We start from the raw sequence: 115,343 nt of genomic DNA on the forward strand, positions 1-115,343 counted from the left end.
TCACCTTCACGGCCACGACGCTATCGCCACACGGTCCCGCCGCACGTCGGCGTGGCCCCGGCCTTGCCGGGGGCGTACCCCACGGCCGTACACTGGGCCGGGGAAGTCTGGCACTCGCGCGCCGTGAGTGCCAGGACGGACCGGCAGGGCAGCGGACGACGACTTCTGGAGGTGTGCGCGGATGCTCAGTGAACGCAGGCTCCAGGTACTGCGCGCCATCGTCCAGGACTACGTCGGCACCGAGGAGCCGGTCGGGTCCAAGGCCCTCACCGAGCGGCACAACCTCGGCGTCTCCCCGGCCACCGTGCGCAACGACATGGCGGCCCTGGAGGACGAGGGCTTCATCGCCCAGCCCCACACCAGCGCCGGGCGCATCCCGACCGACAAGGGCTACCGGCTGTTCGTCGACAAGCTGGCCGGCGTCAAGCCCATGACCGCGCCCGAGCGGCGCGCCATCCAGAACTTCCTGGAGGGCGCCGTCGACCTCGACGACGTGGTGGCCCGCACGGTGCGGCTGCTCGCGCAGCTGACCCGGCAGGTCGCCGTCGTGCAGTACCCCTCGCTGACCCGCTCGACCGTGCGGCACGTGGAGTTGCTGGCCCTCGCGCCCGCGCGCCTGATGCTCGTGCTGATCACGGACACCGGCCGGGTCGAGCAGCGGATGGTCGACTGCCCGGCGCCGTTCGGCGAGGCGTCCCTCGCGGATCTGCGCGCGCGGCTCAACAGCCGCGTCGCGGGCCGTCGTTTCACCGACGTGCCGGGTCTGGTCGAGGAACTGCCGGATGCCTTCGAGGCCGAGGATCGCGGTACGGTCTCCACCGTGCTCTCCACTCTCCTGGAGACGCTGGTCGAGGAGAACGAGGAGCGGCTGATGATCGGCGGCACCGCCAATCTGACCCGCTTCGGGCACGACTTCCCCCTGGTGATCCGGCCGGTGCTGGAGGCGCTCGAGGAGCAGGTCGTGCTCCTCAAGCTGCTCGGCGAGGCGAAGGATCCGGGCGTGACCGTGCGAATCGGTCATGAGAACGCCCATGAGGGACTCAACTCCACGTCCGTCGTGTCGGTGGGCTACGGTTCGGGCGGCGAGGCGGTTGCCAAGCTCGGCGTGGTCGGACCGACCCGCATGGACTACCCGGGAACGATGGGAGCGGTACGCGCAGTGGCACGGTACGTCGGACAGATCCTGGCGGAGTCGTAGGTGGCCACGGACTACTACGCCGTACTCGGCGTGCGCCGCGACGCGTCCCAGGACGAGATCAAGAAGGCGTTCCGGAGGCTCGCCCGCGAGCTGCACCCGGACGTCAACCCCGATCCGAAGACCCAGGAGCGGTTCAAGGAGATCAACGCCGCCTACGAGGTGCTGTCGGACCCGCAGAAGAAGCAGGTCTACGACCTCGGCGGCGACCCGCTCTCGCAGGCCGCCGGCGGCGGCGCGGGCGGCTTCGGCGCGGGTGGCTTCGGGAACTTCTCGGACATCATGGACGCGTTCTTCGGTACGGCGTCGCAGCGCGGGCCGCGCTCGCGCACCCGCCGCGGCCAGGACGCGATGATCCGCATCGAGGTCGAGCTGGACGAGGCGGCCTTCGGCACGACCAAGGACATCCAGGTCGACACCGCCGTCGTCTGCAACACCTGCAACGGCGAGGGCGCGGCGCCCGGCACCTCGGCGCAGACCTGCGACATGTGCCGCGGCCGCGGTGAGGTCTCGCAGGTCACCCGGTCCTTCCTGGGCCAGGTCATGACCTCGCGGCCCTGCCCGCAGTGCCAGGGCTTCGGCACCGTGGTCCCGACCCCGTGCCCCGAGTGCGCGGGCGACGGGCGCATCCGCTCCCGGCGCACCCTCACCGTGAAGATCCCGGCCGGTGTGGACAACGGCACCCGGATCCAGCTCGCGGGCGAGGGCGAGGTCGGCCCCGGCGGCGGCCCGGCCGGCGACCTGTACGTCGAGATCCACGAGCTGCCGCACTCCACCTTCCAGCGCCGCGGCGACGACCTGCACTGCACGGTCACCATCCCGATGACGGCGGCGGCCCTCGGCACGAAGGTGCCGCTGGAGACGCTCGACGGCATGGAGGAGATCGACATCCGCCCGGGCACCCAGTCCGGCCAGTCGGTCCCGCTGCACGGCCGGGGCGTCACCCACCTGCGCGGCGGCGGCCGCGGCGACCTCATCGTCCACGTCGAGGTCACCACCCCGACCAAGCTCGACCCCGAGCAGGAGCGCGTCCTGCGCGAACTGGCCGCCCTGCGCGGCGAGGAACGGCCGCAGGGCCAGTTCCAGCCGGGGCAGCAGGGGCTGTTCTCCCGGTTGAAGGACGCGTTCAACGGGCGCTGAGGCGGGTGGCCGTCGGCCGGTCGGGATGCGGATGCTCCTGGCGTATGCCGACGGAAGCCCGGATTCGGACTTGTTCGGAGGACGTGACAACATGCGGTCATGTCCTCCGCACTGACCGATCTCTTCCCCTACCCGATCGTGCAGGCGCCGATGGCGGGCGGCGTCTCCGTGCCGCGGCTCGCCGCCGCGGTCTGCGAGGCGGGCGGGCTGGGATTCCTGGCCGCCGGGTACAAGACCGCGGACGGGATGTACCAGGAGATCAAGGAGCTGCGGGGGCTGACCGCACGCCCCTTCGGCGTCAACCTCTTCATGCCGCACCCGGAGACCCCCGACCCGGCGGCCGTCGGCGTGTACGCCCACCAGCTGGCCGGCGAGGCCGCCTGGTACGAGACGGATCTCGGCGACCCCGACAGCGGCCGGGACGACGGCTACGACACCAAGCTCGCGGTGCTGCTGGACAACCCCGTGCCGGTGGTCTCCTTCCACTTCGGCGTCCCGAGCACCGAGGTCGTCGACTCCCTGCACCGCGTCGGCACCTTCGCCCTGGTCGCGGCGACCACCGCGGACGAGGCCCGCGCCGTGGAGCGGTCCGGCGCCGACGCGGTGATCGCGCAGGGTGCCGAGGCGGGCGGCCACCAGGGCACCCACCGGGACAACCCGGAGACCGGCGGCGCCGGCACCGGCCTGCTGTCGCTGGTCGCCCAGGTCCGGGAGGCGGTGAGCCTGCCCATCGTCGCCGCCGGCGGCATCATGCGCGGCGGTCAGATCGCCTCGGTCCTCGCGGCCGGCGCGAGCGCGGCCCAGCTGGGCACCGCCTTCCTCGCCACCCCCGAGTCCGGCGCGCACGACCTGCACAAGCAGGCGCTGACCAACCCCCTGTTCGTGCGCACCGAACTGACCCGCGCCTTCTCCGGCCGCCCCGCCCGCGGCCTGGTCAACCGCTTCCTGCGCGAGCACGGCCCCTACGCCCCCGCCGCCTACCCGGACGTGCACCACCTCACCGCCCCGCTGCGCAAGGCCGCGGCCAAGGCGGGCGACGCGCAGGGCATGGCCCTGTGGGCGGGACAGGGCCACCGGATGGCGCGCGAGCTGCCCGCCGGACAGCTGGTGGAGGTCCTGGTGGCCGAACTCGCCGCCGCCGGGACAGCGTTGTCGCACTACGCGACGGGAGGCGCGGGCCGATGACGGCACCGGTGTTCGTGGTCGACGCCCTCGGCCCGGCGGACCTGACGGCGGGGGAGTACGTCCTCGACGGCCCCGAGGGACGGCACGCCGTCTCCGTGAAGCGGCTGCGGCCCGGTGAGGACGTCGTCCTCACCGACGGACGCGGACACTGGGCCGAGGGCGTGGTGAAGGCCGCCGAGGGCAAGGACCGCCTGGTCGTCACGGACCTGGAGACGGTCCACGAGGAACCGCCGGAGCAGCCCCGGATCACCGTCGTCCAGGCCCTGCCCAAGGGCGACCGGGGCGAGCTGGCCGTGGAGACGATGACCGAGGTCGGCGTCGACGCGATCGTGCCCTGGGCGGCGTCCCGCTGCATCACGCAGTGGAAGGGCGAGCGCGGCCAGAAGGCGCTCGGCAAGTGGCGCGCGACGGCCCGCGAGGCCGGCAAGCAGTCCCGCCGGGTCCGCTTCCCCGACGTCGCGGACGCGGCGACCAGCAAGCAGGTTGCCTCACTTCTGGCCACCGCCGACTTCGCCGCCGTACTCCACGAGAGCGGCGACGAACCCCTGGCCGCCGCCGAACTCCCCGCCTCCGGCGACATCGTGCTGGTGGTCGGCCCCGAAGGCGGCGTCTCGCCCGAGGAGTTGGCCCTCTTCGCCGAGGCCGGCGCCCGGCCCTACCGCCTGGGACGCAGCGTCCTGCGCACCTCCACCGCGGGCACCGCGGCGACCGCCGCCCTGCTGACCCGCACCGGCCGCTGGTCCTGACGGCGCCCGTCGCCACCGTGGCCGTATGCCCCCTACCGCCCGCCCCGGACCGGTGGGAGGCTGCCCTCCATGGGGGCATTGAGGCGGATTTGGCGTGTGGCTCCGGTGGCCGTCGGCGCGGTCGTCGCCGTCGGAGGTGTCGTCGCGTGCGAACCGGGCGGGCTCAGCTCCGCGACCGTGGCGTACACGACCGACCGGACCATGACGCGTGAACTGGAGCGGCAGAAGGCCGACGTGCGGTGGCTCACCTGCACCGCGAACACCGAGGGTGACGGCTCCACCGCGTCGCCGAGCGAGGAGACCGTCGCCTCCGTCGACTGCGACGGGGAGACCGACGACGGCAAGAAGATCACCATCGACGGCAAGGTGACCCGCGTCGTCAACGGCGCCTGTGTGCGCGGCGACCTCAAGGCCGCGGTGGACGGCAAGGAGTGGTTCCGGGTCAAGGGGCTGGGCAACTGCGACGCCACCAGCGCCCCGCCCGCGAACCGCCCCTCCCAGCAGCAGCCCGGGCCCACCGTGACCGTCACCCGGACCATCTGGTGCCCGGACGACCCGCACTGCCGCCCGGTCGAGGGCAAGTAGTCCGCCGGGCCGGCGACCGGCAAGTGATCCAAACCTCTGTCGGCGGACCGCGCCGCTGCATAGGGTGAGGGGGTGACACAGCCCGCAGCGCCTGCCTACCTCCGCTTTCCGCACCCGCACGGCGAGTTGGTCGCCTTCACCGCCGAGGACGACGTGTGGCTCGCCCCGCTCGACGGCGGCCGGGCCTGGCGGGTCAGCGCCGACAACGTGCCGGTGAACCACCCGCGCATCTCGCCCGACGGCACCACCGTCGCCTGGACCTCCACCCGGGACGGCGCCCCCGAGGTGCACGTCGCGCCCGTCGACGGCGGCCGCGCCCGGCGCCTCACCCACTGGGGCAGCATCAGGACCCAGGTGCGCGGCTGGACCCCGGGCGGCGAGGTCCTCGCCCTCAGCACCTACGGACAGGCCAGCCTGCGCCGCAGCTGGGCCCGCGCCGTCCCGCTCGACGGCGGACCGGCCGCCACCCTGCCGTACGGCCCAGTGGGCGACGTCGCGGACGGGCCGCACACCGTGCTGCTGTCCGCGCCGATGGGCCGCGAGGCCGCCTGGTGGAAGCGCTACCGGGGCGGTACGGCGGGCAAGTTGTGGATCGACCGCGAGGACGACGGCGAGTTCGTCCGCCTGCACGACGGCCTCGACGGCAACATCGAGTACCCCTTCTGGGTCGGCGACCGGATCGCCTTCCTCTCCGACCACGAAGGCACCGGAGCCGTCTACTCCTCCCTCGCCGACGGCTCCGACCTGCGCCGCCACACCCCCCTCGACGGCTTCTACGCCCGGCACGCGGCGACCGACGGCACCCGTGTCGTCTACTCCAGCGCCGGTGAGCTGTGGACGCTGGACGACCTCGACGGCGCCGAGCCCCGCCGGCTGGACATCCGGCTCGGCGGCGCCCGCGTCGACCTCCAGTCCTACCCGCTGAACGCCGCCCGCTGGTTCGGCTCGGCCTCCCCCGACCACACGGCACGCGGCAGCGCCGTCGCCGTACGCGGCAACGTCCACTGGGTCACCCACCGCGCCGGACCGGCCCGCGCGCTCGCGGCCACGCCCGGTGTCCGCACCCGGCTGCCCCGCACCTTCCGCGCGGACGGCGAGGAGTGGGTGGTGTGGGTGACGGACGCCGAGGGCGACGACGCCCTGGAGTTCGCGCCCGCCACCGGACTCGCGCCCGGCACCACCGCGCGGCGCCTGGCCGCCGGACAGCTCGGCCGGGTGCTGCACCTCGCCATGGCCCCCGACGGCAGCCGGGCCGCCGTCGCCTCGCACGACGGGCGGGTCCTGCTCGTCGAGCGGGAGAGCGGCGAGGTCCGCGAGGTCGACCGCAGCGAGGACGGCGACGCGTCCGGGCTGGTCTTCTCGCCCGACTCCGCCTGGCTCGCCTGGTCCCACCCCGGTCCCGACCCGCTGCGCCAGCTCAAGCTCGCCAACACCACCGACCTGTCGGTGAGCGAGGCGACGCCGCTGCGCTTCAAGGACTACGCGCCGGCCTTCACCCTGGACGGCAAGCACCTCGCCTTCCTCTCCACCCGCTCCTTCGACCCGGTCTACGACGAGCACGTCTTCGACCTCGCGTTCGTCGAGGGCGCCCGCCCGTACCTGATCACGCTCGCCGCGGCCACCCCCTCGCCCTTCGGCCCGCAGCGCCACGGCCGCCCCTTCGAGACCCCGGACCGGGAGGAGACCCCCGACAGCGAGGGCACCCCGACCACCCGGATCGACATCGAGGGCCTCGCCGACCGCATCGTGCCCTTCCCGGTCGAGGCCGCCCGCTACTCCGGGCTGCGCGCCGCCAAGGACGGCGTCCTGTGGCTGCGCCACCCGCTCACCGGCGTCCTCGGCGCCTCCCGCGCCACCCCGGAAGCCCCCGACCCGAACACCGAGCTGGAGCGGTACGACCTCGCCCAGCAGCGCGTCGAGCATCTCGCGGGCGACGCCGACCACTTCGAGGTCAGCGGCGACGGCAAGCGGGTGCTGCTGTGGACCGACGGGCGGCTCAAGGTCGTGCCCAGCGACCGGCGGGCCTCCGGCGACGAGGACAGCGACACCAACATCAGTGTCGACCTGGGCCGGGTGCGGCAGACCGTCGACCCGGCCGCCGAGTGGCGCCAGATGTTCGACGAGACCGGCCGCATCATGCGGGACCACTTCTGGCGGGCCGACATGAACGGCGTCGACTGGGACGGCGTCCTCGACCGCTACCGGCCCGTCCTGGACCGCCTCGCCACCCACGACGACCTGGTCGACCTCCTCTGGGAGGTGCAGGGCGAACTCGGCACCTCGCACGCCTACGTCACCCCGCGTGGCGGCCACGGCTCCGGTGCCCGGCAGGGCCTGCTCGGCGCCGACCTCTCCCGGCACGAGGACGGCACCTGGCGCATCGACCGCGTCCTGCCCTCGGAGACCTCCGACCCCGACGCCCGCTCCCCCCTTGCCGCGCCCGGCGTCGCCGTGCGCGCGGGGGACGCGGTCGTCGCGGTCGCCGGACAGCCCGTGGACCGGGTCACCGGACCCGGCCCGCTGCTGGTCGGCACGGCGGGCAAGGCCGTCGAGCTGACCATCTCCCCGTCCGGGGGCGGCGAACTGCGGCACGCCGTCGTCGTCCCCCTCGCCGACGAGGAGCCGCTGCGCTACCACGCGTGGGTCGCCGACCGCCGCGCCTACGTCCACGAGAAGTCCGGCGGCCGGCTCGGCTACCTGCACGTCCCCGACATGCAGGCGCCCGGCTGGGCCCAGATCCACCGCGACCTGCGGGTCGAGGTGGCCCGCGAGGGCCTGGTCGTCGACGTCCGCGAGAACCGCGGCGGGCACACCTCCCAGCTGGTCGTGGAGAAGCTGGCCCGGCGCATCGTCGGCTGGGACCTGCCCCGCGGGATGCGCCCCTCAAGCTACCCGCTGGACGCGCCCCGCGGCCCGGTCGTCGCCGTCGCCAACGAGTTCTCCGGCTCCGACGGCGACATCGTCAACGCCGCCATCAAGGCACTCGGCATCGGCCCCGTCGTCGGCACCCGCACCTGGGGCGGCGTCATCGGCATCGACAGCCGCTACCGCCTGGTCGACGGCACCCTGATCACCCAGCCCAAGTACGCCTTCTGGCTGGAGGGTTACGGCTGGGGCGTGGAGAACCACGGCGTCGACCCGGACGTGGAGGTCTGGCAGACCCCCCAGGACCACGCGGCGGGCCGCGACCCGCAGCTGGACGAGGCGATCGGGCTGGCTCTTGAAACACTGGAGTCGGCCCCGGCCAAAACGCCGCCAGGTATTCCCACCTAGGGGCGCGGGGAACTGCGCGATCAACCCCCACCGGCCCGCACCCGACCGACTACCATGCCCCCATACCAGCCCACCTGCGAAAAGGAGCGCACGCGCATGGCAGGGGAACCCCAGGACGACTGCCTGTTCTGCAAGATCGTCGCAGGCCAGATCCCCGCGACGATCGTCCGCGAGACGGACACCACCGTCGCCTTCCGCGACATAAACCCCCAGGCCCCCACGCACGTCCTGGTCATCCCCAAGGCGCACTACCGGGACGCGGCCGCGCTCGCCGCCGGTGCCCCGGGCCTCGCCGCGGACGTGCTGCGCGAGACGCAGGCCGTCGCCGACCAGGAGAAACTGGACAGCTACCGGACGATCTTCAACACCGGCACCGGCGCCGGCCAGACCGTCTGGCACGCGCACGCCCACGTCCTCGGCGGCCGCGGCCTCGAATGGCCCCCCGGATAGCCCGCGATGTCCGTACGTGAACTGGTCGTCCTCGGCACCGCCAGCCAGGTCCCGACCCGGCACCGCAACCACAACGGGTACCTGCTGCGCTGGGACGGCGAGGGCATCCTGTTCGACCCCGGCGAGGGGACGCAGCGCCAGATGCTCCGTGCCGGGGTCGCCGCCCACGACCTGAACCGGATCTGCGTCACCCACTTCCACGGCGACCACAGCCTGGGCCTGGCCGGTGTCATCCAGCGCGTCAACCTCGACCGGGTCCCGCACGAGATCACCGCCCACTACCCGCGCTCCGGACGCCGCTTCTTCGAACGCCTGCGGTACGCCACCGCCTACCGCGAGACGGTCGCGCTCACCGAGTCGCCGGTGGACACGGACGGGCCGCTGGCGGTCACCCCCGCCTACACCCTGGACGCCCACAAGCTGTCCCACCCCGTCGAGTCCTACGGCTACCGCCTCACCGAGCCCGACGGCCGCCGCATGCTGCCCGACCGCCTGGCCGCGCACGGCATCAAGGGCCCCGACGTCGGCCGGATCCAGCGGGAGGGCTCGCTGGGCGGCGTCCCGCTCGACGAGGTCAGCGAGGTCCGCCGCGGCCAGCGGTTCGCGTTCGTCATGGACACCCGGCTCTGCCCGGGGGTGCACACCCTCGCCGAGGGCTGCGACCTGCTGGTCATCGAGTCCACCTTCCTCGACGAGGACGAGGCGCTCGCCACCGACCACGGTCACCTCACCGCCGGCCAGGCCGCGCGGGTCGCCCGGGACGCGGGCGTACGGCACCTGGTCCTCACCCACTTCAGCCAGCGCTACTCCGACCCGGAGGAGTTCGAACGGCAGGCGCGGGCCGCCGGGTTCGACGGCGAGCTGACCGTGGCCCGCGATCTCACCCGGATCCCGGTTCCGAAACGTCGGTGAAACCGCCGTACGATGCTCTGATGCCCCTGCCCAAAGCTGAACTGCACCTCCACATCGAAGGCACCCTGGAGCCGGAGCTGGCCTTCGAGCTGGCCGCCCGCAACAGCGTGCCCCTGCCGTACGCCGACGAGGACGCGCTGCGCGAGGCGTACCGGTTCGAGGACCTCCAGTCCTTCCTCAACCTGTACTACGAACTGATGACCGTCCTGCGCACCGAGCGGGACTTCGAAGACCTCGCCAACGCCTACCTCGCCCGCGCCGCCGCGCAGGGCGTCCGGCACGCGGAGATCTTCTTCGACCCGCAGGCCCACCTCGCCCGGGGCGTGGAGATGGGCACGGTCGTGGAGGGGCTGTGGCGGGCGCTGGGCCGCAGCCGGGAGCGGCACGGGGTCTCCACCCGGCTGATCATGTGCTTCCTGCGGGACGAGTCCGCCGAGTCGGCCCTCGCGACGCTGGACGCCGCGAAGCCGTACCTCGACCGGATCACCGGCGTCGGCCTGGACTCCGCCGAGGTCGGCCACCCGCCCGCCAAGTTCCGCGAGGTGTACGAGGCCGCCGCCGCGCTCGGGCTGCGCCGGGTGGCGCACGCGGGGGAGGAAGGGCCGCCGGAGTACGTCACCGAGGCCCTGGACGTGCTGGGCGTCGAGCGCGTCGACCACGGCCTGCGCTCGATGGAGGACCCGGAGCTGGTGGCGCGGCTGGTGCGCGACCGCGTCCCGCTGACCCTGTGCCCGCTCTCCAACGTCCGGCTGCGCACGGTCGACACCCTCGCCGACCACCCCCTGCCGGCGATGCTCGACGCGGGCCTCATGTGCACCGTCAACTCCGACGACCCGGCCTACTTCGGCGGTTACGCGGGCGACAACTTCGACGCCGTACGCCTGGCCCTCGGCCTCACCGAGGAGCGGCTGCGGGAACTGGCCCGCAACTCCTTCCTCGCCTCCTTCCTGGAGGACGACGAGGAACTGCGGGCGCGCTGCCTGGCCGAGGTGGCGGAGTACACCTTCCCGGCCGCCTGACTCAGCCCGGGCCGGGCCCCGGTGCGGCCGCGGCCTGCCGGGGCCCGGCCGTGTCGTAGGCGCCGCGGACGGCCAGGGCCGGCGCGTCGACGTCGATCTCCACGACCGGCTGCTCCGCGGCGCCCACCTCGGGCACCGCACCGCTCGGCGTGCCGGTGGCGGCGGCGACCAGCGCGGCCGGGGTGCCGCCGCGGCGGCGGATCGTGCCGGGCAGCAGCGGACGCCCGCCGGTGTGCAGGGCGACGGCCGTCATCGGCACCGCGACCAGCAGCAGACCGCCGGCCAGGACGAGGCCCATGCCCGCGTAGCCGGCCTGCGCGGACAGCACGCTGCCCGCCAGCGGCCCGGCCGCCGTGCCCAGCGACGACGCCGAGCCGACGAGCACCGCCCAGCGCCCGCGCGCGTCGAGCGAGGCGGCGAGACCGATCAGGTACGACAGCACCACCGGGTACAGCGTGTTCCAGGCGATCTCCCCGGTCGCGAACGCCGTGGGCGTGGTCGCGGACGCGCTCACCACGATGCAGCCCGCGATGAGCGCGGTGCCCGCCCCGACCGGCATGGCCCGGCCGAGCCGCGGCCCGAGCGCGCCGGCCACCAGCACGCCCATCAGCCCCGCGCCCAGTGCGACGGCGAAGACCAGCCCGAGGGCGGCGTCGCCGAGGCCCGCCTGGGTCAGCCCGATCCTGCCGCTGACGCCCCACAGGGAGTTCTGGGCGAGAGACCAGCACAGCACGGTGACGGCCAGGACGAGGCCGGAACGGCGGTGGGGGAGCGGTCCCGAGGCGGTCCGCGCGGCCGGCGACGTGCCGGTCCCGGCCGGGAGGCGGCCGGTCAGCGGCCACACCGCGAGGGCGGTCAGCGCGATCGCGGCCAGCGGCAGGCCGTGCGACCGGCCGAGGTGGGGCACCGTCAGATACACGGCACCGGCCAGCGCGGACACGCTCAGCAGGCCCGCCGTGGAAGCGCGGTGGGGATCCCGTTCGGCGGCGATCCGGGTGGCGGCGACCGTGGTGGCCGTACCGGATCCGAACCCGCCGAGGACCGCGCCGGCGACGACGGCGGGGACGGAGGTGGTGAGCGAGGCGGCGCCGTAGCCCAGGAAGGCCAGGGCCAGTCCGAACCGGGCCAGGGCGCGGGCGCCGGCCCGCTCCACGCGGGAGGCGAGCAGGAAGCCCGCGCTCGCCGAACTCAGCAGCAGCGCGCTGCCGACGGCGCCTGCCTGCGTGGCGCTCAGCGGAAGACCGGTGTCGAGTCTGCCGACGGTGGTGGGCAGCAGATACGGAGGAAGGTACCCGGCCGTGAAAACGGCGACGAGGGGCCAGGGGGTGGTGCGGAGGGCGAGCACGGGCGTTCCCAGGGCATGCGAAAGGGACTCGGGAAGAGGAGGGGGGCGACGGCCGTCGATCGACGGGAGCGCGCGGGCAATTTGTATCAAGAGCGGGAACGCCGCAAACAATCGAGGGGGTATGACCTGGGTCACACTTGAGTTTGGGGGTTTCGGTGCTGGGTATCAGCAGTCGCCACCCCGGCTGACCAGGCGTCAGACCGGTGCCGTCCGCCGCCTTCCAGCCCGGTCGCGCCATTGACGCCCTGGGGTCGCGCTCCCTAGTCTCGATCTCCATACGTGGATGCCGTTTACATACAGAGACGAGGAGTCGCCCCGTGACCGCCGACCTCACCATCACGGCCGTCCACCTCACGCCGATCCTCGTGGCGGACCCGCCGCTGCTCAACACGCAGGGCGTGCACCAGCCGTACACGCCCCGCCTGATCATCGAGGTCGAGACCGCCAACGGGGTCACCGGCGTCGGCGAGACCTACGGCGACACCAAGTACCTGGAACTGGCCCGGCCCTTCGCCGAAGAGCTGGTCGGCCGTCAGGTCAGCGATCTGAACGGCCTGTTCACCATCGCCGACGAGGTGGCCGTCGACGACTCCCGGATCTCCGCCCAGGTCGACGTCGGCGGGCTGCGCGGCGTCCAGACCGCCGACAAGCTGCGCCTGTCCGTCGTCTCCGGCTTCGAGGTCGCCTGCCTGGACGCCCTCGGCAAGGCGCTCGGCCTGCCCGTGCACGCGCTGCTGGGCGGCAAGGTCCGCGACCGTGTCGAGTACAGCGCCTACCTCTTCTACAAGTGGGCCGCCCACCCCGAGGGCGTCACCGCCGAGCCGGACGACTGGGGCGCCGCCGTCGACCCGGCCGGCGTGGTCGCGCAGGCCCGCGCCTTCACCGAGCGGTACGGCTTCACCTCCTTCAAGCTCAAGGGCGGTGTCTTCCCGCCCGACGAGGAGATCGCCGCGATCAGGGCGCTCGCCGACGCCTTCCCCGGACACCCGCTGCGCCTGGACCCCAACGGCGCCTGGTCCGTGGAGACCTCGCTCAGGGTCGCCGAGGAACTCGGGGACGTCCTGGAGTACCTGGAGGACCCCGCGCTCGGCACGCCGGCCATGGCCGAGGTCGCCGCGAAGACCGGGGTGCCGCTCGCCACCAACATGTGCGTGACGACGTTCGCCGAGATCCAGGAGGCGTTCACCAAGGGCGCCGTCCAGGTCGTGCTCTCCGACCACCACTACTGGGGCGGGCTGCGCAACACCCAGCAGCTCGCCGCCGTCTGCCGCACCTTCGGCGTCGGCGTGTCCATGCACTCCAACACCCACCTCGGGATCAGCCTGGCCGCCATGACCCACGTCGCGGCCACCGTGCCCGACCTGCACCACGCCTGCGACTCCCACTACCCCTGGCAGTCCGAGGACGTGCTCACCGAACGGCTCGTCTTCGACGGCGGCCACGTCACCGTCTCCGACGCACCCGGCCTCGGTGTCGAACTCGACCGCGACCGCCTCGCGTTCCTGCACCGGCGCTGGCTCGACGACGACGGCACCCTGCGCGACCGCGACGACGCCGCCGCGATGCGGGTGGCGGACCCGGACTGGGTCACCCCCTCCGTGCCGCGCTGGTAGGGCGCGGGGATTGTCGGCGGCGTGGTGCACACTGGCGGGATCCGCACCATGCCAGGGAGCGCACCGTGACAGCGTCCACCGTGTCCACCGTGTCCACCGCGTCCGACGTGCCCGCCATGCCCGCCATGCCCGCCATGCCGGCCGACGCGAGAACCCATCGCCACGCCCAGGACGAGGAATCGCACCGCCGGTCCAGGGTTGATCCTCTCGCCGCGCTGCGCGGCCCGCAGGACCCGCCCTGGGACGTGTATCTGACCGGCACCGTCTTCCTCGACGTCGTCTTCACCGGGCTCGACTCCGCACCGGTGCGCGGGACCGAGTCCTGGGCCCGCGGAATGGGGTCGAGCCCCGGCGGCATCGCCAATATGGCGACCGCGCTGGCCCGCCTCGGCCTGCGCACCTCGCTCGCCGCGGCCTTCGGCGACGACCACTACGGCGACTACTGCTGGGACGCCCTGGCCCGGGGCGAGGGCATCGACCTCGGCTCCTCGCGCACCGTTCCCGGCTGGCACTCGCCGGTGACGGTCTCGATGGCGTACGAGGGGGAGCGCACGATGGTCTCCCACGGCCACGAGCCGCCGCCGGAGGAGCCGTCCCCCGACTGCCCGCCGCGTGCGCGTGCCGCCGTCGCCTCCCTCACGCCCGGCGTGAGCGCCCCCTGGATCGCGCAGGCCGCCGCCCGCGGCACCCGCGTTTTCGCCGACGTCGGCTGGGACGACACCGGTGCGTGGGACCTGGCCGGGCTCTCCGACCTCGCGCACTGCGAGGCCTTCCTGCCCAACGCGGAGGAGGCCATGCGCTACACCGGCGCCACCTGCCCGCGCGCCGCGGCGCACGCCCTGACCGAGCACGTGCCGCTCGCCGTGGTCACCCTCGGCGCGGAGGGCGCGTACGCGGTGGACCGGCGGACGGGGGAGAGCGCCGAGGTCCCGGCGATCGAGGTGGAGGCCCTGGACCCGACCGGTGCGGGGGACGTCTTCGTGGCCGGGTTCGTCACCGGCACCCTGGCCGGCTGGCCCCTGGCCGACCGGCTCGCCTTCGCCGGTCTGACCGCCGCCCTCTCGGTCCAGGAGTTCGGCGGCTCCCTGTCGGCGCCCGGCTGGGGCGAGATCGCCACCTGGTGGCGCAAGGTCCAGTCGGTCCGGGGCCAGGACCCCACGGCCCTGCGCCGCTACGCGTTCCTCGCCGCCCTGCTCCCCGACGACCCACCGGCCGCCTGGCCCCTGCGCCGGGCCGTCCCGACGATCGGCTTCCGCCCGCCGTCCTGACCACCCGGATCCGCCGGCTCAGAACCCCAGCCGTCGCAGCTGCTTGGGGTCGCGCTGCCAGTCCTTGGCGACCTTCACGTGCAGGTCCAGGCTGTGTCGATGTGCGGCTGACGCCGCGTGGCGGGCGTGCGGGGCAGGGGCGGGTCAGAACCCCAGCCGTCGCAGCTGCTTGGGGTCGCGCTGCCAGTCCTTGGCGACCTTCACGTGCAGGTCCAGGAAGACAGGGGTGCCGAGGAGGGCCTCGATCTGCTTGCGGGACTTGATGCCGACGTCCTTCAGGCGCTTGCCCTTGGGGCCGATGATGATGCCCTTCTGGCTGGGGCGCTCGATGAAGACGTTGGCGTGGATGTCGAGGAGCGGCTTGTCGGCGGGGCGGTCCTCGCGCGGGAGCATCTCCTCGACGACCACCGCGATGGAGTGCGGCAGCTCGTCCCGTACGCCCTCCAGCGCGGCCTCCCGGATCAGCTCGGCGACCATGACCTGCTCGGGCTCGTCGGTCAGGTCGCCCTCGGGGTAGAGCGCGGGGCCCTCGGGCAGCAGCGGGGTCAGCAGGTCCGCGAGCAGGTCGACCTGCTTGTTCGCGGTGGCCGACACCGGGACGATCTCCGCCCAGGTGATGCCCAGTTCCTCGCCGAGCCGGTCGATCGCGATCAGCTGCTCGGCCAGGGTCTTGCCGTCGACCAGGTCGGTCTTCGTGACGATCGCGACCTTCGGCGTCTTCCGGATCCCCGCCAGCTCCTTGGCGATGAAGCGGTCACCGGGGCCCAGCTTCTCGTTGGCCGGCAGACAGAAACCGATGACGTCCACCTCGGCCCACGTCGTGCGCACCACGTCGTTCAGCCGCTCGCCCAGCAGCGTGCGCGGCTTGTGCAGCCCAGGGGTGTCCACCAGGATCAGCTGGGCCTCCTCGCGGTGCACGATGCCCCGCACGGTGTGCCGCGTGGTCTGCGGACGGTTCGAGGTGATCGCCACCTTCTGCCCGACCAGAGCGTTCGTGAGGGTGGACTTGCCCGCGTTGGGGCGGCCCACGAAGCAGGCGAAGCCGGCCCGGTGAACAGTCTCGGCCGGTTCTTCGGATGACTGGGTACGAACGCTCATGGCGCCCATTGTCCCTGATCCCCGGAGCCCCGCCGTACCAAGGCCGACGGCGGGGCCGCCTCAGCCCGCGCTCACCGTGGAGCGGACCGTCCCGTCCGGCGAGGCGACCAGCACCGGCGTCCCGGGACCGCCCAGGTCCCGCACCGCCGCCAGGTCCTCCGCCGACGCCGACTCCGCCTCGGTCACCACGGCCGCCGCCTCCAGGGACTTCGCGCCGGACGCCACCGCCATCGCCACCGCGGTACGCAGCGCGCTCAGCTTCAGCGAGTCCAGGGCCACGGTCCCGGCGACGTAGGTGCGTCCGGTCTCGTCGCGCACGGCCGCCCCCTCGGGCACACCGTTGCGGGCCCGCGCGGAACGGGCCAGGGTGACGATCTTGCGGTCCTCGGGGTCGAGGGCGGGAGTCTCGGTCATGGACCGAGCATACGTAGCCCGGTCATCCGGCCATGAGCGGCCCCGCCGCCCCGTCCGCTCCCCCCGCCACCGGGTACATCGCCCCGCGCCTGCCCTCCGGCGAGGCCAGCCACTCCAGCTTGGCCGCGCTGTTCGCCTCGTCCAGCGGCGTGTGCAGCACGATCGTCAGATCGGGCCGCGCGGGCACCTTCAGGGCGGTCGACTCCAGGCTGAGCAGCCCGACCAGGGGGTGCTCCAGCTCCTTGCGGATCTGTCCGGCGTCCTCGATGTCCCGCTCCGCCCACAGCGCCGCGAACTCGTCACTGGCCGCCGTCAGCTCCGCCAGCACCTGCTGGAACCCCTCGTCGTCCGGGGAGGCCGCGCAGGCGGCGCGGAACTGGGCGACGACCGTGCGCGCGTTCTCCCGCCAGCTGCGGGAGCGGGCCCGGTAGAGCGGGTCGGTGAAGAAGTCGACGACGCAGTTCCACGTGGTCCCCGGCCGCATGCCCAGCACCGCGCCCGCCGCGTCGTTGAACATGACGCAGTTGTAGTACCGGTCCATGATGTGCGCCGGGTACGGCATCCACGTGTCGATCAGCCGCCGCAGCCCCTCGCACATGTCCCGCTTCGTCGGCTCCACCTCGGCGGCGGGCGGGTTCAGCCCGGCCAGCACGTACAGATGGCGTCGCTCGGCGTTGCTGAGCCGCAGCACCCGGCCGACCGCGTCCAGGACCTGCGGCGAGACGGAGATGTCCCGGCCCTGTTCCAGCCACTGGTACCAGGAGGCGCCCACCCCGGCGAGCACTGCCACCTCCTCGCGGCGCAGCCCCGGCGTCCGGCGCCGCGCCCCGCCGTCCGGCAGGCCCGCCTCGGCCGGGGAGACCCGGGCCCGCCGGCTCATCAGGAACTCCCGCAGCTCACCTCGGCGCCTGCCCCGGCCCGACCCCGCCTCGGGCCGCACGATCACGTCCGGCATTCCCCACTCTCCCCCCGTGGCCAAGCTGGTGGTGCCACCACCAGGACAACTGGCCGCTCCCCACGCCTATTCCGGTGCCCGCAGGCTGCTTGCCATGGCGATCGACACCACCCCGACGACTCCCGCGGCCCAGCGAGCCGCGTCCGCCCGGCTCTCGTCCCGCGACCGGCTCGTCCTCTTCGTGCTCTGCGCGGCCCAGTTCATGGTCGCGCTCGACTTCTCCGTCCTGAACGTGGCCCTGCCCGTCCTCGGCGCGGACCTCGGCATGAGCCCCTCCGCCCTTCAGTGGGCCGTCACCGCGTTCGCGCTGCCGTCCGGCGGGTTCCTGCTGCTCTTCGGCCGCATCGGCGACCTGTACGGCCGCCGCCGGCTCTTCCTCGCCGGCCTCGCGCTCTTCGCCGCCGCCTCGCTGCTGGCGACCTTCGCCCGGGACCCGGCCTCCTTCCTCGCCGGACGCGCCCTCCAGGGGCTCGGCGCCGCGGCCATCGTCCCCACCGGCATGTCCCTGCTGACGACCACCTTCCCGGAAGGGCCCGCACGCGCCCGCGCCCTGGGCATCTCCGGCACCCTGCTCTCGCTCGGCTTCACCGTCGGCATGGTGGCCGGGGGCGTGCTGACCGACCTGCTGAGCTGGCGCTCCACGATGGGCCTGCTCTCCGTCTTCGCCCTGATCGTGCTGCCGCTCGCCCCCGGCCTGCTCCCCGAGTCCCGCACCCCGGACCGCCCCCGCCTGGACGTCCCCGGCGCGGTCACCGTCACCGGTGGCCTGCTGTCCCTGATCTACTCCCTGTCCACGGCCGCCGAGCACGGCTTCGGCCGCCCCGACGTCCTCGGCACCCTCGTCGCGGGGCTGCTGCTCCTGGCCGCCTTCGTGGCCGTCGAGTCCCGCAGCGCGGCGCCCCTCGTCTCCCTGCCGATGCTGCGCCGCCGCACGGTGGCGTGGGGCAACCTGGGCGGACTGGTCACCTTCTCGATGATGTCGACGGTGATCTTCGTCCTGACCCTGTACCTCCAGGAGGTCCTGGGCCTGACCGCCTTCGAGACCGGACTCGTCTTCGGGGTGCAGGGCGTCCTGTCGGTCGTGGCCGGCTCGTACGCCCCGCGCGTCATCAATCGCTTCGGTGCCCGGCGCACCCTGGTCGGCTCGCTCGCCGGGCAGGGTCTGCTGGGGCTGTCCCTGCTGGGCCTCGGGGACGGCGGCGGCTCGGTGTGGCTGGCCACCGCGGGTGTGTCCCTGGCCAGCATGTGCCACCTGGGCGCGATCATCTCCTACGGCCTGACCGTCACCTCGGGCGTCCCCGACGAGGAGCAGGGCCTTGCGACCGGCCTGGTCACCTCCACGCAGCAGGTCGGCATCACCGTCGGCATCCCGCTGCTGGGCGTCCTCGCCACCACCTCGGCCGACCTGCGGTCCGGCGTGCACGCGGTGCTGCTGCTCGACGCGGCGATCGTGCTGGCCGCCGCGGCGCTGGTCGCGGCCGGACTGCGCACCCGCCGCACGGCCGGCTCAGGGGCGGTCGAGGCGGAGCCGCTCCGCACGCGGTAGGCCGGCGACCACCAGGTCGTACGAGTCCTCGACCAGCTCCCGGACCACACGGTCCGGGAGCCCGCCGCCGGCGGTCACCGTGTTCCAGTGCCGTTTGTTCATGTGCCAGCCGGGGACGATCAGCCCCGGATGCTCGGCCCGCAGCCGCACCGCGTCGTCCGGGTCGCACTTGAGGTTGACCGTGAGCGGGCGCCCGTCCAGCGAGGACAGCGCGAACATCTTCCCCAGCACCTTGAAGACCGAGGTCTCCGGGTTGAAGGGGAAGTCCTCCACCGAGGCGTTGAAGGACAGGCAGAAGTCGCGCAGCTCCTCGGGACTCACTCCTGCGCCGCCTCCTCCTTCGGGGCCTCCGTGGCGCCCACCGGCTCCGCCAGCACCGTCACGATCTTGTTCCGGCGGCCCGCCGCGGCCTCCGCGGTCAGCCGCAGTTCCCGGCCGTCGGGCAGCTCCACGATCGAGGAGGCACCGGCGATCGGCACCCTGCCCAGCGCCTTCGCCAGCAGACCGCCCACCGTCTCCACGTCCTCGTCGTCGAACGCCTCCAGGCCGTACAGCTCGCCCAGGTCGCCGATGTCGAGGCGCGCGGTGACCCGGAAGCGGTCCTGGCCCAGCTCCTCGACCGGCGGCAGCTCCCGGTCGTACTCGTCGGTGATCTCGCCGACGATCTCCTCCAGGATGTCCTCGATGGTCACGATGCCGGCCGTGCCGCCGTACTCGTCGATGACGACGGCGACGTGGCTGCGCTCCTTCTGCATCTCGCGCAGCAGGTCACCGGCGTTCTTGGTGTCGGGCACGAAGGTCGCGGGGCGCATCGCGGTGGAGACCAGGTCGCTCTCCGCCTCCCGGCTGATGTGCGTCCTGCGGACCAGGTCCTTCAGGTACACGATGCCGACGATGTCGTCCTCGCTGTCCCCGGTGACCGGGATCCGGGAGAAGCCCGAGCGCAGGGCGAGGGTGAGCGCCTGCCGGATGGTCTTGTAGCGCTCGATGACCACGAGGTCGGTGCGCGGGACCATGACCTCGCGGACAAGGGTGTCGCCCAGCTCGAACACCGAGTGCACCATGCGGCGCTCCTCGGCCTCGATCAGGGACTCCTTCTCGGCGTAGTCGACCAGCGCGCGCAGCTCCGCCTCGGAGGCGAAGGGACCGCGGCGGAAGCCCTTGCCGGGGGTGAGCGCGTTGCCGATGAGGATGAGCAGGGACGGGATCGGGCCCATGACGCGGGCCAGCGGCACCAGCACGTACGCCGCGACCGTCGCCGTGTTCAGCGGGTGCTGGCGGCCGATGGTGCGCGGGGAGACCCCGACGGCGACGTACGAGACGAGCACCATGACCGCGATGGCGATCAGCAGGGCCTCGGTGGTGTTGGCGAACTCCTTCAGGCAGGCGTACGCGACGAGCGCGGCGGCAGCCATCTCGCAGGCGACACGGACCAGCAGCGCCACGTTGAGGTAGCGCGTCGGGTCGGCGGCGACCTTGGCGAGCTTCTCGCCACCGCGCCGCCCGGACCGTACCGCCTCCTCGGCCCGGAAGCTGGAGACCCGGGCCAGGCCCGCCTCCGCGCAGGCGGCGAGCCAGGCGACCACGATCAGGGCCACGGCGCCCGCGACCAGGGGGAGGCTCATGAGACGGTCGGGGCCGGAGACGGGCCGGTCAGGCCCCGCTCCGCACGCCAGCCGTCCACGATGGCGGCCTGGAGACCGAACATCTCGGCCTTCTCGTCCGGCTCCTCGTGGTCGTAGCCGAGCAGGTGCAGCACCCCGTGGACGGTCAGGAGCTGGAGTTCCTCGTCCATGGAGTGCTGCGTCGGCGCCTCGGCGCCCTGCTTGGCGGCGACCTCCGGACAGAGCACGATGTCGCCGAGCAGCCCCTGCGGCGGCTCGTCCTCGTCCTTGGCGGGCGGGCGCAGCTCGTCCATCGGGAAGGACATCACGTCCGTCGGACCGGGCAGGTCCATCCACTGGATGTGCAGCTGCTCCATGGCGCCGTCGTCCACGACGATCACCGAGAGCTCGGAGAGCGGGTGGATGCGCATCCGCGCGAGCGCGTAGCGGGCGATGTCGAGGATCGCCTGCTCGTCGACCTCGGTTCCGGACTCGTTGTTGACGTCGATCGACATGGTCGTGCTGGTCTACTTCCCCTTGGCCTTGGCACCGTTTCGCGGAGCGTGGCCGCCCTTGTGGGTGCCGTTCTCGGTGCCGTTCCGGCTGTCGTACAACTCGTAGGCGTCGACGATACGGCCCACCAGCTTGTGCCGGACCACGTCGTGTGACGTGAGCCGGGAGAAGTGGACGTCCTCGACGCCGTCCAGGATCTCCTGGACCTGCCGCAGACCCGACTTGGTGCCGCCGGGCAGGTCGACCTGCGTCACGTCACCCGTGATGACGATCTTCGACTCGAAGCCGAGGCGGGTGAGGAACATCTTCATCTGCTCGGGGCTGGTGTTCTGGGCCTCGTCCAGGATGATGAACGCGTCGTTCAGCGTGCGGCCGCGCATGTAGGCCAGCGGCGCGACCTCGATCGTCCCGGCCGCCATCAGACGGGGGATCGAGTCGGGGTCGAGCATGTCGTGCAGCGCGTCGTACAGCGGGCGCAGATACGGGTCGATCTTCTCGTAGAGCGTGCCCGGCAGGAAGCCGAGCCGCTCGCCGGCCTCGACCGCCGGACGGGTCAGGATGATCCGGTTGACCTGCTTGGACTGGAGGGCCTGCACGGCCTTCGCCATCGCCAGGTAGGTCTTGCCGGTGCCCGCCGGGCCGATGCCGAAGACGATGGTGTGCTTGTCGATCGCGTCGACGTACCGCTTCTGGTTCAGCGTCTTGGGGCGGATGGTGCGGCCGCGCGAGGACAGGATGTTCTGCGTGAGCACCTCGGCCGGGGTCTCCTGGCCGTCGCTCTCCCCGTTCTCGCTCGCCTTGAGCATGGCGATCGAGCGTTCCACTGCGTCCTCCGTCATCGGCTGCCCCGTGCGGAGCACCAGCATCATCTCGTCGAAAACGCGCTGAATGAGGGCGACCTCGTGGGTGTCGCCGACGGCGCTGATCTCATTGCCCCGGACATGGATGTCGGCCGCCGGGAAGGCCTTCTCGATCACGCGCAGGAGGGAGTCTCCGGAGCCCAGGACGGTCACCATGGGGTGCTGGGCGGGGACGCTGATCTGTGCTCTCGCCTGCCCCTGCGCGGGGGTGTGGGCTGAGGGTGTCTGAGTCATGGGCCGGCGCTCTAGGCCTGCTCGTCCTCCTCTGCGGCGCGTGCCGCGTGACGGGTGTGGTCTGCTGCCTCCAGCGTACGACTCCCCGCCGACAGCGCCGAGGTTTTTATATGCGCGGCGGTCCGGCGGCGCCCGGCCGCCCGCCCCGCCGCCCCTCGCGGACCAGGTCCCGGAACCACCCGTACGACGCCTTGGGCGTGCGCTCCAGCGTCGTGAAGTCCACGTGGACCAGTCCGAACCGGCGGGCGTATCCCTCGGCCCACTCGAAGTTGTCCAGCAGCGACCACACGAAGTAGCCGCGCACGTCCACCCCCGCCTCGACGGCCCGGTGCAGGGCGCGGACGTGCCCGTCGAGGTAGGCGATGCGGTCCCGGTCGTCCAGGCCCTCGTAGGAGCAGCCGTTCTCGGTGATGACGACGGGCGGGAGCCGGTCGCCGTAGCGGTCGCGCAGGCCGGTGAGCAGCTCGGTCAGCCCCTCGGGGACGACCGGCCAGCCGAAGTCCGTCAGCGGCCGGTCCTCGACGGCGCGCAGCGAGAAGGGCAGCTCGGCCGGGAGGGTCACCCCGCCGGACCCCGTCTCGGTGCCCAGCGGGGCGCCCACCAGGGCCGGCGCGTAGTAGTTCACGCCGTAGAAGTCCAGCGGCTCCGCGACGACCTCCAGGTCGGCCGCCACGTCCCCCGGCATCAGCTCGCCGATGCCCTCCGGGTACCGCCCGGTCAGCAGCGGGTCGCTGAACATGCGGTTCAGCAGGACGTCGTACAGGTCCGCCGCCTCGCGGTCGGCCGGGTCGTCCGAGGCGGGCCAGGTGGGACCGTGCGAATTGGCGATGCCGATGTCCGTGGCGCCCGCCGCGCGCAGCGCCCGTACCGCCAGACCGTGCGCGAGGAGCTGGTGGTGGGCGACCGGCAGCGCGTCGAAGAGCAGCGTGCGGCCGGGGGCGTGGGTGCCGAGGGCGTGGCCGAGCAGGGTGTGCTCGGCGGGCTCGTTGAGGGTGATCCACTTGTCGACCCGGTCGCCCAGCCGGTCGGCGACGACCGACACGTACGCGGCGAACCGGGCGGCGGTGTCCCGCTCCAGCCAGTCCAGACCGGCCGGCAGGTCCCAGTGGAAGAGGGTCGGCACCGGCCGGACGCCCGCCGCGCACAGGTCGTCCACCAGGCGGTCGTAGAAGTCGAGGCCGCCCGGCGCGTTGACCCGGGGCCAGGAGACCGAGAAGCGGTACGCGTCCACGCCGAGGTCCGCCAGCAGCGCCACGTCCTCGCGGTGGCGGTGGTAGTGGTCGCAGGCCACCGCCGCCGTCGAGCCGTCCTTCACCCGGCCCGGCAGGTCCGTGAAGTCGTCCCACACGGAGCGCTCGCGCAGGCCGGCCGCGCCCTCGATCTGGTGTGCCGAGGTGGACACGCCCCACAGGAAGCCGTCCGGGAACCGGGGGAGCGGGTCCGGGGCCGTGCCCGTGCCTGGATCAGTCGCCATGCGCGGATCATCCGCACCCCCCGCGCGGGAAGTCAACGCCCTTGCACGTCAACGGCGTTCCGCGTTACGCACCCTCCTTCAGCACCCGGGAGATCAGCCTGCGCTGCTCGTCCGTCAGCCGGGGGTCGGCGGCGTACACCGTCGTCCCGTCCACGGTGATCTGGTAGCTGAACCCGTCCGGGACTCCGACCGGGGGCGTGGCCCGGCCGTCGGCGCACGCCCGCTCGGCCAGCGCGTGCCACTCGGCCGCGTCGGGGCGCTCCGCCGTATCGACCTCCGCGTGGCGTTCGATGCCCGCGAAGCCTCCTGTGCGCCTCACCAAAATCCGCATGCAACCGTGTCTAGTACGGAACTACAGCGTGCGCACCCCGACCTGCTCCCAGGCCTTGCGTACCGCTTCCAGTTCCTCGCCGTCGCCGTAGCGCTCCCGGGCGGCCTTCAGGGTGAGCGTCGCGAAGTCCGCGAACAGCGCGTCCTGCGCCAGCTCGCCCCCGGTCAGCACGTCGTACCAGATCTGCCCGGCCCGCTCCCAGGCGTGCCCGCCGAGCGCGGTGGCGAGCAGGTGGAAGGCGTGGTTGGGGATGCCGGAGTTGATGTGGACGCCGCCGTTGTCGCGGCCGGTGCGGACGAAGTCGTCCATCGTCGCGGGCTGCGGGTCCTTGCCGAGCACGTCGTCGTCGTACGCCGTGCCCGGCGCCTTCATGGAGCGCAGCGCCACGCCCGTCACGCGCGGGGCGAGCAGTCCGGCGCCGATCAGCCAGTCGGCCTCGGCGGCGGTCTGGCCGAGCGAGTACTGCTTGACGAGGGCCCCGAAGACGTCCGAGACCGACTCGTTCAGGGCGCCAGGCTGGCCGTAGTAGGTCAGGTTGGCGGTGTGCTGGGTGACGCCGTGGGTCAGCTCGTGGCCGATCACGTCGAGGGCGACGGTGAAGTCGAGGAAGATCTCCCCGTCCCCGTCGCCGAAGACCATCTGCTCGCCGTTCCAGAAGGCGTTGTTGTACTCGCGGTCGTAGTGCACGGTCGCGTCCAGCGGCAGTCCGGCGCCGTCGATGGAGTCGCGCCGGTACACCTCGAGGAAGTGCTCGAAGGTGGCGCCCAGGCCCGCGTAGGCGCGGTTCACGGTGGCGTCCCGGCCGGGCTCCGCACCCTCGGTGCGCACCTTCTTGCCGGGCAGGTCGGTGCCGTGCCGGGCGTCGAAGACCGTGCGGTGCGGCTTCCCGGCCTCGGCACCGGCGCGCGGAGCGATCGTGGGGGCGCCGATGACCGTGGTCAGCCGGCGGTGGGTGCGCTCGAAGGCGTCGCGCTGGAGGGTGCGGCGGGCCGGTCCGGAGAGCACCGGGTCGGCGTGCTGGGCCAGCCGGTCGAGTACGTGGGGCGGCACGATGGTGCAGAAGACGGGCTCGAAGCCCCCGTGGGTCGTCATGTCCGGCACCTTCGCACTGCGTGACGGTGGTGTCACCACCCGCAACCACGATTGGTGAAAAACGGCACCAAGGCGGCCCCGCGGCCACCGGCAAGTGGTATACGGCACCTTTTGCCCCGGTTCCCTCCATGGTCCCGCATACTGATACGGACCCGCGTGACCGGCGTGACTCGGCTATGGTGCTGGGCATCATGCGTTTCGGGCTGCTTCTCCTTAGCTGCCGCGGCGAGGGCCTGTAAGAGGCCGACTCCCTCCCCGCGGAGCTTGGTGGTGCCGTCGGCCGTCCTTCCGGACCACGCGGACACCGCGGAACTCACGAGGAGCCCACGCCATCATGGCCAACCGCCAGCAGCCCAGCCCCATGCCGACAGCCAAGTACCGCGGGTACGAGCAGGTCGACATCGCCGACCGCACCTGGCCGAACCGGCGCGTCACCACCGCCCCCCGCTGGCTCTCCACCGACCTGCGCGACGGCAACCAGGCCCTGATCGACCCCATGTCGCCCGCCCGCAAGCGCGCGATGTTCGATCTGCTGGTCAAGATGGGCTACAAGGAGATCGAGGTCGGCTTCCCGGCCTCCGGCCAGACCGACTTCGACTTCGTACGCTCCATCGTCGAGGACCCGGACGCCATCCCGGACGACGTCACGATCTCCGTACTGACCCAGGCCCGCGAGGACCTGATCGAGCGCACGGTGGAGTCCCTGAAGGGCGCCAAGCGGGCCACGGTCCACCTGTACAACGCGACCGCCCCCGTCTTCCGCCGGGTCGTCTTCCGCGGCTCCCGGGACGACATCAAGCAGATCGCCGTCGACGGCACCCGGCTGGTCATGGAGTACGCCGAGAAACTGCTGGGCCCCGAGACGGAGTTCGGCTACCAGTACTCGCCGGAGATCTTCACCGACACCGAGCTGGACTTCGCCCTGGAGGTCTGCGAGGCGGTGATGGACACCTACCAGCCCGGTCCGGGCCGCGAGATCATCCTCAACCTGCCCGCCACCGTGGAGCGTTCCACGCCGTCCACGCACGCGGACCGCTTCGAGTGGATGCACCGCAACCTGTCCCGCCGCGAGCACGTGGTGCTGTCCGTCCACCCGCACAACGACCGCGGTACGGCGGTCGCGGCGGCCGAGCTGGCGCTGATGGCCGGCGCCGACCGCATCGAGGGCTGCCTGTTCGGACAGGGCGAGCGCACCGGCAACGTCGACCTGGTCACCCTGGGCATGAACCTGTTCTCCCAGGGCGTCGACCCGCAGATCGACTTCTCCGACATCGACGAGATCCGTCGCACGTGGGAGTACTGCAACCAGATGGAGGTCCACCCGCGCCACCCCTACGCGGGCGACCTGGTCTACACGTCCTTCTCCGGCTCCCACCAGGACGCCATCAAGAAGGGCTTCGACGCCATGGAGGCCGACGCGGCCGCGAAGGGCGTCACCGTCGACGACATCGAGTGGGCCGTCCCGTACCTGCCCATCGACCCGAAGGACGTCGGCCGCTCCTACGAGGCGGTCATCCGCGTCAACTCGCAGTCCGGCAAGGGCGGCATCGCCTACGTGCTGAAGAACGACCACAGCCTGGACCTGCCCCGCCGGATGCAGATCGAGTTCTCGAAGATCATCCAGGCCAAGACGGACGCCGAGGGCGGCGAGATCACGCCCACGGCCATCTGGGACGTCTTCCAGGACGAGTACCTGCCCAACCCGGACAACCCCTGGGGCCGCATCCAGGTGGCCAACGGCCAGACCACGACCGACCGCGACGGCGTGGACACCCTCACCGTCGAGGCCGCGGTCGACGGCGTGGAGACCACCCTGGTCGGCACCGGCAACGGCCCGATCTCGGCGTTCTTCCACGCGTTGCAGGGCGTCGGCATCGACGTACGGCTGCTGGACTACCAGGAGCACACGATGAGCGAGGGCGCCTCCGCGCAGGCCGCCTCCTACATCGAGTGCGCCATCGGCGACAAGGTTCTGTGGGGCATCGGAATCGACGCGAACACCACGCGCGCCTCGCTGAAGGCCGTCGTCTCCGCCGTCAACCGCGCAACTCGCTGACCAGCCGAATCGGTGGTTTGGTGCCCCGCTCGCCGCAGCACGGCGGGCGGGGCCCCGTCATATACCGGCCATATATCTGTGCAGGTCACGGAAAGGTCTCGTCCTGGGTACTGACTCCACGTCGGTGATGTGGCTAACATCACGCCAGCGCGACGATGCTGTCGCGCCGTTACGGAGGTGCGACGTGCTGCCTGGACGGGGACGAAACGGCCGAGCTGCCCGGCTGCCACGCATCCTGGGCACCCGCACCGCGTGGACGCCGGTCGGCGACGGTGAGTTCTTCTGCCCCGGCTGCGGTGGCGACCGCAATTACCAGCGGCTCGCCGGACGGCGCCGCTTCACCCTGCTCGGCGTGCCCCTGCTGCCCCGCGGCGAGTCCGCGCCGACCGTCGAGTGCGCGGCCTGCCGCCGCCACTACGGCACCGAGGTCCTCGACCACCCCACCACCACCCGCTTCTCGGCGATGCTCCGCGACGCCGTGCACACCGTCGCCCTCGCGGTGCTCGCCGCCGGCGGTGCCTGCTCCCGCACCGCGTTGGAGACGGCGGCCGTGGCGGTGCGCGCGGCCGGCTTCGAGGACTGCACCGAGGAGCAGTTGAACGCGCTCGTCGAGGCGCTGGAGGCGGACACCGGCCGGGTCCACGGCGAACCCTGCGTGCCGGGCCTCGCCATAGAACTGCACGAGGCGCTGGACCCGCTGGCCCCGCACCTCGCCACCGTCGGACGCGAGTCGATCCTGCTCCAGGGCGCCCGCATCGCCCTCGCCGACGGCCCCTACACCCCCGCCGAACGCGACACCCTGGCGACGGTCGGGGCGGCCCTGACCCTCTGCTCCGACGACATCACCCGCCTCATGGAGTCGGCGGGCACGCCCTCCTGACGGAGGTCGCGGCCGATGGCCGTCACTCACCGGCCGGCGGAGGTTCCCGGCGGTCGGTGGGTCAGGCGGCTCCCTGGAGGGCGAGGCGCATGACCAGCCGGTGCTCGCCGGGGCCGAAGTAGTCGCTGCGCAGGCCGTTCTCGGGTCCCTCCGGCAGGAAGCCGAAGTGCTCGTACAGTCTGACCGCCACCCTGTTCTCCGGCTCCACGGTGAGCCGTACGACCTGGATGCCGTCCTTGCGCAGTTGTTCGAGGATCGCCGCCATCAGCAGCCGCCCCAGGCCCTCCCCGCGATGATCCATCGCGACGCACAGGCCCAGTATCCAGCTTTCGCGGTTGTGGGCGGAGGTCGCCGCCAGCACGTATCCGTGCAGGTGCTCGTCGTCGTCCAGGACCAGAAGGTGCGGTCCGTAGATGTCGACCAACTGACGCATGAGGAAGTACGGATACGCGACCTTCTGGAAGATCTTCTCGTCGAGGGCGTGCAACTCGGCGACGTCCGTCGAACGCGCTTGCCGGAGCGCGAGCGACGGCTCGCGTGATGTCCGGGCCAGTAGTGGGTTCGTGTACTGGAGATTGGACGTCATCCCTGCCTCGCTTCCTTCGTGCGAATCTGGGCGCCGCGTGGAGTGTCCCTCGTACGAGTGCGTTGTGTAGTCTGCGGCCTGTCATCAGCCTCACCTCTCAACTCCAGCCCTACAAGGTGGAATTGGGGGCGCATGAGAGACACGCCGGGTAGGCGGCATGCTTCGGTGGGGAGTGATGGGCGGCCGTCCGGGGGATTGGCTGAGCAGGGGGTGGAGGCGAAGGGGCGTCCCGGAGAAGGACCGGACGGGAGCACCTGCGGTCTCCGAGTCAGGGACGACCGGAAGGGGCCGTTGCCGATGAGTCGGACCGACGGGCCGAGAGGGCCACGACGGCTTCTCCTCGCCACCGCCGTGGCGCATCTGCCCCGGTCTCCGGCCGGGGACCGTCCAGGGCTGGTCCGGGCGCGGCAGAAGATCATCGACCTCTTCACCACACGCCTCGGATACACCCACGTCAGCGACCTCGGACTCGATCCCGACCGCAACACACTCCTGGACCAGTTGGAGCGCTTCGCCACCGCGGAGGACAGGCGGCCCGACGACATGGTTGTCGTCTATCTCGCGGGCCACGGCCAGTTACTGGGTTCGACACCGCGCAGGCACATGTTCTTCCCCACCGACTGCGACCTGTCGAAACCGAAGCAGGCGCTGCCGACGTCCCAGATCGCCTCGGTTCTGCTCGACGACACGGACATCAAGCACCTGCTCTTCATCCTCGACACCTGCCACGCGGGCCAGGGTGCCGGAGACTCCGTCGCGGCGGCTCTGGAGAGTCTGCGCAGGAGCCCGGACAACGACAGCGCGGGTATCGCGTTCATCGCCTCCGCTCAGCCGGCCCAGTCCGCGCTGGTCGAAGCGCTCCCCAATCTGCTCACCGCGGCGGTGGACAGTCTCGCCATCGCCGGAGAAAAGCCCGAGTACCTAAGTCTCGGCTCGCTCGTTGCCCATATGAACGCGGACCTCACCCGGCCGCCCACACAGGTCATCGAGTGGCACGCGGCCAAGATGCTCGGTGACGTGCCCGCGTTCTTCCCGAATCCACGGCGGCACAGTCGCCCGTTCGAAGTAGATCTCGCGATGCAGCAAGCGATCGAGTGGCAGGCACAGGCGGAGCGCAGGGAAACCGAACTGGTCAGGCGCATGCTGGTGCGTGCCAAGGCGTCGTTCGGCGAAGAGGGCGGCTGGTGGTTCAGGGGCCGACGGCGGACCCTGGCCGAGCTCACCGAGTGGCTGGAGGGTCCGGACCGGCTGTCGGCGGCGGCGGTGGTGACGGGCGGGCCCGGTTCGGGGAAAACCGCCGTCCTGGGCCTCATCGCGGCTCTCACCAGCGAGGAGCGTCACCACAGTGTGCCGCTGCGCCTGCTCGACCTGCCGGACGCCGCCGTGCCCCGGCCCGGGTGTGTCGACGTGGTCATCTACGCACAGGCCCTCACCGACGAGGACGTGCTCAACGGGCTGGCGGCGGCCGCCGGTGTGCGTGCCCCGACGGTGGGAACCCTGCTCGACGCGGTGGCGAACCGGCAACGGCCGTTCACCGCGATCATCGACGCTCTGGACGAGGCCGCCACCCCCAACACACTGGTGACGCAGCTGATCCAGCCGATCATCCGGTTCGGCAACGGAAACGTACGCCTTCTTCTCGGAACCAGACCGCACCTGATCAGACATCTGCAACGGGATGTGAAGGTGAAGCTCGTCGATCTGGACAACGAGACCTACGCCGACCGAGCCGCGCTCGCGGCATACGCGCACCAGGGACTGGTGGAGTCCCGGCCGGACAGTCCCTACGCCGACGCGGCACCGGCACTGGTGAGTGAGGTCGCCGACGCCGTCGCCGAGGCGGCGTTCCCGTCCTTCCTGGTCGCTCGCATCGTCTCCGGAACCCTCGCCTCCCAGGACGCCGTCGCCGACCACGAGGACGCCCGGTGGCGGCAGGCGCTGCCGAAGACCGCGGACTCGGCTATGGCACAGGACCTGGACGAACGACTCGGTGCCGAAGCCGACCGCGCGAGGGATCTCCTGCGGCCGCTCGCGTACGCGGAGGGCCAAGGGCTGCCCTGGGAAGACATCTGGAGCGCGCTGGCCTCCCGATTGTCCGGGCGCCACTACAACGACGAGGACCTGCTCTGGCTTCAGCACTCCACCGGCAGGTACGTGGTGGAGGCGACCGAGTTCGGTCATTCGGCGTACCGCCTCTACCACCAGGCCCTGGCCGAGCACCTGCGGCGGGACGGGAACGCGAGGGAGGCCCAGCGAGGATTCGTCGAGGTACTGAAGGGCCTTGTGCCCCGTACGTCTCTGGGACGCCTCGACTGGCCACGTGCTCACCCCTACACGCTGCACCACCTCGCCACGCACGCCGCCGCATGCGGCGAGCTGGACGAACTGGTGACGGACGCCGAATTCCTCGTGCATGCCGAACCGGGCCCCCTGCTGGCCGTGTTGGACAGGCTCACCACGGAGCCGGCGCTGCGGCTGGCAGACCTCTACAGGACCTCGGCCGGTGACCACCGACGGGCCAGCCCCGGAATCCGGAGGGACCTGCTGGCGATCGACGCCTTGCGGTTCAGCGACCGTGACCTCGCGCGGCGCCTGAGCCGCAACGCTCTCTGGCGGCCGGTGTGGGCCACCGACAGCCAGACCACGCAGGCCTCGGTGGAACGGCCGGGTTCCGTCAACGCGGTCGCCTGCGGCGAGGTGGGTGGACGCCCGGTCGCCGTCAGCGGGAGCACCGACGGCCTGGTACGTGTCTGGGACATGCGTACGGGGGAGCTGTGCTCCGTCCTGGCCGGTCACCAGGGAGCCATCAACGCGGTGGCCTGCACCACGGTGAACGGGGCGTCCGTCGCGTTGTCCGGGGGCGACGACTACACCGTGCGGATGTGGGATCTGTCGACAGGGCAGAGCCTCGCAGTCCTCAGCGCACAGGGGGGAGCCGTCAACGGACTCTCCTGCACCGTGGTGAACCGGATGCCGGTGGCCGTCGTCGGGGGCGGCGACGCGTCGGTCCGGCTGTGGGACCTGGCCGAAGGAGAACAGCTGGCCTCACTCGTGGGGCATCCGGGAGCCGTCAACGGAGTCTCCTGCATCACCGTCGGGGAGGTGCCGCACGCCATCAGTGTGGGAGCCGACGGCTCCGTCCGCCTCTGGGATCTGGAGGAGCGGACGGAACGCGCCGCGTTCACCGGCCACAGCAGCTGGGTGTGGGCGGTGTCGTCCACGCGGGTCGACGGAGTCTCGGTCGCCGTCTCCGGCGGCGGCGGGGACGGGCATCTGTGTGTCTGGGACCTGGAGAGCCGTCGGGAAATGCGGACGCTGAGTGGTGACACCGGCTGGGTGAACGGTGTGGCCTGCGCCGTCGTCGACGAACGACCGCTGGCCGTCGTGGGCGGGGGCGACTACACGGTGCGCGTGTGGGACCTGGCACGGGGCGAGCCCTCCGCCGTGCTGGCGGGCCACGCCGGAGCGGTCAACGCCGTCGCGGCCACCGTGGTGGACGGCGCTCCGATGGCCGTGACCGGCGGTGCCGACGGGTCGGTGCACGTCTGGGATCTGCGGGCGGGGACCCGGCGTCTTCTGCTCGGACTGGAGGAGGACGCCGATGACGGCGCTCGCGCGGCGGCGCAGGGGGGGACGGCGCGCACGGCTGTTCCGGTCCAGCGGCCGCCGGAGGGCGGGCACGGTCACACCGGCTGGCTGTGGTCGGTGGCGCACGCCAAGATCAAGGGTGCGTCGGTCGCGCTGACCGTGGGAGGCGACGGGGACGGAGCGGTGCGCGTCTGGGACGCCCGCACCGGGGAGCAGAGGGCTGTCCTCACCGGATACAAGGGCGCGGTGAACGCGGTCGCCTGTGCGAACGTCGAAGGTGCGCCCGTCGCGGTCGTGGGCGGCGGTGGCAGCTACGCGTTGCACGTCTGGGATCTGGAGACCCGTCGGCACGAGAGGGTGCTGCGGGGCCACGAGGACTGGATCTGGGGTCTGGCCACCGCGCACGCCGACGGGCGCGCGGTGGCGGTGTCCGGTGACGCTTCGGGGGTCATGCGCGTGTGGGACCTGGGATCGGGCGAGAGCATCTGCTCCGCGCAGGCCCATTCAGGAGTGGTGAACGGGGTCGCGTGTACGCGTCTGGGCGATCGGCAGGTGGCCGTGACCGTCGGAGACGACGGCATGATGTGCACGTGGGACCTGCTGACCGGCCGGCGCATCAATGCCCTGACAGCCCACTCCGGCGCGGCCCACGGCGTCGCCTGTGCGGCGGTCGGCGGGACGGAACTGGCCGTGAGCGTGGGTGACGACGGGGCGATGCGGGCCTGGGACCTGTCGACCAGCGACGAAGTGGCCGTTCTGGCCGGCCACACCGGTGTGGTGAACGGGGTCGCGACGGGCCATGTCGACGGTCTCCCGGTCGCCGTCACGGTGGGGGACGACTACACGGTGCGGGTCTGGAACCTGCACAAGCCGAACGAGATGCTGAGCTGGGCCACGCCGTATCCGGCGCGCGCGGTCTCGCTCAGCGACGACGGCGACTTCGTCGTCGGTACGGGCCACGAGATCGTCGCGTTCGAGACGGGGACGATCACCGACTTCACTCGGCGCTAGCCGCTCCAGCACTGTCACGGAGGATCAGATGGCACGTGTTGTCTGCGTACACGGTGTGGGGAAGCAGCAACTCGGCGAGCAGACGCTGCTGAGCCAGTGGACACCCGCGCTCAACGACGGGATGCGCAGGGCCGGTTCGCCGGCGAGGATCGAGGACCCCGACGTGCTGATGGGCTTCTACGGGGACTTGTTCCTGCCTCAGGGGCAGCATCTCGCCGGTGGTGACCCTCACTACGAGTGGTGGGACGTATCACCCGGGCCGGAGACGGAGCTGCTGATGCAGTGGTGGAAGCGTGCCGCCGCCGTGGAGCCGCAGGTGGTGGCGCCGGATGCCGAGAACCTGCTCTTCGGTGTGCGTCCGATGGTCCAGTCGGCGCTGCTGGCCCTGTCGGGATCGCGGTTCTTCGCAGGTCTGGCCGAGAAGGCGCTCATATTCGATCTGAAACAGGTCGTTCGTTATCTTGCCGATCTCGAGCTGCGAGCCGCGGTACGAGACCGGGTGCGGAGGATTGTCGGAGCGGACACCCGCGTGGTCGTGGCACATTCTCTGGGCAGCATCGTGGCGTATGAGGCGTTGTGTTCCATGCCGGTGCACGACGTCAGGTCCTTTGTGACTCTGGGTTCTCCCCTGGGTATACCCAACCTGATATTCGACCGCGTCGATCCAAGGCCCGAGCGGGGAGTGGGCCGGTGGCCGGGGGAGCCGTCCTCCACTGCCTGGACGAACATTGCCGATGCCCGGGACGTGGTGGCGCTGGTAAAGGATCTCCGCCCCTCGTTCGGACCGGCTGTCAGTTGTCACTTGGTTCCCAATGGGTCCCATGTGCACGACGTTACCCATTACCTCACCAAGAAGGAGACTGGAGCAGCGATCGCAGCCGCACTCGAGTGAGGCGTTTTGACTTAATTGCCCCTGGTATTCTCACGTTCGTCAGGTGTTTTCTACACGTACATGTCCCTGTATCCGGGGCGAAGGGTTGACAATATGATTCGTAATGCGGATGCGCGATGGTCGGCGTTTGCTCCGGACAGCTATATCGACATCAATTACAGGATCTCCGGTGAGGCGGACCTGGAGATCGTGCGGCTGATGCGCGATCACTTCAGTCGCAGCTTCGCTGGCACCACTGCTCGCCCGGCCCGCGGCGTCGACGTGGGCGCCGGGCCGAATCTCTACCCTGCGCTCGCCATGCTGCCGTGGTGTGAAAAGATCACGCTGCTCGAGTATGCCCTCCCGAATATCGCGTACTTGGAGCGGCAGACCTCCGGGCAGGGGTTCGAGCCCGTTTGGGACGCGTTCTGGGACGTTCTCCGCAAGGACGCCGCATACGAGGACGTCGAGCCGAGAAGCAGGTTCGGTGAGGTCGTGCAGGTGGAGCGTGCCAATTTGTTCGACCTGGACGGCTGGCAGCGCTGGGGCATGGGGACGATGTGCTTCGTCGCGGAGTCCATGACGGAGTGCCCCGCCGAGTTCGAACGGGGTGTCCGGACGTTCATGAACGTCCTGGAGGCGGGTGCGCCGTTCGCGGCGGCGTTCATGAAGGAGTCCGAGGGGTATATCGTCAACGGGATCCGCTACCCGGCATTCCGTGTGGGTGCCGAGGGGGTGCGGGAGATCATGGGCGAGTACGTGGAGGAACTGGTCGTACATGATCTCCAGCACACGGTGCGGGAGGGGCATGAGGGGATGCTTTTGGCACTCGGAAGGCGCAAAAGTAGCTGTTCCTGAAGGCAGCTGACGGGAATCATGCCCGAGATGCCGGTTCGCCGGTCTGTATGAGGGGTGCGGGGATGCAGATCAAGCCACGGCAGCACCTGCTGGAAATCTGGCAGGCCATGGCTCGTCACTCGTTCGACGACGGGAAGCTCGTCCGGGGGGACACCGACGGGCTGAGCAGCGTCGCCGACGCCGAACGGCTGCTCTGCATCCTGTATCCGGCCACCGAGGTCCCCGCCTTCCGCCTGGACCAGCCCGACATCACCGAACGTGACGTCCTGCGCGCCCTCGACCGCGTTGGCACCCGGCTGGAGATCCCGCCCAACCTGATCACCGCGCTGACCCAGTTCATGCGCACCCACACCGGCACGGACGACAGCCCCACCTTCTCCGGCGGCCACTACTTCCGCCCCGCCGAGGCCGGTGGCGAGATCAGCCACGAGCAGTACCAGCTCGGCGTGGTCGACTCCTACTCCATGTCCGTCACGCTCTGCCTCGCCACCCTCGGCTTCCTCAAGATCTACGAGGGCACCACGACCCGCCCCGAGGTGCGCAAGGCCGTAGGCGAGCTGAGGGAGGCCACCAACACCCGGCTGACCGCCGCGATGGTCAGCCTGCTGCGCTCCTTCACCGTCAACGTCTTCGACGCCGAGTCCGAACAGGGCAGCCGGCTGATCGAGGTCATCGGACAGGGCGGGCAGTCCGACCGCGTCGTCCTCCAGCAGTTCTCCCGCCGGTTACGCCCGCTGCGCGCCACCATCATCGAGAGCATCTCCAGAGGCATCCAGGTCGACGAGGGCATCCGCGACGAGAGCCAGCTCTTCGAATGCGGCTGGGCCTGGGGCATCGTCAAGGACGCGCCGAAGATCACCGACCTGAGCGTCCCCGTACCCGGCCAGCCCGACGGCATCGCCGACCGGCTGCCCTACGTGTACTTCACCGTCACCGCCCTCGACGGCATCCAGGACCTCTTCTCCGACCGCACCCTCACCCTCGGTCTGCTCGACGAGGACCAGCAGAAGCTCGCCGAGATGCTGCGCCTGCGCTGGGAACTGAGCCAGCAGTACTGGTCCGCGATCGCGCGTTTCGGCGCCGACCGCTGGCCCCTGGAGGACCTGCCCTGGCAGACCACCGGACTGCGCCTGGAGTCCGAGTACTTCTCCCTGACCGTCGCGGCCATCGTCGTCCACGACCTGGTCCGCCGGAAGGCGACCGACGACGACCTCACCCGCACCGTCGCCATCATGGAACGCCTCGCCGACCGCGGCAGAGTCACCAGCCGCATGACCAGGAACGACCCCACCATCCTGCTGCACACGCCCGGCGTCACCATGCCGCTCGCCGGGTCCGAGCGCTCCGGCGGACAACTGCTGTGGCGGATGACCGACTTCTCGGCGCAGCTCCTCAAGCGGATCATCCAGCTCGCCGAACTCTCCCGGAACATCGGCGCGCAGGACCGGCTGCTGCGCCTGGCCGAGCAGGCCTTCGAGCACCTGTGGACCCGCCGCATCGACGACGAGGACGGCGCCGGCCTCTGGGACAACGTCCAGGCCGTCTACCCCGAGGCCCACGAGGCGGGGCTGCGGATGTCCTGGAGCATCACCGAGCGCGTCACCGAGTGCCTCGTCGCCGCCCGCATCCTCTACGAGCAGCAGCCGATCCGCAGCCCCGAACTCGCCGAACTCGCCCGCGAACTGCTCAGCGAGGCCACCCACCTGTTCGGCAGGGAACAGTTGGAGGCGTCCGTCGCCGCCGACGGAAGCAGGGCCCGCGCCATGCGGAGCATCGAGAGCCGCCTCGACCACGCCCGCAGCCTGGTCGACGACCGGCCCGCCACCGCCTTCGCACTGGCGCTGCCCGTACTCCAGGAACTCGACACCCTGGCCCAGGCCCGGGGCGCCGCCGCCCAGGAGGTGTGAGCGTGCTCGTCTTCGCCGCCTCCGACAAGGGAGGCACGGGCCGCTCGGTCACCAGCGCCAACCTGGCCTACCAGCGCGCCCTCACCGGCGACCACGTGGCCTACGTCGACTTCGACTTCGGCTCGCCCACCGCCGCCGCCGTCTTCGACGTGCCCAGCGCCATGCGCGGCACCGAAGAGCACGGCCTCCACTCCTACCTGGAGGGCGAGGCGGCGGAACCGGTCCGCATCGACGTCTGGCGGCAGACCGAGCACCCCCTGCTGCGCGCCCGCCCCAACCAGTCCGGCCGCCTGGTGCTGTTCCCCGGCGACGCCGGCGGCGGCGAGTTCGCCACCGGCGAGGAGGCCCTGGAGCGCTGCATCGACCTGCTGCTCAAACTCAACGGCGAGTTCGACGTCACCGTCGTCGACCTCAGCGCCGGCCGCAGCTACGCCGTCGACATGGTCCTCGCGGCCACCGCCCACCCGCGGATGCGCAACGTCCCCTTCCGCTGGCTGGTCTTCCACCGCTGGACCCGCCAGCACGTGATCGCCGCCTCCGGACTGGTCCACGCCGAGCACGGCATCATCGGCGGCGGCGTCGAGCGCGGGCACGACGAGGACGCCCTGCGCGCCGCCATCCGCTTCGTACGGGCCGCCGTACCCGACCCCGAGTCGCCGCTGTGGTCCCAGGGTTCGCCGGCCCAGGCCGCCTGGATGCAGGCCTGCGACGAGGCACTGCGCCGGCTCGCCGCCGAGCACCGCATCGGCGACAGCGTCGTCCTCGGCGTCGTACCGCTGGAGCCCATACTCCAGTGGCGCGAACAGCTGATCACCGAGGAGGACGTCCTCTCCACCCAGATAGCGAACAAGGAGACGCTGGAGGCCCTGGAGGAGATCGCCCGCCGCCTGACGGACGACGTGCATTGGGGGCGGCCGTGAGTGACGCCGTGTTCCGGGAGACCGCTGCCGAGGCGCGTACGGAGTCGGTGCCGCTGGCTCATCTCTCACTGGAGCTGGGGCACCTCTACATGGAGGACTTCGAGGCCGGGCCCGAGCGGCTGCGCCGCCACTTCGCCGAGGTGCTGCCCTGGGTGGAGGCGGCCCGGGCCGCGGCCGTCGCGCGGGTCGGCGGCAAGCGGGCCCGGATCAGCACCTGCTTCCTGATCGACGACTACTTCAGCCGGTTCTCCACCCCGGCCGAGGTCGTCCCCATGCTCCTCGCGGAGGCCGAACGGGCCGGGCTCGCCATCGACTACCTGGCCCGCGAGTCCGGGTGCGCCGTCACCGGCAAGACGCCCGTCGCGGAGGCGGTGGCCGGCCGCATCGTGGAGTCGCCCGCCCCCGGCAGCTACGGCATGCGCCCGCCCACCGCGCGGACCGGCTGGCTCGCCAACGGCGAACGCGCCCCCGTCGCCCGCGCCCCCCAGGCGATGAAGCGCGCCGCTCCCTGGCAGCCGCCCCGGGAGACCGCCGCCCGCCGCCACTCCGTCTTCCTCGACGTCGAACTGTGGAACGACGACGCCGACGGGCACCGCACCTGGTCCTGCCCCTTCCTCGCCGCCGTCTGGCAGCTCGCCCGCCTCGGACTGCTGCGCGACGCCGGCGAGGCCGTCCTCGTCCCGCAGCCGCACACCGGCACCGGCTTCCCCGAGGACTGGGACGAACTGCCCTCCCTGCTCCGGCTCAACCCCCGCGCCGACCCCTTCTCCGCCTACCGGACCTGTTCCGTCGTGCCCAACCGCTTCCTCCCGGTCGAACACGCGGTGCGCGTGATCCTCGACCAGATCGAGGTCGACCCGGGGGCGCTGGCCCAGGTCGCCGAGCGTTCCGGGAAGGAGCGCACGGCCGTCCCCGACTCGGTCGCCGACCGCGTCTCCTACGTCTTCTACGCGGGGCCCTGAGATGGCGCCGCGGCAGAGCACCCCGCCCGCCGTCCTCGCCTGCGGCGAGATCCGCACCTGCCTGCTGCCCGCCCGGCAGGCCCTCGACATCCGCTCCGCCGCCCAACTCCTCGGCCTGCGCGCCGACGAACGCGTCCTGCTCTCCGAGCGCCCTGGCCTCTACGCGCGTTCTCCCGACACCCTGACCGGCGTCGACTGCCCGCTGCCCAGCGCCAACGGCGCCCGGGTCCGCGCGGTGGGCACCGTCACCGCGCACGCCGCGCTCACCGAGGGACGGGTCCTTCAGACCTCCGCGCACTGCCGGCTCCCCGCCGCCGGTCCCGACCAGCGGCGGCCCTGGGGCGAGTACCTGGTGCGGCCCGGAGTGGTCGAACCGCTCGGCAGGCTCCCGCACGAGGCGGTCGCGCAGGGCGTGCTCGGCGGCGGACGCCACGGCGACCTCGACGTCGGCCTGATCGCCGACGGGCTGCTCACCCGGCTGCTGCGCCACCCCCTGCTCGACCAGCGCCCGCCCTTCCGCTCCCGCCCGACCCGGCTGCGCTGGGTGGCCCTCCCCGCCGACCCGGGGGACGCCCCCTCCCTCGAACGGTTCACCCTCGCCGAGGACGAACTGCGCACCGTACGCCTGCGGGTGCCCGAAAACACCGACGGCGCCGACCTCGCCGCGCTCTGCGACGACCTCGCCCTGCACGACTGGCTCCTCACCACCGTCGTCCGCATGCTCGACGGCATCCGGCTCGGCGCCACACCCACGCGGGACGCCGGCGCCGTCGTACGGGCGCTGCGTCCGGCCGTGGACCACCTGCTGCACCTGTGGATGCCACGGGCCCGGGTGACCCGGGACCTGGCTCCGCTGTGGGACCCGCTGGAGGAACGGCCCGGCTTCACCCGGCAGTGGCAGGCGCTGGTGCAGCGCATCCGCGACCAGCTCACCCTGCACGCCATCCCCGCACCCCACCGGGAGGTGGAGCCGGCTCCCTGACCGGACCCAGCGCCTCCCACGCACATCCCCGCACCCCGATCCGACGCGCATCCCAACGGGGGGAGAAGCGAGATGAGCACGGCACAGTCACCCCGACCCGACGACACGGCCCGCACCCCGGGCCCGGCCGACCCGAGGGGCGAGTCCCCATGGGCGCGCATGCTGCTGATCGCCCTCGTGGTCGGCGCCCTCTTCTGGAGCGTCACGGCACTGCTCAGCCCCGACGACGGCACCCTGCGGCAGTTCACGGCCGCCGTCCTCTGCGCCGGCGCGGCGCTCCTCGTCCAGTACGTGCTCGGCCTGGCACCACGCCCGGCCCACGAGCGGCTGGAGGAGCACACCCGCCGGGTGGAGAGCGCCCTCGCCGAGAACACCGCCGCCGTACGGGACGGGCTCAACCAGTACGACGACGAGCTGAAGTCCGGTCTGACCCGGTACACCGAGGACGTCAAGCAGCTCGTCGAGACGCACGTCACCCACGGGGACCACGGGTCCGGCGAGTCCGGGACGCCGCTGGACCCGGTCCGCATCGACAGCGTGCCCGACCTGGCCAAGGGCTTCGCCGACGTCCTGCTGCCCAGCCCCTCGATCCTGCACACCTTCGTCCACCTGGAGATGGAGCGGGTGGTCGGCCACATGGCGGACCTCACCAACCTGAGCGCCGAGTGCCCCGGCGAGAACCACGACTGGATGCTCACCCTCACCCGGGCCGCCGAGCAGTCCATCCTCGCCACCAGCACCTCCGTGGACCGGCAGTTCTGGAACAGCGAGCCCGCCGGGCGCTACCTCGACGCCCAGCAGGCGGCCATCGACGAACAGGGCGTCGCGGTACGCCGCCTGTTCCTGCTGGAGAGCGCCCGCGAACTCGACGACCGGCTGCTGCGCCTCTGCGAGGAGCAGGAACTGCGCCGCATCGACGTCCGCGTGGCGGTCCTGCCCGAACTGCCCCCGCACCTCCAGCGCGGCACCACCAACGACTTCATCCTCTACGACGAGGAGGTGTCGTTCGAGATCGAACAGGACCTGCGCGACGTCAACGTGCGGACCCGCCTCACCGCGCGCCAGGACTACGTACGGGACCGGCTCAAGCGCTTCCGGGAACTCTGGGACGCGGGCATGGGCCTGCGCGAACTGGAGGTGCGCGTCGACGACGAGGAGGACGGCAACTGGATGGTCGACCAGGCCTGACCGCCCTCTCGGTACTCCCCGGGGAGTAACGGCGCCCGCACGTCACCCGGGGCAGTACCGGGCAACTCGCCCCCGGGTCCGACGTGCCGGCCGCCCGCCGCCGGAAGTCTGGAGACAGCCGACCAGACATCCAGCGGAGGGAGGCCCGTCAGATGGGGGCCGTAAGGACAAGTGGGGGGCGACGGCGGGCCGTGCCCTGGCTGGTGCTCGGACTGTGGATCGCGGTCCTGGCGATCGCCTCGCCGTTCGCGTCGAAACTCGCGGACGTGCAGCGCGACCGCGCCGTCGACTACCTGCCGGCCGGCGCCGACTCGACGCAGGTCGCCAAGATCCAGGACCGGCTGCCGGGCGGCGAGGCCACCGAGATGGTCCTCGTCTACCACCGGGACGCCGGACTGACCGCCGCCGACCGGGCCACCGCCGCCGGCCAGGTCGCCGAGATCGCGGGCGCGCACGAACTCACCGGCCGTCCCGCCGGCCTCCCGTCCGAGGACGGCACCACCCTCATGTACCCGGTCGCCAGCACCGAGCCCGGCCAGGACGAGGAGGCCCGCGACGCCCTCGTCAACGCCGTACGGGACATCGCCCGGGGCGGCGACGGGCTGAGCGTCGAGGTCGGCGGCGCCGGAGCGCTCGCCACCGACGCCGCCGAGGTCTACAACTCCCTCGACGGCCCCCTGCTCTACACCACCGCGGCCGTCGTCGCGCTGCTGCTGATCCTCATCTACCGCAGCCCGTTCCTGTGGCTGGTCCCGCTCGCCGTCGCCGGCATCGCCGACTACCTCTCCATGGGCGTCGCCTACGGCCTCAACCAGTGGTTCGGCACCGCGGTCTCCGGCCAGAGCTCCGGCATCATGACCATCCTCGTCTTCGGCGTCGGCACCGACTACGCGCTGCTGCTGGTCTCCCGCTACCGCGAGGAACTGCGGCGCGTCGAGCGGCCGTACGACGCCATGGCCGCCGCCCTGCGCGGCTGCGGACCCGCCGTGCTCGCCTCCTCCGGCACCGTCGCCGCCGGGCTGCTGTGCCTGCTCGCCGCCGACCTCAACTCCAGCCGGGGCATGGGCCCGCTCGGCACCGTCGGCGTGCTGTGCGCGCTCGCCGCCATGCTGACCCTGCTGCCCGCGCTCCTGGTCCTGCTGGGCCGCCGCGTCTTCTGGCCGCTCGTGCCCCGCCACGGCAGCACGCCCAAGGCACGCAGGTCGCTGTTCGCGGCGATGGGCGGCTCCGCTGAACGCCGGCCCCGCACCGTCCTCGTGGGCGGCGCGGTGCTGCTCGGCGCGCTCGCGCTCGGGGCGTTCGCCCTGCCCGGCTCCCTCAAGCAGGAGGACTCCTTCACCACCCGGCCCGACGCCATCGCCGCGATGGAGACCCTCGCCGCCGCCTACCCGGAGCGCGGCACCCAGCCCATCACCGTCATCACCCCCACCGGCCGGGCCGAGGCCGCCCTCGCCGAGGCCCGCGACACCCGCGGCGTCAAGAGCGCCGAGGCCGTCCGCAGCGGCGGAGGCTGGACGGAGCTGACCGTACTCGCCTCCGCCCCGCCCCAGTCGGCGGCCGAGACCGCCACCATCGAGTCCCTGCGCGACTCGCTCGACGGCTCCTACGTCGGCGGCCCCAGCGCCCAGCAGATCGACCTGGAGGACACCAACGCCCGCGACACAGCCATCGTCGTCCCGATCGTGCTGCTGTCGGTGCTGCTGATCCTGACGGTGCTGCTGCGGTCGCTGGTCGCGCCGCTGATCCTGGTCGCCGCCGTGGTCGCCGTGTGGGGCGCGGCGCTCGGCATCGGGGGACTGGTCTTCGGGCCGCTCTTCGGCTTCGAGGGCACCGACCCCGGACTCGGCCTGCTGTCCTTCGTGTTCCTGGTCGCCCTCGGCGTCGACTACGGCATCTTCCTGATGCACCGCATGCGCGAGGAGTCCCTGCGCGGCGCCGAACCCACCGCGGCCGCGCTCTCCGCGCTGCGCACCACCGGCGGGGTCATCGCCTCCGCCGGGCTGGTCCTCGCCGCCACCTTCGCGGTGCTCACCAGCATGCCGATGGTGCAACTGGTCGAGCTGGGCTTCGTCATCGCGGTCGGTGTCCTGCTCGACACCTTCCTCGTCCGCACCTACCTCGTCACCAGCGCGAGCGTCGCCCTGCGGCGCCGGGTGTGGTGGCCGGGCCCGCTGTCCCGGGCGCCCCGGGAGCCCGCGGCGGCCGGTGAGCGGGAGCCCGTCGGTGTCTGAGGTGCCGGGCGACCGGAGTGCGCCCCTCCCCTCCCGGAGGGGCGCGTCCGTCGCGGAGGATGGGCCCGTGCAGGCAACCACCACGACAGTGCCCCGGCCGCGTGCCGGCGAGCGGATCATGGCCGCCGTCAACCGCGACCCGCGCGCCGCCCCGCACGGCACCCGCAACGACGCCGTGCTCGCCGCGGTCCTCCTCACCGGCGCCGTCTGCCTCGCCCTGTCCACCGACGAGGGCCGCCGCCCGGACGCGGCCGGCTGGACGCTGCTGGTCGCCGCGCACGTCCCGATCGTGTGGCGGCGGCGCCACCCGCTGCTGGTGCTCGCGGCGGTGGTGGCCCTCGTCGGGCCGTACCACGCGATGGACAACAACCACGCGGCGGCCGGTCCGGCCTCCTACGTGGCGCTCTACACGCTCGCCGTCACCGGCCGCCCGCTGCGCACGATCCTGACCGGCATCGGAGTCCTCACCATCTCCGTCGGCATCATGCTCACCGTCAACACCCACCAGGCCGTCGAGCTGATCCGCATCTCCGGCTGGGTGATCGCCATCCTCTTCGCCGGCGTCGACGTCCGCTACTACCGCCAGTACGTCGCCTCCATCGTCGAACGGGCCGAACGCGCCGAACGCACCCGCGAGGAGGAGGCCCGCCGCCGCGTCGCCGAGGAACGCCTGCGCGTCGCCCGGGACCTGCACGACCTGCTCGCGCACAGCATCACCCTCATCGGCGTGCAGACCTCGGTCGCCGCCCACGTCCTGACCGCCGACCCCGGCCGCCTGGACCGGGCCGCCGTCGCCAAGGCCCTCGAAGACATCGCCGAGACCTGCCGGAGCGCGCGCGGCGAACTGCGCACCACGCTGGAGGTGCTGCGGGAGCAGGACGCCACCGACGCCCGCGGCCCGCTGCCCGGACTGCACGGGCTGCCCGACCTCGCCAAGACCGCCCGGGGCGCGGGCGCGCGGGTGGAGCTGTCGGTACGGGCCGACGCCGTCCCGCCAGCGGTCGGCGCCGCCGCCTACCGCATCGTGCAGGAGGCGTTGACCAACTCCGTGCGCCACGCGGGCCCGAAGCCGTCCGTCCACGTCGAGGTGCGCGCCGAGCGGGGCGCCCTGCGCCTGTCCGTCACCGACGACGGGACCGGGCCCGACCCCGCCGGCACCCCCGGCTTCGGCCTCGTCGGCATGCGGGAGCGGGCCCGCAGCGTGGGTGGCACACTCGACGCCGGGCCGCGGGAGGGCGGCGGCGGGGGCGGCTTCGAGGTGACAGCCGTGCTGCCGACGCCCGCCGTACCGACGGGGCCCGCCCCGACCCCGACGCACCCGACCCCGGAGAGCGACCGATGACGATACGCGTGCTGCTCGCGGACGACCAGAACCTCGTCCGCGCCGCGTTCGCCCTGCTCGTGGCCTCGGCGCCGGACATTCAGGTGGTCGGCGAGGCGGCCACCGGCCGCGAGGCCGTGGAGCTGGCCCGCGCCGAACGCGCCGACCTCGTCGTCATGGACGTCCGCATGCCCGACCTGGACGGCATCGAGGCGACCCGGCTGATCGCCGCCGACGAGGACCTCGCGGGCGTGCGGGTGCTGGTCCTCACCACCTACGACACCGACGAGAACATCGTGGAGGCGCTCCGCGCGGGCGCCTCCGGATTCCTGGTCAAGGACACCCGGCCCGCCGAACTCCTCGACGCCATCCGCACGGTGACGGCGGGCGAGGCGCTCCTGTCGCCCGGACCGACCGCCCGCCTGATCGAGAGGTTCCTGCGCAGCCCCGCGACGCCCGCCGCGGGCATCGCGGGACCCGACTGCCTGTCCGACCGGGAACGCCAGGTGCTCGCCCTGGTCGCACGCGGCCTCAACAACACGGAGATCGCCGACTCCCTGGGCCTGAGCCCTCTGACCGCCAAGACCCACGTCAGCCGCATCATGGGCAAGCTGGGGGCGCGGGACCGCGCGCAACTGGTCATCGTGGCCTACGAGTCGGGGCTGGTGACCCCCGGCGTCGGCCGACCTCCGGCGGACGGCGGACCGACTCAGCCCTCGCAGTAGAGGTCGGCGGACGGTCGCTGACCGGTCGCGAGGAAGCGGGAGACGGTCCGGTCGCCGCAGGCGTTGCCGTTGGCGAGGTAGGCGTCGTGGCCGGTGGAGTCCACGGTGACCATGACCGCGCGCCGGCCGAGCGCCTCCCGCATCTTCCGGGCGCCGCTGAGCGGGGTGGCCACGTCCCGTTCGTTCTGGACGAGCAGGACGTTGGACGGCCCCCGGCCGGTGATCCGCACCGGCGCCTCGCGCGGCGCGTAGGGCCAGGCGGCGCACACCATCGCGTTGCGGGGCATGCCCGCGGTGAGCGGGTACTTGGCGCGGCTCTCGGCGACGCCCTTGCGGTACACGGCCGGCGACTTCGGCCAGGCGACGTCGTTGCAGAGCGTCCCCACCCCCACGGCGGTGACGTTCTGCAGCACGGACTCGGGCGGCGTCTGGGGCGCGGGCGGCACGGTGCCCTGCGCCGCGGCCCGCATCAGCCTGGCGAGCGTGGGATAGGCGCTGGGGCGGTACAGGCTGTCCAGCATCGTCTGACGCAGCACATTGCCGTTCAGCACCTCCGGGTTGGCTCCCGGCCAGGGGATCGGCGTACGGTCCAACTCGGCGGCGAGCCGCAGGAACCGCGGCCGTACGTCGGCGGCCCGGAGTGCCACGCGGTCCGGGTTGCCCGGCCGAGAGGCCCACGCGGCGAAGTCCGGGAAGGTGTCCTCCACGCCCTGCTCGTGGCCGGCGAGCCAGGCACGGGCGACGCGGGTCGGGTCGGGGTCGTCGTTGCTGTCCAGCACGATTCGGTCGGTGCGGTGCGGGAAGAGCTGCGCGTACACCGCGCCGACGTACGTCCCGTACGACACCCCCCACGCGGAGATCCTCTGCTCGCCGAGCGCGGCCCGGAGACGGTCGAGGTCGCGGGCCTCGTTCGCCGTGCCGAGGTGCCGCATCAGCTCGCCGCCGTCGCGTACGCAGGCGTCGGTGACGCGGCGCGCGGTGTCGAGGTTCCCGTCGATCGAGCCGTCCGGGGCGGGCCAGGGGCGGAGCCTGGAGGTGGCGAGGTCGGCGGTCTCCAGCCCGCAGTCGACGGCGGTGGACGGGGCGAGCCCGCGCGGCGCGAACCCGACCAGGTCGTAGGCGTCCCGGACTTCGCGCGGCAGCTTCTGCCCCTTCCCCGACGGGTCGCCCAGACTGGACCCGCCCGGCCCGCCGGGGATCAGCAGCAGCGTCCCGCGCCGGGCGTCCGGATCCTCGCTCCGGACGCGCGAGACGGCGATGTCGATAAGGGGGCTGCCGGGATCGGCGTAGTCCATGGGCACCCGGAGCGTGGCGCACTGCTGACGGGGGTCGGCGGCGCCCCCGCCGCAGTCCGTCCAGGTGAGGGTCCCGGCCGGGTCCGCGGTCGCGGCGGAGGCGGTGAACGGCGCGGTGATCCCGAGGAGTGCGGTGGAGACGCCGACGAGGGCGGCGTCGCGGATGATTCGCTTGCGCTGCGTCATACGAAGAGCCTCACGGATCTCCGGTGCCGCCCACATCCGGGCAACAACCCTCTTCGTACGGGGGTATACCCGAGGACCGTCCCGGCCGCGGCCCTCCTCACGGGCACCGCCTCCTCGCACTGCCGCACGGCCACCCCGGGGCATGCGCGAGAATGGGCGGCATGAGTCTGTTCCGCGACGACGGCATCGTGCTGCGCACCCAGAAGCTGGGTGAGGCGGACCGGATCATCACCTTGCTCACGCGCGGTCACGGACGCGTACGCGCCGTGGCGCGCGGGGTGCGGCGGACGAAGTCGAAGTTCGGGGCCCGCCTCGAACCGTTCTCACACGTCGACGTGCAGTTCTTCGCCAAGAACAGCGAGCTGGTCGGGCGCGGGCTGCCGCTGTGCACGCAGAGCGAGACCATCGCGCCGTACGGTGGCGGGATCGTCACGGACTACGCCCGCTACACCGCGGGGACGGCCATGCTGGAGACGGCCGAGCGGTTCACCGACCACGAGGGCGAGCCGGCGGTCCAGCAGTACCTGCTGCTGGTCGGCGCGCTGCGTACCCTCGCCCGGGGCGAGCACGCTCCGAACCTCGTGCTCGACGCGTTCCTCCTGCGCTCGCTGGCCGTGAACGGGTACGCGCCGACCTTCGGGGACTGCGCGAAGTGCGGCCTGCCCGGTCCGAACCGGTTCTTCTCGGTCGGGTCGGGCGGTTCCGTCTGCGCGGACTGCCGGGTGCCCGGCAGCGTCGTACCCTCGCCGCAGGCCCTGGAACTGCTCGGGGCGCTGCTCACGGGAGACTGGGTGACCGCGGACGCGTGCGAGCCGCGGTACGTGCGGGAGGGCAGCGGACTGGTGTCCGCCTATCTGCACTGGCACCTGGAGCGGGGCCTGCGCTCCCTGCGGTACGTCGAGAAGTCCTAGGCAGAAGCACGCAGAATCGCAGAATCACAGTACGAGGAGACGAGAGACACATGGCGGTACGCGGGATCCTTGGGCGGCAGCGCCGGGAGTACAGGGCGCCGGAGCCGCACCCGTCCGGCGCGCGGCCCCCGGGCCTCGGTGAGCTGGTCCCCGAGCATGTGGCGATCGTCATGGACGGCAACGGGCGCTGGGCCAAGGACCGCGGGCTGCCGCGGACCGAGGGGCACAAGGTCGGGGCCGAGCGGGTGCTCGACGTGCTCCAGGGCGCGATCGAGATGGGCGTGAAGAACATCTCCCTGTACGCCTTCTCCACCGAGAACTGGAAGCGGTCGCCGGACGAGGTGCGTTTCCTGATGAACTTCAACCGGGACTTCATCCGCAAGACCCGCGACCAGCTCGACGAGCTGGGGATCCGCGTGCGCTGGGTGGGGCGGATGCCCAAGCTGTGGAAGTCCGTCGCCAAGGAACTCCAGGTCGCCCAGGAGCAGACCAAGGACAACGACCGGCTGACGCTGTACTTCTGCATGAACTACGGCGGCCGGGCCGAGATCGCCGACGCCGCGCAGGCCCTCGCCGAGGACGTGCGGGCCGGGAGGCTCGACCCGTCGAAGGTCAACGAGAAGACCCTCGCGAAGTACCTGTACTACCCGGACATGCCGGACGTGGACCTGTTCCTGCGGCCCAGCGGCGAGCAGCGCACGTCCAACTACCTGCTCTGGCAGAGCGCGTACGCCGAGATGGTGTTCCAGGACGTGCTGTGGCCGGACTTCGACCGGCGCGACCTGTGGCGGGCGTGCCTGGAGTTCGCCTCCCGCGACCGGCGGTTCGGCGGGGCCATCCCGAACGAGGAGATCCTGGCCATGGAGGGCCGGAGCGGCGGGAAATGAGCCCGTCCGGCGTGTGAGGACGAGGCCGTCGGGCCGGAAGGGGTCCGGGGCGCGGCCCCGGACCCGGCGGCTCAGCCGCCGGAGGCAGTCGCGCAGTCGGCGCAGGTGCCGAAGATCTCCACGGTGTGGGCGACGTTGACGTAGCCGTGTTCGGCGGCGATGGCCTCGGCCCACTTCTCCACCGCGGGGCCCTCGACCTCGACGGCCTTGCCGCAGGAGCGGCAGACCAGGTGGTGGTGGTGGTCGCCGGTGGAGCAGCGGCGGTAGACGGACTCGCCGTCGGCGGTGCGCAGGACGTCGACCTCGCCGGCGTCGGCGAGGGACTGAAGCGTGCGGTAGACCGTGGTGAGCCCGACCGAGTCGCCCTTGTGCTTGAGCATGTCGTGGAGTTCCTGTGCGCTGCGGAACTCCTCGACCTCCTGGAGAGCCGCCGACACGGCGGCCCGCTGCCGGGTGGCGCGGCCCTTCACGGGCGGTCCAGCGGTCGTCACCGGGTTCCTCCTCACGTCTTGGCGGCTTGCCGGGCCATTGTGCCAGCCCGGTTCGCCCGCGGTCAGACGCCGACCTCGTCGGTGGCCCCCCGGGTGGCCGGAATCTTGCACTCCGCCGGATCCGACGCGGGCCCCGCGGCGGTGGCCGCTCGCGCGCGTCGCCGGGCGAGCGGTGCCGCCAGCGCGGTCAGCAGGACGAACGCGCCGATGGTGAGCAGCACGATCGTCGCGCCGGGCGGCACGTCCTGGTAGTACGAGGTGACCGTGCCGCCGATGGTCACGGCGACGCCGAGCGCGACGGCGATCGAGAAGGTGGCGGCGAAACTGCGGGTGAGCTGCTGCGCGGCGGCCACCGGGACCACCATCAGCGCCGACACCAGCAGCAGACCGACGACGCGCATCGCGACCGTCACCGTCACCGCGGCCGTGACCGCCGTCAGCAGGTTCAGCGCACGCACCGGCAGGCCGGTGACCCGGGCGAACTCCTCGTCCTGGCTGACCGCGAACAGCTGCCGGCGCAGGCCCAGGGTGACCAGGACCACGAAGGCGGCCAGCACGCAGATCGCCGTGACGTCGGACTCGCTCACCGTGGACAGGGAGCCGAAGAGGTACGAGGTGAGGTTGGCGCTGGAGCCGGTCGGGGCGAGGTTGATGAACATCACACCGCCGGCCATGCCGCCGTAGAAGAGCATCGCGAGGGCGATGTCGCCGCGGGTCTTGCCGTACCAGCGGATCAGCTCCATGAGGACCGCGCCGAGCACGGAGACCAGGGTCGCCATCCACACCGGGGACCAGGAGAGCAGGAAGCCGAGGCCGACGCCGGTCATCGCCACGTGGCCGATGCCGTCGCCCATGAGGGCCTGGCGGCGCTGGACCAGGTAGATGCCGACGGCGGGCGCGGTGATGCCGACCAGGACGGCCGCCAGCAGGGCCCGCTGCATGAAGGCGTAGTTCAGGATTTCCATAGTCGTCGCCTTCTCAGCTCAGCAGGCCGGTGCGGATCGGTTCGGCGTCCGTGGGCGCGTGCGGGTGCACGTGGTCGTGGCCGGGCAGTGCGTGCTGGCCGACCGCCTTCGGGGGCGGGCCGTCGTGCAGCACACAGCCGTCGCGGAGCACCACGGCCCGGTCGATCAGCGGCTCCAGGGGGCCCAGCTCGTGCAGGACGAGGAGGACCGTCGTACCGGCCGCGACCTGCTTCCTGAGCGTCTCGGCCAGCACCTCCTGGCTGGCCAGGTCGACGCCCGCCATGGGCTCGTCCATGATCAGCAGTTCGGGTTCGGCGGCGAGCGCGCGGGCGATCAGCACGCGCTGGTGCTGGCCGCCGGAGAGGGCGTTCACCGAGTCCTTGGCCCGGTCGGTCATGCCGACCAGGTCGAGGGCGCGGCGCACGGCCTCGTGGTCGGCCTTGCGCAGGATGCCGAAGCGGGCCCGGGAGAGCCGCCCGGAGGAGACCACCTCGGTCACCGTCGCGGGGACGCCGCCCGCGGCCGTGGTGCGCTGCGGGACGTAGCCCACGCGCGCCCAGTCGCGGAACCGGCGCCGGTCCGTGCCGAACAGCTCGATCTCCCCGGCGGTGACCGGCACCTGGCCGATGACGGTGCGCACGGCCGTGGACTTGCCCGAGCCGTTGGCGCCGAGCAGGGCGACGACCTCGCCGCGGCGCACGGTGAGGTCGATGCCGCGCAGGACGGGGCGTGAGCCGAGTTCGGCGCGCACGCCGCGCAGCGAGATGACGTTGACGGGCTCGCTCATGCCGCCCTCCGGTGAGTTGATCACTTGGCTCCCAGGGCCGTCCGCAGGGCCTTGAGGTTGGCTTCCATGACCTGGAAGTAGTCGTCGCCGCGGGACTTCTCGGTGATGCCCTCGATCGGGTCGAGGACGTCCGTCTTGAGACTGGCGTCCTTGGCGACCGTCTTCGCGGTCTTGTCGCTGACGAGCGTCTCGTAGAAGACCGTGGAGACGCCGTCGGCCTTCGCCATCTTCTCAAGCTCCTTGACCCGGGCTGCGCTGGGCTCGGACTCGGGGCTGAGGCCGCTGATGGCCTCCTCGGTCAGGCCGTAGCGCTCGGCGAGGTAGCCGAAGGCGGCGTGCGTGGTGATGAAGACCTTGGTGTCGGTGTCCTTCAGCCCGGTCTCGAACTCCGTGTTCAGGGCGTCGAGCTTCTTGACCAGGGCCTCGGTGTTCTTCTTGTAGTCGGCGGCGTGGTCGGGGTCGGCCTTCTCGAAGGCCTCGCCGACGCCCTTGGCGACCTCGCCGTACTTGACCGGGTCGAGCCAGACGTGGGGGTCCTTGCCGCCCTCCTCGCCGTGCTCGTGGCCGTGCTCCTCCTCGGCGTGATCGTGCTCGGCGGCGTGTCCGCCGACCTCGGAGCCGTGCTCCTCCAGGGCGGTCAGCGTGGTCGCGTCGATCTTCGTCTTGGCGCCGGACTGGGCGATGGCCTCGTCGGCGGAGGGCTGGAGGCCCTTGAGGAAGAGCGCGGCGTCCGACTCCTCCAGCTGGGCGCGCTGCTTGGCGCTGATCTCCAGGTCGTGCGGTTCCTGGCCGGGCTCGGTCAGACTGGTGACGTTGACGTGGTCGCCGCCGATCTGCTCGGCGAGATAGGCCATGGGGTAGAACGACGCGACGACGTCGAACTTGTCCGTGTTGCCCGCCGCAGCGCTGTCGCCGGAGCAGGCCGAAAGGGTCCCGAGGCCGAGTGCGGCGGCCGCGGTGACTGCTATGCCGGATATGTGACGTCGTCGTACGTTCATGGGATTCATTTTCAACAAATATGGAAACGGTTGTCAACAAACGGTCGTACCGGGGGCCCGCGGATCCTGCGGGGCCCCGATTTGGTTGAGGGGCAGTCCACGCCGGTAACCTGAAGCATTCTCTGGAAGCATCTCGCTTCGCCCGCCCGTCACCCGACCACCACCCCTCATCGAGGCGCTTCGCGCCGCACCAGTCAGTCACCGTCGTCGTAATGAAGAGAGCACCGTGGCCGCCGACAAGATCGACACCATCGTCAGCCTGAGCAAGCGCCGTGGCTTCGTATTCCCGTGCAGTGAGATCTACGGCGGTCAGCGCGCCGCCTGGGACTACGGTCCGCTCGGTGTCGAGCTCAAGGAGAACCTCAAGCGCCAGTGGTGGCGCTACATGGTCACCTCGCGCGAGGACGTCGTCGGTCTCGACTCCTCCGTGATCCTGGCCCCCGAGGTCTGGGTGGCCTCCGGTCACGTCGCCACCTTCACGGACCCGCTGACCGAGTGCACCTCCTGCCACAAGCGGTTCCGCGCGGACCACCTGGAGGAGGCCTACGAGGAGAAGAAGGGCAAGGCTCCCGAGAACGGCCTGGCCGACCTCAACTGCCCCAACTGCGGCAACAAGGGCACCTTCACCGAGCCCAAGCAGTTCTCCGGCCTGCTCTCCACCCACCTCGGCCCGACCCAGGACAGCGGCTCCGTCGCCTACCTGCGGCCCGAGACGGCCCAGGGCATCTTCACCAACTTCGCCCAGGTGCAGACCACCTCGCGCCGCAAGCCGCCGTTCGGCATCGCCCAGATGGGCAAGTCCTTCCGCAACGAGATCACGCCCGGCAACTTCATCTTCCGGACCCGCGAGTTCGAGCAGATGGAGATGGAGTTCTTCGTCAAGCCGGGCGAGGACGAGAAGTGGCAGGAGTACTGGATGGAGCAGCGCTGGAACTGGTACACGGGCCTGGGTCTCCGCGAGGAGAACATGCGCTGGTACGAGCACCCGGCCGAGAAGCTCTCCCACTACTCCAAGCGCACCGCCGACATCGAGTACCGGTTCTCCTTCGGCGGCAGCGAGTGGGGCGAGCTTGAGGGTGTCGCCAACCGCACCGACTACGACCTCTCCTCGCACTCCAAGGCCTCCGGCCAGGACCTCTCCTACTTCGACCAGGAGGCCGGCGAGCGCTGGACGCCGTACGTCATCGAGCCGGCGGCCGGTGTCGGCCGGGCGATGCTCGCCTTCCTGCTCGACGCGTACATCGAGGACGAGGCGCCGAACGCCAAGGGCAAGCTGGAGAAGCGCACGGTGCTGCGGCTCGACCCGCGGCTGTCCCCGGTGAAGGTCGCCGTGCTGCCGCTGTCCCGCAACCCCGAGCTGTCGCCCAAGGCGAAGGGGCTCGCGCAGGCGCTGCGGCAGAACTGGAACATCGAGTTCGACGACGCGGGCGCGATCGGTCGCCGGTATCGGCGTCAGGACGAGATCGGGACGCCGTTCTGTGTGACGGTGGACTTCGACACGCTGGACGACAACGCGGTGACCGTGCGGGAGCGGGACACCATGAAGCAGGAGCGTGTGTCGCTGGACCAGATCGAGGGATACCTCGCTTCGAGGCTCGTCGGCTGCTGACCGCCGGTCGGCGTTGCCGTACCAGGGGGCTCTGCCCCCTGGACCCCCGGCCTGTGCCCACCCCCACCCGACTCGGTCGGGAGGGGGTGGGCGTTCCGGTTTCGGGGGCCCGGGGTCCCGGTTCGGGCTTCCCGGCTCAGCGGCCCTGCAGGGACTTCACGTTGTCGCCGAAGGTCCAGTTCTTCGAGCCGTCCCAGTTGAGGGACCACGTCATCAGGCCCTTGAGGGCGCCGTTGTAGTGGTTCCAGGCCTGGGACACCAGGGACGGGGACATGTGGCCGCCGCCCGCGCCGGGTTGCGCGGGCAGGCCCGGGACCTGCTTGTCGTAGGGCACCCGGATCGTCGTGCCCTGGATCACCAGGCCCTTGTCCAGGCAGTCGGTCTGCTTGGTGAAGCCCTGGACCGTGCCGGCCGAGTAGGAGTCGCCGGAGCAGCCGTACATGCTGCCGTTGTAGTACTGCATGTTCAGCCACCACAGGCGGCCGTTGTCCGCGTACTTCTTGATGACGGGCAGGTACGCGCCCCAGATGGAGCCGTAGGTGACGCTGCCGCCCGTGACGTAGGCGGTCTCCGGGGCCATCGTGAGGCCGAAGTTCGCGGGCATGCGGGCGAGCACGCCGTCGATGATGCGGATCAGGTTGGCCTGGGACGTGGAGAGTTGGCCGATGCTGCCGCTGCCGGTCAGGCCGGTCTCGATGTCGATGTCGATGCCGTCGAAGTTGTACTTCTTCAGGATCGGCACGATCGTGTCGACGAAACGGTCGGCGACGGCGGTGGAGTTGAGGTCGATGCCGGCCGTCGCGCCGCCGATGGAGAGCAGGATCGTCTGCCCCGACGCCTTGGCGGCGCACATCTCCGCGGGCGTCGCCACCTTCACGCCCGTGTCCATGCCGTCCTCCCACAGGGCCGTTCCGTCGGCGCGGATGACCGGGAATGCCGCGTTCAGCACGTTGTAGCCGTGGGCGCCGATGCGCGAGTCGGTGATGGGCGTCCAGCCGAAGGGCGGGTGCACGCCGTTGGCGGCGCCGTCCCAGTTCTCCCAGTAGCCCTGGAGGACCTTGCCGGCGGGCTTGGACTTCACGGCGCAGGTGTCGGGTGCGGGTGCGGGTGCGGGCGCGGCGGACGCGGTGGTGGCCCCCAGCGGGGCCAGGACGGTGGCCGCCAGCGCGGCGGCCAGTAGACGGATCCTGCGGCGGACCTTGGGGCGGATCATGCCGGGCCTCCCGGTGGGGGGTGCGGTGAGGTGTCGTAGGCATGACAGTGGTGTGGTCCAGACCTTTCGTCAAGAGGTCTGGACCAAGAAGGCGGGGCTCAGTCGATCGTCCGCGGCAGGCGCAGGCTCAGCAGGCCGGTCAGTACCACCGTCGCCAGCTGTACCAGGAGGGTGATCACCAGCGCGTGGCCCATGCCCGCGCCCGGGACCAGGGAGAGGAACAGCGTGCCCAGCGTGGCCACGCCCAGGGCCAGCGCCGACTGCTGGGCCGTGATCATGACGCCGCTGCCCACGCCCGCGCGCTCGGGCGGTACCTCCGACAGGACGATCCGGAAGACCACCGGGAGCTGGAGCGCCTGGCCCGCCCCGGCGACCGCAGCGCCCGGGAGGAGTTCGACCAGGCCGAGGTCCGGCCAGGAACGCCACGCTGCGAGCGTCATCAGCGCCAGGCCCACCCCTTGCAGGGCGGCGCCGGCCGTCACCACGCGGGTGCCGTAGCGGGCGACCAGCCGGGGGCCGGCGAGGGAGCACAGGAAGAACGTCACCGCCAGCGGCGCCAGGGTCAGCCCCGCGGCCACCGGGCCCAGGCCCGCGCCCTGCTGCAACGCCACCGCGATGACGAACATGAAGCCGCTGAAGCCGATCGAGAACGGCACGAGCAGCAGCAGCCCGCGCCGCAGGGGGACGATCGAGAACAGGCTCGGCGGGACCAGCGGTGTCCGGCCCGACCGGTCGGCCCCGCGCTCCACCGCGTAGAAGGCCCACGCGAGGAGCGGGAACGCGGCGAGCGACAGCCATGTCCACAGCGGCCACCCGGCCGCCCGGCCCTCGGTGAGAGGTACCAGCAGGGCCAGCAGCGACGCCGCCAGCAGCAGGGTGCCCGCGACGTCCACCGGCTCCGGGCGCGCGGAGCGGGTCTCCGGGACCGCGCGGACGGCCAGGAACAGGCCGACGAGGACGACCGGAACGTTCACCAGGAAGACGGAGCGCCAGCCGGTGCCGCCGATGTCCGCGGCGACCAGCACGCCGCCCAGGATCTGCCCTGCCACCATCGACAGGCCGGCCGTGGCACCGTACAGGCCCATGGCCCGCGCGCGCCGGGGGCCGGAGGTGGTCGCCTGGATGGTGGCCAGCACCTGCGGCAGCATCGCGGCCGACGCGGCGCCCTGCGCCACCCGGGCCGCTACCAGCGTCCAGGCGTCCGGGGCCAGCCCGCAGGCCAGCGAGGTCAGTCCGAAGGCCGCCATGCCGCCCAGGAACAGCCGTCGTCGGCCGAACAGGTCGCCCAGGCGACCGCCGAGGACCAGCAGGACGGCGTACGCCACCCCGTACCCGGCGACGACGAGTTCCAGGACCGCCTCGCCCGCGGACAGGTCCGCGCCGATGGTGGGCAGGGCGACGTTGACGATGAAGAAGTCGATCAACGGGAGTGCCGCGGCCAGCAGCACCGTGAAGAGTCCGAGGCCGCCGAGCGCGGAGGGAGCCGGCACGGTCGCACGGACGGGACGGGAAGTGATGGTTTCGGTCACGTGGACGAGCCTGCGACCCTTTCCAGGGTGGTACCAGAGTCTCCTTGTCCTGGTAGAAGGAGTACCTGGCAACAGGGTCCGGACCGCGGCACGCTGGAGGAATGACAACGATGACGGCCCAGGAGACGGCACCGGGGGCCCGGCCCGGGCACACGGGCTCGGAGGTCCGGCGGCACGAACTCGCCGCCTTCCTGCGCAGCCGCCGCGAACGCATCGCCCCCGAGCAGGTCGGACTGGACCGCGGACGCCGCCGCCGGACACCGGGGCTGCGGCGCGAGGAGGTCGCCCAGCTCTCGGCCGTCGGCGTCACCTGGTACACCTGGCTGGAGCAGGCCCGCGACATCCAGGTCTCCGTGCAGGTCCTCGACGCCCTCGCCCGCGCCCTGCTGCTCGACCCCTCCGAGCGCGCCCACCTCTTCCAGCTGGCGGGAGCCGTCGACCCGACGCCCGCGACGGTCTGCCCGGCCGTCACCCCGGCGCTGCGCGCCCTGCTGGAGCAGTTCGAGCCCTTTCCGGCGTGCGTGCAGAACAGCCGCTACGACATCCTCGCCTACAACCGCACGTACGGGCTGCTGCTGTGCGACCTGGACGCGGTGCCGCCCGAGGACCGCAACTGCATGATCCTCTCCTTCACCCACGAGCCGTGGCGGTCCTCGATCGTCCACCTGGAGGAGACCCAGCGGCTGATGGCCGCCCGCTTCCGCGCCGCGATGGCCGGTCATCTCGGCGAACCGGCCTGGAAGATGCTGCTGAAGCGACTGCGGACGCAGTCACCGGACTTCGGCGAGGTGTGGGACCGGCACGAGGTACTCGCCCACCGCGGCAAGCGCAAGGAGTTCCTCAACCGGTACGTCGGGCGTCTCCGTCTCGACCACACGGACCTGTGGCTGGGGCCCGGGGCCGGACCCCGGATGGTGACGTACGCGCCTGCCGACGAGGAATCCCGGGAGCGGCTGGAGAGGCTGCACGCGATCGCCCTGGAGCGTGCCGCGGCACCGGCGGGGTGACGCCGTCGGGGTGACGCCCGAGGTGCGGGAACGCGGAGTTGTGCGGAAGGTGATGTTCCCAGGGGTTTCCCACCGCACGGACAGGGCGAGGACGAACAGTCATGGCTGAGCAGAAGTCGGCGCAGACACTCCCGCGGCCGTTGCACGCGGCCGCTTCCGCGGTACAGAAGGTGCCGGGCGCCACGACGGTCGGCAGGGCCGCCGAGGGCGCGCTGGAACGGATCGGCGCGGTGTCGCCGCGCGGGCGGCGCGTGATCGTGTACACCGGTGCGGGGGTGCTGGGCGTCGCCGGGCTGGTGGAGTGGCCGGTGGCGCTCACCGGAGCGGCGGTGGCCTGGCTGACGCAGTCAAGGCGGCGGAACGGGAACGGGGCCGCCGGGCGGAGCACTGGTCGTACCGGTGCTGCCGAGACCGCCAGGAAGCGCGCCGCCGCCAGGAAGAGCACCGCCAGGACCGCGGCGGCGAAGTCGACCGCCTCGGCGTCGCCCGCGGCGAAGTCGACCGCTGCGAAGAAGACGGCGGCGAAGAAGACCGCCGCGACGAAGACCGCCGCGAAGAAGGCCACGGCCCAGTCCGCCGCCACGAAGTCGGCCGCGGCGAAGAAGGCGACCGCGGCGACGAAGAAGGCGACCGCGGCGACGAAGAGGGCGACCGCGGCGAAGAAGGCGACGGCGAAGAAGACCACGGCGAAGAAGACGACCGCGACGAAGACCACCGCCAAGAAGACCGCAGCCAGGAAAGCCCCCGCGAAGAAGACCGCGTCACCCGCACGGAGCAGGAGCCGCTCGGCGAAGAAGGCGTCGTCCAGCCGTCCCCCCGCCTCGGGTTCGGCCGGCGGCCGCAAGACGGCCGCCGCCTCGCGCACCCGCCGGACGAGCTGACTCACGGCCATGGTCGGCGCACTTCTGACGCGGTCCCAGGACGCCGTCACCGGACTCGTACTGGCCGGCCCCCGGCTGCTCGCCCGCTCCACCGCACCCGCCGTCGGCGCCGCCGCCGGCGCGGTCGCGGGCACCGCGCGGGCCGGTGTGCGAGGCGCCGACTTCGCCGCCCGCGCGGCCCGGGTCGCCCGGTCCGCGCTGCCCGGCGGCACCCGGGACTGGCGGGCCGGACCCCGGGCCCACCTCGCCCTCGCACCGGCCGAGTCCGACGAGGTGCGCCTGGCGGGCGGCACGGAACACGTCGCGCGGAGGGTGGCCGCGGAGGTGGCCGAACACCCCGACGTGCTGGTCGCCTACTGGGACACCGGGCTCGCCAGGCTGGTGGTGACCGCGACCGAGGAGGAGCTGACCGACTCCGTCGTGGACCACGTCACCGAACTCGCCGAGCGGCACGGACTCACCCGGACGGACCGACGGGACCGGCAGGACGCCGGCGACATGGTGGACGAACTGGCCCACCCCGGCGACCCGGCCTCGGTGCGCGTCGCCGCGACCGCCCTCGGCGCCGACCTCCTCGGCATCGCCGCCGCCGTGACCGGCGCGCGCCTGCGGCTGCCGCCCTCGCCGCGCCTGATCACCGCCGTGGCGACACTGCTGCGCGAGAACCCGGCCTTCCGCGCCTGGCTGCGCGAGCGGATGGGTGACCACCGCATGGACGTGACGCTGGCCGCCGCCAACGCCGCCGTGCACGGCGCCGGGCAGAGCCCCACCTCGCTGGTCCTCGACGGAGCCCTGCGCGCCTGCCAGTTGACGGAGGCGGTGGCCCGGACGGCGGCCTTCGAGGTGGTGCACGACCAGCTCTGCGCCCCCGGCCGCGGCAGCCTGCCCGCCGACCTCACCCTGCGCCCGGCGCCGCGCACCTCCCCGGCCCAGGACTACGCCGCCCACGCCTCCGCCGGCAGCGTCGCGGGCGCCGCGGCGACGCTGCTGGTCAAGCACGACGTGGCCGAGGCGGCCGAGGCCGTGCTGGCCGGCTCGCCCAAGGCCGCTCGGTACGGCCCCGCCGCCTTCCACGCGGTACTGAGCGCGGCCCTGTCCCGTACCGGTGTGCTCGTGCGCGACCCCGGACGGCTGCGGCAGCTGGAGATGGCCCGCACGGTCGTGCTGCACCCGAGCGCGCTGCGGCTGCCGGACGACGGCGCCGACCCGTGGACCGAGGACGTGCTGGACGCCGCCCGGCGGGCCGGCCTGCGCGTGGTGATGGTCCAGGACCCGGCGCTGGCCGACTTCACCGGCCTCGCGGACCAGGTCGTCGACGCGCGGCGCCCACTCGCGGAGGTCGTGGCCGGACTGCGCCCCGAGGGCGGCGTCGTCACGGTCGTACGCCCGCGGCCCGAGGACGACGATTCGGTGCTGGCCGGGCTGCTCGGCGGGGACGTGGCGGTCGCCCTGGCCGACGCGGACTCCCCGGTGGCGTGGGGCGCCGACGTGATCGCTCCGCAGGGGCTCGCCGACGTGTGGCGGCTGCTGCGGGCGGTGCCCGCGGCCCGTGCCGTCGGGCGGCGCTCGCAGACGCTGGCCCGGTCCGGCGCCGCGCTGTCCGGGCTGCTGGTGGCGGTCGGCGAGGCGCGCGGCCGGCGCCGGGGCAGGCCGAGCTTCATCGCGCTGTCCGGGCTGCGGCACGCGCCGGTCGACGCGAGCGCGGCGGCGGCCCTGCTGTCCGGGACGCGTGCCGCGGTCGGCGTGGCGATGGCCCGCGCCCCGCATCCCCGGGCCCGGGTGGCGTGGCACGCGCTGGACCTGGACGCCGTACGGGAGCGTCTGGACCGGGAGGGCGAGCCCGCCGCGACCGTCGTCGAGCAGGCCGCGGCCCGGCTGCGCGCGGTCGCCGACCGGGCGGGCCGGGTGCCGGTGCTGGCCCCGGCGTTCTGGTCGTGGGAGCTGGCCCGGGCGGTCCGCGGGGAGCTGGACGATCCGCTCACTCCGGTGCTCGCGGTCGGCTCGGCGGCCTCCGCGATCCTCGGCTCGGTCGTGGACGCCCTGCTCGTGGTCGGGGCGCTCGACCTGAACGCGCTGGTCGGCGGGTTCCAGCGGCTGCGCGCCGAGCGGGCGCTGTCGGGGCTGCTGGCCGAGCAGACGCAGAAGGCCCGGGTCACCGAGGAGCCCGCACGGGAGGGCGGGCCGCCGCGCATCATGGACGCGTCCCGGCTGCACCCGGGGTACGTGATCGAACTGAAGACGGACGACGTCGTCCCGGCCGACGCCCGGCTGCTGTGGGAGGACGGTCTGGAGGTGGACGAGTCCGCGCTGACCGGTGAGTCGCTGCCGGTGGGCAAGAGCGTGGACCCGGCGCCCAGGGCCCCGGTGGCCGAGCGGTACTGCATGGTCTTCGAGGGCACGACCGTGGTGGCCGGCCGTGCGCGGGCCGTCGTCGTGGACATCGGCGACCACACCGAGGCGGCGCGGGCGGTGGCGCTCGCCGCCCGGACGCCTGCCGCGGCCGGGGTGCAGGCCAGGCTCCAGGAACTGACCCGCAAGGCGCTGCCGCTCACCCTGGCGGGCGGGGCCGCGGTCACCGGTCTGTCGCTGCTGCGCGGGGCGCCGGTCCGGCAGGCCGTCGCCGGCGGGGTGTCGGTCGCGGTGGCCGCCGTGCCCGAGGGGCTGCCCCTGGTGGCGACGGTGGCGCAGCTCGCGGCGGCCCGGCGGCTGAGCCGTCGCGGGGTCCTCGTGCGCACCCCGCGCACGCTGGAGGCGCTGGGCCGGATGGACACCATCTGCTTCGACAAGACCGGCACGCTCACCGAGAACAGGCTGCGGCTGACGCGCGTCGCGGGCGCCGACGGCACGGTCCGCAGGGTGGGCGACCCGGAGGCGGCCGACGCCGTACGGACCGCCGCGCGCGCCGTCCCCCGGCTGAACGGCGACGGGGCCCGGCCCACCCACGCCACCGACGAGGCGGTCCTGGACGCGGCGGGCGACGACCCGGGGTGGACGCAGGTGGAGGGCCTGCCCTTCGAGACCTCGCGCGGTTACGCCGCCGCCGTCGGACGGGACCGGGCCGGCGGCCTTGAGACGCTGGTGGTCAAGGGCGCACCGGAGACGGTCCTGCCGGCCTGCGCGGACCTTCCCTCGCACGCCCAGGACGTGGCCCAGGCCCTGGCCCGCGACGGACTGCGCATCATCGCGGTGGCCTCCCGCCCCCTGCGCCGGGGCGAGAAGGCGGCCGACGTCCTCGAACAGCAGCCGGCCAAGCTGGAGTTCACCGGGCTGCTCGCGCTGGCCGACGTGCCCCGCGAGACGTCCCCGGCGCTGGTGCGCGGGCTGCGCGAGGCGGGCGTACGGCCCGTGGTGCTGACCGGCGATCATCCGCAGACCGCCCACGCCATCGCCGTCGACCTTGGCTGGCCCGAGGACGCGGTCGTGGTCACCGGCGACGAACTCGCCGCCGCCGACCGTACGGCGCGCTCCCGGATGCTGCGCGACGCGGACGTCGTGGCCCGGGTGGCGCCGGAGCAGAAGCTCCAGGTCGTCGAGTCGCTGCGGGACGCCGGGCGGGTCGTCGGCATGGTCGGCGACGGCGCCAACGACGCGGCCGCCATCCGCGCGGCCGACATCGGCGTCGGCATCAGCGCCCGCGGCTCGGCCGCCGCCCGCAACGCCGCCGACCTGGTGGTGACCGGCGACGACCTGCTGGTGCTGGTGGAGGCGGTCCGGGAGGGGCGGGCGCTGTGGCACAGCGTCGCCGACGCCATCGCGATCCTGATCGGCGGCAACGCGGGCGAGGTCGGCTTCGGCATCCTCGGCACGGTGCTGAGCGGCTCCTCGCCGCTGTCGACCCGTCAGATGCTGCTGGTGAACCTCTTCACCGACCTGTTCCCGGCGATGGCGGTCGCGGTGACGCGCACGGGGGATCCCGAGCAGGAGGCCGCCGACGCGGGCGCGCCGCTGGGCACGGCGGTGCTGGGCGAGCCCCTGCTGCGGCAGATCCGGCACCGGGCGCTGACCACGGCGCTCGGGGCGACCGCGGCCTGGCTCTTCGGCCGCTTCACGCCGGGCACGGACCGCCGCTCGACGACGATGGCCCTGTGCGCGGTGGTCGGCACCCAGCTCGCCCAGACCCTCGCCGACCGCCGCGACAGCCGCCTGGTCCAGGTCACGTCCCTGGGCTCGGCCGCCGCCCTGGTCGCCCTCGTCCAGACCCCGGGCGTGAGCCGCCTCTTCGGCTGCACCCCGCTGGGCCCGGTGGCGTGGTCGGGCGTGGCGGCGGCCATCGTCCTGGCCCTGGCGGGCCAGCGGGCGCTGCCGGAGGTGGAGGAGGCGGTCCTGAAGTACTGGCCGATGGTGGCGGAGCGGCTGCCGAAGCCGCTGCGCTGAGGCGGGGGCGTGTGCGGAGGGGGGTACGTCGTCGTCTGCGGGTGGGTGGGGGCTGGTCGCGCAGTTCCCCGCGCCCCTTTGGGGCGTGTGGTGGGGGCGGGGTTGAGGGGTGCTGTTGGGCCTTGGGTATGTCGCCGTCCGCGGGTGGGTGGGGGCTGGTCGCGCAGTTCCCCGCGCCCCCTTGGGGCGTCAGGCCTTCGCCCGGGCTGCCTCCCGGGCCTCGGGTGACCTGAGTCGCTCGGCGGTTCGTTCCGCCGTGCGGCGGGCCCAGGGGCCGCTGGTGAGGGCGCCCAGGACGAGGACCGCGAGGCCGCAGGCGGCCAGGATCCACCAGCCGGGGCGGGCGGCGGAGACGAAGGCGTCCCGGTACGAGGAGGCTCCCACGCCCGCCGCGAGGACCGCGCCGACCACCGCCACGCCCAGCGTCTGGCCCAGCTGGCGGCTGGTGGAGGCGACGGCGGCGGCCACGCCGGCCTGGGCGCGGGGCATGCCGGAGACGGCCGTGTTGGTGATGGGGGCGTTGACGAAGCCGAAGCCGATGCCGAACAGGACGTAGCCGATGAAGAGGGTGACGTCGGAGGTCTCGGCCTCGAAGGCGGCGAACAGCGCCCCGCTCACGGTCAGCGCCCCGCCCGCGATCAGCAGCGGCAGCCGCGGCCCCCGGCTGCCGACCAGCCGTCCGGACAGCGGGGCGCACAGGAAGGTGGGGAGGGCCATCGGCAGCATCCACAGCCCGGCCTCCAGCGCGCTCAGCCCGCGCACGTTCTGGAGGTACAGCGTGGACAGGAACAGGAAGCCGCCCAGCGCCGCGAACGCGCTGACCGCGATGACGGTGGCGCCGCTGAACGGAGCCGACCGGAAGAAGCGCAGCTCGATCAGCGGCTCGGCCCGGCGCGGCTCGTGCAGCAGCAGGCCGGCCAGCGCGACGACGGCGAGCACCGCGAACGGCAGCACCGCCGTGAACCCGGCGTTCGGCGCCTCGATGATCGCGTACGTCAGCGAGCCGAACAGCACGATCACCAGCAGCTGGCCCAGCGGGTCGGGCCGGCGGGCCTTCGGCGCCCGGGACTCGGGGACGAAGCGCAGGGTGAGCAGCAGCGCCGCGAGGCCCACCGGGAGGTTGACCCAGAAGATCGAGCGCCAGCCGACCGACTCCACCAGCACCCCGCCCACCAGCGGACCGGCGGCCATGGAGATGCCCACCACCGCACCCCACACCCCGATCGCGCGGGCGCGCTCGCGGGGGTCGGTGAAGGTGTTGGTGATGATCGACATGGCGACCGGGTTGAGCATCGAACCGCCCACCGCCTGGATCATCCGGAAGACGACCAGCGAGGACAGGTCGGGCGCCAGGGAGCACAGCAGCGAGCCGATGGTGAAGACCACGAGCCCGGTCATGAAGACCCGCTTGCGGCCGATCCGGTCGGCGGTGGACCCGGCCAGCATCAGCAGCGCGGCCAGCACGAGCGTGTACGCGTCGACCGCCCACTGGAGCCCGGAGGTGCTCGCGTGCAGATCGCGCTGTACGGCGGGCAGGGCGACGTTGAGGATCGTGTTGTCGATGCTCACGATCAGCAGGCTCATGCAGCAGATGGCGAGCACGAGCATGCGTCGGCGGTGGGTGAGCTCCGGCATGACCGCCATCGTACGCCCGTTTCGATAGTGCGGCTAACTAATGACCAATACATGATCTCCGGCCCGGGGCCCGCCGAGCACTGCCCCGCGTACGTGACAATGGAGGAATGTCCACGCTCACCACGCCCGCCCCCGGAACCACCGTCCCGCCGCTGCGGGTCGGCCCGCACACCGTCGCGCCGCCCGTCGTGCTGGCCCCGATGGCCGGCATCACCAACGCGCCCTTCCGCACCCTGTGCAGGGAGTTCAGCGGTGGCAAGGGCCTGTTCGTGAGCGAGATGATCACCACCCGGGCGCTGGTCGAGCGCAACGAGAAGACCATGCAGCTGATCCACTTCGACGCGACCGAGACGCCCCGCTCGATCCAGCTGTACGGCGTGGACCCGGTGACCGTCGGCAAGGCCGTCCGCATGATCGCGGAGGAGGGCCTCGCCGACCACATCGACCTGAACTTCGGCTGCCCCGTGCCCAAGGTGACCCGCAAGGGCGGCGGCTCGGCCCTCCCGTACAAGCGCAACCTGCTGCGCGCCATCGTCCGCGAGGCCGTCACGGGCGCCGGCGACCTGCCCGTCACCATGAAGATGCGCAAGGGCATCGACGACGACCACCTCACCTTCCTCGACGCCGGCCGCATCGCCGTCGAGGAGGGCGTGAGCGCCATCGCCCTGCACGGCCGCACCACCGCCCAGCACTACGGCGGCACCGCCGACTGGGACGCCATCGCCCGCCTCAAGGAGCACGTCCCGGAGATCCCGGTGCTCGGCAACGGCGACATCTGGTGCGCCGAGGACGCGCTGCGGATGGTGCGCGAGACCGGCTGCGACGGCGTGGTCGTCGGGCGCGGCTGCCTGGGCCGGCCGTGGCTCTTCGCCGACCTGGTCGCCGCCTTCGAGGGCCGCACCGACTCCTTCGCCCGGCCCACCCTGCGCGAGGTCGCCGATGTCATGGTCCGGCACGCCACGCTGCTGGGGGAGTGGATCGGCGAGGAGGCGCGCGGCGTCATCGACTTCCGCAAGCACGTCGCCTGGTACCTCAAGGGCTTCGCGGTCGGCTCCGAGATGCGCAAGCGCCTCGCGATCACCTCTTCCCTGGAGGCGCTGCGCGCGGGCCTCGACGAACTCGACCTGGACCAGCCCTGGCCCGACGGCGCCGACGGCCCGCGCGGCCGCACCTCCGGCAACAACCGGGTGGTCCTCCCGGACGGCTGGCTGAAGGACCCGTACGACTGCGCGGGCGTCGGCGAGGACGCGGAGCTGGACACCTCCGGCGGCTGATCAGCCCGTGGTCGGGTGCGGGGTGGAGCCGTACGCCGTCAGGAAGCGGTCGCGGAAGGAACTCATCCGCCACACCGGCGCGTCCTCGGCGGGCTTCAGCCCCTCCGTCCAGTTCCAGTCGTCGATGGCGTCGAGCACCTTCGGGTCCTTGGCGACGACCGAGACCGGCACGTCCCGGCTCGCCCCGTTCCCGCTGACCCGGGCGAGCGGCTGGTGGTCGCCGAGGAAGACGAGGACGGTGTCGTCGGTGCCGTACCGCTCCAGCCACTGGGTGAGGCTGGTGACCGAGTACTCGATCGACTTGCCGTACTCCTCCTTGGAGCGGGTGGAGTCGGCGATGATGTCCGGCGCCTTCACCCCCGACGCCTCGATGCCGTCGTAGACCGATCCGTCGCCGACCTCGTCCCAGCCGACCATCCGCGGGATCGGCGCCCACGGCTGGTGGCTGGAGGTCAGGATGATCTCGGCCATCAGCGGCTTGTCCCGCTCCCTGCCGTGCTCCAGGCGCTGGAACGCCTCCAGCGCGTACTGGTCCGGCATGGTGGACCAACTGAACTTCGGCCCCCGGTACCCCACGTCGAACGCGTCGTAGACCTTGTCGAGGCCGTACCACTGCGACTCCGGCCACGCCTTCTGCACGCCCGGCATCACACCGACCGTGTCCCAGTCGCCGGTCTTCTGGAACGCCTTGGTGAGGGTGAGGTGGTCGCCCGCGGTGACGGTGCGGTACCGCTGCTGGTTGTCCACCCACAGCCCGGACAGGAACGTGGAGTGGCCGAGCCAGCTGCTGCCGCCGTACGTCGCCGACGTCAGCCAGCCGCTCTTCGCCCGGAAGCCCTTCTCGGCCAGCGCCTTCGTGCCCGCGTCCAGGGTCCGGTCGACGCCGGGCGCCATCACCGGGTCCTCGATGGCGCTGCGGCCGTAGCTCTCGATGAACGTGAAGATCATGTCCTTGCCGCGCAGGCCGGGCACCAGCTGCGCGCCGGGCGTGGCCCCGAACCGGTCCGCCTTCGCCTCCTTCGCGAACGCCGCCTCGTCGCGCAGCGTGTCCACCACCCGGTGGGCCTGCGCCTCCAGCGCCCCGGAGGCGCTCCGGGTGGCCACCGGCACGCCGAAGGTCTGCACGCCCAGCGCCACGCAGGTCATCCACACGGTGGCCGCCATCAGCGCGCCCCGGGCCGCCCGCTCCCGGTGCGCGGCGAGCAGTTCCCCGAGCCGGACCGCCGCCAGGGCCATCACCACCAGCAGCAGCACGACGAGCAGCACCGCGCCCGCGGCCGCCCAGGCCGCCGCCGCCCCGCCCATCGAGTCCGCCACGTACGACTGGGCGTCGTCCAGCAGCCCCCAGTCGAGGACCACGTTGAAGCCCCGCCCCAGGTACTCGGTGAAGCCCATGTCGAGCAGGTTCAGCACGGTCAGCACGCCCAGGCCGACGCCGAAGAGCGCCGCCGCCACCAGCCGTGCGGCGCGCGGCAGGCAGAGCAGCAGCACCGCCGCGATGACCGCCTCCGCCGGGATCCGCGCGAACCGGCTGGGCTCCAGCGCGACGAAGGTGTTCGGCAGCAGCAGGGCCCCGAGCACCAGCACGGCGGCGAGGACGGTCGTCGTGCGGCGCAGGACGAGGGCGGCGCGCGGGTGACGGGTGCGCCAGGCCCGCCAGTGGGCGAGGCGGGACGCGCGGGCGGCGGGTTCGAGCCCGGCGGGCTCCGCGTCGGCGGCGGGCTCGGTGCCGGCAGGGGCTTCGATGGCCTCCCCGGGATCGTCGGGCTCGACCACGTCGGGCTCGTGGGGTTCGTCCGGTTCTCGCCGCTCGCGCGGCTCGTCCGGCGTGTCCTCCTCGTGCGGCTCACCGGCCTGGGTCGGTGGCTGACGAAAGCGCGCGAAGACAGGCACCCGGAGGTCCTTCCGTACGAATCCCGGTGGACGGCGGGCCCGGCGAGGGGGCCGGACCCGCCGCAGTGACGTACGTCCGCGGCGGGCGGTCCGTTCAGCCGTCCGCATGGTGAAAAACCGCGGCCTGTGGCAGCGTGATTCTCGCCACCTCTGATAGCGGTGGCGCTCAGATGAGCGGATCTTGAGCGACTCCACTTCTCCAAGGTGTGGCACTCGGTGCCACGTCTTGATCGTTCATCGATCGAACTCAAACGTAGCGAATGCCGCTCGTTTGAGCGCTCAGCGAGATGTGAGGCGGTTTATTCGTTCAAGAAGTGAAAACATAACCGGTCGGTCGCTTGCCAAGCCTTGACTTTCGATCCGCTGGCGGACGGGTGGTTACAGGCGTATGACGCACAAGTGGACGTACCCAGGGGCCTTTGATCTGGGTAGATTCCTCGCCGTCAGGGCAGCCACCGCGTCCTCGAGGAGTCGAGACCCGTGTCGGAAAACAAAGAACCTCAGGTAACGAACGCGACCAAGTTCGTTTACGACTTCACCGAGGGCAACAAGGACCTCAAGGACCTCCTCGGTGGCAAGGGCGCGAACCTCGCCGAGATGACCAACCTGGGCCTTCCGGTCCCTCCCGGCTTCACGATCACCACCGAGGCCTGCAAGACCTACCTCGACAGCGGCGAGGAGCCGGCGGCACTGCGTGACGAGGTGAGTGCGCACCTCGACGCCCTCGAGCAGAAGATGGGCAAGAAGCTCGGCCAGGCGGACGACCCGCTCCTCGTGTCGGTCCGCTCCGGAGCCAAGTTCTCCATGCCCGGCATGATGGACACGGTCCTGAACATCGGCCTCTCCGACAAGTCGGTGCAGGGCCTGGCCAAGCAGGCCGGCGACGACCGCTTCGCCTGGGACTCCTACCGCCGCCTGATCCAGATGTTCGGCAAGACCGTCCTCGGCGTCGACGGCGACCTCTTCGAGGAGGCGCTGGAGGCGGCCAAGGCGGCCAAGAAGGTCGCGGTCGACACCGAGCTGGAGGCCGCGGACCTCAAGAAGCTCGTCACCAAGTTCAAGAAGATCGTCAAGACCGAGGCGGGCCGGGACTTCCCGCAGGACCCGCGCGAGCAGATGGACCTCGCCATCAAGGCCGTCTTCGACTCCTGGAACGGCGAGCGCGCCAAGCTCTACCGCCGCCAGGAGCGCATCCCGCACGACCTGGGCACCGCGGTCAACGTCTGCTCCATGGTCTTCGGCAACCTCGGCCCCGACTCCGGCACCGGCGTCGCCTTCACCCGCGACCCCGCCTCCGGCCACCAGGGCGTCTACGGCGACTACCTCCAGAACGCGCAGGGCGAGGACGTCGTCGCGGGCATCCGCAACACCGTCGCCCTCGCCGAGCTGGAGTCGATCGACAAGAAGTCGTACGACGAGCTGATGCGCATCATGGAGACGCTGGAGAACCACTACCTGGACCTCTGCGACATCGAGTTCACCATCGAGCGCGGCCAGCTGTGGATGCTCCAGACCCGTGTCGGCAAGCGCACGGCGGGCGCGGCCTTCCGCATCGCCACCCAGCTCGTCGACCAGGGCCTGATCGACGAGGCCGAGGCCCTCCAGCGCGTCAACGGCGCCCAGCTCGCGCAGCTGATGTTCCCGCGCTTCGACGAGGACGCCAAGGTCGAGAAGGTCGGCCGGGGCATCGCCGCCTCGCCGGGCGCGGCGGTCGGCAAGGCGGTCTTCGACTCGTACACCGCCGTCAAGTGGTCCCGCTCGGGCGAGAAGGTCATCCTGGTGCGCCGCGAGACCAACCCCGACGACCTGGACGGCATGATCGCCGCCGAGGGCATCCTGACCTCGCGCGGCGGCAAGACCTCCCACGCGGCCGTGGTCGCGCGCGGCATGGGCAAGACCTGTGTCTGCGGCGCCGAGGAGCTGGAGGTCGACACCAAGCGCCGCCGGATGACCGTGCCCGGCGGGCACGTAGTCGAGGAGGGCGACGTCATCTCCATCGACGGCTCCTCCGGCAAGGTCTACCTGGGCGAGGTCCCGGTCGTGCCCTCCCCGGTCGTGGAGTACTTCGAGGGCCGCATGCACGCGGGCGCCGAGGACGCCGACGAGCTGGTCGAGGCCGTGCACCGGATCATGGCCTTCGCCGACCGCAAGCGCCGGCTGCGGGTGCGCGCCAACGCCGACAACGCCGAGGACGCGCTGCGCGCCCGCCGCTTCGGCGCCCAGGGCATCGGCCTGTGCCGCACCGAGCACATGTTCCTCGGCGACCGGCGCGAGCTGGTGGAGCGGCTGATCCTGGCCGACACCGAGGCCGTGCGCGAGGAGTCCCTGAAGGAGCTGCTGCCGCTCCAGAAGCAGGACTTCGTCCAGCTCTTCGAGTCGATGGACGGCCTCCCGGTCACCGTCCGCCTCCTGGACCCGCCGCTGCACGAGTTCCTGCCCGACATCACCGAGCTGTCGGTCCGCGTGGCGCTCGCCGAGTCCCGGCAGGAGCCGCACGAGAACGAACTGCGCCTCCTCCAGGCCGTGCACCGCCTGCACGAGCAGAACCCGATGCTGGGCCTGCGCGGCGTCCGCCTCGGCCTGGTCATCCCCGGCCTGTTCACCATGCAGGTCCGGGCGATCGCCGAGGCCGCGGCCGAGCGCAAGGCGGCCAAGGGCGACCCGCGCGCCGAGATCATGATCCCGCTGGTCGGCACGGTGCAGGAGCTGGAGATCGTCCGCGACGAGGCCGACCAGGTCATCGCCGAGGTCGAGGCGGCCACCGGCACGAAGCTCAAGCTGTCCATCGGCACGATGATCGAGCTGCCGCGCGCCGCGCTGACCGCCGGTCAGATCGCCGAGGCCGCCCAGTTCTTCTCCTTCGGCACCAACGACCTGACCCAGACCGTGTGGGGCTTCAGCCGCGACGACGTCGAGGCCAGCTTCTTCACGGCCTACCTGGAGAAGGGCATCTTCGGCGTCTCCCCGTTCGAGACCATCGACAAGGACGGCGTCGGCTCCCTGGTCGCCGCCGCCGCGAAGGCCGGCCGCGCCACCCGCCCCGACCTGAAGCTCGGCGTCTGCGGCGAGCACGGCGGCGACCCGGAGTCGGTCCACTTCTTCCACGAGGTGGGTCTGGACTACGTCTCCTGCTCGCCGTTCCGGATCCCGGTGGCCCGCCTCGAGGCCGGCCGCGCGGCGTCGCGCTCGAAGGGCAGCGACCACCGGTAGCCGACCCGGACGAAGACCCCGGAGCCGCCGTCTGTCACCCGACCACCCTCACCGATCGGCGGCGGCTCCGGCCCACGGGAGAAGGCGGCACCCTGTGCGGGGGTGCCGCCTCTCCGCGTTCACCCGGTGTTTGTGACGCGTTCCATGGTGTGAATCCCTGTGAGTTGAGCAGGGGCAAGCTGTCAGCGAAGTTTGAGATCCCCGGCAGCGGACAGCGGCCCACACCGGAACGGTGGTTGGATGACCTCGACGGATCACAGGGAACCGGCCGGCACGACCGCCACGTACGGCGGTGGGGGTGAGACCGCCTCCGGAGTACCGGGACCCAGGACCGCCGCCGAGGCGAGAGTGCCCGAGGCCGGTCCACCCGTCCGCAGGGACCGGCTCGCCGCGCTGGACGGACTGCGGTTCCTGGCCGCCCTGGCCGTGGTCTTCTTCCACTTCGTCGGCCAGGCGCCGTCCACCATGCAGACCATCTGGGACCGCCCCGTCGAGGACGTGTTCCCCGTGGCGCACGGCTACTTCGCCTTCGGCCGGCTCGGGGTCGAGCTGTTCTTCCTGATCAGCGGCTTCGTCATCTGCATGAGCGCGTGGGGCCGCACCCCGCGTGACTTCTTCATCTCCCGGGTCACCCGGCTGTACCCGATGTACTGGGCGGCCGTCGCGATCACCGCCTGCGTGATCTTCTTCGCCGACAACCCGTTCGGGCACCCGTCACCGCGCGTGCTCTTCGCCAACCTGACGATGCTCCAGACCCCGCTCGGGGTGGAGCACCTCGACTCGGTCTACTGGACGCTCTGGCCGGAGATGTGCTTCTACCTCACCTTCGCGGTCGTGGTGTGGAAGGGCCTGACCTACCAGCGCGTGGTGATCTACTGCGGGCTCTGGACGGTCGCCGCCGTGCTGGCACCCAGTGCCGACATCCGGTTGCTGACGCTGCTGGTCAACCCGCCCTCCGCGCCGTACTTCATCGCGGGCATGGCCTTCTACCTCATGTACCGCTACCGGCCGACGCCGCTGCTCTGGGGCATCGTCGCCATGTCGTGGCTGGTGGCGCTGCACTACCTGCTGACACCCGACGGGGGCCGCCTGAACTGGGACTCCTGGTCGCCGTGGCGCGGCTGGCTGGTCCTGGTCATCACGGTCTTCTTCCTGCTGATCGCCGCGGTCGCGCTCGGCTGGACCCGGTGGATCCGCTGGCGCGGGCTGACCGTCGCGGGCACGCTGACCTTCCCGCTCTACCTGCTGCACGACGCCATCGGCGTGAACGTCCTGCACCGCTTCGGCGACCGGGCCCACCCGTGGGTCGTGGTCACCGTCACCGTCGTCGCCCTGGTCGCGCTGTCGTACGTCGTGCAGCGGTTCGTGGAGCGCCCGGTGGCCCGGGCCGCGCGGCGCTGGCTGAGCAGCGCCGCCTTCAGTCTGAAGACGCCGGAGCCCCGCCGCTGAACGGGCGGGGGCTCCGGCTCCGGTACGGGGGTCAGGCGGCGCCGTTGCCGCGCCGCTTGCCGACGGCCAGCAGCAGTCCGCCGCCGGCCAGCACGACGATCGCGCCGCCCGCCGCGATGTAGGGCGTGCTGTCGTCGCCGCCGGTCTCGGCGAGGTCGGTGCCCTGCTGGCCGGCGGCCCGGTCGCCACCGGAGTCCTTGCCGCTGCCGCTGCCGGTGCCCGCGTCGTCGTCGGTCGCCTTCTCGCCGGAGCCGCCGGAGCCACCCGAGTCGTCGGCGGGCTCGAAGCCGGCGGGCGGCTTGTCGCAGCCGACGCCGTCCTTGTCGCGGTCGAGGTGCGCGCCGTAGTGCGGGTCGCCCTCCTTGATGTTGGAGTACCCGTTGTCGTACGCCTCGGTGCAGTTCTTGAACGGGTGGCTGCCGTCGTGCGCCTGGGCGGCGGCCGGCAGGGCGGCCAGGGCCAGCGCGGCGACGGCCACGGCGGCGGGCTTGCGGAGCAGGTTCATCGGGAGTCCCAGGATGGTGTGGATGAGGATTCGTGCGGATGAGGAATGGTGTGGATGAGCGGATATGAGGTGACGAAGCTATTGAGATACCGGAGATGTGGTGGCGATATGAAGGACTCGTGACGCGAACGTGACGTGACCGGACGGTAGCTCTCCGTTCCGGGCCGCGGGGCGCGTACGGTGAGACGGGTCCGGAGCAGGGAAGGAGCCGCTGATGACCGGCTGGAACACGGGCGACATCCCCGGCCTGGACGGGCGGGTCGCCGTCGTCACCGGAGCCAACAGCGGCCTCGGCTACGTGGTCGCCCGGGAACTGGCGCGCAAGGGGGCGCGCGTGGTGCTCGCCTGCCGCAGCGAGGAGCGGGGGAGCGCGGCCGTGGAGCGCCTGCTCGCGGAGGTGCCGGAGGCCGCGGTGGAGCCGGGGCGGCTGGACCTCGGGGACCTGGCGGGCATCCGCGAGTTCGCGTACGGGCTGCCGTACGAGCGGCTCGACCTGCTCGTCAACAACGCCGGGGTGATGGCGCTGCCGCACGGGACGACGACGGACGGCTTCGAGACCCAGTTCGGCGTCAACCACCTCGGCCACTTCGCCCTCACCGGGCTGCTGCTGCCCACCCTGCTCGCCACCCCGGGCGCGCGGGTCGTGACCGTCTCCAGCTTCCTGCACGCGCTGGGCAACGTCGATCCGCGCGACCTGAACAGCGTGCGGCGGTACGGGCGTTGGACCGCCTACGGCCGCTCGAAATCGGCCAACCTGCTCTTCACCCACGAACTGGCCCGCCGCCTCGCGGCCCACGACGACGCCTGGGACGTGCGCGCGGTCGCCGCCCACCCGGGATACGCGCGCACCAACCTGATGACCGCGGGACCGCGCGCCGAGGGGCGCCGGGTGGCGGCCCGGCTGATGGGGCTGGCCGCCCGGGTCGTCGCCCAGCCCGCGGAGGCGGGCGCGCTGCCCGTCCTGTACGCGGCGACCGCGCCCGGTGTCCCGTCCGACTCCTTCACCGGCCCGTCCTTCGCGATGTGGCGCGGGGCGCCCGCACCGTCCCGGCGGGCGCCCTGGACCCTCGACGACGCGATGGGGGAGCGGCTGTGGGCCGCCTCCGAGCGGCTGACGGGGGTCACCTACGAGGCACTGAGGGGCCTGGACTAGCTGCGGAACGGCCCGCGCACCTCGTAGGTGATCCCACCGGACGAACTCCCGCTCGTGCCCCGCTGGCTGGAGAAGTACAGCCGGGAGCCGTCGGGGGAGAAGGCCGGCCCGGTGATCTCCGAGCCGGACTGCCCGTCGATGCGCAGGAAGGGGGCGACGACGTCGTTCGGCGTGATCACGCAGATCTCCATGTTGCCGCCGTCCTCCGCGACGAACAGGTCGCCGGAGGAGCTGCCGGTGACGTTGTCGACGCCGGTCAGCGGGGCCCCGCCGGACGTCACCAGGGAGTCGTCGTAGGCCAGTTCGACGGTCTGCGCGGCCGCGTCGTACTGCCAGACGCGGTTGTCGCCCTTGGTGGTGAACCAGCAGGTGTCGTCCGCGTAGTAGCAGCCCTCGCCGCCGTTGAAGCGCTTGGCGCCGGAGACCTGGTTGCGGGTCGCGGTGGCACCGGAGGGGTCGGGGACCCGCGCCCAGGTCACCGGTCCGCTGGTGGCCGAGCCCGCCACCAGCACCTCCAGCGTGCCGGAGGACAGGTCGCCCCAGGTGGTCGGGCGGAAGCGGTAGAAGCAGCCGTCGGTGACGTCCTCCGTCAGGTACACCACCTTGCGGACCGGGTCGGCCGCCGCCGCCTCGTGCTTGAAGCGGCCCATGGCGTCCCGCCGCACCGCCGCCTTCACGCCCCACGGGTCGGTCTCGTAGACGTAGCCGCGGTCCACCTCCTCGCAGGACAGCCAGGTGTTCCACGGCGTCCGGCCGCCCGCGCAGTTCTGGCGGGTGCCGGAGAGCACGCGGTACGCCGAGGTGACGGCGCCCGTGGCGGAGAACCGCACCGCGCTCGCGCCGCCGGAGGGGTTGACCTCCGAGTTGGAGACGTAGATCCAGCCGGAGCCGTCCGGGTAGCAGGCGCCGCCGTCCGGTGCGCTGTGCCAGGTGTACGAGGTGCCCGCGACTTTCTGGCCGGAACGGGCGATCACCCTGCTCGTGAAGCCGGCGGGCAGGCGGAGGCCGTTGGCGTCGGGTGAGCCGAGCGCCCCGTACGGTCCGCTGCCGGGCTGTGCGGGGGCGGCGTACGCGGCACCGCGCCACAGGGTTCCGCCGAGGACGGCCGAGCCGCCGACGACGGCCGTGCGCAGGAGGGTACGACGATCCACTGCTGCCTCCGGGTGTCATGGCCTCTCCCGCCGCCGGACGGCGACGGGAGCGTGCGGTCACGGACCCTAGGGCGGCCTGATTGACGGGCCATGGACAACTCATGACGTGCGGGCGGCACGCGGGCGGCTCAGGCCGTCTGGCCGCCGTCCACCACCAGGTCCGTGCCCACCACCGACGCGGCGTCGTCCGACGCCAGGTACAGCACGGCCGCCGCGACCTCCGCCACCGACGAGACCCGGCCGAGCGGTGTCTCGCCCCGCATGCGCTCGGCCCGGCCCTCCACCGTCTCCCCGGGGCGCAGGGACATCGAGGTCGCCGTGGCGCCGGGGCTGACGGCGTTGATGCGGACGCCGTCCGCGATGTGGTCGATGGCGGCGCCCCGGGTCAGTGCCGAGACGGCCGCCTTCGTGGCGGCGTAGGCCGTGGCGCCGGGGCTGCGCTTGTGCGCGCCGAAGGTGGAGGCGATGTTCACGATCGCCCCGCCGCGCGGCTGGGCGCGCATCTGCCGCACCTCGGCCGCGAGGGCGAGGAAGACGCCGGTGACGTTGATGTCGAGCTGCGCGTGCCAGTCCGCCTCGGCCAGGTCGGCCAGCGGGACTCCGCCGCGGAAGACGCCGGCGTTGTTGACCGCCACGTCCAGGGAGCCGAAGTGCTCGACGGCGGCGTCCACGACGGCGCGTACGTCGTCGGGGCGGGAGACGTCGGCGGCGACGGCCAGCGCCTTGCCGCCCGCCGCCTCGATCAGGGCCACCGTCTCGTCGAGCGGTTCCCGCCCGCGTCCGGCGACGACGACGTTCGCGCCCTCGGCGGCGAGGGCGACGGCGACGGCCCGGCCGATGCCCGAGCCCGCGCCGGTGACGAGGGCGGTCCTGTCGGTGAAGCGCTGGGTGGTCATGAATCTCCCCTTTTTCTTGACCGTTCGGTTCAGTATGAAGGCGTGAGCGAGCGTGCGATGGCCCCTTCGCGGAGAAGGTGCTCTCGCGGGGTATCAGTCGAGCAGTGCGAGCGCCTGTTCCGCCGCGTCCCGCAGCCTGGCCGGGTCCGCCGTCGCCTTCCCCACCACCCGCATCCCCTGGAGCAGCACCAGCAGCATGCGGGCGAGGGTGAGCGGATCGCGGCCGGCGGGCAGTTCGCCCTGGGCTGCGGCCCGGGTCAGCGTCGCGTGCAGCACGGTCTCCAGCTGGTCCCAGTTGCGCTCGACCCGCCGCGCGGCGACCGGGTCGTGCGGGGCCAGCTCGGCGGCGGTGTTGGTGACGAAGCAGCCGCGCAGGCGCAGTTCGTCGGCGGTCGCCTCGGCGGCGTAGCGTCGCACCAGGGACCGGACGCCCGGCAGGGCGGCGCCCGGCCGGGACAGGTCCGCCAGCAGATCCGGCAGCAGCCCCTCCTCGTACCGCGCCAGCGCCTTCAGGTACAGCTCGTGCTTGTTGCCGAAGGTCGCGTAGATGCTGGCGCGTCCGACGCCGAGACGCTCCACGAGGTCGGACATCGACGTCCCCTCGTAGCCGCGCTCCCAGAACAGCTCCAGGGCTGCCCGCAGCGCGGCGTCCGGATCGAACTCCTTGGTCCTGGCCACACGTCGCAGCTTAGATGTTTGTGGAACGGACGGTCAAGAAAGTTCGGGCCAGGTGCGTCAGGCCGCCTTCACCTCGTACACCGCCACCCGTACCGCCTCGTCGTCCAGGCACTCCCCGGTGGTGAGGTCGAAGCGCTGCTTGAGCAGCGGGGACGCGACGAACGGGCGGCCCTGGTGGGTACCGGTCAGGCCGCGGGAGAGGACCGCGGCGCCGGTGAACGGATCCCGGTTGTCGATGGCGTACAGCCCGCCCTCCCGGTCCCGGAAGAGGGCCACCTGGCCGCCGTCCGGGAGCAGGGCCGCCACGCCCCGGCCGGGGAGCAGGGCGCCGAGGTCGCACGCCGTGAACCAGTCGTCGGTGAGCCGCAGCAGGACCTTGAGGTCGGTCGTCTCGGGTGCCAGGGTCATCGCCGGGTGCTTCCTTCCAGGAGGTCTTCCTCGGTGCGCCGCATGCCGATGTTCAGCAGCGGCAGGTCGGGCTTCATCTGGTCGCGCTCGGGTACGAAGCCCACGACCGGGTCGGGGGTGTCGGGCGCGTTCACGAAGGACACGAACCGGGCCAGCTTCTCGGGGTCGTTGATGGTCTCGGCCCACTCGTCGCGGTAGTGCGAGACGTGAGCGCGCATCAGGGACTCCAGCTCGTCGCAGATGCCGAGCGAGTCGTGCACGACGACGTCCCGTACGTGGTCCAGGCCGCCGGGGATCCGCTCCAGCCAGGTGGAGGTGCGCTCCAGCTTGTCGGCGGTGCGGATGTAGAACATCAGGAACCGGTCGATGAGGCGGACCAGTTCGGCGTCCGAGAGGTCCTGCGCCAGCAGGTCCGCGTGGCGCGGGGTGGCACCGCCGTTGCCGCCGACGTAGAGGTTCCAGCCGTTGGAGGTGGCGATCACGCCGAAGTCCTTGGACTGGGCCTCGGCGCACTCGCGGGCGCACCCGGAGACCGCCGACTTCAGCTTGTGCGGGGAGCGCAGCCCCCGGTAGCGCAGCTCCAGGTCGATCGCCATCCGCACCGAGTCCTGGACGCCGTAGCGGCACCAGGTCTGCCCCACGCAGGACTTCACGGTGCGCAGCGACTTCCCGTACGCGTGCCCGGACTCGAAGCCGGCGTCCACCAGCCGTGCCCAGATCACCGGCAGCTGCTCGACGCGGGCGCCGAACATGTCGATGCGCTGGCCGCCGGTGATCTTCGTGTAGAGCCCGAAGTCGCGGGCGATCTCGCCGATGACGATCAGCTTCTCCGGGGCGATCTCGCCGCCGGGGATGCGCGGGACGACGGAGTACGAGCCGTTCTTCTGGAGGTTGGCCAGGAAGTGGTCGTTGGTGTCCTGGAGCGCGGCCTGCTCGCCCTCCAGGACGTAGCCGCTCGCGCCGATCGCCGGGGCCAGGGAGGCGATGATCGAGCCGACCGCCGGCTTGCAGACCTCGCAGCCGTCGCCGCCCCGCGCGCCCTCGCGGCCGTGCCGGTCGAGCAGCTCCCGGTAGGAGGTGACCCGCAGGGCGCGGACGATCTCGTACAGCTCCTCGCGGGTCTGCGCGAAGCAGCCGCACAGGCCCTTGTCGACCTCGACACCACTGGCCTCCAGCTCGGCGGTGACCAGCTGGCCGAGCACCTTGACGCAGGAGCCGCAGCCGGTCCCGGCCTTGGTGCACTTCTTCACCTCGGGCACGGTCGTGCACCGGTGGTCGGTGACCGCGCCGCGGATGCTGCCCTTGGTGACGTTGTGGCAGGAGCAGATCACCGCGTCGTCGGGGAGCGCGGACGGGCCCAGCTGGGCCGGGGCCCCGGCACCGGCGGGCAGGACGAGCGACTCGGGGGAGACCGGCGGGACCGAGCCGGTGAAGGCGCGCAGCGTGCCGTACGCCTCCGCGTCGCCGACCAGGATGCCGCCGAGCAGCGTGCCGTCGCGGCCGACGACCAGCTTCTTGTACAGCCCCGCGCGGGAGTCGGAGTAGACGACGTCCAGGCAGTCCTCGGCGGTGCCGTGCGCGTCGCCGAAGGAGGCCACGTCCACGCCGAGCAGCTTCAGCTTGGTGGACAGGTCGGCGCCGGTGAAGGACGCCTCCTGGGCGGCGATCGTCGCGGCCGCCGTCTCGGCCTGCTCGTAGCCCGGCGCCACCAGCCCGTACACCCGCCCGTCGGACGCCAGCGCGCACTCGCCGATCGCGAACACGTGCTCGTCGGTGACCGTGCGGCACCGCTCGTCGACGCTGATGCCGCCGCGCTCGCCGACCGCGAGACCGCAGTCCCGGGCCAGTTGGTCGCGGGGGCGGACGCCGGCGCTGAACACCACCAGGTCGGTGGCGAGTTCGGAGCCGTCCGACAGTTTCATGCCGGTGACGGCGCCGTCGGCGCCCGTCAGGATCTCCTGCGTGCCGACCCCGGTGTGGACGGACAGGCCCATGCCCTCGATGGTGCGCAGCAGCGCCGCGCCGCCGCCCTCGTCCACCTGGACGGGCATCAGGCGGGGCGCGAACTCCACGATGTGCGAGGTGAGTCCGAGACCCTTCAGCGCGCCCGCCGCCTCCAGGCCGAGCAGTCCGCCGCCCACCACCGCGCCGGTCGTCGCGGTCTTGGCGTACTCCTCGATGGCGAGCAGGTCCTCGATCGTCCGGTAGACGAAGCAGCCCTCGGCGTCCTTGCCGGGGACCGGCGGGACGAACGGGTAGGAGCCGGTGGCCAGGACGAGGACGTCGTACTCGACGACCAGCCCCGACCGGGCCGTCACCTTCCGCGCGTCCCGGTCGATCGTCTCCGCCGCGTCACCGACGCGCAGCTCGATGCCGTGCTCCTCGATGAAGGCGAGGTCGGTCATCGACAGGTCCTCGGGGGTCTTGCCCGAGAAGTACGACGTGAGCTGGACGCGGTCGTAGGCGGGGCGCGGCTCCTCGCACAGCACGACCACGCGGTGCGTCGCGGTCAGGCCGCGCTCGGCGAGTGCTTCCAGGAAGCGCTGGCCGACCATGCCGTGGCCGACAAGCACGATCGTCGGGGTGTGCCCCGGGGTGGCGGTCATCAGGAGCCTCCGTCATGGGTGAGCAGGTGGAGCAGGGGGCCGCCGTCGGAGGGGAGCGGCTCTGCTCCCTCCCAGGCGCGCGCGAGCGCGCCGACGGTGCCGAGTTCGCCGACCAGGACCCCGCCGACCAGCCGGTCGTCGCGGACGACGACCTTGCGGTACGTGCCCCGGGTGGCGTCGGCGAGCTGCACGACGTCGTCGCCGGGGAGGGGGTCGGTCTCGCCGAACGCGGCGAGGTCGAAGGAGCCGTCCGGCCCGCCGAGGGGGCTGTCCGGCCCGAGAGGGCTGTGGGGCCCGGTGAGGGTGAGACGGGTCAGGGAGCGGGTGCCGGTGTAGCGGGCGGTGCCGTTCCCGGCGAGCAGTTCGGCCAGCGCGCCGGCCTGTTCGAGGGCGGGCGCGGCCAGCCCGTACACGCGCCCGTCGTGCTGGGCGCAGTCGCCGACGGCGCGGATGTGCGGGTCCGAGGTGCGCAGCTCGTCGTCGACGAGGACGCCCTTGCCGACGTCGAGGCCCGCCTCCTGCGCGAGGCCGACGCGGGGCCGCACCCCGCAGGCGAGCACCACGAGGTCGGCGCCCAGCGCGTACCCGTCGGCCAGCTCCACCGACCGCACCGCCCCGCCGACGCTGCGCACGTCGCGCACCCGGCACTCGGTGTGCACCTCGACGCCGAGGTCCTCCAGATGGCGCCGCACGAGCACGGAGGCCGCCGGGTCCAGCTGGCGTTCCATGAGCCGTTCCGCCTGCTGGGCGAGGACGACCTGGGCACCGCGCACGGCCAGCGCGCGGGCGGCGGAGACCCCGAGCAGCCCGCCCCCGATGACGACCGCCCGCACCCCCGCCCGAACCGCCTTCGACAGCCCCAGGCAGTCGTCCAGCGTCCGGAACGCGTGCACGCCCTCGGGCAGCGCGCGGTCCGGGGTGAACAGGCCGCGCAGCGGCGGCAGCACGGCGTTGGAGCCGGTGGCCAGGACCAGCGTGTCGTACGCGATCACCGACCCGTCGGCGCACCGCACGGTCCGCCCCTCCCGGTCGATGCCGGTGACCCGGCCGCGCAGCAGCCCGGCGGGCGCCGGCAGGCTGATCACGTCGGGGCCGTACCGTCCGGCCAGCACGTCGGCGAGCAGCACCCGGTTGTACGGGCGGTGCTCCTCGTCGCCGACCAGCAGCGCGGGCGTGCCCAGCTCACCGAGGAGCCGGGCGAGCGTCACGCCCGCCAGTCCGGCGCCGATCACCACCACACGCTCATTCGAGGTCATGGCATCGAGCGTGCGGCGCCGGTGTTACCCGGTCGCATCGCGTCTGTTTCCCGCGGGGAACGCTGCCCTCAGCGGGTGCGGGGGGTGGGTGTGAGGGCGTGCGGGCGGCCGGGGCCGGGCCGGCCGGCGTACCTCGGAGGACCCTCGGCGTACCTCGGAGGGCCCTCGGCGAACCTCAGAAGACCCTCATCTCGATGGACGGCACATCCATCTCGTCCATAGGGTCGCGATCATGCCCGACATATCGCTGACCACGCTCGTCCTGCTCTGCCTCGCCGCCCTCGCGGCCGGCTGGATCGACGCCGTGGTCGGCGGCGGCGGCCTCCTGCTCCTGCCGGCCATGCTGCTCGGCCTGCCCTCCGGCACCCCCGCCGCGCACGCGCTGGGCACCAACAAGGCGGTCGCCATCGTCGGCACCACGGGCGCGGCGGTGACGTACGCCCGCAAGGCCCCGGTGGACGTCCGCACGGCCGTCCGCATCGGGCTGGCGGCGCTGGCGGGCTCGTCCGGCGGGGCCTTCTTCGCGGCCGGGATGAGCACGGAGGTGCTGAAGCCGGTCATCATGGTGGTGCTGCTCGCCGTCGCCGCCTTCGTGATCTTCCGCCCGGCCTTCGGCACCGCCCCCGCGACCGGCCCGGCCACCCGCCGCCAGATCCTCGCCGCGATCGGCCTCGCGGGCGTCGGCATCGGCTTCTACGACGGCCTGGTCGGCCCCGGCACCGGTACGTTCCTGGTCCTGGCCCTCACCGCCCTGCTCCACCTGGACCTGGTCACCGCCTCGGCCACCGCCAAGATCGTCAACTGCTGCACCAACGCGGGCGCCCTCGCGACCTTCGCCTGGCAGGGCGCGGTCCTGTGGCAGCTGGCCGCGCTCATGGCGGTCTTCAACCTGGCGGGCGGCATGTTCGGCGCACACACGGCGCTGAAGAAGGGGAGCGGCTTCGTACGGGTGGTGTTGCTGACGGTGGTGTTCGCGCTGGTGGCGAACCTGGCGTACGAGCAGTGGGTGGCCTAGGCGCCGGTCCCGCCCCGCCCCACATCCAGCAGCTCCACCGCCCCCGTCCCGTCCTCCTCCCCGTGCCCCTCGCCGAGCCACCGCTCCATCAACTCCGTGTACGGCGTCAGCAGCTCCGCGCTCACCCCCTGCTCCTCCGCCGTGCGCAGCAGGGTCGCGTTGCCCGCCACCTGCATCGCGAGGTTGGAGACGACGCCGTGGGAGTAGTCGCCGCGCTCCAGCTGCTCGGCGGTCAGGTGGACGGCCGGGGCCATCGCGGTGAGCCAGGAGGACAGGAGCGGTGCGAAGTCCCGCGGTGCGATGTCCTCCCGCCGGATCAGGGCGAAGGCGTGTGAGACGCCCGCGAACATGCCCGTCATCGCGCTCAGCAGCGCCACGTCGTGCAGGGCCGCGAAGCCCGGGTCCTCGCCGACGTAGCGGGTGCCGGCGGGGACGGCGAGGGTGTCGCGGTGCTCGGCGAAGAGGGCGGAGGAGCCGCTGTAGAAGACGTAGGCGCCGGAGTCGGCGGCCCCGATCATCGGCGGTACGGCCATGATGCCGCCGTCCAGGAAGCGGGCCCCGCGCGCCGTCGCCCAGGCGGCGCGGGTGCGGCCGTCGGCGGGGGTGCCGGTGGTCAGGTCGATCAGGTCGCGGCCGGTCAGGTCGACGCCGGCCAGGGCCGCGCCGACCGACGCGTCGTCCAGGAGGCAGACGATCACCAGGCGGTTCGCCGAGACCGCCTCGGCGGCGGTGCGGGCGACCGTGGCGCCCTCGGCGGCCAGGGCCTCGGCGCGGGCGGGGGTGCGGTTCCAGACGGTCACCGGGTGCCCGGCGGCCAGCCAGGCGCGGACGAGGGCGGCGCCCATCGCGCCGGCGCCGAGGACGGTGAGGGGAATAGGGGGAGTGGTCGGCTTGTCGGTCATGGGGACAGCCTCTTCCGGGGGACGGGGCCGCTCAAGTACGTACTTGAGAGTGGGTGGTTACCCGGGGGGAAGTACGCGGGCGGTGGACGAACGGGGTGACGGGGATGGGTACGGCACGGCGGCCGGGGGCGTACGTGTGCGGCGTCGACGCGGCGATGGACGTGATCGGCGGGAAGTGGAAGGTGCTGATCCTCTGGGCGCTCGGCGAGCGCGTCCGCCGCTTCGGGGCCCTGCGCCGGGAGCTGCCGGGTGTCACGGAGAAGGTGCTCGCCGCACAGCTGCGGGAGCTGGAGGCCGACGGCATCGTGCACCGCGAGGAGTACCCCGAGGTGCCGCCGCGCGTCGAGTACTCGCTCACCGCGCGGGGCGTCGCCCTCAACGAGGCGCTGGCGCCGCTCGGCCTGTGGGGCAGGGCGCACGTCCTGGGCGACGGCTCACCGGCTGCCGGTCAGGTGCGCGAAGACGACCACGTTCCCCTGGTATCCGGTACTGCGTGAGTAGTCGCCGCCGCACGTGATGACCCGCAGCTCGGGCCGGGTCGCCGCGCCGTACACCTTGGCGTCGGGGAAGTCGTCGGCGGCGTAGACCTCCACCGCGTCCACCGTGAAGACCGCGACGCCGCCGTCCCGCCGGTCGACCTCGATCGTGGCGCCCTTCTCCAGCGCGCCGAGCCGGTAGAAGACGGCGGGGCCCTCGGCGTTGTCGACGTGCCCGGCGACGATCGCGGTGCCCCTCTCGCCGGGGGTGGTGCCGGCCTCGTACCAGCCGGCGAGGTTCTTCTTCTCGGCGGGCGGCACGTCCAGGCTGCCCGAGGACGTCAGCCCGAGCCCCGTCATGGGCGCGTCCACCTCGATCGCGGGGATCCGGACGCGGTCCGGCGGCGAGGGCGGCAGCGCCGGTGCGGCGGGCGGCGCCTCGGCGCTCCGCCCGGTGCCGGAGGCGGCCTGCGCGGCCGACGGCTGCGGCGGGGCCTCGCTCTCCGCGCCGCCGACGAGCAGCCACGCCCCGGAGCAGAGAGCGACCGCGGTGACCGCGGCTATCGCGGTGTTGCCGACCCTGCGCATGTACATCCCCTCTCCAGTCGGGCCTGGTGGTCTCCCCTGCCCCCTCCGGGCCGCGAGGGGCGTCGGACCCGGAGGGGGTGGGGAAGTGCGGTACCGGCGGACGGGCAGCGGAGGGTGCCCGTCAGATCCCGTCGCCTCTCGCCCGGCGATGCAGGAGCCAGGTACCGCCCGCGGCGGCGACGGCGAGAGCCGCCACACCGGCCGCGGTCTGCACGGGGTCGGGGCCAAGAGCGCCGCCGACCCCCGTCTTCACGCTTCCTCTCGGATACACCGGCGCCTCGGCCGCGGTCAGCGTCACCACCAGGTCGCCCGTCACCCGCTGCTCGTCGTCCCCGCAGGTCGCGACGATCTCGTACGTTCCCGGCTGCGCGCTCGGCGGCACCTCGAAGTGCCCGGCCGTCTCCCCGTCGTCCGTCCCCGGCGCCAGCGGGAACGTGCCGGCGCCGACCGCGCTGGCGTCGCCGGCCGCCGAACCGCCCTCTCCGCACCACGCCGTGGTCACCATGGCCCGCTCGCCCGGCACGACCGAGGACGGGTACACCTCCAGGCCACCGGTCGGTGCGGCGTCCCCGGCGTACACGGTCGCCGGGGAGGCGAGGCCGACGGCCGCGACGGCGAGCGCGGTGCCGGTCAGCAGGCGGGCGGTACGTCGCATCGGTGCTCCTTTGAGCTCTTCGGTGGCCCCTGCCCTACCGAGGAAAGTGGCAGCGGACCCGGCCCGCTCCCCGAGCGCGCGGCGCGGATTGGGATGAACGGGTGTCGCCGGTGCGCCGGAGGGGAGTCGATGTGACTGTGTTTCAGCAGGTCACGGGGGCGTGCCGGACAGGTGGCGGAAAAGATCCCGAAGGGTGCGGGACGCGGGTGTGAACGGGTGAGTGGCGCCGCCGAACGGGCCCGCCGCCACGGCTTGACCTCAAGTTTGGTCGAGGTACCAGGCTGTTCCGCATGGACACCACGACCGCCCCACTGCGGGTGACCCTCCTTGTCGGCAGCAACCGCCACGGCCGCTTCGGCCCCGTCGTCGCCGACTGGCTCCTGGACCACCTCCGGGCCCACGACGACCTGATCCCGGAGGTGGTCGACGTGGCCGAGGCCGACCTCCCCACGACGTTGGCCCCGACCCCGGAGGCGACCGCCGCGCTGGCCGGGGTCACGCCCAAGCTCGCCGGCGCCGACGCGTTCGTCGTGCTCACGCCCGAGTACAACCACTCGTTCCCGGCGGGCCTGAAGAACGTCATCGACTGGCACTTCACCGAGTGGCGGGCCAAGCCCGTCGGCCTCGTCTCGTACGGCGGCCTGGCCGGCGGCCTGCGCGCCGCGGAGCACCTGCGCCAGGTCTTCGCCGAACTGCACGCCGTCACCGTCCGCGACACCGTCTCCTTCCACAACGCGGGCGCGTCCTTCGACGACGAGGGCACGCTCAGGGACCCGTCGGGGCCGGACGCGGCGGCGAAGACGATGCTCGACCAGCTGGTGTGGTGGGGGCGAGCCCTGCGCGAGGCGAAGGAGAAGCGGCCCTACGACGACATCTGAGAACGCACGGGGCCGCCCCGGGTTCCATGACGGAACCCGGGGCGGCCCACACCGCGCGTGGCGGGCTCAGCCCACGCTCACCGCGCTCCACGCCGCGCCGACCGCCGCGTACTCGGCGCTGTCGGTGCCGTACAGGTCACCGGCCGCGCTCAGGGTGGCGGTGCGGGCGCCCGCGTAGTCCGTGGACGAGGTCATGTACACCGTCAGCGCCCGGTACCAGACGTCCCCGAGCTTGTCCCGGCCGATCCCGGAGACCGAGGAGCCGTCGCAGGTGGGGGAGGAGTAACGGACCCCGCCCACGGTCCGCGCACCGCTGCCCTCGGCCAGCAGGTAGGCGAAGTGGTTGGCGATCCCGGAGGAGTAGTGGACGTCCAGGTCGCCCACCGCCGTGTTCCAGCAGTCGGCCGAACTGCCGTCCCTGCTGGGCTTGTCCATGTATCGCAGCGCGTCCCGGCCGAACCCGTCCCGGACGACCTTCTCGCCGATCAGGTAGTCCCCGGGGTCGGTGGCGTTGCCCGCGTGCCACTCCACCAGCGTGCCGAAGATGTCCGAGGTCGCCTCGTTGAGGCCGCCCGACTCGCCCGAGTACGTCAGCGCCGCCGTCGACGAGGTCACCCCGTGCGTCATCTCGTGCCCGGCGACGTCCAGCGAGACCAGCGGCCCGAACGTGCTCCCGTCACCGTCGCCGTACGTCATGCAGAAGCAACTGTCGTCCCAGAAGGCGTTGTTGTACTTGTTGCCGTAGTGCACCCGGTTGTACGACCCCTTGCCGTCGCCCGCGATGCCGCTGCGCCCGTGCACGTCCTTGTAGTAGTCCCACGTGACGTCGGTGCCGTACTGCGCGTCCACGGCGGCCGAGGCGCGGTCGCCGGCGCTCCCCGTGCCCCAGTGGTTGTCGGCGTCGGTGAACAGCGTCGAGGGGGCCCGGACCAGGCAGATGCCGAGGAAGCACAGGTCGGTCTGGTTCTCCGCGTCACCGGTGTAGGTGGAGCCGCGCGTCGGGTCCTTGAGCTGGTACGACGACCCCGAGGACGTGGTTTCCAGCGGCACCTTGCCGCCGTACAGCGACTCGCCGTCGCCCGCGGCCGTCTCGATGGTGTCCCAGGCGTCGATGCGGGCGCCGGTCCCGGCGTCGGTCAGCACGGTGCGCGCGACCGGGTTGCCGCCGGGATCCATCGCCGCCGCGTTCGTCCGCCAGGCCAGCTTCGGGGTCCCGTGCAGGGCGTCGACCACCAACTGCGGTTTGGCGGTGAGCTTCTTCAGCAGCTCGCCCGGGTTGGCGGCGCGCAGCGCGTTCGCGGCCAGGTCGGCGGCCTTGGGGGCCGACAGCTTCGGGGTGACGGTCGGCAGGGAGACCTGGGCCTCGGTCGCGCGGTCCGCGCCGCGGAACTCGCCGTCGGGGGCGAGGTGGAGGACGAAGTCGCCGCCCAGAACAGGCAGTTCGTGGTAGGTGCGGTCGTAGCGGACGTGCTGGGTGCCGTCGTCGTCGACGATGACGTCGCGGACCTCGGTGTCCTGCGCCGCGGTCAGGCCGAGGGCGTCGGCGCGGTCGGCGAGGACGGTGGCCGCGTGTCCGAGGGCGTCGGCGGAGGTGGGGCCGTCGGCGGCGTGGGAGGTGGGGGCGAGGACGGTGCCGAGCAGCGCGGCGGTGGCGGCGGCGATGCCGGCCGTGGCGGGGCGGGAACCTCGGACGTGCCGTATTCGGCTCATCGGACTCCTTGGGGAGGAGCGCTACGGGGCGCGTGGGGGTGCGGGGGGCGTGGGGAAGGCGGGGGCCCGGAGGCGTGGGGAGGTGGGGGTGTTGACTCAGATTTAAAGGACCCCCGGCATGTCATGTCCATAGCCCGCCGGTGAAGATCATGAGGGGCATGGGGCGAGAGAATGACCTGTCGTGGACACCACGCGACTGCCGTTCTTCGTCTACGGGACCCTGCGCCCCGGCGGTGTTAATCACGACGCCTTCCTGCGCGGGCGCACCCGCGCCGGGGAACCCGCCCGCCTGCACGGGGCGTTGCTCTACCCGGGCCCCGGCTACCCCTACGCCGTGGAGGCGCCCGGGGGAAGCGTGCGCGGGGAGGTCGTCACCGCGCTGCCCGAGGAGTACGAGATGCTGCTCGCCGAACTGGACCGGCTGGAGGAGTACGTGCCGGGCGACCCGCGCAACCTCTACGACCGGGTGGCCAGGAGCGTCGTACGGGACGCCGACGGGACGCCCCTGCGGGCCTGGGTGTACGTCGCCGCCCCCGCGGTCGCGGTCCGCCTGCGGGCCACCGGCAGACCGGTCGCGGACGGGAACTGGCCCGTGCCATGACGGCCGCCGCCCGCGGCACCGCCAGCCGCGCCCCCGGTCCGCCGCCTACGGAGCCCTCTGCTCCGCCACCTCCACCCGTACCGCGCACACCTTGAACTCCGGCATCCGCGAGGTCGGGTCGAGGGCCGGGTTGGTCAGCGTGTTGGCGCGGCCCTCGCCCGGCCAGTGGAAGGGCATGAACACCGTGTCCGGCCGGATGCCGGTGGTGATCCGGGCCGGCGCCACCGCCCGCCCCCGCCGGGACACCACCGCCAGCGGGTCCCCCTCCGCCGCCCCGAGCCGCGCCGCCAGCCGCGGGTGCAGCTCCACGAACGGGCCGGGCGCGGCGGCGTTCAGCTCGGCCACCCGCCGGGTCTGCGCCCCGGACTGGTACTGCGCCACGACCCGCCCCGTGGTCAGCAGCACCGGATACGCGTCGTCCGGCTCCTCGGCGCTCGGCCGGTGCGCGACGGGCACGAACCCGGCCCGGCCGTCGTCGGTGGCGAAGCGGTCCAGGAAGAGACGCGGGGTGCCCGGGTGCGGGGGAGTGTCGTCCGTCGGCGCCGGGCACGGCCAGAACACGCCGTTCTCCTCCGCGAGCCGCCGGTAGTCGATCCCCGAGTAGTCCGCCGGACCGCCGGCGCTGGCCCGGCGCAGCTCCTCGAAGACCTCCTCGGGTTCGGTCGGGAACCCCTTCTCCACACCCAGCCGCGCGGCCAGGCCGTGCAGCACCTCCAGGTCGCTGCGGACCCCGTCCGGCGGCGTGATCGCACGCCGCCGCAGCAGCACCCGCCCCTCCAGACTCGTCGTCGTCCCCGTCTCCTCCGCCCACTGCGTCACCGGCAGCACCACGTCCGCCAGCGCCGCCGTCTCGGAGAGCACCACGTCGCACACCGCCAGGAAGTCCAGCGACCGCAGCCGCCCCTCGACGTGCGCGGCCCGGGGAGCCGACACCACCGGGTTGGACCCCATCACCAGCAGCGACCCGATGTCCGTCCCCAGCGCGTCCAGCAGCTCGTACGCACTGCGCCCCGGCCCCGGCAGCGAGTCCGGGTCCACGCCCCACACCTCGGCCACGTGGAGCCGCGCCGCCGGGTCCGTCAGCTTGCGGTAGCCCGGCAACTGGTCGGCCTTCTGCCCGTGTTCGCGCCCGCCCTGCCCGTTGCCCTGCCCGGTCAGACAGCCGTACCCGGACAGCGGCCGCCCGGCCCGCCCGGTCGCCAGGCACAGATTGATCCACGCGCCCACCGTGTCCGTGCCCTTGGCCTGCTGCTCCGGCCCCCGCGCGGTGAGCACCATGGCCGCCTCCGGCGCGCAGAACAGCCGCACCGCCTCCCGCAGCTCGGGAACGGACACCCCCGTGATCCGCTCCACGTACTCCGGCCAGTGCGCCATCGCCGCCGCCCGTGCCTCCTCCCAGCCGGCCGTGCGCTCCTCGACGTACCGCTCGTCCACCCGCCCCTCGGCCACCACCAGGTGCAGCATGCCCAGCGCGAGCGCCAGATCGGTGCCGGGCCTCGGCGCCAGGTGCAGGTCGGCCTGTTCGGCGGTCTTCGTGCGGCGCGGGTCGACGACGATCAGGGTGCCGCCGTTCTCCCGCAGCTCGGTGAAGTACCGCAGGGACGGCGGCATCGTCTCCGCCGGGTTCGACCCCACGAGGATCACGCAGCCGGTCTTCGGGATGTCCTCCAGGGGGAACGGCAGTCCTCGGTCGAGCCCGAACGCCTTCGTCCCGGCCGCCGCCGCCGACGACATGCAGAACCGGCCGTTGTAGTCGATCTGCGAGGTGCCCAGCACCACGCGGGCGAACTTGCCCAGCGCGTACGCCTTCTCGTTGGTCAGCCCGCCCCCGCCGAACACCCCCACCGCGTCCGCGCCTCGCTCCGCCCGGGTGCGGGCCAGGTTCCCGGCGATCCGGTCCAGCGCCTCGTCCCAGCCGGCCGGCACCAGCTCGCCGCCGTCGGAACGCACCAGCGGCGAGGTCAGCCGCGCCCCCGACGCGAGCACCTCCGGCGCCGTACGCCCCTTGCCGCACAGCGCGCCCCGGTTCACCGGGAAGTCCGCGCGCTCGCTCACCTCGACGGTCCCGCCGGCGGCGGGCGTCAGATTCATCCCGCACTGCAAGGCGCAGTACGGGCAGTGCGTGGGCGTGGCGGTGTTCTGCATGCCGTCCAGCCTGCGGCTTCCGTGTTACGCGGCTGGTCGGCGCTCTGTTACACCGCCGGGACGGCGACCTCCCCGCCGCCCTCGGGCCACGGTGAGGGGCTGCTCGTCCGGGCCTGCTCGTCCGGGCCTGCTCATCCGGCGTCGGCTCATCCGGCGTCGGCCAGAGCCAGCGCCACCCCCGGCTCCTTCGGCCCGAGGAAGCGCGGGTCCGGTTCGACCGCCGCGTCCAGCGCCGCCTTGCCCGCCGCGAGGACCTCCCGGGCACCCCCGTAGTACCAGGTCGCGTCGTGACGCTCGTCCACCCCGACGCCGTACGACGCCACCCCCGCCTCCTGGCAGAGCGCGACCGCCCGCCGGATGTGGAAGCCCTGGCTGATCAGTACGGCCCGGTCCACCCCGAAGATCTTCTTCGCGCGGACGCAGGAGTCCCAGGTGTCGAAGCCCGCGTAGTCGCTGACGATCCGCCCGTCGGGCACGCCGTGCCGCACGAGGTAGGCGCGCATGGCGTCCGGCTCGTCGTACTCCTCCCGGCTGTTGTCCCCGGTGACGAGCACCACCTCGATCCGCCCCGCGCGGTACAGCTCGGCCGCCGCGTCCAGCCGGTGCGCCAGGTACGGCGACGGCTCGCCCTCCCACAGCCCGGCGCCGAAGACGACGGCGACCTCGGTGCGCGGCACGTCGGCCGTGGTGCGCAGCCGGTCGCCGGTGACCAGGTGCATCCACGTCGCGGGCAGCAGCGCCAGCACGCACGCCGCCACCACCGCCCGGATCAGCCGCCGCTGTCCCGTGCGGGTGCGCGGCAGGCGCGGTCTGCGAAGTGTCGGGCGGCGCATCGGACGGTCCCCTCCCCGGTCGGTCACTGCCCTCAGGGACGTACCGGAGCGCCGTCCGGTTCGCCGGACGCTCACACGCGGTGGGCGGCGGCGTGTGAACCGGAGGAAAATTGTCGTGACGCCCACGCAACGGGAAGGCAACGTCACCCGGCCACGATCGGTGCATGACGGTGATGACAGTGACGGGCAGCACGAGCACGCGGGCCACCGGCGGAGCACCCGCCCTGGTGGCCGTCGCCCACGGCAGCCGCGACCCGCGCGCCCTGAGCACCGTGAGCGCCCTCCTCGACCGGGTCCGCGCCCTGCGCCCCGGCCTGCCGGTGCACCTCGGCCACATCGAGCTGAACGAACCCCTGCTCCCCGACACGCTGGCCGCCCTCGGGGACGGGCCCGCGGTCCTCGTCCCGCTCCTGCTCAGCCGCGGCCACCACGTCAAACGCGACATCCCCGACATGGCCGCGGCCTCCCCGGCCCGCACCCGCGTCGCCGCCCCGCTCGGCCCGCACCCCCTGCTCGTGGACGCCCTCCACGCCCGCCTGCTGGAGGCCGGCTGGCCCACCCGGGCCCCACGGGACGCCGCCGTCGTCCTCGCCGCCGCGGGCTCCCGCGACCCGGACTCCAGGACCGACACGACCCGCACCGCGTCCCTCCTCGCCGCCCGCCTCGGCGTCCCGGTCCTCCCCGCCTACGCCTCGGCGGCGTCCCCCACCGTCCCGGACGCCATCCGCACCCTGACGTCCCGGGGCCACCGCCGAGTGGCCGTCGCCTCCTACTTCACGGCCCCGGGCCGCTTCGCGACGGAGTCCACGGCAGCGGCCCCCTGGACAGCCGCGTCCCCCCTGGGCACCCACCCGGCCATGGCCCGCCTGCTCCTGCACCGCTACGACGAGGCCGTGAATCCGATCACAGGCGGCGCTTCGATTCGCCGGGCAACCGCCACCCCCTAGGGGCGCGGGGCCGTATCGATGTGCGGCTCCGCCGCGCGGGCGCGACCAGCCACGAACCGCCCGCACCCGCGCGACCACCGAACCCGGCAGACGCATCCGCGCCCACCGCTTAATGTTCATCACATGGAAGGCACAGACACCCCACCCCCCTACGACCCGACGTCAGTCGCCCGCTGGGCCCCCGAGCCGGACAAACGCCCCGGCCGCACCGCCTTCCAACGCGACCGCGCCCGCATCCTCCACTCCGCCGCCCTGCGCCGCCTCGCCGGCAAGACCCAGGTCGTCACCCCGGGCGAGGGCAGCCCCATGTGGGACGCCAGCCCCCGCACCCGCCTCACCCACTCCCTGGAGTGCGCCCAGGTCGGCCGCGAACTCGGCGCCGCCCTCGGCTGCGACCCCGACCTCGTGGAGGCCGCCTGCCTCTCCCACGACCTGGGCCACCCGCCCTTCGGGCACAACGGCGAACTGGCGCTCAACACCTTCGCCGAGGACTGCGGCGGATTCGAGGGCAACGCCCAGTCCCTCAGGCTCCTCACCCGCATCGAGCCCAAACGGTTCACCGAGGACGGCTCCGTCGGCCTCAACCTCACCCGCGCCACCCTCGACGCCGCCACCAAGTACCCCTGGCCCCGCGGCGCCCACCCCACCGACCCGTCCTCGCGCAAGTTCGGCGTCTACGACGACGACCGGCCCGTCTTCGAGTGGCTCCGCAAGGACGCCCCCGGCGCCCGCACCTGCTTCGAGGCCCAGGTCATGGACTGGGCGGACGACGTGGCGTACTCCGTGCACGACGTCGAGGACGGCCTGCACGCCGGCCACATCGACCCGAACTGCCTGCTCGCCGACCCCGAGCGCGAGGCCGTCTTCGAGGCCGCCGTCGGCCGCTACGTCCCCGAGGGCACCGACCACGCCGAACTCGCCGCCGCCCTCGACCGCCTCCTCGCCCAGGACTGGTGGCCGCACGGCTACGACGGCACGGCCGGCGCCCAGGCCCGCCTGAAGGACGCCACCAGCCAGCTCATCGGCCGGTTCTGCCTGGCCGCCGAGACGGCCACCCGGGCCGCGTACGGCGGCGGCCGGCTCACCCGGTACACCGCCGAGCTGGTCGTCCCGAGGGAGACCCAGCTGGAGTGCGCCGTCCTCAAGGCGGTCGCCGTCCGGTACGTCATGCAGCGCACCGAACAGGAGGCGCTCCGCGCCGACCAGCGGATCGTCGTCGCCGAACTGGCCGAGGCGCTCACCGCCCGCGCCCCCGACGGCCTCGACCCGCAGTTCCGCGCCCTGTTCGACGCGGCCCCCGACGACCGGGCCCGCAAACGGGTGATCGTCGACCAGATCGCCTCCCTCACCGACGCCTCGGCCCGCTCGCTTCACGCCCGGCTGACGGGGCATCCATGAGACTGGTGGGACAGGTGTGACCCGACGGACCGCGAAGCTCCGGAAACCGGACGCTCCGTGGCCTGATCGGGTCGCTCCTCTTCCCGCACCACGCCACGTGCGGGACGCTCGCATGTGGCGGCACCCTGACGAGGAGGCAAACAAGTGGTCGACGCGGATCAGACATTCGTCATCGTCGGAGGCGGCCTGGCGGGCGCGAAGGCGGCCGAGACACTCCGCACGGAGGGCTTCACCGGCCGGGTGATCCTCATCTGCGACGAACGCGACCACCCCTACGAGCGCCCCCCGCTGTCCAAGGGCTACCTCCTCGGCAAGGAGGAGCGCGACAGCGTCTTCGTGCACGAGCCCGCCTGGTACGCGAGCCACGACATCGAGCTGCACCTCGGCCAGACCGTCGTCGCGATCGACCGCGCCGCCAAGACCGTCCACTACGGCGACGACGGCACCCACGTCAGCTACGACAAGCTGCTCCTCGCGACCGGCGCCGAGCCCCGCCGCCTCGACGTCCCCGGCACCGACCTCGCGGGCGTCCACCACCTGCGCCGCCTCGCCCACGCCGAGCGGCTCAAGGGCGTCCTCGCCTCCCTCGGCCGGGACAACGGCCACCTCGTCATCGCCGGCGCCGGCTGGATCGGCCTGGAGATCGCGGCGGCGGCCCGCGAGTACGGAGCCGAGGTCACCGTCGTCGAGCCCGGCCCTACCCCGCTGCACGGCGTCCTCGGCCCTGAGCTGGGCGCCGTCTTCGCCGAGCTGCACGAGTCGCACGGGGTGCGCTTCCGCTTCGGCGTGGAGCTGACCGAGATCGTCGGCCAGGACGGCATGGTGCTGGCCGCCCGTACCGACGACGGCGAGGAGCACCCGGCGCACGACGTGCTCGCCGCGATCGGCGCCGCCCCGCGCGCCGCGCTCGCGCAGGCGGCCGGGCTGGAGATCGCCGACCGGGCGCACGGCGGCGGCGTCGTCGTCGACGAGCACCTGCGCACCTCCGACCCCGACATCTACGCGGCCGGCGACGTGGCCTCCTTCCACCACGCCCTCTTCGACACCAGCCTGCGCGTGGAGCACTGGGCCAACGCGCTGAACGGCGGCCCGGCGGCGGCCCGCGCGATGCTCGGCAAGGGCACGGCCCACGACCGCGTCCCCTACTTCTTCACCGACCAGTACGACCTGGGCATGGAGTACTCCGGCTGGGCGCCCGCGGGGTCGTACGACGAGGTGGTGATCCGCGGGGACGCGGCGAAGCGCGAGTTCATCGCCTTCTGGGTGAAGGAGGGCCGCGTGCTGGCCGGGATGAACGTCAACGTGTGGGACGTCACGGAGCCGATCCAGCAGCTGATCCGCTCGAAGACCCCGGTGGACACGGAGGCCCTCGCGAATCCGCACGTATCCCTGGAAAGCCTCCTCGCATAGCTGTCGTACCGGAGCCGGTCACCGTGCCGGAGCATGTCGGTGCCGCCCCGTAGACTTCACGCGTGGCAGGACGGATCAACGACGAGGACGTGAAGGCGGTACGGGACGCGGTCCCGATCGACGCCGTCGTCTCGGAGTACCTCCAGCTGCGCAACGCGGGCGGCGGCAATCTGAAGGGCCTGTGCCCCTTCCACGACGAGAAGTCCCCGTCCTTCCAGGTCAGTCCGAGCAAGGGGTTCTTCCACTGCTTCGGCTGCCAGGAGGGCGGCGACACCATCACGTTCGTGATGAAGATCGACCACCTCACCTTCTCCGAGGCGGTCGAGCGCCTGGCCGGCCAGGCCGGCATCACCCTGCGCTACGAGGAGGGCGGGTACAACCCCACCCACCAGCGCGGCGAGCGCATCCGCCTGGTCGAGGCCCACAAGATCGCCGCGCAGTGGTACGCGGAGCAGCTGGCGACCAGCCCCGAGGCGGACACCGGCCGCGCCTTCCTCGCCGACCGCGGCTTCGACCAGGCGGCCGCCCAGCACTTCGGCGTCGGCTACAGCCCCCAGGGCTGGGACCACCTCACCCGCTTCCTGCGGGGCAAGGGCTTCAGCGACAAGGAGCTGGTCCTCTCCGGCATCTCGCAGGAGGGCCGCCGCGGCCCCATCGACCGGTTCCGCGGCCGGCTGATGTGGCCCATCCGCGACATCGGCGGCGACGTCGTCGGCTTCGGCGCCCGCAAGCTCTACGAGGCGGACAACGGGCCGAAGTACCTGAACACCCCCGAGACCGCGATCTACAAGAAGTCCCAGGTCCTCTACGGCATCGACCTGGCGAAGAAGGACATCGCGAAGGCGTCCCGGGCGGTCGTCGTCGAGGGCTACACCGACGTCATGGCCTGCCACCTCGCCGGCGTGACCACCGCCATCGCGACCTGCGGCACGGCCTTCGGCGGCGACCACATCAAGATCCTCCGCCGCCTCCTCATGGACAACGGCTCGGCCCGCGTGATCTTCACCTTCGACGGCGACGCGGCCGGCCAGAAGGCCGCCCTGCGCGCCTTCGAGGACGACCAGAAGTTCGCCGCCGAGACCTACATCGCCATCGCCCCCGACGGCATGGACCCCTGCGACCTGCGCCTCGCCAAGGGCGACGACGCCGTGGCCGACCTGGTCGAACCGCGCACCCCGCTCTTCGAGTTCGCGTTGCGCCAGATCGTCTCCCGCTACGACCTGGACACCCCCGCCGGCCGCGCGTCCGCGCTGGACGAGGCCGCCCCGGTCGTCGCCCGCATCAAGAACAGCGGCGCCCAGCACGAGGTCGCGGTCCAGCTCGCCGGGATGCTCGGCATCCTGGACACCCAGTTCGTCGTCAAGCGCATCGCCCAGCTGGCCCGCTGGGCCCGCGACCGGGGCGGCAGGGGCGCTGCCGGCCCCGACCGGCAGCAGCACGGCGGCGCCCAGCACCAGACCGCGCCCACCCGCCCCGGCCCCCGCGGCCCGGCCCTCAACCTCCGCAACCCCGTCTTCGCCACCGAACGCGAACTCCTGAAACTCGCCCTCCAGCGCCCGGAGCTGGTCTCCCCGGCCTTCGACGCGTACGGCGTCGACGAGTTCACCGCCCCGCCCTACGCCGCCGTACGCGAGGCGATCCTGGAGGCGGGCGGCGCCGAGTTCGGCGTCCAGGACCCGCAGGACTACCTGGTCCGGGTGCGCGACGCGGCCCCCGACGACACCGTCCGCGCCATGGTCACCGAACTCGCGGTCGAGGCGATCATGCTGCACCGCGGCGTCAAGGACGTCGACGAGGTCTATGCCGGCGCCCAACTGGTCACGGTCCGCCGCCGCGCCGTCGAACGCCGCATCCGCGACATCACCGGCCGCCTCACCCGCCTCTCCACCCACGGCGACCCCGCCGAACAGGCAGCCGTACAGAACGAACTCTGGATCCTCCAGCAGTACGACCAGAACCTCCGCGTCCAGGGCGCCGCCGCCCTCTGAACCGACCCCGGGTATTCACGCGGTCACGGCCCGGACGCAAAAAGTCACCGCACGCCCCTCGTGGCGGTGATGTGTCGTACCCCACACTGGGGGCGGTGCCTGAGTCCTCGGAGTGTGGCCGATCCGTTCCGGCGGGTCACCGGTTCCCGCGGTTCCGTTTCACGGCGTACGGGACGGACGGCGGCGAGCGAGCCGACTCCGCCCCCCGAAGTACCGCCGCCGGCCCCCGCCGGCCGCGTCCATCCTGGAGGTCGCCCCCGTGCAGACCCAGACCCTCACCCAGACCGACGCCAGTACCGACGGCGCGGAGCCGGACGCCGAGCGCGGGGTCCTCGTCGCCATGCCCCCGGAGAACGAGCCCGCCGAGCCCGCCGAACCGCCGCCTCCCACCCGTACCGAGTCCGGTGGGCCCTCCTCCGACCTGTTCCGGCAGTACCTCCGCGAGATCGGGCGGATCCCGCTGCTCAGCGCGGCCGAGGAGGTCGACCTGGCGCGGCGCGTGGAGGCCGGGCTGTTCGCCGAGGAGAAGCTGCGCCTCACCCCCGACCTGGACAGCAGCCTCGCCCTCGACCTGGACCGGATCGTCGTCCTGGGCCGGGTCGCCAAGCGCCGGCTGATCGAGGCGAACCTGCGGCTCGTGGTGTCGGTGGCGAAGCGGTACGTCGGGCGCGGACTGACCATGCTCGACCTGGTCCAGGAGGGGAACCTCGGGCTGATCCGGGCCGTGGAGAAGTTCGACTACGCCCGCGGCTACAAGTTCTCCACCTACGCCACCTGGTGGATCCGGCAGGCCATGTCCCGCGCCCTGGCCGACCAGGCCCGCACCATCCGCGTCCCGGTCCACGTCGTGGAGCTGATCAACCGGGTCGTCCGAGTCCAGCGCCGCATGCTCCAGGAACGCGGCTACGAGCCGACGCCGCAGGAGGTCGCCGACCACCTGGACCTCGCCCCCGAGCGGGTCGGCGAGGTGCTGCGCCTCGCCCAGGAGCCGGTCTCGCTGCACGCCCCGGTCGGCGAGGAGGACGACGTCGCCCTCGGCGACCTGATCGAGGACGGCGACGCCGCCAGCCCCGTCGAGTCGGCCGCCTTCCTGCTGCTGCGTCAGCACTTGGAGGCCGTGCTCTCCACCCTCGGCGAGCGCGAGCGCAAGGTCGTCCAGCTCCGCTACGGCCTGGCCGACGGCCGGCCCCGCACGCTGGAGGAGATAGGCCGCATCTTCGGCGTGACCCGGGAGCGGATACGGCAGATCGAGTCCAAGACCCTCAACAAACTCCGCGACCACGCCTACGCGGACCAGCTCCGCGGCTACCTGGACTGAGCCGGGCCACCGCGGCGGCCCCTCACTCCTCCGTCGGCACGCACAGCACCGGGACCGGCGACAGGTGCAGCAGCTTGTGCGGGGTGGAGCCCAGCAGGGCCCCGCGCATCGGGCTCTCGCCCCAGCTGCCCACCACGATCACCCGCGCCCCGTGCCGGGCGGCCGCCGTGAGCAGGGCCTGGGCGGGCTTCTCGTCGATGATCTCGACCGTGCTCGGCACCCCCGCCTCGTCCGCCGCCTCCACGGCATGGCGGAGCGCCGTCCGCCCCGTCTCCACCAGCGCCTCGTGGTGGGAGCCGTACTCCTCGCCCATGGCCCCGGGGGCCGCGGCACCGTAGACGAGCACCAGCGGCTCGCCGAAGGCGGCCGACACCTCCACCGCGACCCGCAGCGCGCGCACGGCGCCGGCCGACTCGTCGTACCCGAGGACGACCGACATCTCAGCTCTCCTTGTCCGTCACGGGATCCGGGCCCGCCACACCGGGCCGCTCCGACCAGAACGCGGGTGACACGAACCGCCACACGAGCATCAGGACCACCCCGACCAGGGCGATGCCGATGCCGATGACCAGCGGCGGACCGAGCCCCAGCCAGGACACCCCGCTGTAGGAGTTGGCGGGGTCGGCCATGTCGATCACGGACTCCACCAGCAGCCAGATCAGCAGCCCCGCCCCGACCAGCGGCCCCACCCCGATCAGCAGCAGGTTGCGCAGGCTCTCGGTGAGCCGGCGCCGGTAGTACACCGCGCAGGCGATGCCCGTCAGGGCGTAGTAGAAGGCGATCAGCAGCGACAGCGCGGTGAGCGAGTCGAAGAGGGCGTTCTCGCTGATCTGCCGGACCACGAGGTACCAGACGATGGCGATCCCGGCCACCCACCAGGTGCTCACGTCGGGTGTCCGGTAGCGCGGGTGGATGCGGCCGAACGTGGCGGGCAGCGCCTGGCGGCGGGCCATGGACAGCGCCGTGCGCGAGGCGGGGATGATCGTCGTCTGGGTCGAGGCCAGCGCGGACGTGGACACCGCGAGCAGCACCACCCAGTCCCAGCCGCCCATGGCCTCCCCGGCCAGCAGGGCGAAGACGAACTCCTCCTCGCCCGCGTTCTCGGAGAGGAACAGCGGACCGGCGTACGCCACCACCGCGAAGCCGACCGCCACGTATGTCACCAGCAGCACGACCGTCGACCAGACGGCCGCCCGGCCGGGCGCGGACGCGGAGTCCCTGATCTCCTCGGTGAGGTTGACCGCCGACTCCCAGCCCCAGTAGATGAACACCCCAAGGAGCAGCGCCGCCGTCAGGGACGCGCCTCCGGAGCCGAAGGGGTTCATCCAGTCGGCCGCGGGTTTGACCGAGTCGAGGGTGCCGGTGCCCGCGTAGACCCGGTACAGCGCGACCACCGCGAAGGCGAGCAGACAGGCGACCTGCGCGAGGATCAGCACGTTCTGCACCCGGGCCGACAGCTCGGTGCCGATCACGCACACCCCGGTCATCACCAGGATGAGCAGCACGGTCAGCAACTGCCGTACGACCTCGTTCTCGGCCCAGCTGTCCAGCCCCACGGTGAGCAGTCCGAAGGTGACGGCGACGTCCGCGAGCGAGCCGACGACCAGCACGCCGGTCATGGCGATGGCCCACCCGCCGAGCCACCCGAACCACGGACCCATGGCCCGGGTGACCCACGAGAAGGTCGTCCCGCAGTCCTGGTCGACCTTGTTGAGGTAGTAGAACGCGGAGGCGATCAGCAGCATCGGCACGAAGGACGCGAACATCACGCCCGGCGCGTAGATCCCGACCAGCGCGACGACCGGGCCGATGACCGCCGCCAGCGAATACGCCGGCGAGGTCGCGTTGAGTCCGATGACCAGCGCGTCTACGAAGCCGATCGCGTTGGCCTTCAGGCCGGCCGGACGGCCGGCGTCTCCCTCGGTTCCCTCGGTGGTGGTGGCCATGGCCCCTCGCTCCGGTGTGCGGGCGTCGGCCGGACAAGGGGATTGTCCCGCTCCCTACCAATATGAGGGGATTGGGGGCAGATCTCATCCGGACGACACCCACGGAGCCCCGAGGGGGCCGGACGGGCTACTCCACCTCGGCCACCGCCTGCGCGAACTGCGCCCGGTACAGCCGTGCGTACGCCCCGTCCGCCGCGAGCAGCGCCGTGTGCGTGCCCTGCTCGACGATCGACCCGTTCTCCATCACCAGGATCGTGTCGGCGTCCCGGATCGTCGACAGCCGGTGCGCGATCACGAACGAGGTCCGCCCGTGCGCCAGCTTGGCCATCCCCTTCTGGATCAGCACCTCGGTACGGGTGTCCACGGACGACGTCGCCTCGTCGAGGACCAGGATCACCGGGTCGGACAGGAACGCCCGCGCGATGGTGATGAGCTGCTTCTCACCGGCGCTCACCCCCGAACCCTCGTCGTCGATCACCGTGTCGTAGCCGTCGGGCAGCGTCCGCACGAACCGGTCGGCGTGCGCGGCCCGCGCCGCCTCCTCGATCTCCCCGCGCGTGACCTTCCGCGACGCCCCGTACGCGATGTTCTCCGCGATGGTGCCGCCGAACAGCCAGGTGTCCTGGAGCACCATGCCGATGCCGGCCCGCAGCTCGTCCCGCGACATTTTCGCGATGTCCGCACCGTCCAGCGTGATCCGGCCGCCGGACACCTCGTAGAACCGCATCAGCAGGTTGACCAGGGTCGTCTTGCCGGCCCCCGTCGGTCCGACGATGGCGACGGTGTGACCCGGCTCCACCTTCAGTGACAGGTCCTCGATCAGCGGCTTCTCCGGGTCGTACCGGAAGGACACCTGCTCCAGCGCCACCCGCCCGCGCAGGTCCTCGGGCCGGGTGCCCGGGATCGGGTCCGCCGACTGCTCCTCGGCGTCCAGCAGCTCGAAGACCCGCTCCGCCGAGGCCACACCCGACTGCACCAGGTTCGCCATGGACGCCACCTGCGTCAGCGGCATGGAGAACTGCCGGGAGTACTGGATGAAGGCCTGCACGTCACCGATGGACAGCGAACCCGAGGCCACCCGCAGGCCGCCGACCACCGCGACCAGCACGTAGTTCAGGTTGGACACGAACATCATCAGCGGCTGCATGATGCCGCTGTTGAACTGCGCCCTGAACCCGGCCTCGTACAGCTCCTCGTTCTGCTCGGCGAACTGCTTCGCCGATTCCTCCTGCCGCCCGAACACCTTCACCAGCGCGTGCCCGGTGTACATCTCCTCGATGTGCGCGTTCAGCTGCCCCGTCGTACGCCACTGCCGCACGAACTGCGGCTGCGACCGCTTGCCCACCCGGGTGGCCACCACGAACGACAGCGGCACGGTCACCAGCGCGACCAGCGCGAGGATCCAGGAGACGTAGAACATCATCGCCAGCACGCCGATGATGGTGAGCAGCGAGTTGATCAGCTGGCCCATCGACTGCTGGAGCGTCTGCCCGATGTTGTCGATGTCGTTGGTCGCGCGGCTCAGCACCTCGCCGCGCTGCCGCTTGTCGAAGTAGGACAGCGGCAGCCGCGACAGTTTCGTCTGTACGTCCTCGCGCAGCCGGAACATGGTGCGGTTGACCGCCCGGTTCACCAGCCGGGTGGCGACCGCCATCAGCAGCCCGGCCACCGCGAACACGGCCAGCGCCACCAGCAGCACCCGGCCCACCGCGTCGAAGTCGATGCCCTGGCCCGGGGTGAAGTCGGTGCTGCGGAGCATGTCGGCGATCTGGCCGTCCCCGCGCTCCCGCATGGACTCAAGGACCTGCTCCTTCGTGGCCCCGGACGGCATGTCCCGCCCGACGATGCCCGCGAAGACCAGGTCGGTGGCCCGGCCGAGGATCTTCGGCCCGACCACGCTCAGACCGACGCTGAGGACGATGCAGCCCACCAGGGTGAACAGGGTCGCCCGCTCCTGCCGGAACCGGGCGACGAGCCGCTTGCCCGACCCCTTGAAGTCCATCGAACGCTGGTCGGGGCCGCCCCCGGCCATCATGCGACCCGCTGGCCCGGCCATCAGGCGGCCTCCGCTTCCGTCAGCTGGGAGAGCACGATCTCCCGGTAGGTCTCGTTGTCCGCCATCAGCTCGTGGTGCCGGCCCACGCCGACCACCCGGCCCTCGTCCAGCACCACGATCCGGTCGGCGTCCCGGATGGTCGCCACCCGCTGCGCGACGATCACCACGGTCGCCTCGGCCGTCTCCCGGCCCAGCGCGGCCCGCAGCGCCGCGTCGGTGGCGTAGTCGAGCGCGGAGAAGGAGTCGTCGAAGAGGTAGATCTCCGGCCGCTGGACCAGCGTCCGGGCGATGGCGAGCCGCTGCCGCTGGCCGCCCGAGACGTTGGTGCCGCCCTGCGCGACCGGCGCGTCGAGACCGCCCTCCAGCCCGGAGACGAACTCCTTGGCCTGCGCCACTTCCAGGGCGTGCCACAGCTCCTCGTCCGTGGCGTCCGGATTCCCGTAGCGCAGATTGGTCGCCACGGTGCCCGCGAAGAGGTACGGCTTCTGCGGCACCAGACCCACGACCTTGGCCAGCACCTTCGGATCGACGGTCCGTACGTCCACCCCGTCCACCAGCACCTCCCCGTCGGTGGCGTCGAAGAGCCGGGGGACCAGCCCGAGCAGGGTCGACTTGCCGCTGCCGGTCGAGCCGATGACGGCGGTCGTCTCGCCCGGCCTGGCGACCAGCCCGATGTTCCTGAGCACCGGCTCCTCGGCCCCCGGGTAGCGGAAGCCCGCCCCGCGGATCTCCAGATGCCCGTGCCGGCGCAGCTCGGTGACCGGCGCCACCGGCGGCACCACGCTGCTTTCGGTGTCCAGGACCTCCTGGATGCGCTCGGCGCACACCTCCGCGCGCGGCACCATCATGAACATGAAGGTGGCCATCATCACGGACATGACGATCTGCATCAGATAGGCGAGGAACGCGGTCAGGTCGCCGATCTGCATCCCGCCGCTGTCGATCCGGTGGGCGCCGAACCACACCACGGCGATCGACGACAGGTTCACCACCGTCATCACCACCGGGAACATCAGCGCGAGCAGGTTGCCGGTGCCCAGCGCCACCTCGGTCAGGTCGGTGTTGGCCTTCCGGAAGCGCTGCTGCTCGTACTCGTCCCGCACGAAGGCGCGGATCACGCGGTTGCCGGTGATCTGCTCGCGCAGCACCCGGTTGACGGTGTCCAGCCGCACCTGCATCGCCCGGAACAGCGGGCGCAGCTTCCGCACGATCAGCGTGACGCAGACCGCCAGCACCGGCACCACCGCGACCAGCACCCCGGACAGCGGCACGTCCAGACCGAGCGCCATCACGATGCCGCCGACGCACATGATGGGCGCCGACACCATCAGCGTGAACGTCATCAGGGCCAGCATCTGGACCTGCTGGACGTCGTTGGTCGTCCGGGTGATCAGCGAGGGCGCGCCGAAGCCGCCCAGCTCGCGCGCCGAGAAGGACTGCACCCGGTCGAAGACGGCACCCCGCACGTCCCGGCCGAGGGCGGAGGCCGTGCGCGCGCCGTAGTAGACGGCGCCGATGTTGCACACCACCTGGGCCAGGGAGATGCCGATCATCACGGCGCCGTAGCTCAGGATGTAGCCCGAGTCCCCCTTCACGACACCGCTGTCGATGATGTCCGCGTTCAGGGTCGGCAGGTACAGCGACGCGCAGGTCTGGAGGAACTGAAGCGCCACCAGCAGGACGATGGGTTTCTTGTAGGGCCTGAGATGGGTCCGCAAAAGTCGTATGAGCACGCTGGGTCTCTCGGGGTCGGCGACGGAGGCAGGTGGTTGCCCCTGGCCCCTATCGTCGGACACCCGACCCGCGTTACCTCAACCGATTAACCCAAGAGCGCGGCAAATTCCGGCCTACGGGCGCCACCGCGCCCCGCGTCAGGTACGCAGCGCCCCGGGGTGGGTCTGCTCGCGCACCGAGACGAACTGCTGCCGCACCGCCTGGCCCACCGCCAGTTCCTCGCCGGGCTCCAGCACCTGGGCCACCGCGCCCTGCCAGACGGGCGGGGTGCGCGGGTCCAGCGTGCCCTGCGACGCGCCCAGCGCCCAGGCCGCCTGCCGGGCCGAGCCGATCGCCGCGTAGTCCGCGGGCTGCGGCACGACGACCTGCGTCCCGAACAGCGCGGGCGCCGCCGCCTGGACGGCCGGCAACTCGGCCGCCGCGCCCAGCAGGAAGACCCGGCGCACGTCCACGCCCCGGCCGCGCAGCACGTCGAGGGCGTCGCCGAGACCGCACAGCATCCCCTCGAACGCGGCCCGCGCCAGGTGCTCCGGCCGCATCGACTCGCGCCTGAGGCCGGCGAGGGTGCCGGCGGTGTGCGGCAGGTTCGGCGTCCGCTCGCCCTCCAGGTAGGGGAGCAGCACCAGCCCGTGCGAGCCGGGCGTCGACTTCATCGCCAGCTCGGACAGGCTCTCCAGGTCCGGCACGCCGAGCAGCTCGGCGGCGCCGCGCAGGGTCCGTACGGCGTTCAGGGTGGTGACGACCGGCAGGTGCATGCCGGTGGCGTCGGCGAGGGCGGTGATCATCCCGGACTGGTCGACGAGCGGCTCGGTGTGCACGGCCATCACGGACCCGGACGCGCCCAGCGACACCACGGCGTCGCCCAGCCCGATCCCGAGCCCGAAGGCGGCGGCCTGGGTCTCGCCGGTACCGGCGGAGATCAGCAGCCCCTCCGGTGTCGTGCCGGCGGCCTCGGCCGGGCCGATCACCTCCGGCAGCATCACCTGGTGGCCGAGCGCCAGCTCGACCAGGTCGGGCCGGTAACCGCCGGTCGCCGCCGACCAGTAGCCGGTCCCGGAGGCGCCGCCCCGGTCGGTGGTCCGCCGGACCGGCCGTCCGAGCAGCTGCCACACCAGCCAGTCGTGGGCCTGGAGCAGGACGGCGGTGCGCGCGGCTGCGTCCGGCTCGTTCCGCGCCAGCCAGCGCAGCTTCGTCACCGGCTGCGCGGCCTGCGGCACCGAACCCACGGCCTGCGCCCACGCCTCACGGCCGCCGAGCCCGTCGATCAGATCGGCCGCGGCCACCTGTGCGCGCTTGTCCCCGCCCACCATGGCCGGGCGCACGGTGTTGCCCTGCGCGTCCAGCGGCACCACGGAGTTGGCCTGCGCCGACACGCCGATGGCCTGCACGCCCTCCAGCAGTCCGCCGCCGGCCGCTTCTCCGAGGGACAGCAGCCAGGCCTGCGGATCGACGTCTGCGGGCCGGCCCCCGCCCTCGGGGCTCTCCAGCGGGTGCGGCGCGTAGCCCTGGCGCAGCACGGCGCCCGTGTCCGAATCGCAGACGACGATACGAGTGAAATCGGGCGAACTGTCCAACCCGGCGACTATCCCCATGCCCGAAATTCTGCCGCACCGGGAGACGTGGCCGTACCCGGTGGGGGCTTGCGTCTCAGGTGTTGCTGGTGCCCCAGTCGTCCGGGCCGGTGCCGTTCGTGCTGCGTTCCCGCAGGGAGCGGACCCGCTGGGCCACCGAGTCGGGCATCCGGTCACCCACCTTGTCGCTCACCACGTGGTACGCCTTGTCCGCGAAGTGCCGCCCCTGCTGGGCCGCCGACTCGGCGGTGTTGCGCACCGCCGGGTTCTGCGCGACCTGCCGCGCGGACTTCCGCAACTGCTCGTAACGCTCCCGCCCGGCCTTCGTGCCGAGCACGTATCCCGCCGCCAGTCCGACGACGAACGTGAGCCGGTAACGCATGGCTGCCACCCTTCTCTTCGCTGGCTCCGTGGTGCCGGAGAGTACCGATTGGCGGAGCACCCCCCTGCTTGCGCTAATGTATGTGTCGCAGCGAGCGCGCGCCCCCTGGCGAATACCCAGGTCGACGCGTTCGATGCGACACGAGACTTTCCTCGGTAGCTCAATTGGCAGAGCAGCCGGCTGTTAACCGGCAGGTTACTGGTTCGAGTCCAGTCCGGGGAGCTCGGTCCTCCGTAGCTCAATTGGCAGAGCAGCCGGCTGTTAACCGGCAGGTTACTGGTTCGAGTCCAGTCGGGGGAGCACGGTGAACGAGGACCCCTCAGGGGTCCTTTTTCATGTCTCCTTCCATGTCCCGGGAACCACGCGGCACGCCGCGGAGTCCTCAAGGTCATGAAGGCGTCGCGGCAGCCGACCATCCGAGGCAGGAGATCGTATGAGCGGCTATGCTGCGGCAGACGGCGCGCACACCTGTACGCGACACGCCGCTATGGGGCGGTAGCTCAGCCGGTTAGAGCAGCGGACTCATAATCCGTCGGCCGTGGGTTCGAGTCCCACCCGCCCCACTCCTGCCCTCTCGGGCAAAATCGTTCTGACCTGCGTCGGAGCGTTCAGCGTCGGACTCCGCCACCGGGCCCGCGGCCGATTCTCCCCGCACTGCGGCCGCAGACCGTTCGTGCCGCGCCGGAAGATCGCCCGGACGGAGTCACCCGGACCGCACCGGCCTCTGCCACTACGCGCGCACGGGTGCCGCCCTCTCATGCCGGCTCATCGCGGGCGGAGCGTCGGCGGAGCCAGACAGGCAGCCCGTACCAGCACAGGGCGAACCACAACATGACGCCGCCGACCAGCAGTTCGGCGAGCAGGCCCGGCACGACGACGTGGAGGAGAAGCAGCAGCGTGCCGCCGATCGTCAAGGCGAGAAGCACCAGTCCGCAGACCATCAGCCGGCCCGCGACCTCGACGATGTGGTTCTTCATGCGCTGCCCGGCCAGGAGCCGGTGTATGGACACCGGCGCGATCAGCGCCCCGGTGCCGGAGGCGCCGAGTATCACGGTGATCACGTACACCACGTGATCGAAGGTCTCCAGCTTGTGGAAGTACGGCGTGAAGGCCACGCTGAGCAGGAATCCGAAGAGGATCTGCACACCGGTCTGCGCGACCCGCGTCTCCTGAAGGATCTCGTTCCATCTGCGATTCAAGCGTTCTCGTTCCGGCTCTCGACGCTCCGGGACCGTGTGATGGCCCGGCTCACGGCAAGAGGGGCAGTCGGGCTGCGGTGCACTGGACGGCGACTGGTCGGTCATGGTCATGGCATCCTCCTCGTCAGAGAACCCCCGCATGCCCGCCTGCGCCGAGTTCACGTCACGCCGGACCACCGCACGCGTGACGCCGCCGGCGAATCCGGAGCGCGGAGGCATACGGGGCGACGGACGGGGCAAGCGCAGGTGCGTCGGCGCGAGCCGACGGCCACAGGGGCGGTTCATCGGGAGGGAAGACGTGACAACGACGACCGTAGAGACTGTTGAGTGCTCCACCGGGTTGCCGGAGATCGCCGACCCGTCGAAGGTGGCGCCCAGGGACGCGCGGGAGTTGTCGCGGCTGTTCTTCGACCGGCTCTCGAAGCTGGAGGAGGGCACGCCCGAGTACCAGTACGCACGCAACACGCTGATCGAGATGAACATGTCCCTCGTCCGCTTCGCGGCCGCCAGGTTCCGCAGCCGCGGGCCGGAGGAGATGGAGGACATCGTCCAGGTCGGCATGATCGGTCTGATCAAGGCCATCGACCGGTTCGAGCTGGCCCGCGAGGTCGAGTTCACCTCCTTCTCCGTGCCGTACATCGTCGGCGAGATGAAGCGGTTCTTCCGGGACACCTCTTGGGCCGTGCACGTGCCCCGGCGTTTGCAGGAAGCGCGTACGCAGCTGGCCCGGGCCACCGAGGAGCTGAGCAGCCGGCTGGGCCGCACCCCCACCACCAAGGAACTGTCCGAGCTGATGAGCCTCCCGGAGGACGAGGTCGTGGAGGCGCGTCTGGCGTCCAACGGCTACAACTCGTCGTCCCTGGACGCGGCCATCAACGGCAGCGAGGACGGCGAGTCAGCCCTCGCGGACTTCATCGGCGCCGATGACACCGCGCTCAGCCTGGTCGAGGACTTCCACGCGCTCGCTCCGATGATCTCCGAGCTGGACGAACGCGACCGGCAGATCATCCACTGGCGGTTCGTCGACGAGCTGACGCAGAAGGAGATCGGCGAACGCCTGGGCGTGTCCCAGATGCACGTCTCCCGTCTCATCTCGCGCCTGCTGGCACGGCTGCGCGAGGGCATGCTCACCGAGAGCTGATCCGCCTGCCGGTCCCGCCCCTCGAGGTCCCTCTCCCGGAGCGGCGACCGGCTTCGGCCGGTGCTTCCTCGCCACGGTCGCGGAGCCGGCCCGCGCGGTGTCAGCGGGCGAGCCTGGACAGGGCCGTGCGCAGGGCCGCGCGTACCTCCGGGGGTGGCGGCGGGCCGTCGTTCTCGGTGCCCGCCGTGACCGCGGCGGCGACATCGCGCAGCTTGGTGTTGGAGAGCTGGGAGGCCTCCCGGAGGATGTCCCAGGCCTCGTCCGAGGTGCAGGCGTGCAGGGCCATCAGTACGCCCCGCGCCTGGTCGATGACCGGACGGGAGGCGATCGCCCGGCGCAGCTGGTCGACCTCCTCCTCCAGGACGTGCAGCCGCTCGGCGACGGTGGTGGAGCGCAGCGGGTCGGTGGTGTCCAGACCGGCCAGCTCCAGGACGCGCAGCGGCTGGCCCCGCCAGTTCGCCGTCGTCGCCGGCACCGCCTCCCGGTGGCTGTAGCCGCCCAGCAGGTCGAGGAAGCGCAGCCCGCCCGGGTCCATGAACTCCACGTCGGCCATGTCCAGGTCGAGCCGGGAGAAGCCGGCCGGCAGCGCGGCCAGGGCCTCGGCCAGGATGTCCGTGCACCCGTGGACCAGTCGGCCGCGCGCGACGAGCAGCGCCCGCCCGGCGGTCACCCTGCCGTCGATGACCAGAAAGGCCGGCCGCCCCGCCAGACGCGGTGGTGCCGTTGAGGTCATGTCACCGCCTTGTCCGTCCATGTCGGCCACCGACAGTCCTGGGCGGACGTTCGCGACGTCGCTCAGTCCCCTTCGTCGTGGCGCCTGCCCGCCGTACGGCCGACTACACCCAACGCCGGGGAATGAGCGGCCGAAGAGAGGGTAAAGGCAGTGCCTTCGCGCCCCGGGGCCGCGCGGTCACAGTGGCGACCACCAGGTCGCCGTCGTGCCGTCCGCCGGGTGCCCGGCGCCCTCCTCGCGCTCGCCGTCGTCGAAGACCGCCAGCCGTACGCCGTCCCGGCCCCCGGCCGCCGCCGCGCCGGTCACGTCCACGGTGACCTCGACCCGGGAGACGGCCGCGCGGGCCGTCGCTTCGGTCAGGGCGCGGCGCAGGGCGGTGAGCAGGTGTCCGGCCACCCGCTCGGGTACGCGGGTGTCGACGGCGCCCCTGAAGTGGGTGGACGGGGCGAAGCCGAGCCGGGCGGCGGCGGCCGCGGTCTCGCGCAGGACCCGGCCGCGCAGCCCCGTCGGCGGCTCGGCCGGCGGCTGCTGGAGCGCGAAGATCGCCGTACGGACCTCCTGAACCGTGGACCGCAGCTCGTCCGCCGCCCGCGCGAGGATGTCCCGCACGTCCTCCGCGCCGTCCCGGCGCTGCGTCGACTCCAGCATCATCCCGGTGGCGAACAGCCTCTGCACCACCAGGTCGTGCAGGTCCCGCGCGATGCGGTCGCGGTCCTCGAAGACCGCCAGCCGCTCCCGCCCGCGCCGTGCGTCGGCCAGCACCAGGGCGAGCGCGGCCTGCGAGGCGAACTGGGTGGCGAGCCGCCGCTCCAGGTCCGTGTACTGGCGTTCGCCGCGCCGGCGGGGCAGGGCGAGGGTGCCGATCAGCCGGCCGTTCGCCTGCAACGGCAGCATCATGCTCGGCCCGAACCGGTGCCGTACGCGCGTCGTCATCCGCGGATCGGTCGCCGAGTCGGTGAGGAAGACCGGCTCGCCGCCGAGCAGTTGCTCCAGGACGGGGCTGCCGGGCGCGATGGTGGCGCCGACGATGCCGCCCGGGTCGTCGGGCGTCGACGCGGTCACGATCTCCATGCCGCCCTCGGCGGTCGGGTGGAGGATGACGCCCGCGGAGGCGTCGGCGAGCAGCCGGGCCCGCTCGGCGACCGTCGTCAGCGCGTCGTCGGCACCCTCCTCGGTGAGCAGCGCCGTGGTGACGGCCGCCGCGCCCTCGATCCAGCGCTCGCGCTGCCGTGCCGTCTCGTACAGCCGGGCGTTGCCGATCGAGATGCCGGCCTGTGTCGCCAGCACCCGCACCAGTTGCTCGTCCTCGACGGTGAAGGGTCCGGCGTCCGGCCTGCCCGCCAGCCGCAGCTCGCCGAACTCCTCGTCGCGCACGTGGACCGGCACCCGCAGCCGGGGCGCCGTCGCCGCCAGCGGTTCCGGGCCCGGGGTGCGGATCTCGGCCAGACCGTCCCGGCCGGGGTCGAGCATCACCAGGGCCGCCCGGTCGGCGCCGGTCAGTTCGGCGGCCCCGTCCACGAGGTGCTGGAGGGTGCCGCGCAGGTCGAGGTCGGTGCCGACCGCCAGGACGGCTTCGAGGAGGCGGGTCAGTCGGGGAGCGTGCCGCGCGGTCATGCCGTCCGTGTCCCTCGGCGTCCTCGGATCCCTCGGCGGCGGGTCAGTCGGCCGCGGCCGGCTGGAGCGAGATCGGCTCCACCCGGCCCTCCAGCATGCTGCCGAGCCCCTGGACCGCGCACACGTCGGGCCGCTCCGCGATGTGCACCGGCATGCCCGTGGCCTGACGCAGCATCTGGTCGAAGCCGGGCAGCAGCGCGCTGCCGCCGACCATCATGATCCCCCGGTCGGCGAGGTCCGCGACCAGGTCCGGCGGGCAGTCCCGCAGCACCCGTCCGATCCCGTCGAGCACGGCGGTCAGCGGTGTCTGGATGGCGTTGCGCACCGACGCGGTGTCGACCTGCACCGAGCGCGCGAGGCCGGTCGCCACGTCCCGGCCGTGGATCTCGGTGGACGCCGGTCCCTGCGGGGTCAGCCCGTTGCCGGACAGGGTCAGTTGCAGCGGACGTACGGACTGGCTGGGCAGCACCAGCTCGTGCTGGTGGCGCAGGAGCTGCACGATCGCGTGGTCCACGGCCTCGCCGCCGACCGGGATGCGGGCGGCGGTCACGATCGAGCCGAGGGAGAGCACGGCGACCTGGGTGGCGTGCGCCCCGCACACCATGATCATGGTCGCCTCGGGCTGCTCCACGGGCAGTCCGCACCCGACGGCCGCGGCGATCAGCGTGTCGACCAGCTCCACGCGGCGCGCGCCGAGTCCGACCAGCGTCTCGATCGCCGCCCGCTGCGCCAGCGGATCCGCGTCGTGCGGGGTGCAGGCTGCCGCGCGCAGCCGGGGCTTGCGGCGCAGGGTGCGGCGGATCTTGTCGCCGAGCAGGTGCCGCAGCATGCGCTGGGCCATCTCGATGTCGACGACCGTGCCGCCGGACACGGGCCGCACGACCCGGATGTAGCCGGGGGTGCGGCCGGTCATCTTCTCCGCGAACTCCCCGACCGCGATGAGCGCGCCGGTGCGGGTGTTGACCGCGGCGGCGGAGGGCTGGTCGACGACGAGCCCGGCACCCTTCACGTACACGCGGGTCCGTGCCGCGCCCAGGTCGACGGCGAAGTGGCAGCGGCGCAGCTGCTCCAGACTGGCGGTACTGGCGGTCATGGCGGATCCTCCCGAGAGCGCGACCGTGCGGCCGCCCGGAGGGCGGCCTTGCTGGCATCGTGCGCGGGAGCGGGGGCGGCCGCCCCTTGGAGGGGGCCGGGCGGGGGGCCGCCGAACGGGCGGTCTCCGGCGCGAGCCGAGGGCCGCCGGTCAGCCGTTCTCGGCCGCCGTCAGCAGCGGACGCAGGTCCGGGACGAGCAGCGCGCCCTCGTCCGCCGCGCTCATCTCCCACCGGACCCGTTCGCCGGAGCAGTGTCCGATGAACGGCAGGCCGAGCGCACGGGCGGCGGACTGCTCGGCGACGGACGAACCGACCATCACGCAGGTGCCGACGGTGGCGTCGAGCCGCTCCAGGGCCCGCAGGAGGACGTCCGGGTCGGGCATCAGACGGGTGAGGTCGGTGCCCCTGCCGTGCACGTCACCGGCGAGGGCCTCCAGCAGGCCGCGCCGTCGCAGGTAGGCGGTGACCGGGGCGGGGTCCCGGTCGGTGACCACGGCGGTGCGCACCCGCCGGGCGTCCAGCGCCTGGACCAGCCGGTCGGCCAGGGGCACCGGGCGCGCGGTGCGGGCCGCCCGCGCCTCGTGCCGGTCGAGGCGGAGCCGTACGTCGGGGGCGAGCCGGTGCCCGGCCAGCGCCCGGACGAAGTCGAGCGTGCCGGCGTACCCGTCCGACGAGACCCGGGGCAGCGGCACCCCGGACAGCGCGTCCTCCGGGTCGCGTTCCTCGACGAAGAGCCGCGCGATGTCCAGCAGTACCTCCCGCTCGGCGGCCGGCCGGTACAGCCGGGCCAGTACGTCGTCGAAGCCGAGGAGCACGCAGCTCGCCCCGGCGATCAGATCCTCGGGGGAGCGCGGCGTCCGGCCGCGCGGGGTGGTGGCGCGGCCGGCCGGCCGGAAGGTCCAGACGAGCCGGTAGCCGGGCACCTCGGCACCCGTGAGGTCGAACTCGCTGCCCTCCCGGAGCGCGGCGAGGAACCGCCCGACCAGCTCGGCGACCACCTCGCGCAGGTCGGTCGCCCGGTTGCGGACCGCCTCGACCGGGTCCTCGACCTGCCACTTCGCCTCGACGGTGGCCACGCCCGTGCCGACGGGGTGCTGCGTCAGCTCGACGTCGAAGTACTGGCCGGCCGCACGGAGGGCCGAAGGCGCCGACCGGTACTCGTCGGAGTCCGGGAGGGCGAGCGTGCCGTCGGGCAGCCGCAGGACGAAGGCCACGGAACCGTCGCGCGGGGGGACGGGGAGCCTGCCGCCGGGCGGCATGGGGTAAGGCCCGCTCACGGCGCGGCCGTCCGACGCCTCCACCCTAGGGCCCCCGGCACCCTCCACCGGGCGGTACCAGCCGGTCTCGTCGTCCAGCGGCCGGAACAGGTCCGGATCGAAGGAGGGTCCGTCCTCCCCCGGTTCCTGTACCTCGTCGTAGTGGAGGGAGTCGGAGAGGACGACGAGCGCCTGCGCGTCGGACGCGTCCAGGACCGCGCCGACCGCCCCGGCGCCGGCGCGGAAGGACTGCTCCTCGGTCCCGTCCAGCCGGAACTCCACCTGCCAGAACTCGACGAGCAGCCGCTCCTGGCCGATGTGCGCCAGCTGTTCGGGCAGGCCGTCCAGGGCCGCCCGCAGGAGCGGGGCGGCCTCCGTCCGCGGCTCCAGCAGGACGAGCAGGCCCTCCCCGTCCTCCACGAGTCGGTACGCGGTGCCGTCGAGTGCGCTGTCCGCCAGCAGGTTCGTGACCAGGGTGCGCAGCCCCGCGTGGGCGTCCTCCTCGCCCGAAGGGCCCTCGGCGAGCGAGAAGCGGGCGCAGTCGCGGAAGTCGGTGTCGAAGTCGTCCCGCGCGTCTTCGTCCGCCTCGGCCGGCGGGCCGGGCTCCGCGGACTCTTCCGGTTCCTCGGGGGCCTCGGGTTCCTCGGGTTCCTCGGGTTCTTCCTCCGTGGACTCCGCCGCTTCCTCCGGCCGCGGCGACCAGACGTCGTCCTCCGTGGGAAACGGGCCCTCCGGCAGTTCGTCCGGTGCGGACAGCGCCCGGTGCGGTCCGTCGTCCCGCTCCGACGAGATGCCCTCGTACTCCGACCACGGGGCGTCGTCCACCGGCTCGGCGTGCTCCTCGCGCAGTTCGCGGCCCAGCGCCGCCAGGGCCGGACTGCGCCCGCCGGACAGCTCGTACTCCTCGTACACCTCCAGGGCCTCCGCGCCCCGGCCCTGGCGGCGCAGCGCGATCAGGCAGAGGCGGCGGAAGTCCTCCCGGTGCGGGTGGGCGCGGAGCAGGCGGGACAGTTCGGCCGACGCCCGGTCGTAGTCGCCGAGGGCCAGGTCGAGTTCGGCGCGCTTGGTGTGCAGGGCGAGGCGGAGCCGCAGGAGCCGGGCGCGGGCGGTACGGGCGGCGGGACCGGGCACGTCCGCGAGCGACTCGGCACCGTGCCAGAGCGACAACGCCTCGGTGACCAGGGCGCGGGCCTCGGTGGGCGCCCCCTCCAGCCGGGCCGCGTCGGCCTGCCGCACCAGCTCGTCGCAGCGCACCAGGTCGACGTCGTCGGCGCTGGTGTGCAGGGCGAGGCCGTGGGCGGACGTCACCAGCGCACCCGGGCCGAGCGCCTCCGCCAGCCGCGTCGCCAGCCCGTTCACGTCGCCCCGCGGGTTGCGCGGTTCCTCGCCCGGGTCCCACAGCCCCCACCGCAGCTCCTCGTGCGTCACCGTGCGGCCGTGCTTGAGCAGCAGCATGGCGAGCAGCGCGCGCACCCCCGGTCCGAGGGCCGGGGACCCGTCCGGCGACGTGACCCGCAGTGCGCCCAGCGCCTCGTAGCGGCGCGGCTCGTACGCCTCGCGGGCCCGGGCGAGCGACCGGGGGTCGGTGAGCAGGTCCACGCCCTGGGCCTGCGTCGCCGACGAGGCCGACATCAACTGGTCGAAGGCGTGCGCGTAATGGATGCGCAGGGCTGCGGGCAACCGGTCCAGGTGGCGGGAGTCGATCGGGACGGCCAGCCGTGAGGTGCCCGAAGTGAGCAGCAACAGGATGTCGCACAGGGCCCGGAGGTCCTCGGAGCGTCCGGACGGCCCCGAGGACCTGCCCGGTTCGAAGAGGCTCAGCCGGACCGTGCCGTCGGGCAGCAGGACCACCCGGGACGCCTCAAGACCGCCGTGCGTGACGCCCGCCCGGTGCAGGGCCGTGAGGGCACGGGCCAGCTGAGCCCCGACCGACACCACCAGCGGCGCGGGCAGCCGCCGGCCGTTCGACCGGGCCAGCGTGTGCAGGGCGACGCCGTCCAGGTGCTCCATGACGACGTACGGGACGTCGTCCTCGATGCCGGCGTCGAGGACGGCCACCACGTTCGGGTGGGTGGTCTCCGTCAGGCGGCGCGCGTCCCGCAGGAACGCGCGGCGGGAGGCGGGGTCGCGGTCCGGGTCGTGCAGCCGGACCGTCACCGTCCGGTTCGTCTCGGTGTCCTCGGCCAGCCACATCCTCCCGGTCGGCGCGAGCCGCCGGGCCGGCCGGTAGCGGGAGCCCAGCGCGGGCGGGAAGGGCGAGGGGCCCTCGGGCCGCACCGGGGCGGCCAGCTGTCTGGCGCTCTCCTGGGTGATCGCCGCGAACGCCTCGCCGCCATCGGCCCGTTCGGTGCCGTCCCGGGAGGGGAGCAGTGCGCGGAACTCGCCCGGCGACCGCCCCGCCCGCTCGTCGATCAGGCCGCCGGTGCGCAGCAGCAGTTCGTGGGTGCGGTTGCGGGCGGTGCGGGGCAGCCCGCGCAGCAGGAGGTCGCGTACGCCGGGGCGGAACGCGTACGAGCCGGGCGGCCCGGCGACCGTGGTGAGCATGCCGCTGAGGATGATCTCGGCCAGGTGCTGGGGCCGGGGCTCCGGCTCGACCGCGGCCTGCACCAGCCGCATCACCGGCAGGTCCGGGCGCCCGAGCGCGAGGTGCCCGGCCAGCCGGAAGGCCTGGGGAGACGCGCTCGCGCGAAAACGCAGCACCAGTTCCTCGGCGGACAGCCGGGTGGCGTCGGCGCGGTCGCCGGCGTCGGCGGGCAGCGGGCGGTGCAGCACGGCGGCCGCGCCCGGGTGGCGGGTGCCGCCCGGACTCGCGACCAGGGAGGCCCAGTTCGCCAGCCACTGGGGCCCCGGTTCCAGCACGGGGAGGTGGACGGTGCCGCCGGGGGCCGGGGGCACGCCGTCGTCGTACGGGGTGAAGGCGAGCGACGCGCTGGGCGCGGCCCGGTGCGGGGCCGACAGCCGGCCCGGGACCGGCGGCAGGGCGGTGTCCCGCCACAACTGCTCGGGGAGCGGCTGGAGAACGGCCAGCGGGGTGCGGTGCGCCCAGCGGCGCAGCGTGCCGAACCAGCGGGTGCCGGCCGGGCCCTCCCGCCACTGCGGTCCCATGCAGTCGCTGATCAGCAGGGTGACCGTACGGCCGTCGGGGGGTGCCTCCGCTCCCTCGCCGCGGACGGTGCCGTCGGCCTCCGCGCGGTGCAGGACGACGGTGCGGAAGACGCCCGACTGGGCGAGCGTGGCGTGCAGTTCGCGTACCAGCGGCTGCCAGACGGGCATCGTCGGGCCCGCGTCGTGCACCAGGTTCAGCCGCAGCCAGCGCTCCCGCACCGGGCGCAGCACCGGCAGCCACCCGTCGGGCCCGCCGCCCAGCCGGGCGATGCGGTCGGCGGTCGCGGCCTCGTCCACCTCGTGGCCCACGGGCGCGTCGGTACGGCGCTTCAGCGGGCGCAGGGAACGCTGCAACGCCAGCGTGTGGCGCAGCATCGGCGGGGCGGGCGCGAGCAGGGAGCTGTGCGGTTCGGCCGCCGACGTCCCCGGCGCGGGCGCGGGGGAGGGCAGGCGCAGCGGGGTG

91 protein-coding genes and 3 tRNA genes (2 of these 94 running past the window's edge) are annotated in these 115,343 nt (G+C 72.6%); 48 read left to right on the top strand and 46 right to left on the bottom strand.

From position 1 onward, the window contains the following. Positions 1–10: the beginning of an MBL fold metallo-hydrolase gene (locus ACZ67M_RS02470; RefSeq protein ID WP_392100731.1), read on the bottom strand. The gene continues 725 nt to the left of window position 1, outside the view; only the first 10 of its 735 coding nucleotides appear in the window; it begins with the start codon at positions 8–10; its stop codon lies beyond the left edge, outside the window. 171 nt (positions 11–181) lie between these two features. On the opposite strand from ACZ67M_RS02470, the gene hrcA reads away from it, so the two are divergent. From hrcA to ACZ67M_RS02515, 9 genes are all read left to right on the top strand, one after another. Further along, positions 182–1,198 (top strand): heat-inducible transcriptional repressor HrcA, encoded by a 1,017-nt coding sequence (gene hrcA / locus ACZ67M_RS02475; protein WP_122620162.1) that lies wholly within the window; start codon positions 182–184, stop codon positions 1,196–1,198. Beyond that, positions 1,199–2,335 carry a molecular chaperone DnaJ gene (gene dnaJ, locus ACZ67M_RS02480; protein WP_114530671.1) on the top strand — a complete coding sequence of 379 codons (1,137 nt, stop codon included), beginning with the start codon at positions 1,199–1,201 and terminating at the stop codon, positions 2,333–2,335. Positions 2,336–2,434: 99 nt separating this feature from the next. Continuing rightward, positions 2,435–3,520, top strand: coding sequence for a nitronate monooxygenase (locus ACZ67M_RS02485; RefSeq protein ID WP_469849265.1), 1,086 nt, complete (start codon positions 2,435–2,437; stop codon positions 3,518–3,520). Next, positions 3,517–4,266, top strand: a complete 750-nt coding sequence (locus ACZ67M_RS02490; protein ID WP_469849266.1) for a 16S rRNA (uracil(1498)-N(3))-methyltransferase — start codon at positions 3,517–3,519, stop codon at positions 4,264–4,266. Before ACZ67M_RS02485 ends, ACZ67M_RS02490 begins: the two co-directional genes overlap by 4 nt. A 69-nt stretch (positions 4,267–4,335) precedes the next feature. Further along, positions 4,336–4,851 carry a hypothetical protein gene (locus tag ACZ67M_RS02495; protein WP_469849268.1) on the top strand — a complete coding sequence of 172 codons (516 nt, stop codon included), beginning with the start codon at positions 4,336–4,338 and terminating at the stop codon, positions 4,849–4,851. A 72-nt stretch (positions 4,852–4,923) separates the two neighbouring features. Further along, entirely contained in the window at positions 4,924–8,124 is a 3,201-nt protein-coding gene (locus ACZ67M_RS02500; RefSeq protein WP_469849269.1) for a S41 family peptidase, read from the top strand. Positions 8,125–8,220: 96 nt separating this feature from the next. Beyond that, positions 8,221–8,574 carry a histidine triad nucleotide-binding protein gene (locus ACZ67M_RS02505; RefSeq protein WP_469849271.1) on the top strand — a complete coding sequence of 118 codons (354 nt, stop codon included), beginning with the start codon at positions 8,221–8,223 and terminating at the stop codon, positions 8,572–8,574. Positions 8,575–8,580: 6 nt separating this feature from the next. Further along, positions 8,581–9,486 carry a ribonuclease Z gene (locus tag ACZ67M_RS02510; protein WP_361354839.1) on the top strand — a complete coding sequence of 302 codons (906 nt, stop codon included), beginning with the start codon at positions 8,581–8,583 and terminating at the stop codon, positions 9,484–9,486. A gap of 20 nt (positions 9,487–9,506) precedes the next feature. Further along, on the top strand, positions 9,507–10,505 hold the full coding sequence (locus ACZ67M_RS02515) for an adenosine deaminase (protein WP_392235144.1): 999 nt from the start codon (positions 9,507–9,509) through the stop codon (positions 10,503–10,505). A gap of 1 nt (position 10,506) precedes the next feature. Here the strand turns inward: ACZ67M_RS02515 and ACZ67M_RS02520 are convergent, their stop codons facing one another. Beyond that, the gene (locus ACZ67M_RS02520) at positions 10,507–11,850 is read right to left on the bottom strand and encodes an MFS transporter (protein ID WP_469849273.1); all 1,344 of its coding nucleotides are present in this window, start codon (positions 11,848–11,850) and stop codon (positions 10,507–10,509) included. 317 nt (positions 11,851–12,167) lie between these two features. On the opposite strand from ACZ67M_RS02520, the gene ACZ67M_RS02525 reads away from it, so the two are divergent. Both ACZ67M_RS02525 and ACZ67M_RS02530 read left to right on the top strand, forming a co-directional pair. Further along, complete coding sequence (locus ACZ67M_RS02525; protein WP_469849275.1) at positions 12,168–13,463, top strand: glucarate dehydratase family protein; 1,296 nt, start codon at positions 12,168–12,170, stop codon at positions 13,461–13,463. Positions 13,464–13,597: 134 nt separating this feature from the next. Continuing rightward, on the top strand, positions 13,598–14,731 hold the full coding sequence (locus tag ACZ67M_RS02530) for a carbohydrate kinase family protein (protein WP_361355513.1): 1,134 nt from the start codon (positions 13,598–13,600) through the stop codon (positions 14,729–14,731). A 144-nt stretch (positions 14,732–14,875) separates the two neighbouring features. Here the strand turns inward: ACZ67M_RS02530 and era are convergent, their stop codons facing one another. Genes era through ACZ67M_RS02545 form a run of 3 tightly spaced genes read right to left on the bottom strand, consistent with a single transcriptional unit; the run spans position 14,876 to position 17,198 of the window. Beyond that, positions 14,876–15,829 carry a GTPase Era gene (era, locus tag ACZ67M_RS02535; protein WP_185832290.1) on the bottom strand — a complete coding sequence of 318 codons (954 nt, stop codon included), beginning with the start codon at positions 15,827–15,829 and terminating at the stop codon, positions 14,876–14,878. A gap of 60 nt (positions 15,830–15,889) precedes the next feature. Next, positions 15,890–16,243 (bottom strand): cytidine deaminase, encoded by a 354-nt coding sequence (locus ACZ67M_RS02540; RefSeq protein ID WP_361354849.1) that lies wholly within the window; start codon positions 16,241–16,243, stop codon positions 15,890–15,892. 22 nt (positions 16,244–16,265) lie between these two features. Then, positions 16,266–17,198: a helix-turn-helix transcriptional regulator gene (locus ACZ67M_RS02545; RefSeq protein WP_469849277.1), complete on the bottom strand. Its 933-nt coding sequence runs from the start codon at positions 17,196–17,198 to the stop codon at positions 16,266–16,268. A gap of 94 nt (positions 17,199–17,292) precedes the next feature. Between ACZ67M_RS02545 and ACZ67M_RS02550 the strand changes: the two genes are divergently transcribed. Further along, complete coding sequence (locus ACZ67M_RS02550) at positions 17,293–18,744, top strand: MFS transporter (RefSeq protein ID WP_361355514.1); 1,452 nt, start codon at positions 17,293–17,295, stop codon at positions 18,742–18,744. Here ACZ67M_RS02550 and ACZ67M_RS02555 read toward each other — a convergent pair. From ACZ67M_RS02555 to ACZ67M_RS02585, 7 genes are all read right to left on the bottom strand, one after another. Then, complete coding sequence (locus ACZ67M_RS02555) at positions 18,706–19,065, bottom strand: MmcQ/YjbR family DNA-binding protein (protein ID WP_361354855.1); 360 nt, start codon at positions 19,063–19,065, stop codon at positions 18,706–18,708. The two genes, ACZ67M_RS02550 and ACZ67M_RS02555, sit on opposite strands and share 39 nt — an antisense overlap. Next, the gene (locus tag ACZ67M_RS02560; RefSeq protein ID WP_385798549.1) at positions 19,062–20,369 is read right to left on the bottom strand and encodes a hemolysin family protein; all 1,308 of its coding nucleotides are present in this window, start codon (positions 20,367–20,369) and stop codon (positions 19,062–19,064) included. The genes ACZ67M_RS02555 and ACZ67M_RS02560 overlap by 4 nt, the downstream gene beginning before the upstream one ends. After that, positions 20,366–20,863, bottom strand: a complete 498-nt coding sequence (gene ybeY, locus ACZ67M_RS02565; protein WP_122620179.1) for an rRNA maturation RNase YbeY — start codon at positions 20,861–20,863, stop codon at positions 20,366–20,368. The genes ACZ67M_RS02560 and ybeY overlap by 4 nt, the downstream gene beginning before the upstream one ends. A 12-nt stretch (positions 20,864–20,875) precedes the next feature. After that, on the bottom strand, positions 20,876–21,955 hold the full coding sequence (locus tag ACZ67M_RS02570; RefSeq protein WP_361354860.1) for a PhoH family protein: 1,080 nt from the start codon (positions 21,953–21,955) through the stop codon (positions 20,876–20,878). 106 nt (positions 21,956–22,061) lie between these two features. Then, entirely contained in the window at positions 22,062–23,429 is a 1,368-nt protein-coding gene (locus ACZ67M_RS02575; RefSeq protein WP_469849279.1) for a GH1 family beta-glucosidase, read from the bottom strand. A 64-nt stretch (positions 23,430–23,493) separates the two neighbouring features. Next, the gene (locus ACZ67M_RS02580) at positions 23,494–23,760 is read right to left on the bottom strand and encodes a protealysin inhibitor emfourin (RefSeq protein ID WP_122620182.1); all 267 of its coding nucleotides are present in this window, start codon (positions 23,758–23,760) and stop codon (positions 23,494–23,496) included. 21 nt (positions 23,761–23,781) lie between these two features. Then, on the bottom strand, positions 23,782–24,852 hold the full coding sequence (locus ACZ67M_RS02585; RefSeq protein WP_385798546.1) for a M4 family metallopeptidase: 1,071 nt from the start codon (positions 24,850–24,852) through the stop codon (positions 23,782–23,784). Between the two features lie 334 nt (positions 24,853–25,186). Here ACZ67M_RS02585 and leuA point away from each other — a divergent pair, with 334 nt between their 5' ends. Together leuA and ACZ67M_RS02595 are read left to right on the top strand one after the other, a co-directional pair. Beyond that, entirely contained in the window at positions 25,187–26,908 is a 1,722-nt protein-coding gene (gene leuA / locus ACZ67M_RS02590) for a 2-isopropylmalate synthase (protein ID WP_361354868.1), read from the top strand. Between the two features lie 184 nt (positions 26,909–27,092). Further along, positions 27,093–27,788 carry a TerB family tellurite resistance protein gene (locus ACZ67M_RS02595; RefSeq protein WP_361354871.1) on the top strand — a complete coding sequence of 232 codons (696 nt, stop codon included), beginning with the start codon at positions 27,093–27,095 and terminating at the stop codon, positions 27,786–27,788. Positions 27,789–27,849: 61 nt separating this feature from the next. On the opposite strand, the gene ACZ67M_RS02600 is transcribed toward ACZ67M_RS02595, so the two are convergent. Continuing rightward, a complete protein-coding gene (locus tag ACZ67M_RS02600; protein WP_361354874.1) occupies positions 27,850–28,374 on the bottom strand; it encodes a GNAT family N-acetyltransferase in 525 nt (174 codons plus the stop codon). A gap of 297 nt (positions 28,375–28,671) precedes the next feature. On the opposite strand from ACZ67M_RS02600, the gene ACZ67M_RS02605 reads away from it, so the two are divergent. The 11 genes from ACZ67M_RS02605 (at position 28,672) to ACZ67M_RS02655 (ending at position 44,938) form a co-directional block, all read left to right on the top strand. After that, positions 28,672–32,973, top strand: coding sequence for a caspase family protein (locus ACZ67M_RS02605; RefSeq protein WP_469849282.1), 4,302 nt, complete (start codon positions 28,672–28,674; stop codon positions 32,971–32,973). Between the two features lie 28 nt (positions 32,974–33,001). Then, entirely contained in the window at positions 33,002–33,865 is an 864-nt protein-coding gene (locus tag ACZ67M_RS02610; RefSeq protein ID WP_360885126.1) for a lipase family protein, read from the top strand. A 93-nt stretch (positions 33,866–33,958) separates the two neighbouring features. Further along, positions 33,959–34,702 (top strand): SCO2525 family SAM-dependent methyltransferase, encoded by a 744-nt coding sequence (locus ACZ67M_RS02615; protein ID WP_361354882.1) that lies wholly within the window; start codon positions 33,959–33,961, stop codon positions 34,700–34,702. Positions 34,703–34,764: 62 nt separating this feature from the next. Beyond that, a complete protein-coding gene (locus ACZ67M_RS02620; protein ID WP_361354885.1) occupies positions 34,765–36,609 on the top strand; it encodes an SCO2524 family protein in 1,845 nt (614 codons plus the stop codon). A gap of 2 nt (positions 36,610–36,611) precedes the next feature. Beyond that, complete coding sequence (locus tag ACZ67M_RS02625) at positions 36,612–37,529, top strand: SCO2523 family variant P-loop protein (protein ID WP_361355515.1); 918 nt, start codon at positions 36,612–36,614, stop codon at positions 37,527–37,529. After that, positions 37,526–38,491 carry an SCO2522 family protein gene (locus ACZ67M_RS02630; protein WP_450731217.1) on the top strand — a complete coding sequence of 322 codons (966 nt, stop codon included), beginning with the start codon at positions 37,526–37,528 and terminating at the stop codon, positions 38,489–38,491. The genes ACZ67M_RS02625 and ACZ67M_RS02630 overlap by 4 nt, the downstream gene beginning before the upstream one ends. 1 nt (position 38,492) lies before the next feature. Continuing rightward, the gene (locus tag ACZ67M_RS02635) at positions 38,493–39,473 is read left to right on the top strand and encodes an SCO2521 family protein (protein WP_469849284.1); all 981 of its coding nucleotides are present in this window, start codon (positions 38,493–38,495) and stop codon (positions 39,471–39,473) included. Between the two features lie 72 nt (positions 39,474–39,545). Continuing rightward, positions 39,546–40,661, top strand: coding sequence for a hypothetical protein (locus ACZ67M_RS02640; RefSeq protein WP_361354893.1), 1,116 nt, complete (start codon positions 39,546–39,548; stop codon positions 40,659–40,661). Positions 40,662–40,813: 152 nt separating this feature from the next. Next, complete coding sequence (locus tag ACZ67M_RS02645; RefSeq protein ID WP_469849285.1) at positions 40,814–42,892, top strand: MMPL family transporter; 2,079 nt, start codon at positions 40,814–40,816, stop codon at positions 42,890–42,892. Between the two features lie 67 nt (positions 42,893–42,959). Further along, positions 42,960–44,234, top strand: a complete 1,275-nt coding sequence (locus tag ACZ67M_RS02650) for a sensor histidine kinase (RefSeq protein WP_469849286.1) — start codon at positions 42,960–42,962, stop codon at positions 44,232–44,234. Beyond that, complete coding sequence (locus ACZ67M_RS02655) at positions 44,231–44,938, top strand: response regulator (RefSeq protein WP_469849287.1); 708 nt, start codon at positions 44,231–44,233, stop codon at positions 44,936–44,938. The genes ACZ67M_RS02650 and ACZ67M_RS02655 overlap by 4 nt, the downstream gene beginning before the upstream one ends. On the opposite strand, the gene ACZ67M_RS02660 is transcribed toward ACZ67M_RS02655, so the two are convergent. Then, complete coding sequence (locus tag ACZ67M_RS02660; protein ID WP_469849289.1) at positions 44,923–46,419, bottom strand: alpha/beta hydrolase; 1,497 nt, start codon at positions 46,417–46,419, stop codon at positions 44,923–44,925. The two genes, ACZ67M_RS02655 and ACZ67M_RS02660, sit on opposite strands and share 16 nt — an antisense overlap. A 161-nt stretch (positions 46,420–46,580) precedes the next feature. On the opposite strand from ACZ67M_RS02660, the gene recO reads away from it, so the two are divergent. Together recO and ACZ67M_RS02670 are read left to right on the top strand one after the other, a co-directional pair. Further along, entirely contained in the window at positions 46,581–47,330 is a 750-nt protein-coding gene (gene recO, locus ACZ67M_RS02665) for a DNA repair protein RecO (RefSeq protein ID WP_361354905.1), read from the top strand. A gap of 50 nt (positions 47,331–47,380) precedes the next feature. Next, complete coding sequence (locus ACZ67M_RS02670; RefSeq protein WP_469849291.1) at positions 47,381–48,217, top strand: isoprenyl transferase; 837 nt, start codon at positions 47,381–47,383, stop codon at positions 48,215–48,217. A 71-nt stretch (positions 48,218–48,288) separates the two neighbouring features. Here the strand turns inward: ACZ67M_RS02670 and ACZ67M_RS02675 are convergent, their stop codons facing one another. The 4 genes from ACZ67M_RS02675 to ACZ67M_RS02690 all read right to left on the bottom strand — a co-directional run bounded on the left by ACZ67M_RS02675 (position 48,289) and on the right by ACZ67M_RS02690 (position 51,458). Further along, a complete protein-coding gene (locus tag ACZ67M_RS02675) occupies positions 48,289–48,708 on the bottom strand; it encodes a Fur family transcriptional regulator (protein WP_122620198.1) in 420 nt (139 codons plus the stop codon). A gap of 62 nt (positions 48,709–48,770) precedes the next feature. Then, positions 48,771–49,673 (bottom strand): metal ABC transporter permease, encoded by a 903-nt coding sequence (locus ACZ67M_RS02680; protein ID WP_361354910.1) that lies wholly within the window; start codon positions 49,671–49,673, stop codon positions 48,771–48,773. A 13-nt stretch (positions 49,674–49,686) separates the two neighbouring features. Beyond that, the gene (locus ACZ67M_RS02685; protein ID WP_361354913.1) at positions 49,687–50,460 is read right to left on the bottom strand and encodes a metal ABC transporter ATP-binding protein; all 774 of its coding nucleotides are present in this window, start codon (positions 50,458–50,460) and stop codon (positions 49,687–49,689) included. Positions 50,461–50,480: 20 nt separating this feature from the next. Continuing rightward, positions 50,481–51,458 (bottom strand): metal ABC transporter substrate-binding protein, encoded by a 978-nt coding sequence (locus tag ACZ67M_RS02690; protein ID WP_392008605.1) that lies wholly within the window; start codon positions 51,456–51,458, stop codon positions 50,481–50,483. Between the two features lie 226 nt (positions 51,459–51,684). On the opposite strand from ACZ67M_RS02690, the gene ACZ67M_RS02695 reads away from it, so the two are divergent. Beyond that, entirely contained in the window at positions 51,685–53,067 is a 1,383-nt protein-coding gene (locus ACZ67M_RS02695; protein ID WP_122620202.1) for a glycine--tRNA ligase, read from the top strand. A gap of 136 nt (positions 53,068–53,203) precedes the next feature. Here ACZ67M_RS02695 and ACZ67M_RS02700 read toward each other — a convergent pair whose 3' ends face one another. Next, the gene (locus ACZ67M_RS02700; RefSeq protein ID WP_469849293.1) at positions 53,204–54,280 is read right to left on the bottom strand and encodes a chitinase; all 1,077 of its coding nucleotides are present in this window, start codon (positions 54,278–54,280) and stop codon (positions 53,204–53,206) included. 98 nt (positions 54,281–54,378) lie between these two features. Continuing rightward, entirely contained in the window at positions 54,379–55,809 is a 1,431-nt protein-coding gene (locus ACZ67M_RS02705) for an MFS transporter (protein ID WP_469849295.1), read from the bottom strand. Positions 55,810–55,919: 110 nt separating this feature from the next. On the opposite strand from ACZ67M_RS02705, the gene ACZ67M_RS02710 reads away from it, so the two are divergent. From ACZ67M_RS02710 to ACZ67M_RS02720, 3 genes are all read left to right on the top strand, one after another. Beyond that, complete coding sequence (locus ACZ67M_RS02710) at positions 55,920–56,816, top strand: MmyB family transcriptional regulator (RefSeq protein WP_469849729.1); 897 nt, start codon at positions 55,920–55,922, stop codon at positions 56,814–56,816. 101 nt (positions 56,817–56,917) lie between these two features. Next, complete coding sequence (locus tag ACZ67M_RS02715) at positions 56,918–57,697, top strand: histone H1-like repetitive region-containing protein (protein ID WP_469849297.1); 780 nt, start codon at positions 56,918–56,920, stop codon at positions 57,695–57,697. 9 nt (positions 57,698–57,706) lie between these two features. Further along, positions 57,707–62,071, top strand: coding sequence for an HAD-IC family P-type ATPase (locus ACZ67M_RS02720; protein ID WP_469849298.1), 4,365 nt, complete (start codon positions 57,707–57,709; stop codon positions 62,069–62,071). 189 nt (positions 62,072–62,260) lie between these two features. On the opposite strand, the gene ACZ67M_RS02725 is transcribed toward ACZ67M_RS02720, so the two are convergent. Then, positions 62,261–63,706, bottom strand: a complete 1,446-nt coding sequence (locus ACZ67M_RS02725) for an MFS transporter (RefSeq protein WP_469849299.1) — start codon at positions 63,704–63,706, stop codon at positions 62,261–62,263. Positions 63,707–63,813: 107 nt separating this feature from the next. On the opposite strand from ACZ67M_RS02725, the gene dusB reads away from it, so the two are divergent. Then, complete coding sequence (dusB, locus tag ACZ67M_RS02730) at positions 63,814–64,980, top strand: tRNA dihydrouridine synthase DusB (protein WP_392100682.1); 1,167 nt, start codon at positions 63,814–63,816, stop codon at positions 64,978–64,980. On the opposite strand, the gene ACZ67M_RS02735 is transcribed toward dusB, so the two are convergent. Then, the gene (locus ACZ67M_RS02735; protein ID WP_469849302.1) at positions 64,981–66,873 is read right to left on the bottom strand and encodes an alkaline phosphatase family protein; all 1,893 of its coding nucleotides are present in this window, start codon (positions 66,871–66,873) and stop codon (positions 64,981–64,983) included. A gap of 480 nt (positions 66,874–67,353) precedes the next feature. On the opposite strand from ACZ67M_RS02735, the gene ppdK reads away from it, so the two are divergent. Together ppdK and ACZ67M_RS02745 are read left to right on the top strand one after the other, a co-directional pair. Then, positions 67,354–70,083 carry a pyruvate, phosphate dikinase gene (ppdK, locus tag ACZ67M_RS02740; RefSeq protein ID WP_361354931.1) on the top strand — a complete coding sequence of 910 codons (2,730 nt, stop codon included), beginning with the start codon at positions 67,354–67,356 and terminating at the stop codon, positions 70,081–70,083. A 240-nt stretch (positions 70,084–70,323) separates the two neighbouring features. Beyond that, on the top strand, positions 70,324–71,532 hold the full coding sequence (locus ACZ67M_RS02745; RefSeq protein ID WP_392008622.1) for an acyltransferase family protein: 1,209 nt from the start codon (positions 70,324–70,326) through the stop codon (positions 71,530–71,532). A 31-nt stretch (positions 71,533–71,563) separates the two neighbouring features. On the opposite strand, the gene ACZ67M_RS02750 is transcribed toward ACZ67M_RS02745, so the two are convergent. Further along, a complete protein-coding gene (locus ACZ67M_RS02750; RefSeq protein ID WP_469849304.1) occupies positions 71,564–72,037 on the bottom strand; it encodes an LAETG motif-containing sortase-dependent surface protein in 474 nt (157 codons plus the stop codon). Between the two features lie 214 nt (positions 72,038–72,251). Here ACZ67M_RS02750 and ACZ67M_RS02755 point away from each other — a divergent pair, with 214 nt between their 5' ends. Then, complete coding sequence (locus ACZ67M_RS02755) at positions 72,252–73,190, top strand: oxidoreductase (protein WP_392100676.1); 939 nt, start codon at positions 72,252–72,254, stop codon at positions 73,188–73,190. Here ACZ67M_RS02755 and ACZ67M_RS02760 read toward each other — a convergent pair. The 6 genes from ACZ67M_RS02760 to ACZ67M_RS02785 all read right to left on the bottom strand — a co-directional run bounded on the left by ACZ67M_RS02760 (position 73,187) and on the right by ACZ67M_RS02785 (position 80,185). Beyond that, positions 73,187–74,341 carry an alkaline phosphatase PhoX gene (locus ACZ67M_RS02760; protein WP_392008631.1) on the bottom strand — a complete coding sequence of 385 codons (1,155 nt, stop codon included), beginning with the start codon at positions 74,339–74,341 and terminating at the stop codon, positions 73,187–73,189. The two genes, ACZ67M_RS02755 and ACZ67M_RS02760, sit on opposite strands and share 4 nt — an antisense overlap. A gap of 128 nt (positions 74,342–74,469) precedes the next feature. Further along, positions 74,470–75,237 (bottom strand): SDR family NAD(P)-dependent oxidoreductase, encoded by a 768-nt coding sequence (locus tag ACZ67M_RS02765; RefSeq protein WP_469849305.1) that lies wholly within the window; start codon positions 75,235–75,237, stop codon positions 74,470–74,472. Between the two features lie 93 nt (positions 75,238–75,330). Beyond that, positions 75,331–75,915 carry a TetR/AcrR family transcriptional regulator gene (locus tag ACZ67M_RS02770; RefSeq protein ID WP_385798510.1) on the bottom strand — a complete coding sequence of 195 codons (585 nt, stop codon included), beginning with the start codon at positions 75,913–75,915 and terminating at the stop codon, positions 75,331–75,333. A gap of 57 nt (positions 75,916–75,972) precedes the next feature. Then, complete coding sequence (nirD, locus tag ACZ67M_RS02775) at positions 75,973–76,323, bottom strand: nitrite reductase small subunit NirD (protein ID WP_361354950.1); 351 nt, start codon at positions 76,321–76,323, stop codon at positions 75,973–75,975. Next, positions 76,320–78,929 (bottom strand): nitrite reductase large subunit NirB, encoded by a 2,610-nt coding sequence (gene nirB, locus ACZ67M_RS02780; protein ID WP_469849307.1) that lies wholly within the window; start codon positions 78,927–78,929, stop codon positions 76,320–76,322. Before nirB ends, nirD begins: the two co-directional genes overlap by 4 nt. Further along, positions 78,929–80,185 (bottom strand): NAD(P)/FAD-dependent oxidoreductase, encoded by a 1,257-nt coding sequence (locus tag ACZ67M_RS02785; RefSeq protein WP_392235102.1) that lies wholly within the window; start codon positions 80,183–80,185, stop codon positions 78,929–78,931. Before ACZ67M_RS02785 ends, nirB begins: the two co-directional genes overlap by 1 nt. Before the next feature lie 232 nt (positions 80,186–80,417). Between ACZ67M_RS02785 and ACZ67M_RS02790 the strand changes: the two genes are divergently transcribed. Further along, entirely contained in the window at positions 80,418–81,200 is a 783-nt protein-coding gene (locus tag ACZ67M_RS02790) for a sulfite exporter TauE/SafE family protein (protein WP_122620235.1), read from the top strand. On the opposite strand, the gene ACZ67M_RS02795 is transcribed toward ACZ67M_RS02790, so the two are convergent. Continuing rightward, entirely contained in the window at positions 81,197–82,102 is a 906-nt protein-coding gene (locus ACZ67M_RS02795; protein WP_469849308.1) for an NAD(P)-dependent oxidoreductase, read from the bottom strand. The two genes, ACZ67M_RS02790 and ACZ67M_RS02795, sit on opposite strands and share 4 nt — an antisense overlap. A 104-nt stretch (positions 82,103–82,206) precedes the next feature. On the opposite strand from ACZ67M_RS02795, the gene ACZ67M_RS02800 reads away from it, so the two are divergent. After that, positions 82,207–82,599, top strand: a complete 393-nt coding sequence (locus tag ACZ67M_RS02800; RefSeq protein ID WP_392008645.1) for a winged helix-turn-helix transcriptional regulator — start codon at positions 82,207–82,209, stop codon at positions 82,597–82,599. Here the strand turns inward: ACZ67M_RS02800 and ACZ67M_RS02805 are convergent. Both ACZ67M_RS02805 and ACZ67M_RS02810 read right to left on the bottom strand, forming a co-directional pair. Beyond that, a complete protein-coding gene (locus tag ACZ67M_RS02805; RefSeq protein WP_469849730.1) occupies positions 82,537–83,166 on the bottom strand; it encodes a class F sortase in 630 nt (209 codons plus the stop codon). The genes ACZ67M_RS02800 and ACZ67M_RS02805 overlap by 63 nt on opposite strands. 121 nt (positions 83,167–83,287) lie before the next feature. Next, positions 83,288–83,821: a hypothetical protein gene (locus ACZ67M_RS02810; protein WP_361354966.1), complete on the bottom strand. Its 534-nt coding sequence runs from the start codon at positions 83,819–83,821 to the stop codon at positions 83,288–83,290. 290 nt (positions 83,822–84,111) lie between these two features. Between ACZ67M_RS02810 and ACZ67M_RS02815 the strand changes: the two genes are divergently transcribed. After that, complete coding sequence (locus ACZ67M_RS02815; RefSeq protein ID WP_392008651.1) at positions 84,112–84,699, top strand: NADPH-dependent FMN reductase; 588 nt, start codon at positions 84,112–84,114, stop codon at positions 84,697–84,699. Positions 84,700–84,765: 66 nt separating this feature from the next. On the opposite strand, the gene ACZ67M_RS02820 is transcribed toward ACZ67M_RS02815, so the two are convergent. Then, positions 84,766–86,409, bottom strand: coding sequence for a M4 family metallopeptidase (locus ACZ67M_RS02820; protein ID WP_469849310.1), 1,644 nt, complete (start codon positions 86,407–86,409; stop codon positions 84,766–84,768). Positions 86,410–86,590: 181 nt separating this feature from the next. On the opposite strand from ACZ67M_RS02820, the gene ACZ67M_RS02825 reads away from it, so the two are divergent. After that, positions 86,591–87,010, top strand: coding sequence for a gamma-glutamylcyclotransferase family protein (locus tag ACZ67M_RS02825; protein WP_469849312.1), 420 nt, complete (start codon positions 86,591–86,593; stop codon positions 87,008–87,010). A 45-nt stretch (positions 87,011–87,055) separates the two neighbouring features. Here the strand turns inward: ACZ67M_RS02825 and ACZ67M_RS02830 are convergent, their stop codons facing one another. Continuing rightward, positions 87,056–89,155 (bottom strand): molybdopterin oxidoreductase family protein, encoded by a 2,100-nt coding sequence (locus tag ACZ67M_RS02830; RefSeq protein ID WP_469849313.1) that lies wholly within the window; start codon positions 89,153–89,155, stop codon positions 87,056–87,058. Positions 89,156–89,301: 146 nt separating this feature from the next. Beyond that, positions 89,302–89,988 (bottom strand): SanA/YdcF family protein, encoded by a 687-nt coding sequence (locus tag ACZ67M_RS02835; protein ID WP_392008662.1) that lies wholly within the window; start codon positions 89,986–89,988, stop codon positions 89,302–89,304. 164 nt (positions 89,989–90,152) lie between these two features. Between ACZ67M_RS02835 and ACZ67M_RS02840 the strand changes: the two genes are divergently transcribed. The 5 genes from ACZ67M_RS02840 (at position 90,153) to ACZ67M_RS02860 (ending at position 97,049) form a co-directional block, all read left to right on the top strand. Beyond that, positions 90,153–90,935 (top strand): sirohydrochlorin chelatase, encoded by a 783-nt coding sequence (locus ACZ67M_RS02840; protein WP_385798492.1) that lies wholly within the window; start codon positions 90,153–90,155, stop codon positions 90,933–90,935. Between the two features lie 123 nt (positions 90,936–91,058). Next, a complete protein-coding gene (locus ACZ67M_RS02845; RefSeq protein ID WP_392008668.1) occupies positions 91,059–92,333 on the top strand; it encodes a deoxyguanosinetriphosphate triphosphohydrolase in 1,275 nt (424 codons plus the stop codon). A 144-nt stretch (positions 92,334–92,477) separates the two neighbouring features. After that, positions 92,478–93,743: an NAD(P)/FAD-dependent oxidoreductase gene (locus tag ACZ67M_RS02850; RefSeq protein ID WP_385798488.1), complete on the top strand. Its 1,266-nt coding sequence runs from the start codon at positions 92,478–92,480 to the stop codon at positions 93,741–93,743. Between the two features lie 62 nt (positions 93,744–93,805). Beyond that, positions 93,806–95,731 (top strand): DNA primase, encoded by a 1,926-nt coding sequence (gene dnaG, locus ACZ67M_RS02855; RefSeq protein ID WP_385798487.1) that lies wholly within the window; start codon positions 93,806–93,808, stop codon positions 95,729–95,731. Between the two features lie 121 nt (positions 95,732–95,852). Beyond that, the gene (locus ACZ67M_RS02860) at positions 95,853–97,049 is read left to right on the top strand and encodes an RNA polymerase sigma factor (protein ID WP_385798622.1); all 1,197 of its coding nucleotides are present in this window, start codon (positions 95,853–95,855) and stop codon (positions 97,047–97,049) included. Positions 97,050–97,071: 22 nt separating this feature from the next. Here the strand turns inward: ACZ67M_RS02860 and ACZ67M_RS02865 are convergent, their stop codons facing one another. The 6 genes from ACZ67M_RS02865 to ACZ67M_RS02890 form a co-directional block, all read right to left on the bottom strand. After that, the gene (locus ACZ67M_RS02865) at positions 97,072–97,488 is read right to left on the bottom strand and encodes a universal stress protein (RefSeq protein ID WP_361355000.1); all 417 of its coding nucleotides are present in this window, start codon (positions 97,486–97,488) and stop codon (positions 97,072–97,074) included. Between the two features lies 1 nt (position 97,489). Further along, positions 97,490–98,995, bottom strand: coding sequence for an APC family permease (locus tag ACZ67M_RS02870; RefSeq protein ID WP_361355003.1), 1,506 nt, complete (start codon positions 98,993–98,995; stop codon positions 97,490–97,492). 127 nt (positions 98,996–99,122) lie between these two features. Then, positions 99,123–101,051: an ABC transporter ATP-binding protein gene (locus ACZ67M_RS02875; RefSeq protein ID WP_361355006.1), complete on the bottom strand. Its 1,929-nt coding sequence runs from the start codon at positions 101,049–101,051 to the stop codon at positions 99,123–99,125. Then, positions 101,051–102,784 (bottom strand): ABC transporter ATP-binding protein, encoded by a 1,734-nt coding sequence (locus ACZ67M_RS02880; RefSeq protein WP_467320236.1) that lies wholly within the window; start codon positions 102,782–102,784, stop codon positions 101,051–101,053. Before ACZ67M_RS02880 ends, ACZ67M_RS02875 begins: the two co-directional genes overlap by 1 nt. A 138-nt stretch (positions 102,785–102,922) precedes the next feature. Continuing rightward, a complete protein-coding gene (locus tag ACZ67M_RS02885; protein WP_361355011.1) occupies positions 102,923–104,377 on the bottom strand; it encodes a xylulokinase in 1,455 nt (484 codons plus the stop codon). Positions 104,378–104,432: 55 nt separating this feature from the next. After that, a complete protein-coding gene (locus tag ACZ67M_RS02890; protein ID WP_307011884.1) occupies positions 104,433–104,738 on the bottom strand; it encodes a YtxH domain-containing protein in 306 nt (101 codons plus the stop codon). 149 nt (positions 104,739–104,887) lie between these two features. Between ACZ67M_RS02890 and ACZ67M_RS02895 the strand changes: the two genes are divergently transcribed. The 3 genes from ACZ67M_RS02895 to ACZ67M_RS02905 all read left to right on the top strand — a co-directional run bounded on the left by ACZ67M_RS02895 (position 104,888) and on the right by ACZ67M_RS02905 (position 105,301). Continuing rightward, positions 104,888–104,960: transfer RNA gene (locus ACZ67M_RS02895), tRNA-Asn, on the top strand. A gap of 5 nt (positions 104,961–104,965) precedes the next feature. Next, positions 104,966–105,038: transfer RNA gene (locus ACZ67M_RS02900), tRNA-Asn, on the top strand. 189 nt (positions 105,039–105,227) lie between these two features. Further along, positions 105,228–105,301 (top strand) — tRNA-Ile (locus ACZ67M_RS02905). Positions 105,302–105,493: 192 nt separating this feature from the next. Here the strand turns inward: ACZ67M_RS02905 and ACZ67M_RS02910 are convergent. Next, positions 105,494–106,048, bottom strand: coding sequence for a DUF6328 family protein (locus ACZ67M_RS02910; RefSeq protein ID WP_469849317.1), 555 nt, complete (start codon positions 106,046–106,048; stop codon positions 105,494–105,496). 187 nt (positions 106,049–106,235) lie between these two features. Here ACZ67M_RS02910 and ACZ67M_RS02915 point away from each other — a divergent pair, with 187 nt between their 5' ends. Continuing rightward, on the top strand, positions 106,236–107,078 hold the full coding sequence (locus ACZ67M_RS02915) for an RNA polymerase sigma factor SigF (RefSeq protein WP_361355014.1): 843 nt from the start codon (positions 106,236–106,238) through the stop codon (positions 107,076–107,078). 100 nt (positions 107,079–107,178) lie between these two features. Here ACZ67M_RS02915 and ACZ67M_RS02920 read toward each other — a convergent pair whose 3' ends face one another. From ACZ67M_RS02920 to ACZ67M_RS02935, 4 genes are all read right to left on the bottom strand, one after another. Beyond that, positions 107,179–107,811: an ANTAR domain-containing protein gene (locus ACZ67M_RS02920; protein WP_361355017.1), complete on the bottom strand. Its 633-nt coding sequence runs from the start codon at positions 107,809–107,811 to the stop codon at positions 107,179–107,181. 177 nt (positions 107,812–107,988) lie between these two features. Next, complete coding sequence (locus ACZ67M_RS02925; protein WP_469849319.1) at positions 107,989–109,425, bottom strand: GAF domain-containing sensor histidine kinase; 1,437 nt, start codon at positions 109,423–109,425, stop codon at positions 107,989–107,991. 43 nt (positions 109,426–109,468) lie between these two features. After that, positions 109,469–110,518: a rod shape-determining protein gene (locus tag ACZ67M_RS02930; RefSeq protein WP_125494646.1), complete on the bottom strand. Its 1,050-nt coding sequence runs from the start codon at positions 110,516–110,518 to the stop codon at positions 109,469–109,471. 150 nt (positions 110,519–110,668) lie between these two features. Further along, on the bottom strand, positions 110,669–115,343 hold the 3' portion of the coding sequence (locus ACZ67M_RS02935; protein ID WP_469849321.1) for an SAV_2336 N-terminal domain-related protein. It continues 320 nt past the right edge of the window; 4,675 of the gene's 4,995 nt are visible here — the last part of the coding sequence; the start codon falls outside the window, past its right edge; its stop codon occupies positions 110,669–110,671.

Source organism: Streptomyces sp. NPDC107500 (genome assembly GCF_055582785.1).

Excerpts from the sequence above, each read along its gene's own strand:
- hrcA (WP_122620162.1), top strand. The coding sequence starts at position 182 with ATGCTCAGTGAACGCAGGCTCCAGGTACTGCGCGCCATCGTCCAGGAC.
- ACZ67M_RS02485 (WP_469849265.1), top strand. The coding sequence starts at position 2,435 with ATGTCCTCCGCACTGACCGATCTCTTCCCCTACCCGATCGTGCAGGCG.
- ACZ67M_RS02490 (WP_469849266.1), top strand. The coding sequence starts at position 3,517 with ATGACGGCACCGGTGTTCGTGGTCGACGCCCTCGGCCCGGCGGACCTG.
- ACZ67M_RS02495 (WP_469849268.1), top strand. The coding sequence starts at position 4,336 with ATGGGGGCATTGAGGCGGATTTGGCGTGTGGCTCCGGTGGCCGTCGGC.
- ACZ67M_RS02505 (WP_469849271.1), top strand. The coding sequence starts at position 8,221 with ATGGCAGGGGAACCCCAGGACGACTGCCTGTTCTGCAAGATCGTCGCA.
- ACZ67M_RS02510 (WP_361354839.1), top strand. The coding sequence starts at position 8,581 with ATGTCCGTACGTGAACTGGTCGTCCTCGGCACCGCCAGCCAGGTCCCG.
- ACZ67M_RS02515 (WP_392235144.1), top strand. The coding sequence starts at position 9,507 with ATGCCCCTGCCCAAAGCTGAACTGCACCTCCACATCGAAGGCACCCTG.
- ACZ67M_RS02530 (WP_361355513.1), top strand. The coding sequence starts at position 13,598 with ATGCCGGCCGACGCGAGAACCCATCGCCACGCCCAGGACGAGGAATCG.
- era (WP_185832290.1), bottom strand. The coding sequence starts at position 15,829 with ATGAGCGTTCGTACCCAGTCATCCGAAGAACCGGCCGAGACTGTTCAC.
- ACZ67M_RS02540 (WP_361354849.1), bottom strand. The coding sequence starts at position 16,243 with ATGACCGAGACTCCCGCCCTCGACCCCGAGGACCGCAAGATCGTCACC.
- ACZ67M_RS02545 (WP_469849277.1), bottom strand. The coding sequence starts at position 17,198 with ATGCCGGACGTGATCGTGCGGCCCGAGGCGGGGTCGGGCCGGGGCAGG.
- ACZ67M_RS02550 (WP_361355514.1), top strand. The coding sequence starts at position 17,293 with ATGGCGATCGACACCACCCCGACGACTCCCGCGGCCCAGCGAGCCGCG.
- ACZ67M_RS02560 (WP_385798549.1), bottom strand. The coding sequence starts at position 20,369 with ATGAGCCTCCCCCTGGTCGCGGGCGCCGTGGCCCTGATCGTGGTCGCC.
- ybeY (WP_122620179.1), bottom strand. The coding sequence starts at position 20,863 with ATGTCGATCGACGTCAACAACGAGTCCGGAACCGAGGTCGACGAGCAG.
- ACZ67M_RS02570 (WP_361354860.1), bottom strand. The coding sequence starts at position 21,955 with ATGACTCAGACACCCTCAGCCCACACCCCCGCGCAGGGGCAGGCGAGA.
- ACZ67M_RS02575 (WP_469849279.1), bottom strand. The coding sequence starts at position 23,429 with ATGGCGACTGATCCAGGCACGGGCACGGCCCCGGACCCGCTCCCCCGG.
- ACZ67M_RS02580 (WP_122620182.1), bottom strand. The coding sequence starts at position 23,760 with ATGCGGATTTTGGTGAGGCGCACAGGAGGCTTCGCGGGCATCGAACGC.
- ACZ67M_RS02585 (WP_385798546.1), bottom strand. The coding sequence starts at position 24,852 with ATGACGACCCACGGGGGCTTCGAGCCCGTCTTCTGCACCATCGTGCCG.
- leuA (WP_361354868.1), top strand. The coding sequence starts at position 25,187 with ATGGCCAACCGCCAGCAGCCCAGCCCCATGCCGACAGCCAAGTACCGC.
- ACZ67M_RS02600 (WP_361354874.1), bottom strand. The coding sequence starts at position 28,374 with ATGACGTCCAATCTCCAGTACACGAACCCACTACTGGCCCGGACATCA.
- ACZ67M_RS02605 (WP_469849282.1), top strand. The coding sequence starts at position 28,672 with ATGAGTCGGACCGACGGGCCGAGAGGGCCACGACGGCTTCTCCTCGCC.
- ACZ67M_RS02610 (WP_360885126.1), top strand. The coding sequence starts at position 33,002 with ATGGCACGTGTTGTCTGCGTACACGGTGTGGGGAAGCAGCAACTCGGC.
- ACZ67M_RS02615 (WP_361354882.1), top strand. The coding sequence starts at position 33,959 with ATGATTCGTAATGCGGATGCGCGATGGTCGGCGTTTGCTCCGGACAGC.
- ACZ67M_RS02620 (WP_361354885.1), top strand. The coding sequence starts at position 34,765 with ATGCAGATCAAGCCACGGCAGCACCTGCTGGAAATCTGGCAGGCCATG.
- ACZ67M_RS02635 (WP_469849284.1), top strand. The coding sequence starts at position 38,493 with ATGGCGCCGCGGCAGAGCACCCCGCCCGCCGTCCTCGCCTGCGGCGAG.
- ACZ67M_RS02640 (WP_361354893.1), top strand. The coding sequence starts at position 39,546 with ATGAGCACGGCACAGTCACCCCGACCCGACGACACGGCCCGCACCCCG.
- ACZ67M_RS02645 (WP_469849285.1), top strand. The coding sequence starts at position 40,814 with ATGGGGGCCGTAAGGACAAGTGGGGGGCGACGGCGGGCCGTGCCCTGG.
- ACZ67M_RS02655 (WP_469849287.1), top strand. The coding sequence starts at position 44,231 with ATGACGATACGCGTGCTGCTCGCGGACGACCAGAACCTCGTCCGCGCC.
- ACZ67M_RS02660 (WP_469849289.1), bottom strand. The coding sequence starts at position 46,419 with ATGACGCAGCGCAAGCGAATCATCCGCGACGCCGCCCTCGTCGGCGTC.
- recO (WP_361354905.1), top strand. The coding sequence starts at position 46,581 with ATGAGTCTGTTCCGCGACGACGGCATCGTGCTGCGCACCCAGAAGCTG.
- ACZ67M_RS02670 (WP_469849291.1), top strand. The coding sequence starts at position 47,381 with ATGGCGGTACGCGGGATCCTTGGGCGGCAGCGCCGGGAGTACAGGGCG.
- ACZ67M_RS02680 (WP_361354910.1), bottom strand. The coding sequence starts at position 49,673 with ATGGAAATCCTGAACTACGCCTTCATGCAGCGGGCCCTGCTGGCGGCC.
- ACZ67M_RS02685 (WP_361354913.1), bottom strand. The coding sequence starts at position 50,460 with ATGAGCGAGCCCGTCAACGTCATCTCGCTGCGCGGCGTGCGCGCCGAA.
- ACZ67M_RS02690 (WP_392008605.1), bottom strand. The coding sequence starts at position 51,458 with ATGAACGTACGACGACGTCACATATCCGGCATAGCAGTCACCGCGGCC.
- ACZ67M_RS02700 (WP_469849293.1), bottom strand. The coding sequence starts at position 54,280 with ATGATCCGCCCCAAGGTCCGCCGCAGGATCCGTCTACTGGCCGCCGCG.
- ACZ67M_RS02710 (WP_469849729.1), top strand. The coding sequence starts at position 55,920 with ATGACGGCCCAGGAGACGGCACCGGGGGCCCGGCCCGGGCACACGGGC.
- ACZ67M_RS02715 (WP_469849297.1), top strand. The coding sequence starts at position 56,918 with ATGGCTGAGCAGAAGTCGGCGCAGACACTCCCGCGGCCGTTGCACGCG.
- ACZ67M_RS02720 (WP_469849298.1), top strand. The coding sequence starts at position 57,707 with ATGGTCGGCGCACTTCTGACGCGGTCCCAGGACGCCGTCACCGGACTC.
- ACZ67M_RS02725 (WP_469849299.1), bottom strand. The coding sequence starts at position 63,706 with ATGCCGGAGCTCACCCACCGCCGACGCATGCTCGTGCTCGCCATCTGC.
- dusB (WP_392100682.1), top strand. The coding sequence starts at position 63,814 with ATGTCCACGCTCACCACGCCCGCCCCCGGAACCACCGTCCCGCCGCTG.
- ACZ67M_RS02745 (WP_392008622.1), top strand. The coding sequence starts at position 70,324 with ATGACCTCGACGGATCACAGGGAACCGGCCGGCACGACCGCCACGTAC.
- ACZ67M_RS02750 (WP_469849304.1), bottom strand. The coding sequence starts at position 72,037 with ATGAACCTGCTCCGCAAGCCCGCCGCCGTGGCCGTCGCCGCGCTGGCC.
- ACZ67M_RS02755 (WP_392100676.1), top strand. The coding sequence starts at position 72,252 with ATGACCGGCTGGAACACGGGCGACATCCCCGGCCTGGACGGGCGGGTC.
- ACZ67M_RS02765 (WP_469849305.1), bottom strand. The coding sequence starts at position 75,237 with ATGACCACCCAGCGCTTCACCGACAGGACCGCCCTCGTCACCGGCGCG.
- nirD (WP_361354950.1), bottom strand. The coding sequence starts at position 76,323 with ATGACCCTGGCACCCGAGACGACCGACCTCAAGGTCCTGCTGCGGCTC.
- nirB (WP_469849307.1), bottom strand. The coding sequence starts at position 78,929 with ATGACCGCCACCCCGGGGCACACCCCGACGATCGTGCTTGTCGGCCAC.
- ACZ67M_RS02785 (WP_392235102.1), bottom strand. The coding sequence starts at position 80,185 with ATGACCTCGAATGAGCGTGTGGTGGTGATCGGCGCCGGACTGGCGGGC.
- ACZ67M_RS02790 (WP_122620235.1), top strand. The coding sequence starts at position 80,418 with ATGCCCGACATATCGCTGACCACGCTCGTCCTGCTCTGCCTCGCCGCC.
- ACZ67M_RS02795 (WP_469849308.1), bottom strand. The coding sequence starts at position 82,102 with ATGACCGACAAGCCGACCACTCCCCCTATTCCCCTCACCGTCCTCGGC.
- ACZ67M_RS02800 (WP_392008645.1), top strand. The coding sequence starts at position 82,207 with ATGGGTACGGCACGGCGGCCGGGGGCGTACGTGTGCGGCGTCGACGCG.
- ACZ67M_RS02805 (WP_469849730.1), bottom strand. The coding sequence starts at position 83,166 with ATGCGCAGGGTCGGCAACACCGCGATAGCCGCGGTCACCGCGGTCGCT.
- ACZ67M_RS02810 (WP_361354966.1), bottom strand. The coding sequence starts at position 83,821 with ATGCGACGTACCGCCCGCCTGCTGACCGGCACCGCGCTCGCCGTCGCG.
- ACZ67M_RS02815 (WP_392008651.1), top strand. The coding sequence starts at position 84,112 with ATGGACACCACGACCGCCCCACTGCGGGTGACCCTCCTTGTCGGCAGC.
- ACZ67M_RS02820 (WP_469849310.1), bottom strand. The coding sequence starts at position 86,409 with ATGAGCCGAATACGGCACGTCCGAGGTTCCCGCCCCGCCACGGCCGGC.
- ACZ67M_RS02830 (WP_469849313.1), bottom strand. The coding sequence starts at position 89,155 with ATGCAGAACACCGCCACGCCCACGCACTGCCCGTACTGCGCCTTGCAG.
- ACZ67M_RS02835 (WP_392008662.1), bottom strand. The coding sequence starts at position 89,988 with ATGCGCCGCCCGACACTTCGCAGACCGCGCCTGCCGCGCACCCGCACG.
- ACZ67M_RS02840 (WP_385798492.1), top strand. The coding sequence starts at position 90,153 with ATGACGGTGATGACAGTGACGGGCAGCACGAGCACGCGGGCCACCGGC.
- ACZ67M_RS02845 (WP_392008668.1), top strand. The coding sequence starts at position 91,059 with ATGGAAGGCACAGACACCCCACCCCCCTACGACCCGACGTCAGTCGCC.
- ACZ67M_RS02865 (WP_361355000.1), bottom strand. The coding sequence starts at position 97,488 with ATGTCGGTCGTCCTCGGGTACGACGAGTCGGCCGGCGCCGTGCGCGCG.
- ACZ67M_RS02870 (WP_361355003.1), bottom strand. The coding sequence starts at position 98,995 with ATGGCCACCACCACCGAGGGAACCGAGGGAGACGCCGGCCGTCCGGCC.
- ACZ67M_RS02875 (WP_361355006.1), bottom strand. The coding sequence starts at position 101,051 with ATGGCCGGGCCAGCGGGTCGCATGATGGCCGGGGGCGGCCCCGACCAG.
- ACZ67M_RS02885 (WP_361355011.1), bottom strand. The coding sequence starts at position 104,377 with ATGGGGATAGTCGCCGGGTTGGACAGTTCGCCCGATTTCACTCGTATC.
- ACZ67M_RS02890 (WP_307011884.1), bottom strand. The coding sequence starts at position 104,738 with ATGCGTTACCGGCTCACGTTCGTCGTCGGACTGGCGGCGGGATACGTG.
- ACZ67M_RS02910 (WP_469849317.1), bottom strand. The coding sequence starts at position 106,048 with ATGACCATGACCGACCAGTCGCCGTCCAGTGCACCGCAGCCCGACTGC.
- ACZ67M_RS02920 (WP_361355017.1), bottom strand. The coding sequence starts at position 107,811 with ATGACCTCAACGGCACCACCGCGTCTGGCGGGGCGGCCGGCCTTTCTG.
- ACZ67M_RS02925 (WP_469849319.1), bottom strand. The coding sequence starts at position 109,425 with ATGACCGCGCGGCACGCTCCCCGACTGACCCGCCTCCTCGAAGCCGTC.
- ACZ67M_RS02930 (WP_125494646.1), bottom strand. The coding sequence starts at position 110,518 with ATGACCGCCAGTACCGCCAGTCTGGAGCAGCTGCGCCGCTGCCACTTC.